Genomic DNA, 113841 nt, shown 5'->3' on the forward strand with positions numbered 1-113841 from the left:
CCGGCGGCCGGACCGGCAGCCGGGACGTGCCGGCGGTTCACGCTCCTACGGGCGCAGCACCCGCTCCTGCTCGACCGGCCGGTCCAGCTCGGCGTCGCGCTTCGTCAGCCGCTTCGGCTCGGCACCCTCCGCCGGTTCCACGCCTGCCCACTTCAGCAGGGCACTCGTGGCGGCGGCACGGTCGTCCTCGTTCAGCTTGGCGATGTTCGCGCCGTGGTTGGCTCCGGGGGCCACGTACACGTGGGAGTCCTCGGTGCCCTTGCCGACGGTGAACGGCTCCGCGCTCCAGGGGTCGTTCTGACCGTTGACGAAGAGCATCCGGGAGGCGTTGGAGCGCACCCACCTGTCGATGTCCTTCATCGCCCTGCGGTCGAACTTCATGGGGATGTCGCGGGGCACGTACGTGCGCGGCGTGTTGAGGCCCGGGTACTTGCGCACGTCGTCCAGGAGGGGCGACTCGTAGTCGGGCGAACCCATCTGGGTGCCCGCCTGGTAGTAGTACGGCGTGTAGTACTCGATGCCCTGGTCGGTGCCCGCGCTCCAGCCGCCGACCTCGTCGGCCCAGGTCCACAGCTCCTCGGTCCCGGCGTCCTCGGAGGGCACGTCCGCGCACTCCTCCTCTTCGAGGTGGTACTGCCAGAAGCCCCACACCAGGTCCTGCGCGACGAGTTCGAACGCCTTGTCCGCGCTGCCGGCCAGCTTGAAGGTGTAACCCTCCTCCTTGGCCCACTTCTTCAGCCGCGGCACCATCTCGTCGCGGCGCTCGAAGATCTCGTGCTGCGTGGAGTTCAGACGGTCACGGCACTTCTTGGAGCCGACCTCCTCGAAGAAACGGTAGTAGGCCGAATCCTCCTTGTTGTTCACGTCGTTGGGCGCGACGTAGGCGACCGTGCCGTCCATGTCCCGGGGGTGGAAGCGGCGGTAGTACGTCGCCGTCATGCCGCCCTTGCTGCCGCCGGTCGAGATCCAGCGCTCACCGTAGATCTTGTTCAGCGCCTTGAAGATGCGGTGCTGGTCGTCGGCGGCCTGCTTGATGTCCAGCTTCGACCAGTCGGCCGGGTCCGGCCGGGACGGGGTGAAGTAGCGGTACTCCATCGACACCTGGTTGCCGTCCACCATCTGCGTCGGCTCGCTGCGCGAAGGGTTCTCGCTCAGCCCGTACCCGGAGGTGAAGAAGATCGTGGGGCGGTCCTCGCCCTTGTGCAGCAGCGAGATCCGCTGCTTGAAAGTGCCCTTCGAGGGCTTGCGGTGGTCCACCGGCTGTTCGTAGTCGAGGAGGAAGAAGCGGTAACCGTCGACCGGCTTCTCCTCGATGAGGCTCATCCCCTTGACCGCGAGTATGCGGTCCTTGATGTCGGTCTCCGCCGCTGTGGCGGCGTTCACCGACCCTCCGCCGACGCCGACGGTGCCTATCAGCACCGTGAGCGACAGCAGCCATCTGAGGGTTCTTCGCATGCGCTCTCCCCTGGATACGGCAAAGGTCGTGGCGAACCTACCGGCGCGGATGCCCCACCGCCAGACCTGATCGCCCGTACGTGAGACGCGGCATAGAGTGCTGCGCATGACGGACTCCGGGAACACACCCCTCGTCACCGGGCCCCGCGGGATGGCGCTGCTCTCCTTCCACGACGCCCGCCAACTCCCGGAGGACGCACGGTTCGAGGACGCCCCCACGCGATACGTGCTGGTCGTGCTCCGGCACGGGGGACGTGTGCTGATGGTCTGGGAGCGGGCCCGGGAGTGCTGGGAGCTGCCCGGGGGCGGCATCGAGCCCGGTGAGTCGCCGCGTGCGGCTGCCGTACGGGAGTTGCGGGAGGAGACCGGTCAGCGGGTCGCGCCGGAGGACCTGCGCTTCGCCGGGCACACCCGTACCGCCCTCGGAGCCGCCGGACGGGTGCTCTACGGCGCGGTGTTCACGGCCGAGGCGACCGATCCGTGCGAGTTCACCGCCAACGACGAGGTCTCGGCGGTGCACTGGCGGGCCGGCACGGAACCGCTGCCGGGCGGCGGCACGGTGCAGACCGTCGACGAGTACATCGTGGAGCTGTGCCGCACGGCGGCCCCCTGACGCGCGGGGCCGCCGTCGGTCCGCCCGTCAGACTTCCGACCCCTGGGTCTGCGCCGGGACCTTGCGGAGTGAGGCCGGGCCTCCCTCTCCGGCGAAGGTGCGCCACAGCCGCGCGTAGTGCCCGTCCTGCCGCAGCAGTTCGGCGTGTGTGCCGTCCTCGACGACCCGTCCGTGGTCGAGGACGACGATCCGGTCGGCCCGTGCCGCCGTCGTGAGCCGGTGCGCGACGACGAGAGTGGTGCGCGTGCCCGCCAGCCGGTCGGTCGCCCGGTTGACCATCGCCTCGGTGGCCAGGTCGAGCGCCGCTGTCGCCTCGTCCAGCAACAGGACGTCCGGGTCGACCAGTTCGGCGCGCGCCAGCGCGATCAGCTGCCGCTGGCCGGCCGAGAGGTTGCGCCCCCTCTCGGCGACGGTGTGCAGATAGCCGCCGCTGAGCGTGGCGATCATCTCGTGGGCGCCCACCGCCCGTGCCGCCGCCTCCACTTGGGCGTCCGTGGCGTCCGCACGGCCGTAGGCGATGGCGTCGCGCACCGTGCCAGGGAAGAGGTAGGGCTCCTGCGGCACGACACCGAGCCGGTGCCGGTAGGCCGGCAGGTCCAGCGTGCGCAGGTCCGCGCCGTCGGCCAGCACGGCGCCCGAGGTGGGGTCGTAGAACCGGGCGACCAGCTTGACCAGGGTCGACTTGCCCGCGCCGGTCTCACCGACGAAGGCGACGGTCTGGCCGGCCGGAACGGACAGGTCGATGCCGGTCAGCGCCTCCTCCTCATGGGTGCCCCCGTCCGCCGTGGCGTAGCGGAAGTGCACGTTCTCGAAGGTGATCTCGCCGCGCAGCGGGCCGGGATCGCGGGGGTTCCCGGGTTCCGGCGTGGTGGTCTCCTCCCTCAGGAGCTGCTGGATGCGGCCCAGCGACACGGACGCCTGCTGGTAGCCGTCGAAGACCTGGGAGAGCTGCTGCACGGGCGAGAAGAACAGCTCGATGTAGAGGAGGTAGGCGACCAGTCCGCCCGCCGTGAGGGTTCCCGCGTCGATCCTGCCCGAACCGACGACGAGCACCGCCGCGGTGGCCAGCGAGGCGAGGAGCTGGACGAACGGGAAGTACACGGAGATCAGCCACTGACCGCGCACCCGCGCCTGCCGGTAGCCGTCACTGCGCCGGGTGAACCTGTCGGTGCCCCGCTCCTCGCGACGGAACGCCTGCAGCATGCGCAGCCCGGCCACCGACTCCTGAAGGTCGGCGTTGACCACGCTGACCCGCTCCCGCGCGAGCTCGTACGCCTTCACGCTGTGCCGCCGGAAGTAGACCGTGCCGACGATCAGCACCGGCAGCGTCGCGAAGACGACCAGGGCGAGCTGGAGGTCGAGCACGAGCAGCGCGACGAGGATGCCGAGGAAGGTGAAGACGGAGACGACCGCCGTGACGAGCCCGGTCTGCAGGAACGTGGAGAGGGCGTCCACGTCGGTGGTCATCCGGGTCATGACGGCGCCGCCCAGGTGGCGCTCGTAGTAGTCCAGTCCGAGTCGCTGGAGCTGCGCGAAGATCTTCACGCGCAGCGCGTACAGGACACGTTCTCCGGTGCGGCCCGTCAGCCGCATGGCGACGTACTGCGCCGTCCACTGGCCGAGCACCATGACCAGCGCCACCGCGGACGCCGTCCACACCGCGCCGAGGGCTGACTTCTGGACGCCGTCGTCGATGCCGTTGCGGATCAGTACGGGCAGCGCCAGCCCGAACGCCGCGTCGAGCGCGGCGAAGAGCAGCGCGAAGGTGAGGGCGGCGCCGAAGCCGTGCAGCAGGCGGCGCAGACCGTAGGACCTCTCCGCCTGCTCCGCGCGTTCCTCGTCCACTTCGGGGACGTCGTCGGCGGGTGGCAGCGCGGCCACCCGCTCGAGGAGTTCGGGACTCCCGGGCATCGCGGCCAGTTCGGCGGCGAAACCTCCGGGACGTCCGGACTGGGCGGCGCCGAGGTCGGGACGTCCGGACGGTCCGTCGGCACTGCCGCCCTCGTCCTCCCCGCGCACCCACAGCTCTGGGGTGACACCGCGGTCCGCGGCGTCGCCCTCCCCGGGGGAGGCGGCTGCGGCGGAAGCGGGCGCGACGGGAGCGGCTGCGGCGGAAGCGGACGCGACGGGGGCGGCCGGGCCGGAGGCGGCGAGGCCCGCCGGGTCCCGCTGGACCTCGCCCAGTTCGTCGGGGTCGGTCAGCAGCCGGCGGTAGAGGGCACAGCGCGCGTCGAGTTCCTCGTGGGTCCCCACGTCGGCGAGCCGTCCGCCGTCCAGTACCGCGATCCGGTCGGCGAGAGCGAGCGTGGACTGCCGGTGCGCGATCAGCAGGGTGGTCCGTCCCGCCATCACGCTGCGCAGCGCCTCGTGGATCTCGTGCTCCACATGGGCGTCGACGGCAGAGGTCGCGTCGTCGAGGAGGAGCAGCCGCGGATCGGTCAGGACGGCGCGGGCGAGCGCGATGCGCTGGCGCTGGCCGCCGGAGAGGGTGAGTCCCTGCTCGCCGACCGTGGTCCCGTAGCCCTCGGGCAGCTCCGCGATGAAACCGTCCGCCTGTGCGACGCGTGCGGCGGCCTCGATCTGCTCGCCGGTCGCGTCGGGGGCGCCGTAGGCGATGTTGTCGCGGATCGTCTCGGAGAAGAGAAAGCTGTTCTCGGGTACGAGCCCGATGGCGGAGCGCAGCGAGCCCAGGCTCAGATCGCGTACGTCGTGCCCTCCGACCCGGACGGCGCCGCCCGTCACGTCGTAGTAGCGGGGCAGCAGCAGCGAGAGGGTGGACTTCCCGCTGCCGCTGGAGCCGACGACGGCGACCGTCTCGCCGGGCTCGACACGCAGCCGGAAACCGTCCAGGACGCGTCCGGCGGTCTCGTGCTGCTCGTAACCGAAGGTGACGTCGTCGAACTCCACGGACGCCTCCGCCCCGGCGGGCAGTTCGTACGCGTCGGGGCGCTCGCTGATCTGCGGCTCGGTGTCGATCAGATCGTAGACGCGCTCGACGCCCGCGCGTGCCTGCTGCCCGACGGTCAGCATCATGGCGAGCATCCGTACGGGCCCGACGAGCTGTGCGAGGTAGGTGGAGAAGGCGACGAACGTACCGAGTGTGATCTCGCCCCGCGTCGCCATCCAGCCGCCCAGCGCCAGCATGCCGACCTGACCGAGGGAGGGCACGGACTGCAGGGCCGGGGTGTAGCGGGCGTTGAGGCGCACGGTGCGCAGCCGGGCGGCGAACAGCTCGCGGCTGATGTCGCGCAGCTTGCGCTTCTCCTGCCGCTCCTGTCCGAACCCCTTCACCACCCGCACGCCGGTGACCGCCCCGTCGACGACGGAGGCGACGGCGCCGGCCTGCTGCTGGGCGTACCAGGTCGCCGGGAAGAGGCGTTTGCGGCTGCGGTCGGCGATCAGCCACAGGGACGGGAAGACGGCCAGCGAGACGAGGGTCAGCAGCGGCGACAGCGCGATCATCACCACGAGGGCGACGGCGAACAGCAGCACGTTGCCGATCATCATCGGCAGCATGAACAGCAGGCTCTGCACGAGCTGCAGATCGCTCGTTCCCCGTCCGACGACCTGTCCCGTCGACAGCTCGTCCTGGCTGCGCCCGTCGAGCCGGACGATGGCGCGGTACATCTCGGTGCGCAGGTCGTGCTGCACGTCCAGGGCGAGCCTGCCGCCGTAGTAGCGGCGGGCCCAGGTGAGTACGTAGACGACGAGTGCGGCGGCGATCAGCAGGCCGATCCACAGCACCATCCGGGAGTCACCGCCCACCACGACCTCGTCGATGATGAACTTGGTGAGCAGCGGCACGAGCGCCATGACGCCCATGCCTGCGAGCGAGGCGCCGACCGCGAGCACGACGGCGCGCTTGTAGCGCCAGCAGTATCCCGCCAACCGCCGCGCCCACCTCTGCTGTCCGGCCGCCGCTTCCGTCCCCGTCACCCTGTCTCCCTCGCTCTCCGGCCGCACACGCTGCCGCCGAAGGCTCAACGTCCCGGCGAGAGGAATTCATCCCGCCGGGCGCGACGCGCGGCGAAGACCCGACCTGAGACCTAAGTCCTGTCCGGCACGAGGGCGGCGTCCGCCGCGAGCGGAGCGGGATCTGCACGCGGCGGGGCCCGGAGGGTTACCGGCAGTCCCGTGACGCTGCGGATAACGGTTCTTGTTGAGTTGGCACGAAGCTTCGACGAGATCCTCACACACCCGTTAACGTCCCAGGCACCTTGAACATGTGTGCGGAGAGGGGGGCGGATGCAGTCCGCCATCACGTCGGGGCGGACGATCGGCACAACGCTGGTCGTTCTAGCGGTCGTAGCCACGCTTTCTGCTCTGCTGCTGCCCATTCATTTCTTCGACGGGAACCGGACCATCGCGATCGCGCGGTCGGGCTGGGAGGACGACGGCAAGGGAACCTGGAAGACCGAGTACGGGCCGCTCACCGCACTCGACCGCGACTTCGTGCAGAAAGTGCGGACCTCGGCGATGTGGGAGGTGCCCGCCGGCCGTTCCGCCAAGGAACGCGGAACGCGCAAGTCGGTGAAGGCTGTGGGCGACGAGCTCGTCGAGGACTACACGGACCTGGACAAGCGCGCCATCGACGTGGGCCGCACACTGGGTGTCTCACTGCCCGCGAAGCCCGCCGGCCCTCAGCAGGAGAACCTGGACGCCCTGCGCCAGGCCCGGGGCGAGAAGTTCGACGAGGTCTTCGTCAACCAGGTGCGCAAGCAGGCCGGCCAGGATCTCTCCCTCATCGCCCTCGTACGTGACCAGACCCGCAACTCCCTGATGCGGACGCTGGCGACCCGGGCCAACGCCGCCGTCCTCAGTCACCTCACGTCCGTGGAGGAGACGGGGCTGGTCGACTTCGAATCCCTGCCGCAGGTCGAGTAGCGCCCCACCGGGGGCACCGTGACCCCGCCGCGCGGCCTGCCGCGGCTGAGCCGCGCCTCCGGCACCGGTCCGGGTACGGGTGCCCGGTGCGTACAACCGGGACGGTCCTGGGAGCGCGGAGGCTCTCCCGGACCGTCCCGGCGGGAACGTCCATGGAATCGCTGACAGGTTGGCACCCCCCACAGGGCCGGCCCTGTCGCCGTCATGTGACGTTCCCATCCCGCGGGACCGCACTGCGGAGTCTGTCGGGATATCCCGCTCGATGCACGGCCGACCGACCAGAATCAGTAACGTTTCGTGTTAAACCAGACTCATACAGTTACCGCTTACTGTGTGTGGCCGCCGTCACACGCACCGCTCCCACCAGCCACGTTCCACGGACCGAACGCCGCACTGATCGGCACTTTGTGCAAGCAAGCGCATACACTCCGTTCCGAATACGGCTGGAAACAACCCCGTGTCCGCTGCTCGAACCGCTTCTCGAAGCTCTCCGGGAGGAGCCGGAGGCACCTCTACCCGCCGGTTCCCGACTCCCCGCCGGCCCGCTGCCCGGCGATCTGCCGAGCCATGACCGTCGTCAGCTCGTAGGCGGTGTGCGAGGCGGCGACCGAAGTGATCTCCGCGTGGTCGTAGGCGGGGGCGACCTCCACCAGGTCGGCGGAGACGAGCCGGCAGGCGGCGAGCCCGCGGATGATCTCCAGCAGTTCACGGGAGGTGATGCCGCCCGCCTCCGGCGTGCCGGTTCCGGGCGCGTGGGCGGGGTCCAGGACGTCGATGTCCACCGAGATGTAGAGGGGCCGCTCGCCGATGCGCTCGCGCAGCTGCTGGGTGACCTCGTCCACACCGCGGCGCATCACGTCGGCCGAGGTGACGATCCCGAAGCCCATCTTCGCGTCGTCGTCCAGGTCCTTCCTGCCGTACAGCGGCCCGCGCGTACCGACGTGCGAGACGGCGGAGGTGTCCAGCAGGCCCTCCTCGAAGGCCCGCCGGAAGGGCGTCCCGTGCGTGTACGCGGCCCCGAAGTAGGTGTCCCAGGTGTCCAGATGGGCGTCGAAGTGCAGCAGGGCCACCGGCCCGTGCTTCCTGGCGACCGAGCGCAGCAGCGGCAGGGCGATCGTGTGGTCGCCGCCGAGCGTCATCATCCGGGCGCCGCTGTCGAGGATTCCGTCCGCGGCCTCCTGCACGGTCTCGACGGCCTCGTCGATGTCGAAGGGGTTCGCGGCGATGTCCCCCGCGTCCGCGACCTGGGCCAGCGCGAAGGGCGAGGCGTCCTGCGCGGGGTTGTAGGGGCGCAGCAGGCGGGACGCCTCACGGATCGCGTTGCCGCCGAACCGTGCGCCGGGACGGTAGGAGACCCCCGTGTCGAAGGGGACGCCGACGACGGCGACGTCCGTGCTGCCGCCCACCTCGTCGAGGCGCGGGAGCCGCGCGAACGTCGCGGGACCCGCGTAGCGCGGAACCCGTGAGGAGTCCACGGGTCCGGCCGGTTCGCTCAGGGGGCCTCGGGCGGGCTGCTGGGACTGTTCGGGCTGCTCCGCAGTGTTCATGAGGGCGAGCGTAGGCGGCCTGTTCGCCACTCTCGTTGGACGTATCTGAGGACGCCGGGCCGGCTTTTGTCCGTCACGTACACAACGTGCGCCGGGTGGCGAAGGCAGGACCGGCGGCCGGCCGCGCCGGCCAAGGGTGACAATGGCGTCATGCCCATATTCGCCGCCGCCGCACCCGCCAGATCCGAACTGATCGACCACCTGGTCCGCACCCGCATCGCGGGCGACGTGGCCACCCCCCGGGAGAACAACCTGTCCCACTACCGCAAGCTCGCCAACGGCGACCGGCACTACTGGCTCGGCCTGGAACTCGGCGACCGCTGGGGTGACGAGCAGGACGTCCTGGCCGTGATGGCCGAGCGCTGCGGCGTCGTCGACGATCCGGACCACCGCCGGGGCCAGGACACCATCGACCCCGAACTGACCGTCGGCGCGCTGGACCGGGCGGCCGCGGAACTGCGCAAGGCGGCGGAGGGACAGCGGCGCGTGCTGTTCGCGACCGGCCACCCCGGCGCGCTGCTCGACATGCACGGCGCGCTCGCCCGCGCGCTGCACGACGCCGGGTGCGAGATCGTGCGCGTACCCGTGGGCACGTACGCGGACGAGGGCGTGGTGGTGCAGTTCGGCGGGGTGTCCGTGTGGGAGCGGGGCGCGTCCCTGTGGCACACCCACTCGCCGGAACCCATGGCCCAGGTGCTGGCCGGGCTGCGGCGGGCGGGCGAGCCCGTGCCGGACCTGGTGGTGGCGGACCACGGCTGGGCGGGCCGCGCGGCGCAGGAGGGCATCGAGGCGGTGGGCTTCGCCGACTGCAACGACCCGGCGCTCTTCCTCGGCGAGGCCGAGGACACGCTCGCGGTGGCGGTACCGCTGGACGACCACGTCCCCGACCCCCGCTTCTACGAGCCGATGACGGCGTACATGCTCGCCGCGGCACAGCTCGACGGGGCCTGAAAGCACCTCACCCGCCCCACGGCTCCCACCCCGCAGCTCCCGCCCCGCGGCACCGACTCCACGGCACCACTCCGCAGCCCCCTCCGGGGACTTCCGCCCCGGGTGTCACCCCTGCGGAAAAACGGTTTGCCGCACCACGCCCAGCGGCATAGCGTCACGGCCATGTCCGCAGCCTTCCAGGCGATCATCAACGGTGTGCACGCCGCCGCGCGGTGCACCGGCTGGGGCTTCCCCCAGCGCGAACTCCGCCCGCGCGACCGGCGCCAGGCCCTGGCCGTCCGCCAGGACGCCTGAAGCGTCCCGGTCCCCGCGCTGCCGCATCGCGCCCCGCGAGCGAATCCGCGCACTCCGTCCGGCCTGACGGCTTCCCCTCCGATCACCCCCTGATCCGAGACGCGTCCCGCGCACGTGCACAGGGCCTCCGGTGTCCCTTTCAACCGGACAGGCCCGGCCACGCCATGCCCGCCGGCGGCCACCCGGCCGTGCGGCACACGCCCCTGCCCCGGGTGCGCCCGGCGCCGCGCCGCCCCGCCTGTCCTTCACCAGAGGACTTCGCCGTGGCACACCGCCGCAAGACGCTCTCCCAGAACTTCCTCCACGACCCCGCCGTCGTACGCCGCATCATCCGCTGCTCCGCGCTTCCCCCCTCCGCCCTGGTGGTCGAACCCGGCGCCGGCCAGGGGATGCTGACCCGCGTCCTCGCCGACGGACGGCGCCGGGTCATCGCCTACGAACTGGACGCACGGCTGGCCCGCCGGCTCTCGGGCCGGCTCGGCGGCCTGCCGGAGCTGCGCCTCGTCCACGGGGACTTCCTGCGCGCACCCGCGCCGCGCGAACCCTTCTGCGTGGTCGGCAACATCCCCTACTCCCGCACGACCGGCATCGTCCGCTGGTGCCTGGCCTCTCCGTGCATGACGTCCGCGACGCTGCTGACCCAGTTCGAGTACGCCCGCAAGCACACCGGCGGATACGGACGCTGGCCGCTGCTGACCGTACGCACCTGGCCGGAGCACGAATGGCGGCAGCTCGGGAGGGTGAGCCGCAGCGCGTTCACCCCGGTTCCGCGAACCGACTCGGCGGTGCTGCGCATCGAACGGCGGCCCCGGCCACTGGTGCCCTCCAAGCTGCTGCCCGCCTACCGCGACTTCGTCGAGTGGGGCTTCACCGGCGTGGGCGGTTCGCTCGCGGCGACGCTCTCCCGCCGGTACCGCACGGCGCGGGTGGCTGCGGCGCTGCGGCGGCAGGGTCTGGAGGTGTCCGTGCCGGTGGGGCTGGTGAGCCCGCGCCGGTGGCTGGGGCTGTTCGAGGAGCTGGAAGGCTCCTGAGCCGGTCGGCCGTTCGTACGGGCGGCGCGCGAGCCGCCCGTACGGGGCCGGGCGGGGGCACCGCCCGTACGAGCGGCCGCGCGTCAGCGGGCCGGCGCGTCAGCGGGCCGGCGGGTCAGCGCGGAACCCTCAGCACACCCTCCTGGATGACGGAGACCGCCAGCCGGCCGTCACGGGTGAAGATCTGGCCCCGGCCCAGGCCCCGCCCGTTCTGCGAGGTGGGGCTGGTCTGGTCGTAGAGGAGCCATTCGTCCGCGCGGAAGGGACGGTGGAACCACATCGCGTGGTCCAGGCTCGCCCCGACCACGTCGCCCACGGCCCATCCGCCCCTGCCGTGCGCCAGCAGCACGGAGTCCAGCAGCGTCATGTCCGAGACGTAGGTGGCCAGGCAGATGTGCAGCATCGGGTCGTCGTGCGGTCCGTCGAGCTTGCCGTTGGTGCGGAACCACACCTGGGAGCGCGGTTCGCGCGGCTCTCCCCTGCTGGCGAACGGGGGCTCACGCACGTACCGCAGATCGACGGCCGCGCGTGCCTTCATCAGCCGCTGCGGCACGTCCGAGCCCCGGAAGAGCTCCTCGTACCGCGGCAGCATCTCCTCGGGTGTGGCGAGCGTCTCCGGATCGGGCGCCGCAGGCATCGGTTCCTGGTGATCCAGCCCGTCCTCGTGGCACTGGAAGGAACTCGAGAGGTGGAAGATCGGCTGGCCGTGCTGGACGGCGACGACCCTGCGGGTGGTGAAGGAACGTCCGTCCCGGATGCGGTCGACCGTGTAGACGATGGGGGCGCCCGGGTCGCCGGGGCGCAGGAAGTAAGCGTGCAGGGAGTGCGGAAGGCGCCCTTCGGGCACCGTCCGGCAGGCGGCGACCAGTGCCTGCGCGGCGACCTGCCCGCCGAACACGCGCGGTACGACCGCTTCCCTGCTGTCGCCCCGGTAGATGTCCTGCTCGACCCGCTCCAGATCGAGCAGGCCGAGCAGGGAGGTCAGTTCATTGCTCATGCGGGCGATTGTGCACGTCGAGGGCTACCGGCGGTTACGGCACAGATCACAGTCCGGGCCGAAGCAGCGTGCCTCACAGCGGGCGCGTTGGACACCGGGGTCACAGGCCCATGGACTTGGCCACGATGGAGCGCATGACCTCGCTGGTGCCGCCGTAGATGCGGGAGACCCTGGTGTCCGCGTACAGGCTTGCGATGGGGTATTCCAGCATGTAGCCGTACCCGCCGTGCAGCTGCAGGCACCTGTCGATGACCTTGGCGGCCAGCTCGGTGGTGAACAGCTTCGCCGAGGCGGCGTCCGCCGGCGTCAGCTCGTCCGCGTCCAGCGCGTCCAGGGCCCGGTCGCACACGGCCTGCATGGCGTCCACGTCCGCCTTGCAGTCGGCCAGCACGAACTTGGTGTTCTGGAAGGAGGCGACCTCCCGGCCGAAGACCGTGCGCTCCTTGACGTACTCGTGCGCGAACCGCACGGCCGCCGCCGACATGGCGTACGCGCCGACGGCGATGCCCAGCCGCTCCTGCGGCAGGTTGTGCGTGAGGTACGAGAACGCCTTGCCCTCCTCGCCGAGCAGGTCGCCGACGGGGACCTTGACGTCGGTGAAGGAGAGTTCGGCGGTGTCCGAGGAGCGCAGACCGAGCTTGTCGAGCTTCCTGCCCACCGCGTAGCCCTCGCTCGTGGCGTCCACGACCAGGATCGAGATGCCGCCGCGGCGGTCCTCGGGGTCGGGGGGCGAGGTGCGGCAGCACACCAACACGCGGTCCGCCTGCACACCGCCGGTGATGAACGTCTTCGCACCGTTGAGCACGTAGTGGGTGCCGTCCTCGGAGAGCCTGGCGGTGGTCTTCATGCCCGCCAGGTCGGAGCCGGTGCCGGGCTCCGTCATGGCGATGGCGGTCATCATGTCGCCGGAGACGAAGGAGGGCAGCCACCGCTGCTTCTGCTCGTGCGAGCCGTACTTGAGGATGTAGGGGAGGCACAGCGCCGTGTGCACGCTGGAGCCGCCGAAGCTGACGCCCGCCCGCGCGCACTCCTCGGTGATCACGGCGTTGAACTTGAAGCTCTCCTCCCCCGCGCCGCCGTACTCCTCGGGGACCTCGATGCCGAAGACACCCAGCTCGCCGAGCTTCTTGTAGAAGTCCCGCGGCACGTGGCCCTGTTCGGCCCACTCCTGGTAATGGGGAACGACCTCGGCCTGGATGAACTCCCGGATCGTCCGACGGAACGCCTCGTGGTCCTCGTTGAACACCGTGCGACGCACTGGCACGCCTCCTCATGTCCGGCTGTCGTGCGCCAGCCGCCCCGGTCGCCGGCTCCCCGGCCGGCGCCGCCTATGGCTAAGCGCTTGCTCAGCTTTCAAGCTACCCACGAGTCACCTCACCTGTCCAGTGGTGACGGCCGCACCCGCACGCCCGGACGGCGCCGGCGGCGCGGACGGCTGGACGGCCTGCCCGGCGGCCCGCACGGGGGCCTGCCCGGCGGGCGGGGACGCCGCAGGCGCTGCGGCCAGGGCCCCGCGGGCGAGCCTGTGCAGCAGGGCGGCCGTCGTCGCACGGTCGGGCAGCGCGGAGGGACCGCTCAGGTGGGGCGTGGAGTTGAGCAGCCCGAAGACCGTGTGCACGGCGACGCGGGCCTCCAGCTCCGTCAGCTGCGGATACACGGCCTGCACAGCGGCGACCCACAGCTCCACGTACTGCCGCTGGAGCTTGCGCACCTGCTTGCGGTCGCTGTCGCGCAGCCGGTCCAGCTCACGGTCGTGCAGCGTGATCAGCGACCGGTCGTCCAGCGCGAAGTCGATATGGCCCGCGATCAGGGCGTCGAGGGCGGCCTCCGGTGCGAGGCCGGCGGTCGCCGACTCCTCCACGCGCGTGCGTCCGCCCTCGTGCAGCCGCTCGCTGATGCCCACCAGGAGCTCGGCGAGCATCGCGTCCTTGCCCGCGAAGTGGCGGTAGAGACCGGGGCCGCTGATACCCACGGCGGCCCCTATCTCGTCGACTCCGACACCGTGGAAGCCGCGCTCGGCGAAGAGGCGGGCGGCTTCCCGCAGGATCTGCTCACGGCGGGTCGGGGCGGACCCCTTCTGGGTGCTCATGGCCTCCATTCTAGACAGGCGGGTTAGCGAGCGTTAACCTGAAGAGGCCGGTTAATAACCGTTAACCGTTTCCGTGATCGGGGCGTCCTGGCGGGCGCGGGTCCAGGAGCAGAGGGGCGAGGGGGCGCGGCGTGAGGAACGAGCAGTCGCAGTCGGCACAGGCACCGACCCCGGCGGAGCTGTCCGCGGAGGTACCGGCAGAGGTGGCCGCTGCGATGTCGGCGGAGGCCCCGGCGCTGAGCAGCGGGATCGATCCCGCTTCGGAAGCCTGCCGGACCAATGAGGCCGCCCACCGGGAACTGGCCTCCCGGCTGCGCGAGACGCTGGCCACGGCCCGGCTCGGCGGCGGTGAGCGCGCCCGCGCCCGGCACACGGCCCGGGGCAAGCTCCTCCCGCGCGACCGGGTGGACGCGCTGCTCGATCCGGGCTCGCCGTTCCTGGAGCTGGCTCCGCTCGCCGCGGAGGGAATGTACGGCGGCGCTGCACCGGCGGCGGGCGTGATCGCAGGCATCGGGCGGGTGGCCGGCCGCGAGGTGGTCGTGGTCGCCAACGACGCCACCGTCAAGGGCGGTACGTACTACCCGATGACGGTGAAGAAGCATCTGCGCGCCCAGGAGGTCGCGCTGGAGAACCGGCTGCCGTGCGTCTATCTGGTCGACTCCGGCGGCGCCTTCCTTCCCATGCAGGACGACGTCTTCCCCGACCGGGAGCACTTCGGCCGCATCTTCTACAACCAGGCGCGGATGTCGGGCGCGGGCATCCCGCAGATCGCGGCGGTGCTGGGTTCGTGCACGGCGGGCGGCGCGTATGTGCCCGCGATGAGCGACGAGGCGGTGATCGTGCGCGAACAGGGCACGATCTTCCTGGGCGGCCCTCCGCTGGTGAAGGCCGCGACGGGCGAGGTCGTCACCGCCGAGGAGCTGGGCGGCGGCGAGGTGCACAGCAGGGTCTCCGGCGTGACGGACCATCTCGCCGAGGACGACGCCCACGCCCTGCGCATCGTCCGCCACATCGCGAGCACCCTGCCCGAACGGGGGCCGCTGCCCTGGTCGGTTCGGCCCCCGCAGCCGCCGGCCGTCGATCCCTCGGGGCTCTACGGCGCGGTCCCGGTCGACTCGCGGACGCCCTACGACGTGCGGGAGGTCATCGCGCGCGTGGTGGACGGCTCCCGCTTCCAGGAGTTCAAGTCCGAGTTCGGCACGACACTGGTGACCGGCTTCGCCCGCGTCCACGGCCACCCCGTCGGCATCGTCGCCAACAACGGCATCCTCTTCTCCGAATCGGCCCAGAAGGGCGCCCACTTCATCGAACTGTGCGACCAGCGAGGCATCCCCCTGCTCTTCCTGCAGAACATCTCCGGCTTCATGGTCGGCCGGGACTACGAGGCGGGAGGCATCGCCAAGCACGGCGCCAAGATGGTCACGGCCGTGGCCTGTACGAGGGTCCCGAAGCTGACCGTCGTCATCGGCGGCTCGTACGGCGCGGGCAACTATTCGATGTGCGGCCGCGCCTACAGTCCGCGCTTCCTGTGGATGTGGCCGAACGCGAAGATCTCGGTGATGGGCGGCGAGCAGGCCGCCGCCGTCCTGGCGACCGTCAAGCGCGACCAGATGGAGAGCCGCGGCGAGGAGTGGAGCGCCGAGGAGGAGGCGGACTTCCGCGCCCCGGTCCGCGCGCAGTACGAGGAGCAGGGCAACGCCTACTACGCGACGGCCCGCCTGTGGGACGACGGCGTGATCGACCCGCTCGAGACCCGGACGGTCCTGGGCCTGGCGCTCACGGCCTGCGCCAACGCACCACTGCCACGCAAGGACCCGGCGGATCCCGCCTTCGGCGTCTTCCGGATGTGAGGGGACTGGACTGTGACCATGTTCGACACCGTGCTGGTGGCCAACCGCGGCGAGATCGCCGTACGGGTGATCCGCTCCCTGCGAAAGCTGGGCATCACCTCCGTCGCCGTCCACAGTGACGCGGACGCCGACGCACGGCACGTGCGGGAGGCGGACACGGCCGTGCGCATCGGGCCGGCGGCAGCCTCCGCGAGCTATCTCTCGGCGGAGCGGCTCCTGGAGGCCGCGGCTCGCAGCGGCGCACAGGCGGTGCATCCGGGATACGGCTTCCTCGCGGAGAACGCGGCCTTCGCGCAGGCCGTCACCGAGGCGGGGCTGGTCTTCGTCGGCCCGACGTCCGCGGCCATCGAGCTGATGGGCGACAAGATCCGCGCCAAGGAGACGGTACGGGCAGCGGGCGTGCCGGTCGTGCCGGGCTCGTCCGGCGGCGGGCTGAGCGACGGCGAACTGGCCGGTGCGGCACGGGAGATCGGCATGCCGGTGCTGCTCAAGCCCTCCGCGGGCGGCGGCGGCAAGGGCATGCGGCTCGTGCGCGACGAGGCGGCGCTGCAGGAGGAGATCGCCGCCGCGCGGCGCGAGGCCCTGGGTTCGTTCGGGGACGACACCCTCCTCGTGGAGCGCTGGATCGACAGCCCGCGCCACATCGAGATCCAGGTCCTCGCGGACGGGCACGGCAACGTCGTGCACCTGGGCGAACGCGAGTGCTCCCTGCAGCGCCGCCACCAGAAGATCGTGGAGGAGGCGCCGAGTCCTCTGCTGGACGAGGCGACCCGCGCGTCGATGGGCGAGGCGGCCGTGGAGGCTGCCCGTTCCTGCGGCTACCGCGGCGCGGGCACCGTCGAGTTCATCGTCCCGGGCGGCGAGGCGGCCGCTCCCCGCGAGGGCGGCGCCCGTCCGTACTACTTCATGGAGATGAACACCCGTCTCCAGGTCGAGCATCCGGTCACCGAGCTGATCACGGGCGTGGATCTGGTCGAGTGGCAGCTGCGGGTGGCCGCCGGCGAGACGCTCCCCTTCGACCAGTCCGGCATCACCCTCTCCGGACACGCGGTGGAGGCGCGGATCTGCGCGGAGACCGCTCTCCTGCGCCCGGCCCCGCGCGCGGGGAGCGGCCCCGGCGCCGAGAGCGACCGCGTGGACTTCCTTCCCTCCGCGGGCAGGGTCCTGCTGCTGCGGGAGCCGGGCGGCGCGGACAGCGCTCAGGTGCGCACCGACTCCGGGCTCCTGCCCGGCACCGAGGTCGGCACGACGTACGACCCCATGCTGGCCAAGGTCATCGCGTACGGTCCGGACCGTCCCACCGCGCTGCGCCGGCTGCGCTCCGCACTCGCGGAGACGACGGTGCTCGGTGTGGAGACCAACACCGGCTTTCTGCGGCGGCTGCTGGCGCACCCCGACGTGGTCGCGGGCGCCCTCGACACCGGGCTGGTCGACCGTGCGGCGGCGTCACTGGTGCCGCGTGAGGTGCCGGACGAGGTGTACGCGGCGGCCGCGTTGCTGCGCCAGGCGGCGCTGGAGCCAGACGGTCCCGCGACCGGCTGGCAGGACCCCTTCTCCGTACCGTCGGGCTGGCGTCTGGGCGGCGAACCGGCGTGGACGCCGCACCACTTGCGCGTACCGGGACACGACCCGGTCACCGTCCGCGTGCGGGGGCGCCTCCACGACGCGCAGGTCCGCGTCGGCGACGGCGATCCGCGTACGGCCCGGATCGGCGAAAGCCCCCAGGACCGGATGCGGCTGGAATGGGACGGGGTCACGTTCACCTTCACCCACGCCGCCGAGGGCGCGGGCCACTGGCTCGGCCGCGACGGCGACAACTGGCACATACAGGACCACGACCCCGTGGCGGCGGCACTGCGCGGAAGCGCGGGCGCCCACGGTGCCGATGCGCTGACGGCGCCCATGCCGGGCACCGTCACCGTGGTGAAGGCCACCACCGGGGAGAAGGTCACCGCGGGTCAGAGCCTGCTCGTCGTGGAGGCGATGAAGATGGAGCACGTCATCACAGCCCCGTACGACGGGACCGTCACGGAGCTGGACGTCAGCACGGGCAGCACCGTCGCCATGGACCAGGTGCTCGCCGTCGTGGAGCCGCACGCCGCTGTTCCGGAGCCCGGCACCGGGAAGGAGGAGCAGGCATGACCGAGGGGCTGCCCATGTCCTTCCCGGCGTCCGGGCTGCCGTCCCGGGTGCGCATCCACGAGGTCGGCCCCCGGGACGGCCTGCAGAACGAAAAGGCGACCGTGCCGGTCGAGGTGAAGGCCGAGTTCATCCACAGGCTGCACGGGGCCGGGCTGACCACCGTCGAGGCCACCAGCTTCGTGCGCCCCGAGTGGGTGCCCCAACTGGCCGATGCCGAGGCGCTGATGCCGCTCATCGGTGATCTCCCGCCCGAGGTGCGCCTGCCCGTCCTGGTGCCCAACGCACGAGGGCTGGAGCGGGCCGTGGCCCACGGCTGCCGCGACATCGCCGTGTTCGCCAGCGCCACCGAGTCCTTCGCCAAGGCGAACCTCAACCGCACGCTGGAGGAGTCCCTGGCGATGTTCGAGCCGGTGGTCGCCCGTGCCGTGAAAGAGGGACAGCGGGTACGCGGCTATGTCTCGATGTGCTTCGGCGATCCCTGGGAGGGCCCCGTACCGCCCGCCCAGGTCGTACGGGTCTGCCGCGCGCTGCTCGACATGGGCTGTGCCGAGCTCAGCCTGGGCGACACGATCGGCACCGGCACGCCCGGACACGTCTCCGCGCTGCTGTCCGCGCTGGACGGGGCGGACGTGCCCGTCGAGCGCATCGCCGTGCACTTCCACGACACCTACGGCCAGGCACTCTCCAACACGCTCACCGCGCTCCAGCACGGCGTCACCACGGTCGACGCCTCCGCGGGCGGCCTCGGCGGCTGCCCGTACGCGAAGAGCGCCACCGGAAACCTCGCCACCGAGGACCTCGTCTGGATGCTGCAGGGTCTGGGCATCGCCAACGGGGTCGATCTCGACCGCCTGACGGCCACAAGCGGCTGGATGGCGGACCGGCTGGGCCGACCCAGCCCCTCCCGCACCGTGCGCGCGCTCACCGGCGCGGACGCCGGTCAGGGCTCCCGCCAGCACTCCCACAAGGAGCAGTGACCATCATGTCCCTCGACCACCGACTCTCCTCCGAGCACGAGGAACTCCGCCGCACCGTGGAGGAGTTCGCGCAGAAGGTCGTCGCGCCGAAGATCGGCGAGTTCTACGAGCGGCACGAGTTCCCCTACGAGATCGTCCGCCAGATGGGCGAGATGGGCCTGTTCGGACTGCCCTTCCCCGAGGAGTACGGCGGCATGGGCGGCGACTACCTCGCCCTGTGCCTGGCCCTGGAGGAGCTGGCCCGCGTCGACTCCTCGGTGGCCATCACCCTGGAGGCCGGGGTCTCCCTCGGCGCCATGCCCGTCTTCCGCTTCGGCAGCGAGGAGCAGAAGCGGGAGTGGCTGCCCCGGCTGTGCTCCGGCGAGATGCTGGGGGCCTTCGGCCTGACCGAGCCCGACTGCGGCTCGGACGCCGGCGGCACCCGTACGACCGCCGTGCGGGACGAGAAGACCGGGGAGTGGGTGATCAACGGCACCAAGTGCTTCATCACCAACTCCGGTACGGACATCACGGGCCTGGTCACCGTCACCGCCGTCACCGGGCGCAAGGACGACGGCTCGCCCCTGATCTCGACCATCATCGTGCCGTCCGGCACTCCCGGCTTCACTGTCGCCGCGCCCTACTCGAAGGTCGGCTGGAACGCCTCCGACACCCGGGAGCTGTCCTTCGCCGACGTGCGCGTCCCGGAGTCCAACCTGCTCGGCGAGGAAGGCCGCGGCTACGCGCAGTTCCTGCGCATCCTCGACGAGGGCCGTATCGCGATCTCGGCACTCGGCACAGGTCTCGCCCAGGGCTGTGTCGACGAGTCCGTCGCCTACGCGAACACCCGCCACGCGTTCGGCAGGCCGATCGGCTCCAACCAGGCCCTGCAGTTCAAGCTGGCCGACATGGAGATGCGGGCGCACACCGCCCGGGTCGCCTGGCGCGACGCGGCCTCCCGGCTGCTGCTGGGCGAACCATTCAAGAAGCAGGCGGCGCTGGCGAAGCTGTACTCCTCGGAGATCGCGGTCACCAACGCCCGCGAGGCCACCCAGATCCACGGCGGCTACGGCTTCATGAACGAGTACCCGGTCGCCCGGATGTGGCGGGACTCCAAGATCCTGGAGATCGGCGAGGGGACGAGCGAGGTCCAGCGGATGCTGGTCGCCCGGGAGCTGGGCGTCGGATAATCGCCGCATGGCGGAAATCATCCAGCACACGGGTACCTGGACCTTCGACGGCGAGAAGCTGCGCATCGTGCCCGCCTCCGGGAAGCACATGCATCCGCTGCGCAAGGCCCTGGGAGAAGTGGCCGTGCCGCTCACCGCCCTCGCCTCCGTCGCCCACGAACCGGGCAAGAAGGGCGGCCGGCTGCGGCTGCGTCTGCGGGAAGGAGCCGATCCGCTCGCCCAAGTGGCGGGCGGGCGGCTGCCGGACGCCTCCGACCCGTACCAACTGGCGGTGGAGCGGGACCGTATGGGCGTCGCCGAGTACTTCGTCGACGAGGTCCGTCACGCCCTGCTGCTGGACGAGGTCCCCGACACGCCCTGCGACCGCTATCTGCTCCCCGGCCCCGCCGTCCCGCTGACCGCCAACGGCAGCGACGGCACGGCCTCCTTCGACGGCGAGCGTGTCCAGCTGGAGTGGAACTGGCTGGCCGAGGACAGCAAGTCGCACGGCGGCCCGGGCGTCCTGACGCTGGAGGAGCTGGCCGGGGTGGAGTGGACGCCCGCGATCGGCTGGGAGAACGGCAGCCTCCGTTTCCTTCCGAAGGGCAGGTACCCCGTCCTCAAGCCGCAGCACGACCCCCACTGCCTGACGCTCTGGGGCGTCAGGCAGGCGCGGGAGACGGGCGGCGCGGTGCTGCTGGCCGCCGCCGTCGTCGCGCGCCTCCCGCACCCGCTGGCTCCGCCCGGCTCCCCCCGTACGGACGCTGCCGCCGCGCGGCAGGGCGCGCTCAGGAAGAGCCCGGGCGGCGAGCCCCCGCAGGAGACGGGCCCGGAGGACCGTGCCGATTCCGGCCATGACGTACTGCTGCGGCGCCTGCGCGAGCTCGGCGAGCTGCACGGGGCGGGCGTCCTGACCGACGAGGAGTTCACGGCCGCGAAGAAGGCCGTCCTGGCCCAGTTCTGACGTGCCGTCCCGGCCCGCCCCCCTGCCGTCCTGCCGCCCTGCCGCCCTGCCCCGGCTCACTCCTCCCAGGGCACCTGCGGCGACCGCCAGTAGTCCATGCCCAACTGCTCCCAGCGCGGCCCCTGCTGGGCCAGCCGCACCCGGTACGTCTCCCAGTCCAGGCTCGCCTCCTGCGACCAGCCCAGCTCCGCGATGCCCGGCAGCCGCGGGAAGGCCATGAACTCGATGTGCCGGCTGTTCTCCAGGGTCTCCGACCACAGTGGCGCCTCGACCCCGAGCACGGCCTCGGACGGCGCACCCTTGATGTAGCTGCCCGGGTCCCACTCGTAGGACTGCTGCGCCTCCACATAGCCCGCCCAGTGCAGCCCGAGCGGGGTGTCCTCGTTGTACTGCATGTCGAGGTAGGCGCGGTCGGCCGGGGAGAGGATCAGCCTGGTGCCCTTCTTCGCGGCCTCGACGACCTCGCTCTCCTCCCCCGTCGTGCCCCAGTACTGCGCGACGGCGCCCTTCGCGGGCGTCGCACCGGTGAGCTGGTGCCAGCCGATGACGGTCTTGCCGTACTTGGCGACGGTCCTCTGCGCCCGGTCCATGAAGGTGACGTAGTCCTCGTGGCTGGTCTCGTGGGCCTCGTCGCCGCCGATGTGCAGATAGGGGCCGGGGGTCATGGCGGCCAGCTCACGCACCACGTCGTCGACGAAGTCGTAGGTCCGCTCCAGCGGTACGCACAGCGAGCTGAAGCCGACCTCGATGCCCGTGTATCGGGGCGGTGCGACGCCGTCGCAGTTCAGCTCGGCGTAGGAGGCGAGGGCGGCGTTGGTGTGGCCCGGCATGTCGATCTCCGGTACGACGGTCAGCTTCCGCTCGCCCGCGTAGCGCACGATCTCCCGGTAGTCGGCCTTGGTGTAGTAGCCGCCCGGCCCGCCGCCGACCTCGGTGCCGCCGCCGTACGTGGCCAGTTTCGGCCAGGAGTCGATGGCGATCCGCCAGCCCTGGTCGTCGGAGAGGTGCAGATGCAGCTTGTTGACCTTGTAGAGGGAGAGCTGGTCGATGTAGCGCTTGACCTCCTCGACGCTGAAGAAGTGCCGGGAGACGTCGAGCATCGCGCCGCGGTAGGCGTAGCGCGGCCTGTCGGTGATGGTGCCGCCCGCGACGCGCCACGGTCCGGGCTGTTCGGTGCGCGACTCGACCTGCGCGGGCAGGAGCTGACGGAGGGTCTGGGTGCCGTGGAAGAGTCCCGTGCCGGTGGGGGCGCTGATGACGGCAGCCCGCTCGGAGACCTTCAGCCGGTAACCCTCGGCGCCGAGGCGGCTCTTGGCCTCGCTTCCGCGCTCCAGCCGCAGTTGGATGCCGTCCCTGCCGGGCTCGGTGGTCACGGGGAGCCGGTAGCCGGTGGAGGGGCGCAACAGCGCCGCGAGCTGGCCGGCGACGTGCCGGGCCTCGCCGGAGGAGCCGGTCACGCGGATCACGGTCCGCTCGCCGATGGTGAAGGGCCGGCCTCCCGGCTGTACGGACTCGGGTGCCGGAATCACCTGTTCGAGGGGCCTGGTCCCGCGTTCCCCCGCGCCGGACGCGGCCCCGGAGGGCACCGGCTGCGCGGCAGCGGCGGCTGCGGAGCCGGGCAGGGTGGTGGCGAGGAGGGCGGCGCAGAGCAGCAGCGGCCGGATTCGTCTCACGAGCGATCCCTTCGATGGGCTTCGTCCATGGGGGCGCGCGCAGGGGCGGCTGCGTGCGCCGTGGCATGTGCGTGGTGCGACCGAACGGTCACACTCGTATCGCGCCCCCCGGGAGCGGTCAAGGTGTAGACCATTTCTCCCGGGGCGCTCGGCCGCGGAGCAGGAGGCCGCATCCGGAACCGGGCCGGGTCAGGGCCGGTCCGTCCGACGCTCCGGAGCTGCCCCCGTGCGGCCACCCTGGGCGACCATTCGATGACTCTCCGCAATACACCGACACGCTTGCCCGAAACCGGGCAGATTTGTTGCGTTCCCTCGACCGACCCTCCAATATCAGGGGTGTGCTCGAAGTCCGTACGCCGGTCCACGACGACCTCGTCGATCACCTGATCCGCACGACGCCGCTGCAGCGCGGCGAGGCGGTCCGGATCGTCCAGGACGTTCTGGCGTATTTCGACGAGTCGACCGAGGATTACGTACGCCGCCGCCACCGCGAGCTGCAGTCCAGGGGGCTGACCAACCCGGAGATCTTCAGCCGGATCTCGTCCGAGCTGCCGCGCCGCGCGGTGGCACCCCCTGATCTCTCACTGCGGCAGCTCCGCCGCATCGTCTACGGATGACGCCCCTGACGGGGCACGGCGCCGACTGCGGGCGACGACAGGCGAACCGGCCGCCGGGCCGGAGCGCGGCGGCTTCGGGCACACGACAGCACGACGACCACCAGCGAGTGGACACGGACGAGGAGAGGCGACAGCCAGTATGTGCGGAATCGTGGGATACATCGGCCAGCGTGACGTTGCCCCGCTCCTGCTCGAGGGCCTGCAGCGGCTGGAGTACCGGGGGTACGACTCCGCGGGCATCGCCATCCACAGCAGCGGCACGGGCAGGAACGCGGGACTGAAGACCGCCAAGACCAAGGGCCGCGTCCGCGACCTGGAGGAGCGCGTCCCCGCACGGTTCGCCGGCACCACCGGCATCGCGCACACCCGCTGGGCCACCCACGGCGCCCCCAACGACGTCAACGCCCACCCGCACGTCGACCCCGACGAGAAGGTCGCTGTCGTCCACAACGGCATCATCGACAACGCCTCCGAGCTGCGTGCCAAACTCACCGCCGACGGCGTCACCTTCACCTCCGAGACCGACACCGAGGTCCTCACGCACCTGATCGCCCGCGCGCAGGCCGAGCGACTGGAGACCAAGGTCCAGGAGGCACTGCGGCTGGTCGAGGGCACATACGGGATCGCCGTGCTGCACGCCGACTTCCCCGACCGCATCGTCGTGGCCCGCAACGGCTCGCCGGTCGTGCTCGGCATCGGCGAGCACGAGATGTTCGTCGCCTCCGACGTCGCCGCGCTCGTCTCCCACACACGCCAGGTCGTCACCCTGGACGACGGCGAGATGGCCACGATCAAGGCCGACGACTACCGCACGTACACCACGGAGGGCTCGCGCACCTCGACCTCGCCCGAGACCGTGGAGTGGGCCGCCGAGTCCTACGACATGGGCGGTCACGACACCTACATGCACAAGGAGATCGCCGAGCAGGGCGACGCGGTCGACCGGGTGCTGCGCGGCCGTATCGACGAGCGCTTCGCGACCGTCCACCTGGGCGGGCTCAACCTCGACGCCCGCGAGGCACGCAGCATGCGCCGGGTGAAGATCCTCGGCTGCGGCTCGGCGTACCACGCGGGCATGATCGGCGCGCAGATGATCGAGGAGCTGGCGCGCGTCCCCGCGGACGCGGAGCCGGCCAGCGAGTTCCGCTACCGCAACGCGGTCGTCGACCCCGACACCCTCTACATCGCGGTCAGTCAGTCCGGCGAGACCTACGACACCCTCGCCGCGGTGCAGGAGCTCAAGCGCAAGGGCGCGCGTGTGCTGGGCGTGGTGAACGTCGTCGGTTCCGCCATCGCGCGTGAGACGGACGGCGGCGTGTACGTGCACGCGGGGCCGGAGGTGTGCGTCGTGTCCACCAAGTGCTTCACCAACACGGCGGTTGCCTTCGCCCTGCTCGCCCTGCACCTCGGCCGCATCCGCGATCTGTCCGTCGCCGACGGCAAACGGATCATCCAGGGCCTGCGGCGGCTGCCCGCGCAGATCGAGGAGATCATGGGCGCCGAGGACGAGATCAAGAAGCTCGCGGCGGACTACGCGGAGGCGAAGAGCATGATGTTCGTCGGCCGGGTCCGGGGCTACCCCGTGGCACGTGAAGCCTCGCTCAAGCTCAAGGAGGTCTCCTACATCCACGCCGAGGCCTATCCCGCCTCCGAGCTCAAGCACGGCCCCCTCGCGCTGATCGAGCCCGCCGTGCCGACGGTCGCGATCCTCCCCGACGACGAACTCCTGGACAAGAACAGGGCGACGCTGGAGGAGATCAAGGCCCGCAGCGGCAAGATCCTCGCCGTCGCCCACCAGGAGCAGGAGAAGGCCGACCACACGATCGTGGTACCGCGCAACGAGGTCGAACTCGACCCGGTGCTGATGGGCATTCCGCTGCAACTGCTGGCGTACCACACGGCTTTGGCTCTGGGCCGTGACATCGACAAGCCGCGGAACCTGGCGAAGTCCGTCACGGTCGAGTGAGCCCGCTCCGTCCGTGAGGCCACGGGCCTCCCCACCGGCCTCCGGATCTCCGCCCGTTGGCGGATGTCCGCCCGTTGGCGGATGTCCGTCCGTTGGGCGCCCGGCCTCCTGAGCCGGTGAGCGGAATCCCGCGCGGGCCACCAACCACGCGGGATTCCGCCTCCCCTGTACCGGCGTCGCCCATAACGCCGGCAGGGTGCCGTCCCACGGGACCGTCACCTCCCGCGCGGCGGCACGCCGTCCAGTCCGGACGTCCCGTGCCACCTATATGCCCCTCACAAGCGCACAATCCACCTGTCGGAGTGCGAAGATTTAGCGTTGGACAACTGCGAACTCGCGGCTCACAAAGGGCATTTGGGGCCGGAGAAAGCGTCGCGGCGTCACGGGATCACCACGACGGGACGCTCGGCCCGCCGCGCGAGACGGCCCGCCACCGAGCCGAAGATCCGCCCCGCCAGCCCGTGCGTCGAGCCGACGACGATGGCGTCCGCCTCGTACTCGTGCCCGACCTCTTCCAGTTCGTGGCAGATGTCGCCACCGCGCTCGACGAGTATCCAGGGCACTTCGGCGAGGTGTTCCGCACAGGCGAGTTCGAGGCCCAGCACCTCGGTGCGGTGGTCGGGCACGTCCACGAAGACCGGCGGCTCGCACCCCGCCCACACCGTCGTCGGCAGCCGGTTCGCCACATGGACGATGATCAGGCCCGAGCCCGAGCGGTAGGCCATGCCGATCGCGTACGCGAGGGCGCGCTCACTCGACATGGAGCCGTCGAAGCCCACCACGACGCCGTGCCTGAACGCGGGGTCGCACGAGTGGCGCGCTTCTTCCGCCGCCTCAGAAGTCGCACTCGGGTCTGCGACCTGCTTGCGGTCCGCGGGTTCGGGGATCTCGTGTCCGGCCATCGGTGTCTCGGCGAAGGGAGTCCTCTGTGCGGAGGGAGCGGCGGTTGATGGTGGGCTTCCGTACGGACTGGGAAGAGCTGAAGGGTCCGCGCCCGGGAGCCGGCGGCCCACAAGGGACCTGCCGGGGCCTCTGGCGCCTCTTCTACCCGCAAGGGTACGACCAGACACCCCCCTTGCCCAGGCCACCGGGAGGCGCCCGGGCCCTCGCGGGCTGACCCCGGAGCATGCCTGAGCGAGAGACATCACGCAACGTCGCGCCACGCCCCTTACCGCGCCTCACCGCATCTCCTGCCACCGCGGCCCGCGACATCCACCCAACGTGCCCGTGCGGACACTTCGGGTGACCACCGGTCGCGGGCGGCGTTAGCAGAGCGTGTCCACACTCACCCATGGAACGGGCGGAGGCCGCCGGCGTCCGCCCGGCACCCCACTTCTCCTCGACAGCCGTATGGATCCGGCCACCGGCGCCGACCCGGACGACGAAGCGGAACCCGGCGCCGACGCCGCCGCGCGCGCCTCCGCGGCAGGGGCCGAGATCGTCCGTTGGGGCGCATTCAGCTGTGTACTGGCCCCCTTGACCCTTTTGACCTGCGGGTCCCCTCCAGGAGGCGTGCTCGTCACGGCAGTTGGGCTCGCCGCGGTCACCGCCGCGTGCCGTACTCTGTTGCGCCGGTCGGAGCGCGCCTGTCTCCAGCAGGCCTACGCGCGGATCGCCTCCGAACGGCCCGGGCCGCACCGCGGCCGGCACAGCCGCACGGGCAGTGGCCTGCACCGCGGCGGCCGCCACACCGGTCACCCCGGGCAGTCGTAGCGGCCGGGGTCACACCGGCGCACGGCAGGTGACAGGGGCGCATGGTCGAGGGGTGTCCGAATCCCATGTGCGACCCCCGCGTTTTTCAGCCAACTTTGCCACCCCTCTTGGCTGTTGACGCCGCAACTTCACCACCCCTCTCCACCTGCACGGAAAGGACCGACGGGCACGTGTGGGTCATACGGCGGCGGGGCAGAGACGGCATGCGCACTACCCAGTGGCATCACCGAATGGAACGCTTAGTGATCGATTGCTTCACGCCAAGTTGCCTTGTCGACATAGCGCCGGGTGCTGAACTTGTCCCGGCGACCTCGTCCGACACAGTAGATTCGATCTTGGCTATCGCCGCGGGGGAAAAGTGCAGGACCGAGAGGACGCGACGATTGAGGGGGGCTGACTTCCGGTGAGCGTTCCAAAGAGCCATCAGGACTCGACGAACGGCCCGGCGACCCGCAAGCTGGCCGCACGGCGGCGCCGCGAGATCGTGGCGGTACTGCTCTTCAGCGGCGGACCCATCTTCGAGAGCTCCATACCGCTCTCCGTGTTCGGCATCGACCGCCAGGACGCCGGGGTCCCCCGCTACCGGCTGCTGGTGTGCGCCGGAGAGGACGGGCCGCTGCGCACCACCGGCGGCCTGCAACTGAGCGCCCCCTACGGGCTCGACGCGCTCTCCCGTGCCGGCACCGTCGTCGTCCCGGCCTGGCGCTCCATCACCCAGCCGCCGCCCGCCGCCGCCCTGGAGGGCCTGCGCCGCGCGCACGAGGAAGGGGCACGCCTCGTCGGGCTGTGCACCGGAGCGTTCGTACTGGCCGCCGCCGGACTGCTGGACGGACGCCCCGCGACGACCCACTGGATGTACGCGCCCACGCTCGCCAAACGCTACCCGTCCGTCCACGTCGACCCGCGTGAACTCTTCGTCGACGACGGCGACATCCTCACCTCCGCAGGCACCGCCGCGGGCATCGACCTCTGCCTGCACGTCGTGCGCAACGACCACGGCGCGGAGGCGGCAGGCGCCCTCGCCCGCCGCCTCGTCGTACCGCCGCGCCGCGGCAGCAACGCGGAGACCGGGGGGCACCCACGACACCTGGACCGCTCCTTACCCGAGGAGATCGGTGCGGACCCGCTCGCCGAGGTCGTGGCGTGGGCCCTGGAGCACCTGCACGAACAGTTCGACGTGGAGACCCTGGCCGCACGTGCGTACATGTCACGCCGGACCTTCGACCGGCGGTTCCGCTCCCTGACGGGCAGCGCCCCCCTGCAGTGGCTGATCACCCAGCGGGTGCTGCAGGCACAGCGGCTGCTGGAGACCTCCGACTACTCGGTCGACGAGGTCGCCGGACGCTGCGGCTTCCGCTCGCCGGTCGCGCTGCGCGGTCACTTCAGGCGCCAACTCGGCGCCTCTCCGGCGGCCTACCGGGCCGCCTACCGGATCCGCCGCCCGGACAGCGCGGAAGGAGCCGGGCACGCACACGGACACGGGAACGGGCACGGGAACGGGCACGGCCACGAGGCGCGCCCGGAAGACCCGGGAGCCGGCGGCGCGGGACCGGTCGGCGGCACCGTCACGGGCGGCACGGGTATCGCCGGACCGGCGGCGGGCGGCACCGACCACGGCATCGTGCCCGCACCGGGCCCGTACCCTCCGCGCGAGATCAGGGACGGCGCCCGCGCACACCGTGACCACCGCCCGGAGACGGCGGAGCAGGGAAAGCCGGAATCGGACGCCTGGACGGCCAGGGTTCCCGGGCAGCGAGGCCGCGGCTGAGAGTGTCGACGTAGGGTGAAGCGCATGAATGACCGCATGGTGTGGATCGACTGCGAGATGACCGGCCTCTCGCTGTCCGACGACGCGCTCGTCGAAGTGGCCGCCCTGGTCACCGACTCTGAGCTGAACGTACTCGGCGAAGGCGTGGATGTCGTGATCCGCCCTCCGGCAGCGTCCCTGACGTCCATGCCGGAGGTGGTGCGGGAGATGCACACCGCTTCGGGCCTGCTGGACGAACTCGACGACGGCACGACGCTGGCCGACGCCGAGCAGCAGGTCCTGGACTACGTGCGGAAGTACGCGCCGGAGGCGGGCCGTGCCCCGCTCTGCGGCAACTCGGTCAGCACCGACCGGGGCTTCCTCGCCCGGGACATGGCGGACCTGGAGGCATACCTGCACTACCGCATCGTGGACGTCTCCTCGATCAAGGAGCTCGCCCGCCGCTGGTATCCGCGCGCCTACTTCAACAGCCCGCCGAAGAACGGCAACCACCGCGCCCTGGCGGACATCCGCGAGTCCATCGCGGAACTGCGCTACTACCGCGAGGCGGTCCTGGTCCCCGCGCCCGGCCCCGACTCCGAGACGGCGAAGAAGATCGCGGCCAAGCACGTGGTCCCGCCCTCGCCCTGACGGCGCCGGGCGGCCCCGTCCCCGGAGAACAGGTGAGCAAGCACCCCGGCCGAGGCTGTACACTCTTTCTCGGCCGCTCGGAAGAGCGCGCCCGTCGTGGTGGATGTAGCTCAGGCGGTAGAGCACCTGGTTGTGGTCCAGGATGTCGCGGGTTCAAGTCCCGTCATTCACCCTTGAAGGCCGAGGCCCTCACCCGATGGACCGGGTGGGGGCCTCGCCGCGTGCTGCACCCGGCCCGGAGCCTGACGGCAGGTCGTCGTGTGCCGCGATCTCTTCGGCTCGTCGTGGGCCTCTTGCGGTGTCAGCTGAAGGTACGGCGGTAGGTGTGGGGGCTGACGCCGGTGGTCCTCTTGAAGCGGTCGCGGAAGGCGGTGGGTGAGCCGAAGCCGACCCGGGCGCCGATGCGTTCGACGGAGAGGTGTGTGGTCTCCAGGAGGTGCTGGGCCTGGCGGATGCGGGCGCGGTGGAGCCACTGGAGCGGGGTGGTTCCGGTCTGTTCGCGGAAGCGGCGTATCAGGGTCCGGGTGCTGGTTCCGGCGTGGGCGGCGATGTCGGCGAGGGTGAGGCCGGAGCCCAGGTTGTCCTGCAGCCAGGCGAGCAGGGGTTCGAGGGCGGAGCCCTGCGGAGTGGGCGCGTGGTCGTGGACGATGAACTGCGCTTGTCCGCCCTCGCGTTCCAGGGGCATGACGGACAGCCGGGCGGCGTCGGCGGCGACGGCCGAGCCGTAGTCGCGGCGGATCATGTGCAGGCAGAGGTCGAGACCGGCTGCCGCGCCGGCGGAGGTGAGCAACTGGCCGTTGTCGACGTACAGAACGTCCGGGTCGACCTCGATGTCCGGGTGGGCGGCGGCAAGGAGATCGGCCGCGATCCAGTGGGTGGTGGCACGCAGGCCGTCGAGCAGCCCGGTGGCGGCCAGGGGGAAGGTGCCCGAGCAGATGGAGGCGATGCGCGTGCCGTCCGCGGCGGCCGCTCGCAGCGCGTCACGGACGGCGGGGGCGAGCGGCGCCGTGGGAGCGGTCGTACCGGGAACGATGATCGTGTCCGCTCCCCTGAGCCCGTCCGGCCCCCAGGGTGCGCGCAGGGTGAAGGCACCCGCGTCGACTTCCGGGGTCTCCCCGCACACGCGGATCCGGTAGCCGGGGCGGCCGTCCGGGAGACGGGCGCGGGTGAAGACCTCGATCGGGGTGGACAGATCGAACGGGACCACCCGGTCCAGGGCGAGGACGGCGACGGTGTGCATGGCTGGAAGATACCCCTTCACCGGGGGTCCGACATGGTCTCGGCACCGTGTGATCCCTGCTTCGACCAGTTCAGAGCTTTGCCACGGGCTGTGGCGGTATTCCGTTGAAAGGTGTCACTACTGCCACTGGGACGGGGGCCGGCAGCCGGTTAGCGTCGGAGCGACCCGGCACGGACCGGACCTGCCGACCCCGGAGGAACCCCCATGCACGCCCAGATCATCCTGTTCGACGGCTTCGATCCGCTCGATGTCATCGCGCCCTACGAGGTGCTGTACGCCGGCGGCACGGCCTCCGGCGGCACGGTGAGCGTGGAACTGGTCTCCGCAGAGGGGCCGCGCGAGGTGGTCAGCGGCACCGGGGGTCTGGTGCTGCGTGCCACCGGCACCTTCGACCCGGGCCGTGCGGGCCTTGCTCTGGTTCCCGGCGCCTCGGGCCGCGTCGGGGAGCCCGGCGAGGTCCCCGAGCATGACGCGGGGGCGGGACCGTGGCAGCAGGACGAATTCATCCCCGTGGTGCTGGGCCGCACCCTGACCACCGAACTGCCCGCGCTGCTGAAGGCGGCGATGGACAACCCGGAGGTGACGGTCAGCGCGGTGTGCGGCGGCTCACTCGTCCTGGCCATGGCCGGCCTGCTGGAAGGCCGGCACGCCACCAGCCACCACCTGGGTCTGGACATGCTCGATGCCACCGGAGTCCACGCGGTGAACGCCCGGATCGTCGACGACGGCGGTCTCGTCACCGGCGCCGGCGTCACCTCCGGACTCGACCTGGGCCTGTACCTGCTGGAGCGCGAGGTGGGCCCCCGGATCGCTCACGCCGTCGAAGAACTGTTCGCCCACGAACGGCGCGGCACCGTCTGGCGCAATCAGGGCCCCGCGCCCGCCGGCCTCTGACCGCACACCCCTCGCCCCGTACCTCTGACTCATTACCTCTGTCCCGCACGCACGTCAGGAAGAACAGCGCATGTCCGTGGAAGGCACCTGGGACCTGTCCGTCTCCACCCCCATCGGCAGGATCAAAGCCGTGGTCGAACTCCGGCGGGAGGCCGGCGTCCTGACCGGGACCGCCCACGGGGCGGGGGAGGAAGTCCCGCTCAGCGACGTCGCCCTCGACGGCGACCGGCTCACCTGGAACCAGGCCGTCACCGAGCCCATGCGCCTGCACCTGGCCTTTTCCGTGACCGTCGACGGGGACGCCCTGAGCGGCACGTCCAAGGCCGGACGCCTCCCGGCCTCGAAGGTCACCGGCCGGCGCCGGGTCGTCCGGGCGGCCGCGGAAGACCGACTGTGACGGCGGTGGCCCCACGCCGCCCGCGCTGAGGATGCGGCCCGGGTGACGTGCCCCGAGCCTGGGGGGAGGTTGGCTCCGGTCCGCGGGCCGGGGCAGGCCGGGCAGGTCCGCCGGCCGGTCAGGCTGAGGGAGAGGACTCGACATGGCAGGTCCACGCGATCCGTACGGCCCGCGCGACCCGCACGACGCGGGGGACCCGCGCGGCGGGGGCGGCCCGCGGGGCGGGCGCGGCCCCCACGGCACCGGTGACCCCTACGGTCCCCATGACGCCTCCGGCGGGGACGGGCCCTTCGAACCCTTCGAGCCGGTGACCGGCTACGGCCCCTCGAAGCAGTACCCGTACTCCGACCCGTACGGCGACCCGTACTCCGATCCGTACGGCGGCCCGGAGGCGCGGGCGCAGGAGCCGCACGCCAACGGCTTCGACCACGAGCGCCCGCCCGGACGCATCCGCCGATTCAGTGCCGTGCGGCTGTGGGCGGGCGGCGTGGCCGTGGCGCTGGTGGCCGCGCTCGCCGCCGCCGTGGCCATGCTGCTGGTGCGCGGCGTGCTGGAGATTGCCGTCTTCGCGCCGGAACGCCAGGGCACGATGGCGCTCGCCTCCACGGGGCAGCTCGCGCTGGGAGCCGCCCTGGCCGCCCTGCTGACGACGGCGGTCGTGCAGCTGTTGCTGCTGGCGACGCCGCAGCCGGGCCGCTTCCTGGCGTGGATCATCGCGCTGGGAACGGCGGCGATGATGCTGGTGCCCTTCACCTACGAGGCGAGCTGGGAGGCGAAGGCCGGGACGGCGGGCGTCTACCTCGTGATCGGAGTGGTCATCGGCACTCTGATGCCGACGGTGGCGCGCAGCGCCTCCCGCGGCTGACGCCTCCGCCGCGCGGCCCATGGCAAGGCCCCCGCCGGGACGCCTCTCCGGTGGGGGCCTACTGGCTCGCGGGGTGCCTAGGCGATGCGGACACCGTGCCGAGCCAGGTACGTGACGGGGTCGACCTCCGTGCCGTAACCCCGCTCGGCGCGTACCTCGAAGTGCAGATGCGGACCTGTCGACCGCCCGCTGTTCCCGGACTCCCCCAGCACGGTGTTCGCGCGTACGGCTCGCCCCACCCGCACCGTGATCTTCGACAGGTGTGCGAAGAGGACGTGTGTGCCGTCCCTCATATGGACGATGACGGCCTTTCCGTACGAGCCCGCCTCACCGGCGAGCTCCACCGTGCCGGTGCCCACGGACCGTACGGTCGTGCCCGTGGGGGCCGCGAAGTCCACGCCTGTGTGGTGGCCCGCCGCCCAGCCGCCGGGGATGCCCCATCGCGCGGAGACGCGGGCGGCTTCGGAGATGGGCCGCGCGTAGCCGGCCGCCTCGGGGGTGCTCTGCGGGTGGAGGTTCTTGCGGGAGCCGCCGATGTTGTCGGCCACCGGCTCCATGTGGCCGGGCTCCGTGCCGGGTCCGGTCCCGGTGCCGGCTCCGGTTCCTGCCGTCGGGGCCGATCCGGCGAAGCCGCATATGGACAGGGCGGCCGCGACCGCGCCGGTCACTATCCGCCGGGCGATGCCGGCCTCACGCCACGTGTCAGGTGTCATACCTGGCAGCAAAGGGCAGCCGGTGTGCCTCCGCACTCCGGAGTTGTCCGGAGGGGTGACCATCTCACCTTCCGTCAATCTCTGGGGTTCGGTGCGGGTGTTGCTGCGCGGCGCCCGCCGGGCGGGCTGCGAACCGGCGCCCGCGGCACTCCTCTTGCCCGCGGCCGCGGGGTATGCCGGAGCTCAGGAGGAGCCGCGCCGGATCAGCTCCGTGGGCAGCACCAACCGGGACGGTTCCTGTGCCGCGCCCGTGGAGCCGCCGCCCGCGCGGCCTCCGCCGACGGCACCGGACGCCGACTCCCGCTCGCGGGCCATCAGTTCCAGCAGGGTCCGGGCCATCGCGCGTCCCATCTCCTCGATGGGCTGCCGGACGGTGGTGAGCGGAGGGTCCATGTGCCGCGCCACGGCCGAGTCGTCGAACCCGACGAGCGCCACGTCGTCCGGCACCGTTCTGCCCGCCTCGCGAAGCGCCAGCCTCGCGCCGGACGCCATCACGTCCGACGCGCAGAAGACGGCGTCCACCTGCGGGGCCCGGCGCAGCAGCTCGCGCATCGCACGGCGGCCGCCGTCCTCGGTGAAGTCGCCGTGCACCACCAGGCGTTCGTCCTCGTCCCGGCCGGCGTCGCGCAGCGCCTGGCGGTGGCCCTCCAGCCGGCACTGCGCGACGTACATGTCGAGCGGACCGGTGATGGTGGCGACAGCGCGGCATCCCCGTCCGATCAGGTGCTCGACGGCGAGCTGGGCGCCGCCGACGTTGTCGGAGTCGACGTAGGGGACGGTCTCCGCGCCGCTGCGCCGCCCGTTGAGCACCGTCGGCATGCCGACTTCCCGGACGAGGTCGGGCAGCGGGTCGTCCGCGTGCACGGAGACCAGCAGCACGCCGTCGACGCGGCGGGCCGCGGCGTACTGCACGAAGCGGTCCCGCTCGTGCTGGTCGCGGATGAGCGTCAGGAGCAGCTGCATCTCGCTGTCGGCGAATTCGGCGCTGACGCCGCGCAGGATGCCGGAGAAGTAGGGCTCCGCGAACAGCCGGTTCTCGGTCTCGGGGACGACGAGCGCGACGGCGTCCGCGCTGCCGGCGGCGAGCGCACGCGCGGCGCCGTTGGGCACGTAGCCCAGTTCGGCGACGGCGGCCTCGACCGCGGCGCGCGTACGGTCACTGACCCGCGGTGAGCCGTTGATGACCCGGGAGACGGTGCCTCTGCCGACGCCCGCACGGGCGGCGACCTGCTCCAGAGTGGGCCTGGGTTTGCCCGCGTGCCCCGTGCAGCCGGCGTCGGAGCGCCCGCGTTCGCGGCGGACTGCTGTCATGGATGCCTCCCCTCCCCTGCCGGCCCGGACGGGCCACCACCGGCGTCCCGGCCGGTTCACGCCCCGCCGGGATCATTCAACTACACGTCAAGCGGGAGACGTTCACGCCGGATGCCTTGACACCCCGCTGGGTCTCGTGGACTCTTCAACTCATCAAGTATGGGAGCGCTCCCATGGTACCCGCTCCATACACAACCCGTAAGTTCGGGAGGGGATGGCAAAGCCATGCACTTCAGCAGGAACACTTCCCCGCTTCACCACCCGCAGCACCTCCGGCGCCACCGCCCCGGACGCCACCGCCTCGTCGCCTCCGGCCTCACGGCCGTACTCGCGGCGGGCCTGCTGGCAGGCTGCGCGGAGGACAGCGGGGGCACAGCGTCCGGAAGCAGTGAGGACGGGAAGACCACCGTCTCGGTCGGTGTCTTCGGCGTCTTCGGATACAAGCAGGCGGGGCTCTACGACGAGTACGAGAAGCTCCACCCGGACATCAGAATCAAGGAGAACTCCACCGAGCGGAACGAGGACTACTACCCCGCCCTGCTCAACCACCTCACCTCCAACAGCGGTCTGAGCGACATCCAGGCCGTCGAGGTAGGCAACATCAACGAGGTCGCCGGTCTGCACTCCGAGAAGTTCGTCGACATGGCCAAGACGGACGGCGTGGACAAGTCCGGCTGGCTTCCCTGGAAATGGAACCAGGCCAAGGCGAAGAACGGCAGGGTCGTCGGCCTCGGCACGGACATCGGGCCGATGGGCATCTGCTACCGCAAGGACCTCTTCGAGAAGGCCGGACTGCCCACGGAGCGCGACAAGGTCGGCGAACTGTGGGCGGGCGACTGGGGCAAGTACGTCGACGCGGGCGAGGAGTTCATGAAGTCGGCGCCGGAGGACACCACGTTCACCGACAGCGCCGCCGGCCTCTACAACGGCTCCGTCTCCAGCTACGCCGTCAAGAACTACAACAAGGACGGCGAGCTCATCTACAAGAAGAGCAAGGCCGTCAGCGAGTCCTGGGACCTGGCGATGCGTGCCGTCGAGAGCAAGATGACGGGCAAGCTCAAGCAGTTCGACAAGTCGTGGGACCAGGCGTACGCCAACGGCACCTTCGCCTCCGTCATCTGCCCGCCCTGGATGCTCGGCTACATCAAGGAGAAGTCCGGCGAGAAGGGCGCCGACGCCTGGGACGTGGCCGCCGCGCCCAAGCCGGCGAACTGGGGCGGCTCCTTCCTGACCGTCCCGGAGCACGCGAAGAACAAGGAGCAGGCGGTCGAGCTCGCCAAGTGGCTGACCGCGCCCGAACAGCAGGCCAAGCTCTTCGAGAAGCAGGCCAGCTTCCCCAGTTCGAGCAAGGCGCTGACGGCCCCGGAGGTCAAGAGCGCCGAGCACGAGTACTTCGACGACGCGCCCATCGGCAAGATCTTCGCCGATGCCGCCAAGGGCATCCCGACGGCCGTGCTCGGCCCGAAGGACCAGGCCATCCAGGAGCACATCGGCAACATCGGCATCCTCCAGGTCGAGCAGCAGGGCAAGTCGCCCGAGGAGGGCTGGAATTCCGCGGTGAAGAAGATCGATGACACTGTCGAGGACTGACCCAGGGCCCGGCCTGCGGGCAGCCGGGCGTCCCGTGAAAGGGAGCGGGGGCAGCCGCGCCGACGAGCGCCGCAGCCGCCGCTACCGCAGGGACGCCCGGTGGAGCCCGTACGCCTTCATCGCACCGTTCTTCCTCTTCTTCGCCGCCTTCGGCCTCTTCCCGCTGCTCTACACGGGCTGGGCGTCGCTGCACAACGTCTCGCTGCACGACCCGACGCACATGGAGTGGGCCGGGCTGCACAACTTCTCCCGGCTGCTGGAGGACGAGTTCTTCTGGAACGCCCTCCGCAACACCCTCACCATCGGGATCATCTCGACGGTGCCGCAGCTGGCGATGGCGCTCGGCCTGGCGCATCTGCTCAACTACAAGCTTCGCGGCTCGATGTTCTTCAGAGTCATGATGCTCACCCCGTACGCGACGTCCGTGGCAGCGGCGACGCTGGTCTTCGCGCTGCTCTTCGGGCGCGACTTCGGGATGATCAACTGGGGTCTGGGGCTGGTCGGTCTCGACGGGGTCGACTGGGAGAACGGCACGTGGACGTCGCAGATCGCGGTCTCCACGATCGTGATCTGGCGCTGGACGGGCTACAACACGCTGATCTACCTCGCCGCGATGCAGGCCGTCCCGCACGACCTGTACGAGTCGGCGGCGCTCGACGGGGCCTCCCGCTGGCAGCAGTTCGTGCACGTGACGATCCCCTCGCTGCGTCCGACGATCCTCTTCACGGTCGTGGTCTCCACGATCGGGGCGACCCAGCTCTTCGGTGAGCCACTGCTGTTCGGCGGTTCGCACACGGGCGGCAGCTCCCACCAGTACCAGACGCTCGGGCTGTACCTGTACGAGCAGGGCTGGTTCAACTTCCATCTCGGCCGGGCCTCCGCGATCGCCTGGACGATGTTCCTGATCCTGGTGGTGATCGGCCTGGTCAACTGGCTGATCGCCCGGCGGCTGCAGAAGAGCCAGAGCCGATGAGGGAGACCGGCATGCTGCAAACAGCGACAGACGACCGCCACACGCCGCCTCCCGCGGACGGGAGGGACGCCGGGCCCGGCCCCGGGAAGAAGGGCGGGCCGGGCGGAGGCCCGTCCGGCGAGGCCGGCGGGAAGAAGCGGTCCGGCGGGGCGGGCAGGCAGCTCTACGCGGGACGCCTCGCCTACACCATCCTGGCGCTCTTCACGCTCGGTTCGCTCTTCCCGCTGGTGTGGACGGCGATCGCCGCTTCCCGCAACAACCAGCGCCTGGCCGAGACCCCGCCCCCGTTCTGGTTCGGCGGGAACCTGCTGTCGAACATGGCCACCGCGTGGAACGACGCCAACATGGGCAAGGCGCTGTTCAACACGATGATCGTCGCGGGCACGGTCGCGGTCAGCACGGTCCTCTTCGCCACCCTGGCGGGCTACGCGTTCGCCAAGCTCCGCTTCCGGGCGCGGAACGCGCTGCTGCTGCTGGTGATCGGCACCATGATGGTGCCGCCCCAACTCAGCGTCGTGCCGCTCTACATGGCCGTCGCGAAGCTGGAGTGGGCCAATCAGCTCCAGGCGGTCATCCTGCCGATGATGGTCAGCGCCTTCGGCGTCTTCTTCATGCGGCAGTACCTGCTCAACGCCCTGCCGACCGAACTGATCGAGGCCGCACGGGTGGACGGGGCGCACAGCCTGCGCGTCGTGTGGCACGTCGTCTTCCCGATCGCACGGCCGGCGATGGCGGTGCTGGGAATGCTGACGTTCGTGATGGCCTGGAACGAGTTCTTCTGGCCGGTCATCGCACTGACCCAGGACAACCCGACCGTGCAGGTGGCGCTGACTGGCCTCGGCCGCGGCTACATCCCCGACGAGTCGGTGATCATGGCGGGCGCGTTCCTGGGCACGCTGCCGCTGCTGATCGCCTTCGCGCTGTTCGGCAAGCAGATCGTCGGCGGCATCATGCAGGGCGCGGTGAAGGGATGAGCGCGCCCGTGTGAACCGGCCCCGGAGTCCCGACCGTCCGCCTTCCCTGCGCACCTCGCGCGTTTCGCCACGTCTTGAATGGGAGCGCTTCCATGACCTTGTCCCCCACGTCCTCCGACACCGCGGCGCAGTCGTCACCGCAGTCCGCCGCGCCGCCCTCGCCGCACACGGAAGCCGATCCGAGCCAAGTGCGCTTCCCCGCCGGCTTCATGTGGGGCGCGTCCACCTCGGCGTACCAGATCGAGGGAGGCGCGCGGGACGGCGGACGCACCCCCTCCATCTGGGACACCTTCTCCCACACCCCGGGCAGGACCGAGCGCGGCGAGACGGGGGATGTGGCCTGCGACCACTTCCACCGCTACCGCGACGACGTCGAGCTGATGTCCGGACTCGGCCTGGACGCCTACCGGTTCTCCGTGTCCTGGTCGCGCGTCCAGCCCACCGGACGCGGCCCGGCCGTCCAGCGCGGCCTGGACTTCTACCGCGCCCTCGCCGACGAACTGCTGGAGGCGGGCATCACTCCCCTCCTCACGCTCTACCACTGGGACCTGCCCCAGGAGCTGGAGGACGCCGGCGGCTGGCCCGAACGGGAGACCGCCCACCGCTTCGCTGAGTACGCGCACATCGTGGCCGACGCCCTCGGCGACCGCGTGAAGATGTGGACCACGCTCAACGAGCCCTGGTGCAGCGCCTTCCTCGGCTACGCCTCCGGTGTGCACGCCCCGGGACGCACGGAGCCCGCCTCGTCACTGCGCGCCGCCCACCACCTCAACCTCGCCCACGGCCTCGCCTCCATCGCCCTGCGCGACGCCCTCCCCGGGGACGCCGAGATCTCCGTCAGCCTCAACCCCGCGGCTGTACGCGCCCGTTCGGACGCACCCGCCGACCAGGACGCCGCCCGCCGCATCGACGCTCTCGCCACCCGGGTCTTCACCGGCCCCATGCTGCACGGCCGCTACGACGAGGACCTGATCGCCGACACTTCGCGGATCACCGACTGGTCGTTCGTACGGGACGGCGATCTGGCGTGCGCGCACCAGCCCCTGGACGGGCTGTGCGTCAACTACTACACGCCGTCGGTGGTTTCGGCAGTCGGCGAGGCGGAGTCCGCGGAGCGCCGTGACGGCCACGGCGCCAGCGAGCACTCGCCCTGGCCCGGTGCCGACCGTGTCGCCTTCCACCAGCCTCCCGGGGAACTCACCGAGATGGGCTGGAGCATCGACCCCGGCGGCATGAGCGACCTGCTGCTCCGCTTCCACCGCGAGGCCCCCGGAGTACCGCTCTACATCACCGAGAACGGTGCCGCCTGCGCGGACGAGCCGGACGGCGAGGGCCGGGTGCACGACCCGGAACGCATCGCTTACGTGCGCGACCATCTGGCCGCCGTGCACCGGGCGATGGAGCAGGGTGCCGACGTGCGCGGCTACTTCCTGTGGTCGCTGCTGGACAACTTCGAGTGGTCCTACGGGTACAGCAAGCGATTCGGCATCGTCCACGTCGACTTCGCCACCCAGCGCCGTACGCCCAAGTCGAGTGCCCACTGGTACGCCCAGGTGGCGCGCACGGGCCGGCTGCCGGGCTCATGAGGCGCCGCGCGGACCCGTCCAGCGCCGCACGGGGCGTCCGTCCGGGTCCGCGCGGTCTCCCGTGGGGGGTCAGTGGCCGGGGGCCGGGGGGACCGGGGGAAAGAGGGGGAAGAGGGGTGGGACGCAGCGGGTGTGGGGGGAAGGCGCTGCGCCCCACCCTGTCGGGGTGCGGGCACGGGGGCGTTCAGCCGGTGAAGACTCTGGCGAACTCCCCCGTTCCCGTCCTCAGGCTCGAACACGTCGCCTGCGCCTCGCGCCGTGCGCCGTCCGGGCACGCCTTGTCCCGGGTGGCCGACCACATCGACAGCCAGGCCAGCTGCTTCTCCTCGGCGAACTTCTTCAGTTCGGCGGCGTCGCCGGGCCTGAAGACCTCCACCTCGACGTCGTTCACACCGATCATCGGCGTGACGGCCACGGTCCGCCACGCCTCGTCGTCGTCGCGGATGCCCAGTGCGGGCTTGACCTGCTTCTGGGTGGCGGTCGCGGCCTGGACGGCGTACTCGCCCATGTCGCCGTCGTAGTAGGTGCCGTAGTCCATGGCCATGATGTTCACGGCGGACACCCGCGCACCGTGCTTCTCTGCGTTCTCCAGCACCGCGACGGCGTCCCGGTTCAGCCCCGAGGGGAGCGCCGGGAGGGTGAAGGAGACGTCCAGGTCGCCGTGCTTCTGCTGGAGGCGGGCGATCGCCCGGGCGCGGAGGGTGTTGGCCTTGGTGTCCTTCAGCGCGGGCCCCTCGATGTCGAAGTCGGCCTTCGTCAGGTCGTAGGTGTCGATGACCTTTTCGTAGGCCTTCGTCAGCCTGTCCACCGAACCGCAGACGCGGGCCAGTTCGTTGCCGCTCTGGCCGCCGAAGGAGATCCGCACGTCGCCGCCCTCGGCGCGCAGTTCGTCCGCCTGCCGGGCGACCGGGTTGTCGGTCAGTTCCTGTCTGCCGCCCCACTTGGGCGTGCAGCCGCCCCCGGGGGAGACGAAGGCGAGGTTGTACTCCTTCACGCCGGTCTTCGCGGCGCTGCCTGCCAGGTCGTAGGGGGGATTGAGCATGGTGTCGACGTAGGGCGAGAAGACCGTCTCCGCCGGCGGGCCCTCGCTCTCACCACCGCCGTTCCCCTTGTCCTCGTCCTTGTCCTTCTTCTTGCCGCCGTCGCCCCGGTCGTCCTGCTGCTCACCGCCGGCCTCGGAGCCGCCCGAACCTCCCCCGAGGACCGTCTCGCCCGCGAGCGCGAACACCGTGCCCGCCACGGCGGCGACCGCCGCGACGGCACCGGCCAGCACCAGGCCGCGCCTCGGCTCGGAGGGCTTTCGCCGCGAGCCGCGTGCCGGTGAGTCGTTCGTCATCGCCTGCCTGTCCTCGTTCGGTGCCGGAGGTGAGTTCGGACGTACACCAAGCTAGCGACAACGGTCTGGGAATTCCCCCGGAAGTCAGCGGCGGCGGTGCGACTTAGGACGCACTTAAGAAGAGGGAAGGGTCCGGTTAGGGAAGGTTGCCCGGCCGTATCCCGGGGCCCGTACCGCCCGTACCACCCTTCCCTGCCGTACCGCCCGTGCCGCGGGCGCAGACCCGCGCACCGCGCGCATATGATTCATTTCACCCTGCGCCGTGGATACTTCAGCCTCCGCTGCGAGCGGCGGCGGGTTCGCCGGTGTTCGCCGCCCTCGGCGCCGTCCAGCGTGAGCCAGACCCGTATCTCGGTCCCTCCGAGCACCGAAGGGCCGACGCGCACGTCCCCGCCCGTGGACTCGGCCACTCTGCGCACGATGTCCAGGCCCAGCCCCGTGGACCCGGGCCTCCCGTCACCGTGACCACGGCGCAGGGCGGCGTCCGGGTCGGCGATGCCGGGGCCCGCGTCGGAGACGAGCACGATCACCGAGTTGCTGGCCGGGCCGCCGTGGTGGACGTCGACGGAGAAGTCGGTGCCCTGGGGGGTGTGCCGGAAGACGTTGCCGAGCATCGCGTCGAGCGCGGCTGCCAGTTCACTGCGGGCGACCGGCACCCGCACGGGATGCTCCACGCCGGCCAGCCGTGCCTCGCGGCCCTCGTCCTCGGCGAGCGCCGACCAGAAGGACATCCGGTCGCGTATCACCTCGGCCGCGTCGCAGGCCGATTCGAGCCCGCCCGCCGGATGGGCGCGCTGCTCGCGCTGTTCCCGTGCGGTGCTGATGACCTGGTCGACCTCGCTCTCCAGCTTGGCGACCGCCTCCCGGGTCTGTTCCGCGGCGTCGCCGTCCCCGAGCGAGGCGGCGTTCAGCCGCAGCACCGTCAGCGGCGTGCGCAGCCGGTGCGAGAGGTCGGCCACGAACTCCCGCTCGTTGGCGAGAAGCTGGACGACCTGATCGGCCATGGCGTTGAACGCCGCCGCGGCCGAACGCAGTTCGCTCGGCCCGTCCTCGGGCACGCGCACACCGAGTTTTCCCTCGCCCAGGGCGTGCGCGGCGGCTGCCAGCCGCCCGGCGGGGCGCACCATCAGGGTGCCGAGACGGTCGGCGACGACCACCGAGCCGAGGATCAGCGCGATGCCCACACCCGCGATGACCATCCAGGACGTGGTGACGTTGTGGGTGACGGACTCGTCGGAGATGAAGACCTCCACCACCGCGAACTCCCCGCTCGCGACTGCCGTCGGCCGCAGCAGCGTGTAGCCGCCGGGCACAGTGACGGTGGAGGCGCGGCCCATCTTCCGTGCGGTCGCCAGCTGTTCGTCGGTGGCCCGCTGCCGGCCCACCTCGACTGCGGCCTGCCGGCTCCCCCCTGCCTGCGCGGCGACTCCGGGCGTGCGCGGCGAGAACGGCACATGGACGGCCAGACGGTCGTCACCGCCCGCCTCGGTGCTGGCCACGGCCTTCTCCAGTTCCTGCCGATCCGTGGTGATCGCCAGCACCGGCCCGACCGTCGCCGCCTGCCGCTCCGCGTCGGAGAAGGCGCGGTCCCGTGCGGTCTCCTTGACGACGAGCGCGAGAGGCACGGCGAAAGCGATCACGACCATGGCGGTCACGGCGAGACACACCTTCACCAGTGCCCATCTCATGCCGTATTTCCTTTCTCAGGGCCGCGGTTGCTCCGGCGCTTCGAGCTTCACTCCCACACCGCGCAGCGTGTGCAGAAACCGGGGCCGCGCGGCCGTCTCGCCCAGTTTGCGGCGCAGCCAGGACAGATGGACGTCGATGGTCTGGTCGTCGCCGTAGGACTGCTGCCACACCTCCGCCAGCAGCTCCTTGCGTGCCACGACGACACCCGGCCGTCCGGCGAGGAAGGCCAGCAGGTCGAACTCGCGGCGGGTGAGGTCCAGCAGTCGTCCGTCCAACTCCGCCTGCCTGCGCAGCGGATCGATGGCCAGCCCGCCCACGCGCAGCACCCTGTCCGCGGACTCGCCCGCTCCGGCACCCGGCGAGGCGGACGCACCGCGCGAGCGGCGCAGCACCGCGGCCATGCGTGCCGAGAGATGTTCCACGGAGAACGGCTTGACCAGATAGTCGTCGGCGCCGTCGTTGAGAAGGCGCACGATCTCGGTCTCGTCGTCGCGGGCCGTGGCGACTATCACCGGCACGTCCGTGATGCCGCGCAGCATCTTCAGCGCCTCGCCGCCGTCCAGGTCGGGAAGGCCGAGGTCGAGGATGACGACGTCGAATCCCACCTGCGCGACCTCGCGCAGCGCCTCCAGGGCCGTGCCGACGCTGCGCACCGCGTGCGAGGCGTCGCTGAGGTGCCGGATGAGGGCGGAGCGTACGAACTGATCATCCTCGACCACGAGCACACGAGCCATGGCGCGCACGTTACGCCATACTCCGATCCGGGTGAGCGGGATGCCGCTATGGTGGCCGGGATGGGACGATCACTCGTGCACGCGGCAGCGTGGGTACTTGCCACGAGCGCGGCGGTGACTCTGTCCTGGTTCGGGGTTCACACGGTCCTGAACGGGACCGAGTACGACCCGCCTCGCACACTGCCCCTGTCCGGCGGGGCGTCGGCCTCCGAGCCCCCTCCGTCCCCGTCGAAGAAGCCCCCGGAGCCCTCCCCTTCGCGCACCTCACCCCCGCCGTCCAAGACGCAGAAGCCCAACCCCCCTGATTCCAGGCCCTCTTCGGACGAAGAACGGCCGGACCCGCCCGACGAGAGCCACCCGCCCAGCAGTCAGGCACCGGACGGCGAGGTGCGCGGGGTCAGCATCACCGGCGGCCGTGCCGTCTTCGACATGGGGCAGTCGTCGGCCACTCTGGTGTCGGCGACCCCCGAGGACGGCTGGGACACCAGGGTCTACAAGGACTCGACCTGGATCAGGGTCACCTTCTCCAACGAGGGCACCGAATCCTCGGTCTTCTGCCGCTGGGACGACGGACCGCCGCGCGTCGAGACGTACACGCGCTCGCAGTATCAGCAGTGAAGTCCCCCCGGCCGCGCGGCACTTCACCACACCCGCAGCTGACGGGTCCCGGGTTCAGCGGAAGGCGTCGCCGGGAGGCAGCGGCGAGGGACGCGCGTTCGCGTCGGTGACCGGTCGCGCGCCGCCGGCGAAGGCGGTCAGCGGTTCACCCGTCTCCATCCGCCCCGGGTGCGGGTCCGATGCCGCGCGCCGCGTCAGCTCCGCGACGGGCAACTCCCCGTCCGTGGCCAGCAGTATGGCGTTGCCGAAGCGCCGACCCCTCAGTACCGCGGGGTCGGCGACCAGCCCTGTCCGGCCGAACGCCGCCTGTGCGGTCGCGACTTGGGAACGCAGATGGTCGAGGGGCCGCCGCGGGGGCAGTCCTGGCCCGCCGGGCGGCCCGGACGCCCCCGGCCCGTCCGCGATGTTCGCCGCGTACAGCCCTCCCGGGCGCAGCACGCGCCGTATCTCGTGGAGGAATTCGACGCTGGTCAGATGCGCGGGCGTACGGGCGCCGCCGAAGACGTCGGCGATGACGAGATCGGCCCACTCCCGTTGGAGTCCGGACAGCCCCGCGCGGGCGTCCGCGCCGCGTACCCGTATCCGCCAGCCGCGCTCCAGCGGCAGGACGGCGCGCACCCATCCGGTCAACTCCGTGTCCTGCTCGATGACCTGCTGCTCCGAGCGCGGCCGGGTGGCCGCCACGTAGCGGGGCAGGGAGAGCGCGCCGCCGCCCAGGTGCAGGACCCGCAGCGGCCTGCCCGGCGGCGCGGCGACGTCGATGACATGGCCGATTCTGCGCTGGTACTCGAAGCCCAGATGAGCGGGTTCGTCGAGATCGACGTAGGACTGGGGCGCTTCGCCGATCAGCAGTGTCCAGCCCCGCGCACGGTCCGGGTCGGGCAGGAGGCTGGCCGTCCCGGCCGAGACGCCGGCGGTGAGCACTTCCCGCGCTTCCCGCTCCCGGCGGCCCCGGGCGCGGCCGCCGCGTCCCCGGCCTTCGTCCTTGCGGGAGCCCCGCTGTCTCGCCTTCGCCACACGGTCCATTGTCGCCGAGTGCCGAGCGCTCTCCGCGGCGTCCGGGGCGGCGCCCCGGACGGGAACCGTTTCCTCACAGACAGTTGTCGGCGGCCTCGATGGTTCGGGCGGCCTCTCCCAGCGCCGCCCGCAGCAGCGACGCGTCCGTGGCGACCCCGAACGCGCCCTCCGGCGGCACCAGCCAGCCGCTGCCCGGCTCGGGCAGTTCCTGCGCGACGGTGCGCGGACGCCCGGGGGTCTGGGTGCAGGCGCTGCCCGGCAGGTCCCAGCAGGCCGCGGTGCCCGGGGGTACGAGAAATCCGAGCGTGTCGCCGGCGCCGTCACACAGCAGCACCGGGCCCAGCCCGTCACGCAGCCGCAGGATGTCCACGGCCTCCAGTCCCTGACGGGCGGGAACAGTCACCAGGTCACAGGGCACACCGCCGCCGGCGGTACGCAGTCCAGGGCCGGTGTCCAGCATGGGGACCCCTCCTCCGAGCTCCTCCGCAGTGGTCATACAGGGCTCAACGGCACACGACGTCAACGGGGTACGGCACGGGGCGCCGCAAAGGATGGCACTTCATGGCAGATCGTGGGCGAGATATCCGTTTTGCAGCCGAACACTGCGTGTTGACCTTGTCACAGCCTGTACGGTCCCGGCATGGCGTCGTCACCTTCCGCGTCACGGGGCCCGCAACGCGTGCCCAACAGTGCCTTCCGGCGGCTGCGCGGCACGCAGTCGCCCGCCGAGTTCGCCGCGGCCGTACGCCGCGCCGCACGGGCGATCGGCGAACAGGTCGCGTGCGACGCGCGCTACATCGGGCGGGTCGAGGCCGGCGAGATCCGCTGTCCCAACTATGCCTATGAACGGGTATTTCTGCACATGTTCCCGGGCCACACGCTCACCGACATGGGCTTCGCCGCACGCGAGACCGTCCGCGGCCACGCGGCTCGCCTCCAACAGGCGCACGGGGGTGACAATCCGCCGCCGTACCTGACGCACCGTCAAGCGGAATCCCGTACGCTCTTCGGCCACAACAGCCCCACGGGCAACAGCAGTCACGGCAGTCCCACCCTTCCCCCGGCATTCCTCGTCTGCCCCGACTCGCCCACCTGCACGATCTGTTCAGACTGTCCCGAGATCCACGAGGAGAGCGACGTGCTACGTCGCGCGTTCATGATCAGCGGCCCGGCGGCCGTACTTGCCGCCGCACCACCGGCCGCAGGCGCACCCGCTTCCGAGAGCGGGCACATCCCGTCCGCACACGCACCACGGCGCGTCGGCGCCTCCGAGGCCGAAGCACTCGAAGAGGCGGTACGGCGCATCCGCCTGCTGGACGACCGGCACGGCGCCGACAGCCTCTACCAGCGCGCCGGCGCCTCCCTCCGCGCCGCCTACGAACTCCTTGACACAAGCACCCCGCACCGCCGGTCCGTCACCGAACGGCTGCACCACGGAGCCGGTGAACTCGCCATCTCGGTGGGCTGGCTCGCCCACGACTCCGAGCGCTTCGACGACGCCCGCTCGCACTACGCCGAAGCGCTGGCCACCGCCCGTGTCGCCGGCGACTCCGCGCTGGAGGCGCACGCCTTCTCCAACGCCTCCTTCCTCGCACGTGACGGCGGACGCCCGCGCGAAGCCGTACGGGCCGCCCAGGCCGGGCAGCAGGCGGCCGGACGCCTCGGCTCCGCACGGCTGTTGTCGCTGCTCGTCATGCGCGAGGCCGGCGGCTGGGCCGCCCTGGGAGACCGCTCCGCGTGCCGGCAGTCGCTGAGCAGGGCGCACACGCTCTTCGAGCACGGAGAGGCGGACGCCGACCCGGAGTGGATGAGCTTCTTCGGCGAGGCCGAACTCGCGGGTCTGGAGGCGCAGTGCTGGTCCGCGCTGCGGGACTGGGAGCGGGCGGCGGACCGGGCGGGCCTGGCAGTCCGGCTCCAGGACCCCCACTTCGTACGCAACAGGGCGCTGTTCACAGCCGAGTTGGCCTGTGACCTGGCCGCGCTGAAGCAACCCGGGGAGGCGGCGGAGGCGGGCAGCCGCGCGCTGGCCCTGCTGGGCCCGGTCCAGTCCTCGCGCATCCGGGCCATGCTGGAGACGACGGCGCGGCAGCTGAGCCCGTACGCCGGCGAGGAGGGTGTCGACGCCTTCCTGGCCGACCGGGGCCGCATGGTGCCCCGTCCGCGCACGGCCTGACGGCACGGGCCGCCCGGACGTCTCCCGTTGTGCGAACTGGCCCTGCAGGGCGGGGAGTCGGCAGCCCGCACGGACCGTCGCAGGCGTGTGCGGGCGAGGGGCCCACGGGCGGTCCGCCACCTGTGGGCGCACCGGGACGGCGCGCCAGGGGCGGCACACCAGGGGTGGGCGCGCGAGGCCGTCAGTCCAGATGCCCCGTGTCGTTCCAGCGTTCGATCGCGGGTTCGCCGTACGCCCAGCCCAGCACCGACAGCGACGCCGGCGAGAGGGTGAGGCAGCTCCCGAACGGCGTCCCGCGCCCGAGCCAGCGCGCCCCGAGGACGCGCAGCACGTGCCCGTGCGCGAAGACCAGCACGTCGCGGTCCGAGGAGCGCACGCGTTCCACGATCGTGTCGGCGCGTGCGGCGATGGCGCTCATGCTCTCACCGTCCACGACGCCGTCGCGCCAGATCACCCAGTCCGTCCCGGTGTCCTCCCTGATCTGCCGGGTGGTCAGGCCCTCGTACGCGCCGTAGTCCCACTCCCGCAGCTCCTCCCACTCCTGCGCCCGGTCGCCGAAGCCCGCCAGTTCGCACGTCTCACGTGCGCGGGAGAGAGGGCTGGTGCGTACACCGGCTCCCGGCAGTCCGTTCCAGGGAGCGCTGTGCAGACGCTCACCGAGACGCCTGGCGCTGCTGCGTCCTTCGTCGAGAAGCGGGATGTCGGTCCGGCCCGTGTGCGCGCCGGTCGTCGACCACTCGGTCTGCCCGTGCCGGACCAGCAGGATGCGCGCTGCCATGAGTTACCTCTTCAGCCGTCGGAGGGAGGGCGGTCGGGACGGGGACGGTGCACCGGACCGCGCCCGGGGCGCGTTCGCGGCAGCCGTGTGTCCATGTCCGCCATTTTTGCCCTGCTGCCGTCGCACACCGCGGCGGGCGCGCGGGCGCGGGGCGTCTGTGCGCGCCCGGACGCCGGGGAGGACCTCCGGGACGCGCGCGGCCGCCGGCGCCGCTCGTCCCGCTCGTCCCGCTCGGACGAACCCGCCGGACCGACTCCGGGGCAACGCCTGTCGGTCCCGGATGCCAGACTTCCGCGAGTACTGCAGTCTTTCCGCGAGGCGAACGCCGATGACCCACTCCCACGGCAGCGGCACCGCGTCCGGCTCCGGCCGTGCGGCGTCCCTGCGCCGTCGCCTGGCCGAGCTGCGCGGGGGCCCGGACGTCCAGCCGCGTCCGCTGGACGCGCGTGCCCTGGCCGCGCTGGCCGCCAACCCGGGCTGTCACCGGCGTGCGCTGCTCGACGGGGCGGGGGTCGACAAGGCCGCCCTGGCACAGGCGTTGGGCGCGCCCGCTCCCTTCGGCCAGTCGCAGTTCGCGTTCGCTCGCGGCAACTCCTTCGAGGCCAAGGTCAAGGCGGACGGCGGGGCCGAGCTGATCCGGCTGCTGTGCGAGTCCACGGGCGAGACACCGCCCGAGCCGGAGCAGGTCGCCGTCCCCGACCTGCGGGCCGACGGGCCCGAGGGCCGCACCGCGCGCACACGCCTCGCGCTGGCACCCGGCCGGGCCGGCGCGGCGGACACCGCAGCTGCGGACGCCGGGGCGGCGGGAGCCGGCGCAGAGGCAGGCGCAGAGGCGGGCGCAGGTGCCGCGGGGGTGTGGACCCTGCTGTACCACCCGATGGTCGCCCTGGACGTCGCGGGCTCGGCCGCCTATCTGGAGCCCGACGTGATCGCCCTTCACCCGGACGGCAGTTGCACGGTCGTCGAGATCAAGTCCTTCCCGATACTGGACGGTTCGGCCGACGCGGCGAAGGTGGGGGCCGCCGCCCGTCAAGCGGCCGTCTACGCACTCGCGCTGGAAGAGTCGGGCTGCGCGGGCCCCGTACGCGAACAGGCCCTGCTGGTCTGCCCGAAGGACTTCACCAACCTCCCCACGGCCCACGGTGTCGACATCCGCAAGCAGCGCGCCACCACCCGCCGCCAACTCGCCCGGCTCACACGGATCGAGGAGATCGCCGCGGCCCTCCCGGCGGAGACCGTCTTCGACCCGTCCCGCCCCGCGAGCGAACTGACCCCCGCGGTCGAGTCCGTACCGGCCGCCTACGCGCCGGAGTGCCTCTCCAGCTGTGAACTGGCCTTCCACTGCCGCGCGCGGGCACGCGAGACGGGGGCCGTGGAGTCCCTGGGCCGTTCCGTGCGCGGCGAGCTCGGCGGCTTCCGGACCATCGGGGCGGCTCTGACGGCAGCGGCGGGAGCCGGAAGCCACGACCCCGGCGAGGAACCGGCCGGCACCGAGGACCCGGCGGCGGCGGCGCTGCGGCGCGCGGCCCGGCTGCGTGCCGAAGCACTGGGCGGTTCGGCTTGCTGACCACGAAGTCCGACGGCCGGGAGGCACCGTGTCGCTGATGGCCGCCCTCGCCCGCATGGAGGCCGCCCAGAGCGGACGGGCACAGCCCAGGGCCACTGTGCGCCACCGCCGTCTGGCCGAACGTCCGCTGGTCCTCGTCCCGTTGACCACCGCCGGCGAGACCGGTGCGCCGCTCGGCGCGCTGGTGGGCAGCAGCCGCGAGACGCCCGAACTGCTCGTCGTGCCGCAGCCGCGCGACCGCGACCGGCGCTTCGCCTTCCTCGCCCGGCTCGCCGACGCGGTACTGCCGCACGTGGAGGCCGCGCAGGACGACGTCGAGTGGGAGGAGCGCAAGGAGACGGACCCGCAGACAGGGAAAAAGGTCGCCGTACAGGTCGAACTGTGCGTGGACGCGCCTCAGTTGCTCGTCCCGAACGCTCCCGGCATCGAGTTCGTGCGGCTGCTGGGCCGCTCCATGCGCTTCCGGCGCACCGCCGAGGAGGAGCCCACCGCGCCGTATCCGGCTCCGCCGCGCGTGCCGCTGCTGGGGCGCTGGCTCACGCACTACGGGGAGCGCGCCCGCGTCCCCGGCTCCGCGCTGCTGCTGTCGATGACGGACCTGCTGGCACGTCACTGGGCCACCGGCCAGAGCGCCCTGGAGGACCAGCACCTGGGCGCACTGCTCGCGTGGATCGACCCGCCCGAGGGGCTGACCGGCTCCGAGGCGGCGCTGCGCGCCGAGACGGAACGTGACGCGGCGGGCCGGCTGCTCTGCCCGCCCGCGGGCCCGGCCACCGACCCCGCCTTCGACAACAGGCTGCTGGCCCCCGCCGTCGCCCGCTTCGACGCGGACGTCCCGGGCGCCGAGGAAGAGGTGCGCGAGCTGATCGCCTCGCAGCTCCGCCCCGTGTGGGAGTCGATGTGGCACGGCGTCGACCTGCTGCGCACGCTGCCGGAGGGTGAGCACGTCGCCGAGCGCTTCAAGCGCGACCGCTGGTCCTACACCGGTCACCGCGACCGTGTGCGCACCGGCGAACCGCCGCAGCCCCGCCGCGACGACGCGGTCACGGCCGCCTCCAAACTCGCCGTGCGCGAGCAGGCGCAGGCACGCCTGGAGGCACAGGAGGCCCTGGACGATCCCCTGGTGATGGCCGAACGGCGCCTGGCGGGCGAGGCGTTCACCGGTGAGGTCGTCGAGGTGCGGATGGCCTGGTCGGACGGCAGACGGCCGATGCCGCGCCCCCTCGTCACGCTGCGCACCGGCGACCGTCCGCAGCTGGCGGAGGGAGGCCGGATGCACCGGAAGATGCCCGAAGGCTCCGCTCAGAGCGCCGAGTTCGTGGACGGCCTGGCGCCGGGGCTGGTGACCGTACGGCTCGTGAGCGGCATGGGCCGGAGCAAGGAGCCGGCGCCCGCCACCGTGCCGGAGCCGGGCGAGCCGCTGTGCTGGACGCTCTTCGAGCACGCCCCGCGAGGCGGCCCGGGTCTGCCCGACGCCGACGACACGCCCTGGACGCACGGGGGCCCGCCCGCGGAGGCCGGTGCCCCCGCCGGGAACGTCGCCGCTACCGTCGCCCCCGCCGGCAGCGGTACCTCCGCCGGGACCGGTACGTCCGCCGGGCAGGGCCTGTCCGGACTGCCGTCCCAGCGGCCCACGCAGCCCGCCGGGCAGCCGCCCGCGCCCCTCGCCGCTGAGCTTCCCGACCCCGTCACCAGTGAGGACCTGCTGTGAACGCGCCCCCTCGCCACCGCGGCTCCCACCCGTCAGGCGGGCCCCTCCCGCCCGGCGACGAGGCCGCGCCCGGGGAGGCGGCCGCGCCCGGGGAGGCGGCGGCACGGGCCACGGAGGCGATCCTCCACGACACACTGCACAGCCCGCACCGGGGCGTCGTCGTCGACTCGCCCCCCGGTGCGGGGAAGTCGACGCTCGTCGTCCGCGCCGCCCGCGAACTCGCCGCCGCCGGGCGTCCGTTGATCGTGATCGCGCAGACCAACGCACAGGTCGACGACCTCGCCGTGCGGCTCGCCACCGCAGATCCGTCCCTCCCGCTGGGTCGCCTGCACAGCAGCGAGGCCCGCCCCTACGACCCGGCGCTCGACGACCACTCCGGCATCGTCACCTCCGCCAGGATCGCGGACCTCGAAACGCTCCCGGTCGTCATCTCCACCGCCGCCAAGTGGGCATGGGTGAGTACACGGACGCCGTGGCCGCACGCGATCGTGGACGAGGCGTACCAGATGCGCTCCGACGCCCTGCTCTCCGTCGCGGGCCTCTTCGAACAGGCCCTGTTCGTGGGCGACCCGGGCCAGCTCGACCCCTTCAGCCAGGTCGGCTCCGAACAGTGGGCAGGCCTGACCCACGACCCGTCAGCGAGCGCCGTCACCACACTGCTGTCCCACAACCCCGGCCTCCCGCAGCACCGCCTCCCCGTCTCGTGGCGGCTTCCCGCCTCGGCGGCGCCGCTGGTGTCGGCGGCCTTCTATCCCTTCACCCCCTTCCGCAGCGGCACCGGGCACAGCGAACGCGGCCTGACCTTCGCGGCTCCCGCGGACGGTTCCCCGGCGGACCGCGTCATCGACGAGGCAGCGCGCTCGGGTTGGGGCCTGCTTGAGCTGCCCGAGTGGATCACCCCGCGTGCCGATCCGGAAGCCGTCGCCGCGGTCGCAGGGCTCGTTCAGCGGCTGCTCACCCGCGAGGGTTCCACGACGGACGAACGCACCTCCGCACCCGCAGCGCTCACCGCCGACCGCGTCGCCGTGGGCACCGCCCACCGGGACCAGGCGGCAGCCGTACGCTCCGCCCTGGCCGGCCTCTCCCTGCCCGCCGCCGTGGACGTCACCGACGTCACGGTCGACACGGCGAACCGCCTCCAGGGACGGGAGTTCGACGTCACGGTCGTGCTCCACCCGCTGTCCGGACGCCCGGACGCGACGGCCTTCCACCTGGAGACGGGACGGCTGTGCGTGCTGGCCTCACGCCACCGGCACGCGTGCATCGTGGTCTGCCGCGCGGGCGTCGCCGGACTGCTCGACGACCACCCCAGTACGGAGCCGGTCCAGCTCGGAGTTCCGGTGAAGTTCCCCGACGGGTGGGAGGCGAACCACGCCGTTCTCTCCCACCTCTCGGCGCACACCGTTTCCTCGCCCCCTGATTCCGCGTATCCGTGAGCCGTGAATCCGTGCGCCGAGGGCGTGCCGGGAGCCGTCCGTACGCCGTCCTGCACACAGCGCCCGTGAAGCGGGACAATGGGCGAGGCCGCTACAGATGGAGGTAGGCACATGCCCGAGCCGCATTCGGCTCCGGACCCGCGCGGAGACGCACCCCGGTTCCGCCGTCCCGCGCCCCTGCTCTTCGAGCCCTCGGAGAGCAAGGAGGACTCCGAGCAGTTCTTCGACCTGGACACCATCACCGATCCGCGTGAGCTGCTGGAGCGCTCGACCGAGCTCGCGCTGGCCTTCCGTGCCGCCGCCGACCGCGCGGTGGAGTTCCAGGCGATGGCCGCGGCTCAGCTGGCCGACCCCAAGCGCTTCGACCGGCTCTCGGACGCGGCGGTCGCGGAGCGGGGCGACTGGGCCGAGGACTATGCCCGGAAGATGATCGAGTTCGGCCGGGAGCTGCTCGCGGACCGCGGGCCGCAGTAGCGGCGGGTCGCGGAAGCGCGGACCGGGCCCGCGGGCCCGCTTCCGCAGCACGCTCGCCCCTCCTCGCACCCGCCACTGGGCGTCGTTCTGGCATATGCGCGGGGCGTAAGATACGCGAAATCACCCGCTGTTGTCCGTTTTCCCACCGAGGGCTACATTCGCGGCGCCGGTTCCGGTACATCTGTATTCATGGACAGGCAGCGGCACACCACCCCAGAGCCCACCCTTCCCGCCGGCGACCCCGGCCTTCTCGAGTTCACTCCCGTGCCCCAGCGCCTCACCCCGGCCGCCGCGGGCCCGTCATGCGTCACCGCCGACGGCGCCGCGTGGCTCGCCGGCGCCAGCGTCTTCCCCGACAGCGTGCGCGCGCTGTGGCGGCACCGGCCCGCCTCCCCCAGCGTTCTGCCGTGCGGCCGGGCGTTCGACGTGGTGAGCGCGGCGCCGCTCCCCGGACGCCGGATTCTCGACCGCTTATGGACGACGGGCCCCGGCAGCGGTCCCGTGGCCGTGCACCGGGGCCGCGTCCTGATCTTCGCCGCTCCCGGCACGGCCCGGCGGCTCTCCTCGCTGCTGCGCTGGGAGGAGTGGCGGCAGTATCGGGACGAGGACGGCGAAAGCCCGCACGGCGATCTTGCCGAAACGTTACCCCCGCTGCTCTGCCATGGCCCGGGTGACTGTGTGACCGTCCCCGCCCTCGTCCCGCCGGCCCCGGACGTCCACAGGACCGGCGAAGGGAACGCCCCCTTCACGATTCCGGGCCGCCACTCGCGCTGGCTCGTCGGCCCGGACCTCAGGGACCCGTGGCTGCCGGGCCCCGGCGCCCTGCTGCGCGCCTGCCTCCAAACGGCCCGTGACGGGCGGCGCCGAGCGTCCGTACGCGCAGGTCGCAGCTCCGGCGGTCCCGGACAATCGAATTTCGGCACAGCGGATCGTGATGCTAAGGTCTACGACGTCACCAAGCGCCGCTAGCTCAGTTGGTTAGAGCAGCTGACTCTTAATCAGCGGGTCCGGGGTTCGAGTCCCTGGCGGCGCACAGACAGCCGGAGGCCCTCTCGCCGAGCGAGGGGGCCTTCGTCGCGCCCGGCCGCCTGCGGCCGGGGCGGACGTCCGAACCCTGCCGCCTGCCGCCTGCCGCCTGCCGCCTGGAAGTTTGCCGGGCGTCACGAGCCGGTGAACCTCCCGGCACAGCGCTGCTAGACCGCCCCGTCCTTCCGGGTGACCCTCACTCGCCACCCTTCCTTCTCGCTCTTCCCGGTGACTTCCACCCGCACCCCGCCCCCGCGGTCCGTCGTATAGCTCTCGCCCACCCCCAGCGGAGCGTCCGCCAGCGAGGGGTAGACCGAACCGTTGGTGCAGGCGTGTGTGCCGGGATGACCGTCGATGACCTTGATCGGGCCGTAGGTGGAGGCACGGTCGCTGCGCACCCAGTACATGAGCACCCCCTCCGCGCACAGCCCGCGGTCGTTGCCCCTGGAGTCGCGGGCCTCTATCGCCAGCGCCTCGTGCTGTCCGGTGCGCACGACCGCCAGCCGCCGGTCGCGCGGACCGCCCAGCGGGGCCCGGGCGAGCGGGCGCAGCGCGTGCGAGGTGGCCCCGGCGTCCGACGGTACGCAGCTCACGTTGCGCCTGCCGAGCCAGCCGAGCTTCCACTTCTCCCAGGCGAAGATGTCGGGGGCGAGGCCGAACTGGCTTCCCATGAGATCCCAGTCCCCCACATGGGTGTCCCAGTCGGCCGTGCCCGAGGCAGGCCGCCGGTAGAGGTCCGGCAGGTCGAAGACGTGACCGGTCTCGTGGGCGAGGACGTGACGGTCGGGCGGGCTCTGCTCGAAGACGGTCACGAGGCGGCGCAGTTCGGTGCCGTCCACCTCGATCGGGGCGTCGAAGTTGACGACCTTGGTGGCGTCCGAGTCGACGCCGCGGGCGTCCGGATCGGCGACCAGATAGACGAGGTCGTAGCGGCCGAAGTCGAGCTCCGGGTCGGCGGCGGCGATGGCGTCCCTCAGGTACTCGGTGCGCTCGGGCGTGCTCCAGTCACGCTCTATGCCGTACGAGCGTGACCTGGAGGGCATCTCGATCCAGCGCTGCAGCGGATGGACGTGGAGCTTGAACTTCCCGTAGGAGGCGCGGGAGAAGAAGTCCGAGGTGGCCGGGAAGTGGTCGGCGGCCAGTTCGCGCGGGGTGACCTGCGGCCGGGAGTCGGGGAAGGAGAGGAAGACCATCGCGGCGTCTATGCGGTTCCGGGGCCTCGGGTAGGCGGTGTCCCAGCTGTCGACGCCGAGGGAGTGATGGGCGCCCGTACGCGGGAGGGCACAGGGAGCGGCTATGGCTGCCGCGGTGACCGGGCCCGCGAAGAGCGCCATCCCTATGAAGGCGACCAGGGCGGTGAGGACGGCTCCCGCGCGCCGCCATCCGCAGCGCACGGAGAACGCCCTCCACCCGTCGTACATCCGCGAATCCGCCACGAGTGGACCTCATTGGGCCGGGAGTAAGGACCCTTCAACCCTTGCCCGAAATGTCTGTGAAGTCCTGTTCCGTTAGACCATGCGCGTGAGCGGCAATATGACTACCGTGTGTGATGCGCAGCGGTACACGATCAGACTCGTTCCCGCACCTCTGCAGGAACGGTCACACTCGTGCGCGAGCTTTCGCCCCACGCGTACCAACGAGCCGGTGGGACGCCGTGGATGCTGGCTCCACTCACGCCTGAACCTCTATGATCGGCACATTTCCAGCGCGGATCGCCCCATATCGCCTCGGGCCGAACGGCCGGACGATTCGCACGCGACGAGCCCCCCGGCGGGAGCGACTGGTGAACGGACCCATCGAAGGACCGGGCAACGACTCCGGCTATGCCACCGGAACTCCACCGCAAAATCTCACGGAACGTAGTCGCCTACGCGGCGGCCGGACCGGCAGGGTCGAGTGGCGGGGGCGGAAGCGGGAGAACGACTTCCGGGCCGCGTTCAACGCCGCGAAGCTCGCCATGGCCATCATCGACCGCGACGGGCGGGTGGTGAGCGCGAATCAGGCACTCGGCTCACTGCTGGGCGCCGCGCCCGAATCACTCGTGTCGACCTCCGTCACGGACCTGCCCGCACTCGGCCTGGACGGCAGTACGCTGCGGAGCGGTTCCGGCCGCGTCTCCGCGCCGCACACCGGCGCGCACGCGGGCGCACTCACGTCACGGGGCGGCGCCGACGGCGGCACCGGCACCTCCGAGGCACAGCGCGTCAGCTGCACCAGGCGACTGAAGAACCCCGACGGCCACACTCTCTGGGCGGAGATCACCCTGATCCCCACCGCACACGACGGTGAGGCCCTCCTGTCGGTCGCCGACGTCAGCGAACAGCGCGACCTGCGCGAGCGGCTGCGCCATCTGCAGATGCACGACCCGGTGACCCGGCTGCCCAACCGCACCCTCTTCTTCGAGCGGCTGGCGGCGGCGCTCTCCGAGACCGCCACGGGCCGCGTCGGGCTCTGCTACCTCGACCTCGACGGCTTCAAGGCCGTCAACGACGCCCTCGGGCACCGGGTCGGCGACGAGTTGCTGGGCGCTGTGGCGCAGCGGCTCACCCACTGCGCCGAGAGCAACGGTCACCGACACCTGGCCGCCCGGCTCGGCGGCGACGAGTTCGCGCTGCTCGTGGACGGCTCGACGGGTACGGAACAGCTCACCGCTCTCGCGCAGTCGGCGCTCAGAGCGCTGGAGCAGCCCTTCGACCTCGGCGGGCAGCGGCTGACCGTCTCCGCGAGCATCGGCGTCGTGGAACGCGAGGCGGCGGGGACGGGGCCCACCGAGCTGATGCAGGCCGCCGACACCACGCTGTACTGGGCGAAGGCCGACGGAAAGGCGCGCTGGACCCTCTTCGACCCCGAGCGCAACGCCCACCGCATGACCCGTCAGGCCCTCTCCTCCGCCCTGCGCGGCGCCGTCGAACGGGGCGAGTTCGTACTGGACTACCAGCCGATCGTGGGCTTCGGCGACGACGCGCTGCGCGGCGTCGAGGCCCTGGTCCGCTGGCACCACCCGCAGCTGGGCAAGCTCGGCCCGAACCGATTCATCGGACTCGCCGAGGAGAACGGCGCCATCGTGCCGCTCGGCCGCTGGGTGCTTGAAGAATCGTGCCGTCAGGCCAGGAGCTGGATGCTGGCCCACCCCGGGCCGCCGCTCTACGTCAGCGTGAACGTCGCCGTACGGCAGGTGTGGGACTCGGATCTGGTGGCGGACGTCCGCCGCGTCCTGCAGGAGACCGGGCTGCCGTCCGGGCTGCTGCAGCTGGAGCTGACCGAGTCGGCGGTCATGGGCTCGGCCGGGCGGCCCCTCCAGGCGCTCCAGGCGCTGAGCGACATGGGAGTGCGCATCGCCATCGACGACTTCGGGACCGGCTACTCCAACCTCGCCTATCTCAGCCGTCTTCCGGTGCGTGCGCTGAAGCTGGACGGCTCATTCGTTCGGGGCTTCCGTGCGGCACAGCACCCCAATCCGGCTGACGAGACGATCGTCACCGCGCTGGTGCAGCTCGCGCACGAACTCGGTCTGACCGTCACCGCCGAGTGCGTCGAAAGCCCGTCCCAGGCGGAACGCCTCAGACGCATCGGATGCGACACCGGCCAGGGCTGGCACTACGCCAAGCCCATGCCGGCGCACTGCATCTCGGCACTGCTGCACTGAGCACGGGGCGGCAGCACGGGGAACCGTCTGGGGGCGGCGGCTCGGGGCGGCAGCTCGGGGCGGCAGGTCGGGGCGGCGGCTCAGGGCATGGCGTAGGCGTCGGCGACGAGTTCCACGGAGCGGACGCGGGCCGAGGGGGTGTGGACGTTGGCGGTGAGCATCAGCTCATCGGCGCCGGTGCGCTTGGCCAGGGCGTCGAGACCGTCCCGCACGGCGTCGGGCGTGCCGTAGGTGACGTTGCCCAGCCAGCCGTCGAGGAAGTCGCGCTCCACTGCGCTGAAGGCGTACTCCTCCGCCTCCTCGGGGGTGGGCACGAGCCCGGGCCGGCCCTTGCGCAGACGCAGCATGGCGAGGGCCCCTGTGAGCACCTGCCGATGCGCCTCCCGTTCGTCCTCCGCGGCCAGGGCGGCGGCACCGATCACGACGTAGGGCTCCTCCAGCACCGCCGAGGGGCTGAAGGTCTCCCGGTAGAGCTCCAGGGCGGGAAGGGTGTTGGCTGCCGAGAAGTGGTGCGCGAAGGCGAACGGGAGCCCCAGCCGGCCCGCGAGCTGGGCGCTGAACCCGGACGAGCCCAGCAGCCACACCGGCGGCCGGGAGACCTCCCCCTGCACCGGGCCGGGCACGGCATGGATACGGGAGTAGCGGTGCCCGTCGGGAAAGCCGTCGTCGAGGAAGCGGATCAGCTCGGCGAGCTGCTGGGGAAACTCGTCCGCCCCCTCCTGGAGCCGGTCCGTACGGCGCAGGGCCGCCGCCGTCGCGCCGTCGGTGCCCGGTGCACGCCCCAGGCCCAGGTCGACACGGCCGGGCGCGAACGCCTCCAGCGTGCCGAACTGCTCGGCGATGACCAGCGGCGCGTGGTTTGGCAGCATGACGCCGCCCGAGCCGAGCCTGATGCTCTCGGTGCGGGCGGCGAGGTGGGCGAGGATCACGGCCGGGGACGAGCTGGCGACACCGGGCATCGAGTGGTGCTCGGCGATCCAGTAGCGCGTGAAGCCCCGCCGCTCGGCGAGACGCGCGGTCTCGACGGTGGCCCGCAGAGCGTCGCCGGAGGTGTGTCCCACTCCGACGTTCGCCAGGTCCAGGACGGACAGCGGCACGGGCGCTTCGCCCTTCGCCTCGCCCCGGATGTTGTCGCTGCCGGTGCTGCCTGTGGCGCCTGCGTCCTGCACGGGTGCCGCCTCTCCGCTCGACTGCTGGTACCCCCGGCAGTCGTCAACGGAGAGCGGCGCCCTTCTCTTCCCGCGGCGGGCGGGCTCAGCTGAAGAGTTGCCCCAGTGCGGGGCAGCGCACCGTCAGCTCCAGCAGGCGCAGCCCTTCCCATGCGGTCACCTGGTTGGCGGTGAGGACGGGCTTGCCCAGCGCGTCCTCGATGTCCCCGATCCAGGCGGCGGTGTGCAGCGCCGTGTCGGGCAGCAGGACGGCCTGGGCCTCGGGGTGGTCGCCGCCCCGTGCGAGGGCCAAGACCTCCTCCTTGCCCCAGGTGCCGACCTCCGCCGCGGTGATGATGCCGCTGCCGCGCATCGAGACGACCTCGCTCCCGGCCGCCTTGAGGAAGCCGGTGAAGAGTTCGCCCACGTCCTCGGGGTAGGTCGCCGCGATGGCGACGCGCTCCGCGCCCAGCTCCCGTACGGCGTGGGCGAAGGCGAAGGACGTGCTGGAGGCGGGCAGTCCCGCGGTGGCGGAAAGCTCCCGCACCTGCTCGTGCGCACCGTCCCAGCCGAAGACGAAGCTGGCGCTGGTGCAGGCCCACACGACGGCCTGTACGCCGTACTCCTTGGCCTCCTCGACCTTGGCGGCGAGCCGCTTGGCCGAGCCCATCTCCAGCAGGGCGTCCGCCCGGTGGGCGTCCTCGCCGATGTCGGTGTGCACCAGCGGCAGCCGGACGTCGGTGCCGGCGTCGGCGAGGATGCCCTCCAGCCGCGGGTAGTCGTCCTCGGCCGAGAAGCCCGGGTAGAGGAATCCCACCGCCTGCGACTGCGCTGCCGCCTGTGCCATCTGAACGCCTCCCGGTCTTTCTGGGTGAGTGGTGGTGAATGGTGGTGAATGGTCGAGCGATGTGCGGTGTGTGCCCTTGCTGAGTGTGGCGCACCGCCGCCCGTATCTGCGGGTCGCACAGGAGGAGGCGGGAGCGTGCGGGCACGGGCGGGCGCCGGACTCTTCGTCCGGCGCCCTTGTTGTCGGCTGCTTGTCGGCTGCTTGTCGGCGGCACGGGGGTGCCGTGCGGGGTGCCGTGCCTCACACGGCGGGTCCGTCACACCGGGGGCTGACTGCCGCCCCACTCGTCGGTGTACGCGGGGCCCTGCTCGTACCCCTCCAGCGGCTCGCCGCTCTCGGCGCCCGCGCTCGCCAGCGCCGCCTCCGGCTCGACGGGCCGGGGCGCCTCGACGGGCTCGGCCACCGCGGAGGGCATCGCCGCCCAGCCGCGGCGTGCGACCGGGTCGATCAGCGCCTGGTAGGAACCGACCGCTTCCTTGCCGATCCTGCGCAGCGCGTCCCAGACGGTGACCTGGTTCGCGGAGAGGACCGGCATCCGGAACTCCGCTTCGAGCTGCGGGATGACGTCGTACGTCGGCAGGTTCGTACAGCTGATGAAGAGGGCGTCCGGCGAGTCCGCGACGGCGTCCCGCGCCATGTCGACGACGTCCCGGTAGGGGACGCGCCAGATCTCGCGGGTCAGCCCGAGGTAGCTGCGGCCGGTGACCGCGATGCCGGCCTCGCCGAGATAGTCCTCCAGCGAGTCGGTGACCGACTTCGTGTAGGGGGTGACGAGTGCCACACGGCGCGCGCCGATCTCCTGCAGCGCGGCCAGCAGGGCACCCGAGGTGGTCAGCGAGGGGATCTCGCCTGCCTGCTGCATGGCGGCGGTCATGGACCGCTCACCTGCGGTGCCTCCGACGAAGCTGCCGGACGTGCACGCGTACGCCACCACTTCGGGGGCCACGGCGCTCAGAGCTTGCACACCTTCGCGCAGCGTCTGGTGTTCGCTGACGAGGCGGGCCTGGTCGAGACTCACCTCGACGGGAACGAAGGGGGTGCGGGTCAGGTGCAGGGACACGTCGTCGGGCACCCAGCGCCACAGCTCACGGTCGAGTGCGAAGTCGAACGGGGCGACAATTCCGACACCGCGTTGCGGCTGCGGTCCGCCGAGGAAGGAGACATCCATTGCTGAGCCCCAAAGAACGGAGGGGTGGCCTGCGGCCAGATTGGAAAATGAAAGCCGGTCATTAGCCGGAACGCCGGTTCAGATGCCTTCATTGACGACGGTAGTTTGCGCTCCCTACCGTGGTCAATCCTCCCATCTGAGCGGGCATCGCGCCGATGAGCCGGGCCAACTCGACCAGCCAACCGCCCCCTCGTTTCGAAGTGGTTTCCTGCCAATGACCGAGACCTGTCTTCTTGTGCTCGACGCCGACCCCCTGCCCCGTCTCGACCGGCTCGCCGGCCGTGCGCGCGTGGTGCACGCGGACGGGAAAAACCTGGCCGAGCACCTGCCCCACGCCGATGTGCTGCTGGTGTGGGACTTCCTGTCGGATGCCGTCCGGCACGCCTGGCCGGGCGGGGGACCGCGGCCGCGCTGGGTCCACACACCGAGCGCGGGGGTCGACCGTCTGCTGCCGGAGCTGGCCGGTTCGCCGGAGACGGTCATCACCAACGCGAGGGGGGTCTTTGACCAACCCATTGCCGAATACGTGGCGGGACTCACCCTAGCCATGGCCAAGGATTTCCGGGGCAGCTGGGAATTGCAGCAACAGCGGGTCTGGCGGCACCGAGAGACAAAAAGAGTCGGAGGCACTCGTGCGGTTGTGGTCGGCTCCGGCCCAATCGGCCGGGCAATTGGCCGCACACTGATGGCACTCGGTGTCACCGTGGACCTCGTCGGGCTCACGGAGCGCGCCGGCGACCCCGATTTCGGACGGGTCCACGGCAACGACGCACTGGGCGGCCTGCTGGGCCACGCGGACTGGGTGGTGTGCGTCGCGCCGCTGACGGAGGAGTCACGCGGGCTTTTCGACGCGGCGGCCTTCGACCGTATGAGGCCCGACGCGCACTTCATCAACGTCGGACGCGGTCAGCACGTGGTCGAGGAGGACCTGGTGCGGGCACTGAGGGAACAGCGGATCGCGGGAGCGGCACTCGACGTCTTCGCCCGTGAGCCGCTGGAGGGGGACAGCGAGCTGTGGGACGTGCCGGGGCTGCTGGTCTCACCCCACATGAGCGGGGACACGATCGGCTGGCGGGACGACCTCGCCGAGCAGTTCCTGGACAACTTCGACCGCTGGGAGGCGGGGGAGCCGCTGCTCAACGTGGTCGACAAGGGACTCGGATACGTTCCCTCCGGCTGAGGCCCCTCTCACACCCCTCTCCCCTCCCCGCCCCGGAGCCCCGGCTCCGGGGCGGGGTGTGCACACGGACAGACTCCCCGGACCGACCACCGACACCGTCGGCCACAACTCGAAAGGCTCCGCCATGTCGGATCTCAGCAGCCTCACCGCAGCGCAGCTCGCCGCCGGATACGCCGCCGGGGACTTCTCCCCCGTCGAGGCCGCACGTGCGGTGACCGAACAGGCCGAGAAGGTGCAGCCGCATGTGAACGCGTTCGTACGCATCGACGGCGACGAGGCCCTCGACCAGGCCCGGGGTTCGCAGGAGCGGTGGCGGCGCGGTGAACCGCGCGGCCCGCTGGACGGGGTGCCGGTGACCGTCAAGGACATCCTTCTGCAGCGAGGAGGCCCCACCCTCCGGGGCTCGTGGGCCTCCTCCACGGAAGGCCCGTGGGAGGAGGACGCTCCTGCCGTGGCACGCCTGCGGGAGGGCGGCGCGGTCTTCCTGGGCAAGACCACGACTCCCGAGTTCGGCTGGAAGGGCGTCACGGACAGCCCCCGGCACGGGATCACCAGGAACCCCTACGACACCTCCCGTACGGCCGGCGGCTCCAGTGGCGGAGGCTCGGCCGCGGTGGCGCTCGGGGCGGGTCCGCTGACCCTGGGCACCGACGGGGGCGGCTCCGTGCGCATCCCCGGGGCCTTCTGCGGAATCTTCGCGCTCAAGCCCACCTACGGGCGGGTGCCGATCTATCCCGCCAGCGCCTTCGGCACCCTCGCGCACGTCGGACCCATGGCACGGGACGCGGCGGACGCCGCGCTGCTGATGGACGTGATCACCGGGCCCGACTCCCGGGACTGGTCCCAGCTCGCGCCTCCGACGGCCGGCTTCCGTGAGGCGTCGCTCGGCGGCGTGCGCGGACTTCGTGTGGCCTACTCGCCGGACTTCGGCGGCCGGGTGGACGTCGCCCCCGCGGTGGCCGCCGGCGTGCGCCGCGCGGTGGAGCGGCTGGAGGAGCTCGGCGCGGTCGTGGAGGAGGCCGACCCGGGATTCGAGGACCCGGTCGAGGCGTTCCACACGCTGTGGTTCGCCGGAGCCGCCCGCGTGACGCAGTACTTCACCGCCGGGCAGCGCGAGGCGATGGACCCGGGGCTGCGGGAGATCTGCGAGGACGGCGCGTCACGCAGCGCCCTGGACTACCTCGCCGCCGTCGATGTGCGCATGGCCATGGGCAAGGAGATGGGCCGCTTCCACGAGACGTACGACCTGCTGGTGACCCCGGCCACACCGGGCACCGCCTTCGGGGCCGGCCTGGAGGTGCCGGAGGGCTCGGGCCTGAAGCGCTGGACGGGCTGGACGCCCTTCAGCTACCCGTTCAACATGACGCAGCAGCCGGCGGCTTCGGTCCCCTGCGGGGTGGACGGGGACGGGCTGCCCATGGGTGTGCAGCTCGTGGCCGCGCGCCACCGGGACGACCTCGTACTGCGGGCGTCGCACGCCCTGTACGAGGCGGGGGCCGCGGCCGTTCCGGCCCCCGCGCTCACGGGCGTCAGGCCCGCCGGAAGCTGAGGGTCTCGCCGAGCGCGCCGGCGCGCCACAGGTCCTGGCACGCCTCGGCCATCCCGTCCAGGCCGTCGACGACCGCTCCCCACACGATGCCGGGGACCCACCCGGCGTCACCGTTGATGAGGAGGTTGTTGCGCTCGTAGAAGAGGGCGAGGTCGATGACGGTGGAGCGGGTGGCGTGCGCGGCCTGGGCGCCCTGCTGCTCGGCGGCGGCCTCGTACCCGTAGGACGCCGTGCCCAACTGGGTGTTGGTGAAGGTGAAATAGCACAGGTCGCCCGGAATGGGGGTGATTGTCGGATTCTCCAGGGGCGGTTCCTCGGGAGCGAAGGGCGGGATCAGCGCGTAGATCTCGTTGCGCGCGTACTTCGCGTGGTAGACGTCACCGCCCAGCGGCAGCGCGTTCCACACGGCCTCACACGTGATCGGTGCGCGGTCGTCGAGCAGCTTGGCGGTGCAGCTCACCCCCCGCTTCTCCAACGACACTTCGATGAAGCGGTCGGCCATCGTGCCTCCTTCTTGTGAACGTCAGCCCCATGGTGCCCTGAAAGATCAGCGGTACGCGGATTGCTCTCGCCCCTCGGACAGCACTCGCGTGAGGACCGCGTGAGACGCGGGGCCGCGAGGCGTGCGGCGGCGTTTGTGCGCCGGGCCGGGCGCGTACGAGCCATGCGGACGCGCAGGCACCCGCCGCCGCACGGGAGCAATTCCGCGAATCCCGTCGGCGGCACAACACCGGAACCCCGCGCTGCATTCGCGACTTCGGGCGCCGGAGGCCATTCCACGCGGCAGTGGCGGGCGCGTCGAATTCCCGTCGCAAGGGGAGGGGAAGGCTCCAGATGAAGAACCTGCGCACTCCGTGACCGGACGCGCACATGGAGCCCCGGCAGCAGTCACATCAAGGGCTGGAAACGATCGGCATACCATCTTCGAAGATGGGTAGCTGCGGGCGCATGGCTCCACCACAGGGGAACAACCACGACACAGGCAGAAAAATCCGACGTCGCTCACTACTCATGGGAGCCGCCTCCCTTGGAGCAGTGGGCGCCCTCGGTGCCGCGGGCTGCAGCCGCGCACCGGGAGAAGGCGAAGTGGAAGGCGGTGATCTGCTCAGCCGCCTGCGCGAGAGCGGAACGGCGAGGATCGGCATCGCGAGCGAGCCGCCGTTCGGCTACGTGGACAAGAACGGCGAGGCCACCGGCGAGGCCCCCGAGATCGCCAAGGTCATCTTCAAGCGCCTCGGCGTCGCCGACGTGAAGGCGATCCCGGTGGAATTCGGTGCGCTGATCCCCGGGTTGAAGGCCCAGCAGTTCGATGTGGTGTCGGCGGGGATGTACATCAATGCCGACCGCTGCGCACAGGTTCTCTTCTCGGACCCCGACTATCTCATGCTGGACTCCTTCATCGTGAAGAAGGGGAATCCGCACGGCATCAAGACCTACCAGGACATCGTCGACAAGAAACTGAAACTCGCGAGCGGCAAGGCGTACGCGGAAATCGACTACGCCAAGGACGCGGGAATCAAGGATCTGCTGATCCTCCCCGACCAGGTCGCCGGACTCGACGCGGTGGTGCAGGGCCGCGTGGACGCGTTCGCCGGAACCAACGTCACCGTCAAGACCGTGGTGCAGAACTCCCCGCGGGCCGAATCGACCGAGGCGTTCCAGCCGGAGGTGGGCGGCGAACCGGCGTACGGCGCCGGCGGATTCGCCTTCAGGCTCTCCGAGAAGAACTTCCGCGACGCCTTCAACAAGGAACTCCTCAAGCTCAAGGAGAACGACTACGAGGAGCTGCTGGAGATCGTCGAACCCTTCGGGTTCGGCAAGCGGGAGATGACCGACAAGACGGCGAAGGAGCTGTGCTGATGATGACTTCGGGCATGTTCAGCAACTGGTTCCTCCCGGGAATCTGGGTCACCATCCAGGTGACCGTCCTCAGCTCCGCGCTGATGGCGGCCGTGGCCTTCACCGTCGGCACCCTGCGCACCTCGAACATATGGGTGGTCCGCTTCCTCGCCGGGGTGTACTTCGAGGTCTTCCGCGGCACCTCCGCACTGGTGCTGATGTTCTGGATGTTCTTCGCTCTCCCCCTCTTCGGCTGGCAGCTGGTCCCCATGTGGGCCGGCGTGAGCGCCCTGGGCCTGACCTACGGCGCGTACGGGTCGGAGATCGTACGGGGCGCGCTCGCCGCGGTCCCCGTGGCGCAGCGCGAGGCCGGCGTCGCGCTCAGCTTCACCAAGATGCAGCGGCTGCGCCGCATCGAACTCCCCCAGGCATGGCCCGAGATGGTGCCGCCGTTCAACAACCTGCTGATCGAGCTCCTCAAGGGAACGGCGCTCGTCTCCGTCATCACCGTCGCCGACATGACCTTCGCCGGAAACCTGGTGCGGCTGGGTGACAACGAGAGCGCCCCGGTCTACACCCTGCTGCTGGTGCTGTACTTCGTCCTCGCCTTCATCCTCACGCGCGGCATGCGCGTTCTCGAGCGGCACGCGAAAGCCGGTATCGGACAGGAGACGCCGAAGAGCGGCTTCATCACCCGCAAACTCGGTGCCCGCGACGAGAGCGCACAAGCCGCCAACCAAGGCGCTGGAGGTATGGGATGAATTGGGACTGGACAGTCGTCGATGACTTCATGCCCCGCTTCTGGGACGGCGTCGTCGTCACGCTGCAGGCACTCGCCATCGGTTCTCTCATAGCCTTCAGCCTCGGCCTGGTGTGGGCCATCGCGCAGCGCTCGACGCTGACGTGGGTGAGATGGCCCGTGACGGCTCTTACGGAGTTCATCCGCAACACCCCGCTGCTCGTGCAGCTCTTCTTCCTCTTCTACGTGGTGCCGGAGTGGGGGCCGTCGATGTCTCCGCTCACCACCGGAATCATCGGTCTCGGTCTGCACTACTCCACCTACACGGCCGAGGTGTACCGGGCCGGGATCAACGGCGTGCCGGACGGCCAGTGGGAGGCGGCCACCGCTCTCAGCCTGCCCAAGTCCCGCACCTGGGCGGCGGTGATCCTGCCGCAGGCCATTCGCCGTGTCGTCCCCGCGCTGGGCAACTACGTGGTCGCGATGCTGAAGGACTCCCCGATGATCGCGGTCATCGGTGCGTTCGAAATGCTCGGCGAGGCCCAGGCATTCAGCAACGAAACCTTCACCACCGAGGCCCTCACGGTCGTCGGCGTGGCCTTCATCGTCATCGCCTACCCGGCTTCCCTTCTGATTCGAGCCCTGGAGCGTCGTCTTGTCAGCTGACAACAGCACTTCGAACGAGAGCCGGAACCCTGCCGTCGACGGCAGCGAGCTCATCCACTTCGACAACGTCACCAAGCGCTTCGGCAGCAACGTCGTTCTCGACAATCTCTGCTTCGACGTCGCCTCCGGCAAGCACGTCACCCTCATCGGCCCTTCGGGCTCGGGGAAGACCACGATCCTGCGTCTGCTGATGACGCTGGTGAAGCCGGAAGAGGGCACGATCAAGGTCGCCGGTGAGTACCTCACGCACGAGAAGAAGGACGGCAAGCTGGTGCCCGCCGGCGAGCGTCACACGCGTGAGGTGCGCAAGAACATCGGGATGGTCTTCCAGCAGTTCAACCTCTTCCCCAACATGAAGGTGCTGCGCAACATCACCGAGGCGCCCGTCCACGTCCTGGGCATGTCCAAGGACGAGGCGGAGCAGCGCGCACGCGAGCTGCTCGAACTGGTGGGCCTGACCGAGCACATCGACAAGTACCCGAGCCAGCTCTCCGGCGGTCAGCAGCAGCGCGTGGCCATCGCCCGCGCGCTGGCGATGCGGCCGCAGGTGCTGCTGCTGGACGAGGTCACCTCGGCGCTCGACCCGGAGCTGGTGGCCGGCGTGCTGGACGTCCTGCGGGACATCGCGCACACCACGGACATCACCATGCTGTGCGTCACCCACGAGATGAGCTTCGCCCGGGACATCTCCGACGACGTGCTGATGTTCGACGCGGGACGGGTCATCGAGTCCGGCTCGCCGGAGAAGATCTTCAGCGACCCGGAGCACGAGCGCACAAGGGAGTTCCTCAGCGCGGTGCTGTGAGAGCGGGCGGCACCTGGAGCCTGCGCGGGGCCGTGGCCGGAGATGTCCGGCCACGGCTCCGCGCGCGTGCGGCAGGCACACGCCCGCGCGAGGACGCATATGCCAAATAGGCGCAACGCCCTCCGGCGGCGGACCTGTTGAGCGCTATCGTGAGTCCTACCCGTGACCGTGACCGCACACGACGGTCGTGAGACGAGCGGTCACACCTCCGAGGAGGCCCGTCGTGGCGTTGAAGCCGGAGCAGTCGGCCCCGTTCCACTCAGTGCGGTACGCGCTGCGTGTGCTGGAGGCGATCGCCGGCCACAGCGACGGCGTCACGGAGGCGGACCTCTCCCAGGAGACGGGGCTTCCCCCGGGGCACCTGGCTCATCTGCTGGCGATGCTCTGCCGCGAGAACTACGCGGAACAGCTCCCGGACGGCACGTACACCGTCGGCGAGTCGCTGGTCCTCCTCGGCTCCGGCGGTGACCGCGAACGCGCCCTGGACGAACGCCTCCAGCGCACCCTGGCAGACCTGCGTGACACGATCGGCGCCGCCGTCTACCTCGGCCGCTACGAGAACGGCGAGCTGGAGGTCACACGCCACGCGGACGGCCCGGCGACGCCCGCGGTCAACGAATGGGTCGACTTCCGCTCGGCCCTGCACGCGACTGCGATCGGCAAGTGCCTTCTGGGGCAGCTCGATCACAACGGCCGCAAGGACCACCTCTCGCGGCACAGGACTGCCCGCCTCACCTCCCGCACGATCACGGACGAACGGCTGCTGCTGAACGCGCTGGACCGGCAGCCGCCGACCGTCCCGGTGCTGGATCTGCAGGAGTACGCGGTGGGCACGGTCTGCGCGGCCGTCCCCGTCACCGCCGGCTCGTCGGTCGGGTGCCTGGCGCTCTCGCTGCCCGTGGAGCACGCGCACCGGCTGCGCGGTGCAGCGGAGACGCTCAGCCGCCGTGCCGCTCCGGTCATGCTGTCGCTGACGATCTGATCATGGTCATGAGCACCCTCGCGCAGGAGGTAGTATTTCCCGTGCCGGTTCTCGCAGACCGGCGGGCGCCGCTAGCTCAGTTGGTTAGAGCAGCTGACTCTTAATCAGCGGGTCCGGGGTTCGAGTCCCTGGCGGCGTACTTCGAAGTGAACGGAAGGCCCTCCGCGCAAGGCGGAGGGCCTTCCGCATTTCTGCGTGCCCGCTCACGGCCCGGCGCCCCCATCGCCCCCATCGCCGCCGGCTCCGCCCCCGCGCCGGGGCGTCGAGGTCCTCTCCGGCGCACCGTCGCCCGCCGAAACCACGGCCAATTGGTCTGGACATGATCCGGTCGCGCACGCTAGATTCGCGCTTGGTCTAGACCGATGTAGCACGCGCGTACTCCGATCCCCCACGATCTGCCAGGAGCGACATGCGCAACAAGATCACAGCGGCCGTCCTCGGACTCGGACTCGCCGGCACGGTCATGTTCGTGACCGGGGGCCCCGCCCAGGGCCACGGCTTCAGCACCGACCCCGCCAGCCGCCAGGCGAACTGCGCGGACGGCACCGTCACCGGCTGCGGCTCCATCGAGCACGAACCGCAGAGCGTCGAGGGCCCCAAGGGCTTCCCCGAGGCGGGTCCCCAGGACGGCTCCATCTGCTCCGGCGGCAACGAGGGCTTCAAGGAGCTCGACGACCCACGCGGCGGCGACTGGCCCGCCACGCAGCTCGACGCCGGCCAGAACCACACGTTCAAGTGGTCGATGACGGCGATGCATTCCACGACGGACTTCAGCTTCTACGTCACCAAGGACGGCTGGGACCCGAGCGAGCCGCTCACCCGGGCCGACCTGGAGCCGGAGCCGTTCCTGACGGTCCCCATGAACAACGAGAAGCCCCCGGCGGAGTGGACCGGCGAGGGGAAGCTCCCGGAGGGCAAGTCGGGCAGGCATCTGATCCTGGGCGTGTGGACGATCGCCGACACGGCCAACGCGTTCTACGCCTGCTCCGACGTCGAGTTCTGACGCCCGGACCGCAGGACGGCACACCGTCGCCACCGCCCGGGTCACCGCCCGGAGCACCGGACCGGGTCCGGTCCGGCCGCGCCCCACAGCGGCCGGGCCGGACCTCGCTCCACCGGAACGCCCCAGCCCGGCACGTGCGGGCCGACGGGACGGGACGGCGCGGTACGGGCGGGCCGCACGGGACCGCACGGGACGGACGGGTCGCACGGGACGGGCGGGCCGCACCTGCCGTGCCGGCGTCCGTGCACATGCACACGCGTACGGCTCCGCCGCGTGGCGCCCCCGCACCCGATCGGCGAGACTCCCCCCATGCACCCCGCAACCCTCACCGACAGGGCTCTCGGCCGTGCCCTCGTCGCGCGCCAACTGCTCGCCGAGCGGACACGGATGACCGCCCTGGAGGCCGTCGAGCATCTGGTCGGCCTCCAGGCGCAGGCCCCCAGGCCGCCCTACTTCGGTCTGTGGTCCCGCCTCGACGGCTTCCGGGCCGGGGAGCTGTCGGCGCTGCTGCAGGAGCGGCAGGCTGTACGGGTCAGCGCGATGCGCGGCACCGTCCACCTCGTGAGCGCCGCCGACTGCCTGCAGCTGCGTGCGCTGACCCGGGGGCTGAACGAACGCCTGCTGCGCTCCGGTTACCGCAGCCGGCTGAGCGGTCTGGACATGTGGGAAGTGGCCGGCGCGGGGCTGGAGCTGATGCGGCAGCAGCCGCGCACCCCGGGCGAGTTGGGCGTGCTGCTCGGTGAGCGCTGGCCCGGCCACGATCCGCACGCGCTCTCGCAGGTGGCGCGCTACCTGTGCGACGTCGTCCAGATCCCGCCGCGCGGCGTGTGGGGACGCTCGGGCCGGCCGACGTACGTGACGGTCGAGTCCTGGCTCGGACGCCCGGTCTCAGCCGAGCCGTGCGTGGAGACGGTTCTGCTGCGCTATCTCGGTGCCTTCGGACCGGCGTCCGTGATGGACGCGCAGGCGTGGTCGGGTCTGACGCGTCTGGGCGAGGTGATGGAACGCCTCCGTCCGCAGCTGCGGGTCTTCCGCAGCGAGAGCGGGCGGGAGCTCTTCGACCTTCCCGAGGCCCCGCGCCCCGATCCCGGACTGCCGCTGCCCGCACGCTTCGTGGCCGAGTACGACAACCTGATCCTCTCCCACGCGGACCGTGCACGCGTGATCGGCGACGCGGCACGCAGGATCATCGCGAGCCGGAACGGCCAGGTCCCCGGCACCGTCCTGCTCGACGGAACGGTGCGCGGGACGTGGAAGGTGCAGCAGCCGCGCAGAGGTACGGCGACCCTGACCGTGACGCCCTTCGCCCGCCGGCTGAGCGGCGACGAGGAACGGGCGCTGGCGTCCGAGGGCGAGCGGCTGCTGGCGTTCGCGGTGCACGGCGGCGAGGACTCGGCCACCCGGCGGCCGGGCTCCGAGCAGTACACGGTCACCTTCGGGGAACCGGCCGGCGGCTGATCCGCCCTCCGTCCCCTGACGGGCGGGCCGCCGCCGGCCGGCGGTCACCGGCCGGACGGACCGGTCAGTCCTCCGCCGACGGGGACTTGCCGGTCGGGGTCTCGCCGGAGCCGGACTCCGGGCCGTATGCGGTCAGGAAGCGGTCGCGGAACTTGTCCATCCGCCAGACCGGGCCCTCACGGCCGGGATTGAGGCCCTCCTTCCACTCCCACTCGTCGGTCCGCTCCATGACGTCCTCGTCGCGGGAGATCACCGAGATCGGCACGTCCCGGCTGGCGTTGTTGCCGGTGATGACCGGCGGCGGCTGGTGGTCTCCGAGGACGACCATCACGGTGTCGTCGTCGCCGTACTTCTCCATGTAGGAGATGAGGCTCTTCATCGAGTACTCGATCGAGCGCCTGTACTCGTTGCGCACCGTCGCGGAGTCCTGCCACACGTCCCGCGGGCTCTTCCCCTCCTTCTTGATGGAGTGGTAGACGGAGCCGTCGCCGACCTCGTCCCAGCCGATCATCCTCGGCAGCGGCGACCAGGGGTTGTGGCTGGAGGCGAGGACGATCTCCGCCATCACAGGCTTCTTCCTCTCCTTGCCGTGCTCCAGGCGTTCGAAGGCCGCGAGGCTGTACTGGTCGGGGATCGGCGCCCAGCTGAACTTGGGGCCCTTGTAGCCCATGTCACGGGAGTCGTAGACATGGTTGAGGCCGTAGAACTTCCCCTCCGGCCAGGACTTGGTGACGCCCGGCATGATGCCGACGGTCCGCCACGCGTCCGTGCGTCCGAACGCGCCGGTGAGCGTCAGGCGGTTGCTGGAGGTGACGGTGCGGTAGCGCTGCTGGTTGGCGACCCACAGGCCCGACATGAAGGTGGCGTGCGCCATCCAGCTACCGCTGCCGGTGATGGGCGAGCGGAGGTAGCCCGTGCGGGAGGCGAAGCCGTCCTTCTCCAGCCGCTTGTTGCCGTCCTGAAGCAGTGAGCCGACCTTCGGCGCCATCGTCGGGTCCTCCAGAGCGGTACGGCCGTAGCTCTCGACGAACGCGAAGATGACGTCCTTGCCGCGCAGTCCGGTCAGCAGCTTGTCGGAGGGAGTCTTCTTGAAGGCGTCTACCGCGGCCGCCTTGGCGAACGCCTCCTCGTCCTCGATGCCGGACGTCACCTGGTGCGTGCGGTTGTGGATCAGCGTGGTGTTGCTGCTGGAGGCGACGTCGACACCGGATATCTGGAGCCCGAACGCCAGGAAGGTGATCCACACGGTACCGAGCACCAGCGTGGTGCGGACCGTGGCCGTGTGATGCCTCAGCATCAGATTGCACAGCCGCACGACCGCCAGCGTCATGGAGACCAGCAGGAGCAGTACCAGGAGCACGACCCCGACGAGCGCGGCGACCGCCCCGGCCTCACCGGCCGAGTCCTTGAGGAAGGAGTGGGCGTCGTCGAAGAGGATCCAGTCGAGCACGAGGTCGAAGGGCCGGTCGAGGAAGGAGTAGAAGCCCATGTCGAGGAACTTCAGGACGGTCAGCAGGGCGACACTCACTCCGGCGAGCACCGTGGCCACCCGCCGTGGTTTCGGCTTGAGGATGAGCAGCAGGCCGCTCACGAGTATCGCCTCGACGGGTATGCGCAGGAACGCGCCCGGCGTGAGGCGGTTGACGTGGTTGGGCAGCATGAGGGCCAGCAGCACGAGGACGGCGGCGAGGATCGTGGTGGCCCACGTCAACGTCCGTGCCACGGTGGGGTACTCGGTCCGCCAGCTCCCCCTGCCCCGCCGGCGGAACCGGGCCCATCCGAAGCCGGACTGTTCCCTCTGGTCCTGCGCCGCGGCGGTGCCGGCGCTCGCGGTGCCGGCGTGGTTCTGCGCGCCCTCCTCAGGAGTGCCGTCCCCCGGAGTTCCGTCCTCGGGAGTGCCGTCCTCGGGGGTGCCGTCCTCGGGGGTGCCGTCCTCCTCCGGCGCGCTGCCGGCCGCGCCGTCGTCCCCGGCGGTGTGCTGCCCCGTGGCGTCCCCGTCCCGTGGCGCGCCCTCCTCGGCGGACGTCCTGTCCGGTTCCGGTGACTGACGAGACCTCGTGAAGAGCGACAACTCGAGGGTCCTTCCGTGCGGTGCTCCGGCACGGCGGGCCGGGCCCGTCGGGCCGTGACCGCCGCTGTCTGTACGGTTGGCCGGCGGCGTCAGCAATCACATCGGCCGCCCGCGCGGGCAGCGTACGCCGCCGGGAGCGCCCCGGTCGGCGAGATCGCCTTTGTTGCTCAGCACTCGCCAATCACCGGCCGCACTCCACCGTGCTCACACAACTTACTCATCCCGGTGACACCTCCGTCACAAAGAACCCGGACAGCAAGCCGCAATGGGCACGAACTCCCCCTTTTTGTCCTTGCGTTCGCGACAGGAGTCCGGGAGCCTACCGACGTCTCCGAACACCCCGCAGCCCAGGCCGGGACCACGCGGACGGCGAACCACACCGCTGACCGGACCGGGCCCGGAGATCCGTCCGGACGGCGAAGAGGAGACCGACCACACGGAACCGGGCGTCGGCCGTGGGGAGTCTCAGTACGAAGCAGCCGACGCCTGCCGCGCCCGGGGCCGCGGGGAAGGACGCGGGCAGCACGACCACACGCAGCCTTCTGCGTTCAGGGGGACCGAGCATGACCTCTACCGGGGCCGGCGACCACCAGCCCGAGCCGGGGCAGGCATCCGACGACGACCCGACGCGGACGGCGCAGCTGCGCATACCCCGCCACTTCGGGCAGAAGAACCGCGGCACCCTCGGCCGCGGACTGCGCTGGACGCCCGCGGAACTCCCGCGCTACGACTACGAGCACTACAGCCGTCTCGCCGGCCCTCTGAGCCGCCCCGACCCGGACAAGCCCTACCGGGTCGCCTACCGCAGCCTCCTGTCCGACGAGCCGCACCGCTTCAGGGCCGCCGTGCTGCTGTGCATGGCGCCGCTGCTCTCCGCGGGCCTGCTGGTGTGGCTGATGCAGCCGCAGCACTGGACACAGCGCGACGAGGGCGCCGTCTCGGACCTGGTGCTGAAGCTCGACATCGTGATGCTGGTCTCCATCGGGCTGATCGAGCTCTTCCGCACCCTCAACGTCCTCTCCAACGCGCACGCCACGCTCGTGGCGAGGGATCCGGTGCCGGTGGTACCGGAGCCGGAAACCCGCGTTGCCTTCCTCACCTCCTTCGTTCCCGGCAAGGAACCGATCGAGATGGTGACGAAGACGCTGGAGGCGGCCGTGAGGATACGCCACCGCGGTCTGCTGCACATCTGGCTGCTCGACGAGGGCGACGACGCGGAGGTCAAGGAAGTCTGCCGCCGTCTGGGCGTGCACCACTTCTCCCGCAAGGGCGTCGCCCGCTGGAACAAGAAGAAGGGGCCCCACCGGGCCAAGACCAAGCACGGCAACTACAACGCGTGGCTCGCCGCCCACGGCGACCACTACGACTACTTCGCCTCGGTCGACACCGACCACGTCCCGCTGCCCAACTACCTGGAGCGGATGCTGGGTTACTTCCGTGACCCGGATGTCGGCTTCGTCATCGGCCCCCAGGTGTACGGCAACTACGACAACTTCGTCACCAAGGCCGCCGAGAGCCAGCAGTTCCTCTTCCACGCCCTCATCCAGCGTGCCGGGAACCGCTACAGCGCCCCCATGTTCGTCGGCACCAGCAACGCCGTCCGCATCAAGGCCATCAAAGGCATCGGCGGGCTCTACGACTCCATCACCGAGGACATGGCCACCGGCTTCGAGATGCACCGCGCGCGCAACCCGGAGACTGGCCGCAAGTGGCGCTCGGTCTACACCCCGGACGTTCTCGCGGTCGGCGAGGGCCCCAACGCCTGGACGGACTTCTTCACCCAGCAACTGCGCTGGTCCCGCGGCACGTACGAGACGATCCTCAAGCAGTACTGGAGGGGCCTTTTCACGCTGCCGCCAGGGAAGCTCTTCAACTACACGATGCTGATGATCTTCTACCCGATCTCGGCACTCAACTGGATTCTGGCGGCGCTGAGTTGTGCGCTGTTCCTGGGACTGGGCGCCTCCGGCGTGCAGATCGACCCGACGGTCTGGATGGCGCTGTACGGCAACGCGTCCGCCCTCCAGATCGGGCTGTACGTCTGGAACCGGCGGCACAACGTCTCCCCGCACGAACCGGAGGGCTCCGGCGGACTCGCCGGGATGCTCATGTCCGCGCTGTCCGCGCCGATCTACGCCCGCTCCCTCTTCGACACGGTGCTGCGCCGGAAGAGCAAGTTCGTGGTGACGCCGAAGGGCGACTCGGCCAGCCCGGACACGCTCTTCGGCACCTTCCGCATCCATCTCTTCTTCATCCTGGTCTTCGGCGGCTCCCTCGGCGGTTCGTTCTACCTGGGCCACGACCACCCGGCGATGATCACCTGGGCCGCCCTCGCACTGCTCATCACCGCCGCACCGGTCATCGGCTGGCGGTTCACGGTGCGCGCGGAGAAGAAGAAACGGAAGCAGCGCAAGCACCGGCACCGGCAGGGCCGTCCGCTCCCGCCGCCGGAGGCCGGCTCCGACGACCACGCGCCGGCACAGCCCGTACCGGCGCAGACCGCCCCTGGGGGACGAGAGAGATGAAGTACCGCCCGAGCCGTCGGACGCGCCGCACGGCGATAGCCACCGGTGTGGTCCTCGTGATCGCGGGGTTCAACGGCCCCGTGCTCTACGACTTTGCCTCGGAGGAATACCACCACTACAAGATCAACAAAGCGGAGTACAAGGCGGAGAACGGCCACTGGAAGACCGTCGACGTCCCCCGGAAGTACCGGATCAACACGATCCACGCCGCGCTGCTGCACACCGGCAAGGTGCTCCTCGTGGCCGGTTCGGGCAACGACGCGAAGCAGTTCGACGCCAAGACGTTCCGCTCGGTGCTGTGGGACCCGGAGAAGAACACCTTCAAGAACATCCCCACCCCCAACGACCTCTTCTGCGCCGGACACACCCAGCTCCCCGACGGCAAGCTGCTGGTGGCGGGCGGCACCCGGCGCTACGAGAAGCTCGGCGGAGACGTGAAGAAGGCCGGCGGCCTGATGATCGTCCACAACGAGAACCCCGACCGCGCCAAGACCATCAAGGCCGGCACCCGCTTCACCGGCCGTAAGAACGGCAAGACCTTCGAGGCGAAGGACAGCGTCCTGGTGCCGCGCGCGAAGAAGAAGGCCGACCCCGCCACCGGACAGGTGAAGGTCACCGCGAGCGTCGCCCGCGTGTATGTGGAGGCCGCAAAGCGGGGCAAGAAATACCAGACCGGCACCGAGGACAACTACCGCGTGCACGGGCTCCGCGGCGCCGAACGCAAGAACATCTACGGCATCGCCCAGAAGCTCTCCTTCGACAAGAAGGACTTCCAGGGCATCAAGGACACCTACGAGTTCGACCCCGTGGCCGAGCGCTACATCGAGGTCGACCCGATGCACGAGGCCCGCTGGTACCCGACGCTGACCACGCTGGAGGACGGCAAGGTCCTCTCGGTCTCCGGGCTGGACGAGATCGGCCAGGTCGTCCCCGGCAAGAACGAGATCTACGACCCGAAGACGAAGAAGTGGGAGTTCCTGCCGCGCACCCGGTTCTTCCCCACCTATCCCGCCCTGCACCTCACCGACGACAACAAGGTCTTCTACTCGGGCGCCAACGCCGGTTACGGCCCCGCCGACAAGGGCCGCACACCGGGCCTGTGGGACCTGGAGACCAACGGCTTCCGCAAGATCCCCGGCATGAGCGACCCGGACGCGCTGGAGACCGCGATGTCCGTGCCGCTGCCGCCCAGCCAGAGCCGCAAGTTCATGGTGCTCGGCGGCGGCGGCGTCGGCGAGTCGAAGAAGGCCACCGCCAAGACCCGCGTGGTGGACCTGCGGGAGGACTCCCCGCGCTTCAGGGACGGGCCCGACCTGTACGCGAAGGCCCGCTACCCCAGCAGCGTGATCCTGCCCGACGACACGGTGCTGACCACCAACGGCTCCGGCGACTACCGCGGCCGCAGCGACACCAACGTCCTCAAGGCCGAGGTCTACGACCCGCGCACCAACACCAAGAAGTCCGTCGCCGACCCCCTCGTGGGCCGCAACTACCACTCCGGCGCGCTGCTGCTGCCCGACGGCAGGGTGATGACGTTCGGCTCCGACTCGCTCTTCTCCGACAAGGCCAACACCAAACCCGGCGAGTTCCAGCAGCAGATCGACCTCTACACGCCGTCCTACCTCCACCAGAAGGGCGAGCGCCCGGAGTTGAAGGCCGCCGGGAAGGGTGAGCAGACGGTGCGCCTGGGCGGCTCCGCCTCCTTCAGGACCGGGGACGCCAAGTCCATCAGGAAGATGCGGCTGATCCGCCCGGGCTCCTTCACGCACGTCACGAACGTCGAACAGTCCTCCGTCGAGCTGGAGTTCACCAGGACGGCGGACGGGGTGCGGGCGACCCTGCCCGAGGACCCCTCGCTCGTACCGCCCGGCTGGTGGATGGTCACGGCGGTCGACAACATGGGGGTTCCCTCGAAGTCGGTCTGGGTGAAGGTCCCGCGCACGGCGTCCGCCGACGCGCCCACGACGACGCCGGTCTCACCGTAGGAGTGGGCCGGGCCCGGGGCCCGGGCGGTGCCGCCGGACGCGTCCGGGTGCCGTCAGGTCCGGCCGGGTGCCGCCGGACCCGGCCCGTTCCGGGCCCCGACTCCCCCGCCGTCAGCTCTTGTTGCGCGCCAGCCCCAGCGCGTACCGGGGCCACCACTGCCCGGCCTTCGGCCCGCCCTTGCACTCGCCGTCCGACTCACCCGGGCGCTTGATCCACAGATAGCCGTCGATCAGCTCGTCACCGGTCTTCACGGTCGGTGACTCACCCAGGGCGCGGCCGGGCGGGTTACACCAGGCCTCCTCGTCGCCGCCCCCGCCCTCGACCGGGCCGTTCCCGTTCCGGCTGGTGTCGATGACGAAGTGCTTGTTGCCGACCATCGGCGAGAACTTCTTGCCGTAGGCCGCGTTCGACGCCGTGGTCTGGTAGTTGGAGACGTTCAGCGAGAAGCCGTCGGCCTTGTCGATGCCGGCGCGCTTCATCGGCTCCACCAGCGCACCCGGGTCCCGCACCCAGTCGGGGTTGCCCGCGTCCAGATAGACCTTGGTGCGGGGCAGCTTCTTGAGCTTGGTGACCGCCTCGTTGAGGAGCTGGAAGCGCTCCGGCCGGTACTGGGCCGGCGTGCAGCCCTCCATCAGGACGTGCGGGATGGCGTCCGGCTCCACGATCACCGTCGCGGCGCGGCTGCCGATGCCCTTGATCACCTGATTCAGCCACTTGCGGTACGTACCGGCGTCGGCGGCGCCGCCCTTGGAGTACTGGCCGCAGTCGCGGTGCGGCACGTTGTAGAGCACCAGCAGCGCCTCACGGTCCGCCTTCGTCGCCGCCGTGGTGACTTTGCGCGTCTGGCCCCGCGGATCGTCCGTACCGATCCACTCGGCGACCGGCTGGTCGGCGATCTTCCGCATCAGCGAGGCCTGTTCACTCTTCCCGCTCTCCCGGTAGGCCTCCGCCTCCCGTGCGGCGTTGCCGCGCGGGTCGACCCAGTACGGCGTGGTCGACTTCGGCCGCTGCCCGCCACCGCTCCCGGCCTCGCCGCCGCCCTTGTCGCCGGATTCGGAACCGGAGTCGGCGGAACACCCGGCCAGCAGCAGTCCCGCCGCCAGCACGCAGGCACCGCCCACGGCGGACCGGGGCCGGGAGGCGGTGCGCCGCCCGCCGTCACGGCGCTCGCGGGCACCCCCCTGGAGACCGTCGCTGTCGTTGCCGAACATCCACTCCCCCTTGTGGGCCTGCTCCGGCGGGTACGGACCGGATCGCCCATCGTGTCACAGCGCCCCCACGCCCGCCGGGCCACTCGGAACGCCGTTACGCGCCCGTTCCACTGCGTCGGGGCACACGGCCTTCCGCCCGCCGCCGGGCTGTACGGGCGCCGGCGCACGCGGGCCAACCACGCGGCGCACAGCAGGCGTCGGCCCCGCGCCCCTTCAGACTCGGTCGACCAGATCCGCGATGGAGTTGACGACCTTCGACGCCCGGTAGGGGAAGCGGTCGACCTCGTCGGGACGGGTCAGACCGGTCAGCACCAGGAACGTCTCCAGCCCCGCCTCCATCCCGGCCCGCACGTCGGTGTCCATCCGGTCGCCGATCATCGCGGACGTCTCGGAGTGCGCCCCGATCGCGTTCAGCCCCGCCCGCATCATCAGCGGATTGGGCTTGCCCACGAAGTAGGGCTGCCGTCCGGTGGCCTTGGTGATGAGCGCGGCGACCGATCCCGTCGCGGGCAGCGCGCCCTCCGCGGACGGGCCGGTCTCGTCCGGGTTGGTCGCGATGAACCTGGCGCCGTCGTTGATCAGCCGGATGGCCTTCGTCAGCGACTCGAAGCTGTAGGTGCGGGTCTCGCCCAGCACCACATAGTCCGGCTCGGCGTCGGAGAGCACGTATCCGATGTCGTGCAGCGCCGTCGTCAGTCCGGCCTCGCCGATGGCGTAGGCGGTACCGCCGGGCCGCTGGTCGTCGAGGAACTGGGCGGTGGCCAGCGCCGAGGTCCAGATGTTCTCCGTGGGCACGTCGAGACCTATGCGGCCCAGACGGGCGTGCAGATCCCGGGGCGTGTAGATCGAGTTGTTCGTGAGTACGAGGAAGGGGCGGCCGGACTCCTTCAGCCGCCTGATGAACGCGTCCGCCCCGGGCACCGGGACGCCCTCGTGCATGAGCACACCGTCCATGTCGGTGAGCCAGGACTCGATCGGCTTGCGCTCTGCCACGTGACGGCTCCTGCCAGGGTCGGTTCGGCTGCACAGAGTTGGCGTACGGTCTGACCAGCTGCCGCTTTCACCCTAACCGGCAGCCGGTGGAGCACCGTGGGCGCGGCCGAAGAGGGGCGCCAGGACGAGCTGCGCCGCGCCGTCCGCCACCGTCCGCGTACCCTCCGGCGCGATCTCGACGCGCACACCGCCACCACCGCTCGCGCCCGCGCCCCTGCCCGCTGCGCCGCGTTCGTCCACGCCCGGCGGCGTCCCGCGGATCTGCTCCGCGACGCCGTCGGCGAAGGTGTCCGGGTCGGCCAGCACCGTGCGCCCGCCCAGCAGCACCCGGTCGATGTCGAGCAGGCTCACGAGGTTGGCGGCGCCGACGCCGAGCACGCGGGCGGCCTCGCGGGTGTCGCCGCGCCGTACGGCCTCCAGGCACAGGGCCTCGACGCAGCCGTGCTTCCCGCACCGGCACAGCGGGCCGTCCAGCTCCAGCACCTGGTGACCGAACTCGCCCGCACCGTTCCGCTTGCCCCGGTGAAGGCGCCCCTCCAGCACGAGGCCCGCGCCCAGTCCCGTACCGAGGTGGAGGTAGGCGAGGGTTTCCGGACCCCTCAGCGCGAGGCCGAGGGCGGCGGCGTTGGTGTCCTTGTCCAGGGCGACGGGCATGCCCAGCCGCCGTGCCAGGGCGTCGCGAAGCGGATACCCGGCCCAGCGCGGATGCCCGGTCACGCGGTGCAGCACGCCGCGTGCGTGGTCCAGCGGACCGGGTGCGGCCACACCCACGCCGAGGACGCTTCCCCAGCGTCCGCCCAGGCCGGCCGGCTCGTCCGCCTCGGGCTCGCCGGCGTCCTCGGCCTCCCCGGCGTTCATGTCGCCGCCGTAGGCGTCTCCGGCCCAGGCTCCGGTGTCCGGTCCGGCTCCCGCCCGGGGCGCACCCGCGGACTCCGCTTCCTGCCTGCTGGCGTTGTCGGTGCCGGTGCCGCTGTCGCGGTCGGCGTCACGGCCAGTGTCCCGGTCGGTGTCACGGTCGGTGCCCGCCCACAGCTCGCCCTCCTCCGCCACGGCCTGACGCACGTCGCGCTCCGTCTCCGTGTCCTCCACCGGCTCCCGCCCGCCGCCCGCCGTATACGTTCCGCTCCACAGCTCCCCCTCTGCCGCCCCCTGCCACAGCTCCCCGCCCGTGGCCCCCTCGGTCCCGGTACTGCCCGAGGCGGCGGCCAGGGCCGGAAGTCCGGCGGCGATCAGGCCGTGCACCGCCGATTCGACGGCTGTCAGCAGCGCTTCCTCGTCCGAAGCCAGATCGAGCGGTGCGGTACGGCCGGCGACGACGCTGCCGGAGAGGTCGACGAGCACGGCCGTCAACTGGTCCCGGTCGAGCTGTACGCCCACCGCGTGACGCGCGCCGGGCGCCAGCCGGAGCACCGTGCTCGGCTTGCCGCCCGTCGAGGCACGGCGGCCGGCCTCCGCGACCAGCCCGTGCGAGCGCAGCCGTGCCGTGATCTTGCTGACGGCCTGCGGTGTCAGCCCGGTGCGGACGGCCAGCTCGCTGCGGCTCGTGCCCTCCTGCCCCGCACGGCGCAGCAGACCGAGGACACGTGCGGCGTTCGTCCCGTACGGCACGACGCGTTCGCTGCCGCCCGGCCTGGCGGCTTCACTGGTCATGTGTCCCATTGTCAGCACGGCTTGCAGTTACGCAACCGCGTTGCGAAAGTGGTGTCATGGACCGTACGGAAGCACCTTCCCCACCACCCCTCCGCGTCGGCCTCATCGGCTACGGCCTGGCCGGTTCCGTCTTCCACGCGCCCCTCATCTCCACCACCGAGGGCCTCACGCTCGACACCGTCGTCACAACGCACCCCGAGCGGCGCGCCCAGGTGCACGCGGAGCACGGCGCCGACATGCGCACCCTTGCCACCACCGACGAACTCTTCGCCCGCGCCGGCGAACTCGACCTCGTGGTCATCGCCTCCCCCAACCGCACCCACGTCCCGCTCGCCCGCCGCGCCCTGGAGAGTGGACTCCCCGTCGTCGTCGACAAGCCGCTGGCGCGAACCGCCTCCGACGCCCGGGAACTGGCCTCCCTCGCCGCCGAGCGCGGGCTCATGCTCTCCACCTTCCACAACCGCCGCTGGGACAACGACTTCCTGACCGTCCGCGCGCTGCTCGCCGACGGCGCGCTCGGCAGCCGGGTCCACCGCTTCGAATCGCGCTACGAACGCTGGCGGCCCGACCTCAAGGGCGGCTGGCGCGAGTCGGGCGACCCCGCCGAAGTCGGCGGCCTCCTCTACGACCTGGGCAGCCACCTCGTCGACCAGGCGCTGGCTCTCTTCGGGCCCGTCACGTCCGTCTACGCGGAATCCGACGTGCGGCGCGCGGGAGCCGAAGCCGACGACGACTCCTTCATCGCCCTCACACACGCCAACGGCGTCCGCTCCCACCTGTGGATGAACGCGGTCTCGGCCCAACTCGGGCCCCGCTTCCGGGTGCTGGGCAGCGAAGCGGCGTACGTCAAGGACGGGCTCGACCCGCAGGAGAGCGCACTGCGCGAAGGCGCACGTCCCACTCCGGGCCAGCGCTGGGGCGTGGAACCGGAGTCCGCGTGGGGCACGCTCGGAGACCTCGACGCACGACGTCCCGTACCGACGCTGGACGGCGACTACCCCGCGTACTACGCGGGCATCGTCACCGCGCTGCGGGAGGGGACCGCCCCGCCCGTCACGGCACACGACGCCGTCACGACGATCGGCGTGCTGGAGGCCGCGCGCACCTCCGCGCTCGAATCACGCGTCATGACGACGAACCTGCCCTGAACGCCCGGGCTCGCGGACGCCCGGCTTCGCGGACGCGCGGGCTCACCGACGCGCGGTGCCGGGGTGCCCCGGGGCACCCCGGCACCGCGCGTATTCGTGCGTCGCTGTGCCCGGAGGCCCAAACGCCCGGACGCCCGTGCGCGCACGCGTACATCCGCACGCGTACGGCATCCCGCCGCCGGGGCGCCTCAGGCGTCCCGCAACTCCTGGCGCTGCCTGCCCAGTCCGTCGATCTCCAGCTCCACCACATCACCCGCACGCAGATACGGCTTGGGCTCCGCCGCCCCCATGGCAACACCCGCGGGAGTACCCGTATTGATGACGTCGCCCGGGTAGAGCGTCATGAACTGGCTGAGATACCGCACCACTTCGGCCACGGGGAAGATCTGTTCCGCCGTGGTTCCGTCCTGCTTCAGCTCGCCGTTTACCCACAGCCGCAGACCGAGGGCCTGCGGGTCGCCGGCCTCGTCCGCCGTCACCAGCCACGGCCCCAGCGGATTGAACGTCTCGCAGTTCTTGCCCTTGTCCCACTGCCCGCCACGCTCCAGCTGGAAGGCACGCTCGGAGACGTCGTTGGAGACCGCGTAACCGGCCACCGCCGCGCGAGCCTCCTCGTCCGAGGCCAGATAGCGCGCCGTCCGGCCGATCACGACCGCCAGCTCCACCTCCCAGTCGGTCTTCTCGCTGCCCCGCGGCACCAGCACCTCGTCGTGCGGGCCGACGACCGTGTCGGGGGCCTTCATGAAGAGGATCGGCTCCTGCGGAACCGGCGCGCCCGTCTCCCGTGCGTGATCGTGGTAGCTGAGCCCGATGCACACGACCTTGCCGATACGGGCGACGGGCGGCCCGGCACGCAGACCCTCCGGCGCCCGCTCGGGGAGCCGGCCGGGCGAAGCGGCCGCTTCACGTACACGATCGAGGGCCGCCTCGTCCGCGAGCAGCGCTCCGTCGATGTCGGCAACGACATCCGACAGGTCACGCAGGACCCCGGAACCGTCCAGCAGTGCCGGGCGCTCCGCGCCCACCGGTCCGACGCGCAGCAGCTTCACGATTCAACTCCCGAGGTCGTGGGCCCGCGGAGAAACAGCCGGCCAGGTGTCCTGAACAGGACGGCTGATCCTCCAAGAGGGCGTTCAGATCCACAACCCCGTGTTCATGTAGTGGACCGCGTGGCCGGTGCCGGGCGCCCCGCACCGAGCGCCGCACGCTCCACCGCCGTCCACGTCGTACTGGTGACCACGTACAACGCGGCAGCGAGCGGCACGACCGCCACCGTGATCAAGGTCGCGAACGACAGCAGCGGCATCAGCCGCGCCACCGCCGCGGAGCCCCCGGCACCGGCAGGGCCGGCCGGAGCAGCGGACCTGGACGCCCCGGCTGCCCCGCCCCCCGAACCACCAGCCCGGCGCGGCCCGCCCGAACGCCCCGGCCGGGCGGCGCCGGCCGCGTCCGCAGCCTCCGCCGCCAGTCGGCGCGTACGCACGTACGTCCAGGTCGCCACAGCCCCGACCAGCACGAACAGCCCCGCATAGACCAGACCCGGGGCACCGAAGAGACCACCGGATGCCCACACGTCCCACCAGCGCCCGCCCAGAGGCGCACCGGCCAGCGTGTGCCCGAGCAGCTCGTCGTCCGAGGTGAAGAGGTGGTACATCGCGAAGAAGACCGGAAGCTGCAGCACCATCGGCAGACACCCCGCCAACGGAGAAGCCCCCTCCCGCGCCTGCAACTCACCCATCGCGCGCCGCAACCGCTCCGGGTCTCCGCCGTGCCTGCGCTGCAACTCCGCCATGTGAGGCGCCAGCCGGGCCCGTACACGCTCACCCTTCACCGCCGCACGCGCCAGCGGATGCAGTACGAGCCGCACCAGAAGCGTGCACAGCACGATCGCGGCAGCCGTGGCGGAGGCTCCGAGGAGCGGATCGAGAACACCGGACAGAAAGGTGAGAAATGAACTGAAAACAGACATGGATGGAGCCCTCCACGGGTCTCGCTCGTCGTGCCGGGTCGTCAGGTCGTCAGGTCGTCGTCGCCGGTCGCACAGGAGGTGACCGGCGGAAGGGATCGGCATGACGGACCGCGCGCAGGCTCGAGCGGGATCATGCGCCACAGACACAGAAGGCGCAGAAAGCCCAGGAGGCGCAGAGGGCGCAGCAGACTGGGGAATTCACCCGCCGCCAACCGCAAGGAAGCAGAAGGAACGGGCAGAAGGAGCCGAGCGCTACGCGGCCGTCACCGGACGCCGGCCCGGCGCCCTGGGACGCGGACGGCCCGCGGCATCCGGATCACGCTGCGGCAGGAAGGCCGTACGCAGTTCACGGTCCCGGATCGCCGTACGCACCCGGCCCGGCGGCACCGCCGGAGCAGCGAGAGCCAGAGCACCGACGACGGAGCGGCACACCAGCAGTACGGCCGCCGACGTCGCGGCAGCGGTCAGCGCCGTACTCAGCCCCGCCTCGGCGAGGAGGAAACCGACGAAGCAGAACAGCACGGAAGAGAGCGACATGCGCCAAGCGCTGACCGTACGGTGCACCACGCCCGGCCTCCTCTCCGCACACGCCCCCGGCCGAGTCTGCCCACCGGCTGCGTACCGGCCGGCCCGGACCGGGGCGAACTCCGCCCGTCCGTAAGAGAATAACGCGCCGCCACCGCCACCGCCCCCGCTCCCGTCCCCGGCGCCGTGCACCACCCGGACCCGCCCGCGAACCCCGCCCCCACCACAACCGGGCACGCGCGATAATCGGCGCATGAGCAGCAACTCCCCCGCACACCCCGGCCGACTGATCCTCGCCACCCGCAACGCGCACAAGGTCACCGAACTCCAGGCCATCCTCTCCGACGCCGGCATCGGCCTGGAACTGCTCGGCGCGGACGCCTTCCCCGACATCCCCGACGTCAAGGAGACCGGCACCACCTTCGCCGAGAACGCCCTCCTCAAGGCCCGCACACTCGCCCACGCCACCGGCACCCCCGCCATCGCCGACGACTCCGGACTCTGCGTCGACATCCTCGGCGGCGCCCCCGGCATCTTCTCCGCCCGCTGGGCCGGCCGGCACGGCGACGACAAGGCCAACCTGGACCTGCTGCTCGCCCAGCTCGCCGACATCGAGTCCGGGCACCGCGGGGCCCACTTCATGTGCGCGGCGGCCCTCGCCCTCCCGGACGGCACGGAACGCGTCGCGGAAGGCCGCCTGCACGGCACCCTGCGGCACTCCCCCTCGGGCACGGGCGGCTTCGGCTACGACCCGGTCCTCCAGCCGGACGGGGAGTCCCGTACGTGCGCGGAGCTGTCGCCCGGGGAGAAGAACGCCGTCAGCCACCGCGGTCGCGCCTTCCGCGCCCTGGCACCGGCGGTACGCGAGCTGCTGGCCTGAACGGGACGGGGATGATCCCCGCCCCCGGATGGCCGGAGCGGGGATCGCTGGTGCGCGAGGAGGGACTCGAACCCTCACGCCTCGAAGGCACCGGGACCTAAACCCGGCCTGTCTCACCAATTCCAGCACTCGCGCGTCGCCCGGACATCCTACTGCCGCGTCCGGTCCACTGGCCGCGAGCCTCGTCGCCTGTTGCGCCCGCACCACGTGTCGGTGGTCGCATGGCAGTTGGGGCAGAGATAGCGCAGGTTCTCCCTGCGGTTGTCGCGCCAGTCACCGTTGATGTGATCGATCTGCAGAGTGAGCGGCCTGCCGTTCCAGACACCGGGATTGCCGCAGCGCACACATATGTACGCCACACCGATCTCATCGAGTGCCCTGCGCAGGCGGTCGTGATTGACGCGGGGCGAACCCTCGGGGCGCGGCCGGAGCACCTCGGCGGCAGTCCGCCGCTGCGGAGACCGGTGCGCCCTCCGATGACTCCTCCTGGTGAAGTGGCTTGTGTCCAGGCCGAGTTGTTCGGCACGACGCTGCACCTTCCGACGGTTCGAGTCGTCCACCGGCATCCCCAGCGCACGCAGAACCCCGGCGTAGTGGGAACTGCGGCCGACGGCTCGGCGCAAGCTCTCCTCCGGCACCGCGACCCGGGCATGGGCGAAGTGCGTGACGTCGACCCCGGCGCCGTGCAGCATCCGCCGCAGCGCCGCACGGGAGCGGCCGTCGTCCGGCACCTCCAGGGCCCGGGCCAGAGCGCGGAGCGAGCGCGCCGAGGCGGCGGCCTCTCTCAGCTCTTCCACGGTGACCGGCAGTTCACATTCCGGCCTGTTCAGTGCGGGAAAGTGACCGACGTCCAGCCCCGCCTCGGCGATCCGGCGCCGGATGTGGGAGAGCGTGCCGGTCGAGGGCTCAGCACCGAGTTTGCCGACCACTTCCCTGAGGACGGTGGACGACGCCACGGCCTCGGCGATGGCCTCGTCCGTGTACTTGCGCCACGGACTGCGTCTGATGAAGTGGTCCGTGGCGATGCCGTACCGCGTCGTGGCCTTCTGCACTGCGCGCCGCTGTCCTCCGCTGATCCGCAGGCCCAGCGTGCGCATCACATCCGCCCAGGTCGACGCCCCCGCCACCGCCTCCTCCAGCCGCTCCCTCGTGTACCGGCTGCTCATCGAACCGCCGCGCCCCCTTCCCGCATCCCGCGCCCCCGCACACGGCCGGTTCGGACATCCGTCGCGGCCTCGTACACATCAACGAGGGGGAAGGGCCGGCGGTTACGCCTTCCCTTCCCCCTCCGTCGGCGGACGCCGCTCAGACGCCGAGGTCCTTGATGAGCTTGGCGACGTGCCCCGTCGCCTTCACGTTGTAGAACGCCTGCTCCACCGTGCCGTCCCCGCCGACGACGACGGTGGAGCGGATGACGCCGGTCACCGTCTTCCCGTAGAGCTTCTTCTCGCCGAAGGCGCCGTACGCCTCCATCGTCTCCTTCGACGGGTCGCCCACGAGCGTGACCTTGAGGTTCTCCTTGTCGCGGAACCTGGCCAGCTTCTCCGGCTTGTCCGGTGAGACACCGACGACGTCGTAGCCGGCTCCCGCCAGCAGGTCGAGGTTGTCGGTGAAGTCGCACGCCTGCTTGGTGCAGCCGGGGGTCATGGCTGCGGGGTAGAAGTAGACGATGACCTTGCGGCCTCCGCGGTCCGCGAGCGAGACCTGATTGCCGTCCGCGTCCGGAAGTGAGAAGTCGGGTGCGGTGTCGCCGGGCTGCAGTCGCTCACTCATCTGTGCTCCTCGGGGTGTCTGTCGTACGCCCTGAGCGTAGCCGGGGCCCTGCGCGCCGGGGGTGCCGCGGGGCACGGGGGCGGGCAAGCTGACAGACTGTCCGCCAGGCCCTGCCCGTTCGGCCTGCCCGGTCCGTCTCCGCCCGCGCGGCTCCGCCCGTTCGGAACGGCCCGATCGGGGAACGCGGAACGGTGCGTGTGTCCCGCGCGGCCCCGGTGGCCGACTGACGCGGGCCCGGCCGCTGTTGGCCGGAGTAGTGACGGAATGAGCGACGGATGAGCGACGGAGGCAGCGCGGTGTCGGAAGCCAGGACTCCCGCGGACATCGAGGCGGGCATTGCCAGAAGGCGGCGCGAACTCGCCGAGACGCTGGACGAGATCGCCGTACGCGTGCACCCGAGGACGATCGCGGGGGACGCCAGGGCGAAGGCCGCCGACGCGGTGGACAGGACGGCGGGCCGGGCGTATGTGGCCGCCAACCGGGCGGTCGCGGACGTACGGGCGCAGCTGGTGGACGAGAAGGGCGCCCCGCGCCTTGAGCGGGTGATCCCGGTGGCGGTTGTCGCCGTGGCGCTCGTGGGCGGGCTGTTCGCACTCTCGGCGCGGCGTCGGCGCGGCTGAGGCGCTGATATACGGTCTAGCCGTGAGTTCCAAGACGCCTACCGGCCATGCCGCCCCTGGTGCGAACACCAGCGCGGGCGCGGGCACGCCGGAACACGACAAGCTGCCGATCCGCATGCTGCACGACCGTGTGCTGGTACGTACGGACATCGAGGAGGGTGAGCGGCGTTCCTCCGGCGGGATCGTGATTCCCGCGACGGCGGCGGTGGGACGGCGGCTGGCGTGGGCGGAGGTCGTGGCCGTCGGGCAGAACGTCCGTACGGTGGAGCCGGGTGACCGGGTCCTCTTCGATCCGGAGGACCGGGCGGAGGTCGAGGTCCGGGGCGTGGCCTATGTGCTGATGCGGGAGCGCGATCTGCACGCGGTGGCGGCGGAGCGGCTGCAGGGCTCCGAGGACTCGACGGGACTGTACCTGTAGACGCCGCCGGTGGACCCGCGTCCGTACAGGGCGTCCACACGGCGTCCGTGCACGGCGTCCGCGGGCGGCTGGGGCAGCGGGCCCGCGGCCCCGTTCCCCTTCGTCAGTGCCGGGTGAGCGCGTTGGCCGGCGCCGAGCGAGCGCAGACCGGCCCCTTCCGCCGCTCTTCCGGCCGTGAACTCCCCCAGGCCGTTCTGCTCCGGCTCCGCCTTGGCTCAGCTCCGGCCCGTACTGACGTGTTCTCCCCGGCCCCTCAGGGGAATTGAGGGGCCAGGAGAGGACTGTGGGGGCTCAGTGAGGGGTCATTCCCACTGCGGTTCCTCTTCCGTACGGGCGGCCGCGGGCCCGGCGGCCGTGTTGCCGCCCTGCCAGCCCGCGTCACCGCCGGGGCCGGTCGTGGTGTCGCCTCCGTCGGTGCCGCCCTGGTTCCCTTCCGTGTTTCCGCCTTCCTGGCCGCCGGTGGGCGGGGTGCCCGGCCCTGTGGGGGGTTCGGAGGGCGGTGTGCTGGGGGTTCCGGGGTCGGTGGGCGGTGTCGTCGGACCGGATGTCGGGGGCTCGGACGTACTGGGGTCGGCCGGCGGCTCGGAGGTGCTGGGGCCGGCGGACGGGGAACTGGGGATGTCGTCGCCGCCGTCGGTCTTGAGGTCGAAGTCGCTGACGGGCCGGCCTTCGAGGGCGGCCTTGGTGTAGTCGCCCCAGATCTCGGCGGGGAAGCCGCCGCCGTTGATGCGTGGAAGTCCCGCGGCTCCGTACAGGGGCTGCTGCACGCCGGTCTCTGAGTTCTGGCCCATCACACTGATGACGGTGGCCAGTTCGGGCGTGTAGCCCGCGAACCAGGCGGCCTTGTCCTCCTCCGCGGTGCCGGTCTTGCCCGCCGCGGGGCGTCCGGCGCTCTGCGCGGCGGTGCCCGTGCCGCCCTGAATGACCTTGCGCAGTACGGCAGTCGTGGAGTCGGCGGCGTCGCGCGGCACCGCCTGTTCGACCTCCCGCTCGGGCAGTTCGACGGCTTCGCCGCCGTGGGTGGCCTTCTCCACGAGGCGGTAGTGGCCGTGCTTTCCGTGGTTGGCGAGGGTCGCGTACGCCTCCGCCATGTCGGTGGTGGAGGCGGTGGCGACGCCGAGGGAGATGGAGCCGTCCTCGGGCATGTTGGGGGTCTCCTCGGGCAGGCCGAGGTCGATGGCTGTCTGCTTGACCTTCTTGGGCCCGACGTCGACGCCCATCTGCGCGAAGACGGAGTTGACGGACTTGTTCATGGCCTCGGAGACGGGGATCTGCCCGTAGGACTTCTGGTCCTCGTTCTCCGGGGCGTAGTCGGTGCCGTTGCCGTCGCTGACGACCTCGCGCTTGTTGGTGCCGTCGTAGACGGTGCCGGCGGTGATGCGGCGGCCGTCCTGCGTACGGGAGTCGTTCTTCAGGGCGGAGGTGAAGATGAACGGCTTGAAGGTGGAGCCGACCTGGTAGTCGCGGCGGGTGGCGTTGTTGACGTACTGCTCGGTGTAGTCGATGCCGCCGTACATGGCGACGATCTTCCCGGTCTTCGGATCGACCGAAGTGCCGCCCGCGCGCACGTACTTGTCGACCTTGCGGTCCTTGTCCAGCTTGGACATCAGCCGCTCGTCCACCGCTTCGCGCATGGCCTTCTGCCGCTTGGGGTCGAGGGTGGTGGTGATGCGGAAGCCGCCTGCGGCGAGGGTCCGTTCCTCGATGATGTCGTTGCCGATGAGGTAGTTCTTGACCGCTTCGACGAGGTAGCCGCGCTGGCCGGACATGCCGGTGGAGGGCTTGGCGGGACCGGGCTCGGGGAACTGCATGCGCTCAGCGGCGGCCTCGCTGAGCCACCCCTTCTCGATCATGCCGTCGAGGACGTAGTGCCAGCGGGAGACGGCCCGTTGGCGGTTCTCGGGGTGGGCCCGGGTGTCGTAGGCGTTGGGCGAGTTGACCAGCGCCGCGAGGTAGGCGCCCTCCGCGGTGGTGACCTCGGAGATGTCCTTGCCGTAGTAGGCCTGGGCGGCTGCCTGGATGCCGTAGGCGTTGCGGCCGAAGTAGCTGGTGTTGAGGTAGCCCTCGAGTATGTCGTTCTTGCTGACCTCGTTGTCCAGCTTGAGGGCGATGAAGAACTCCTTGCCCTTGCGGGTGAGGGTCTGGTCCTGGCTGAGGTAGTAGTTCTTCACGTACTGCTGGGTGATGGTGGAGCCGGACTGCTTGCCGCCTCCGGTGAGCATGTTCCAGCCGGCGCGGATCATGGCCTTCGGGTCGACGGCCGACTCCTGGTAGAACTCGCGGTCCTCGGCTGCCAGGACGGCTTCCTGGGTGCGCTTGGGGATCTGCGCGAGGTCGACGTTCTCCCTGTTGATCTCGCCGTCGCGGGCGATCTGGCTGCCGTCGGAGTAGAGGTAGACGTTCGTCTGTGCGGCGGCGGCCTTGTTCGGCGTGGGAATGCTGACGAGCAGGTAGCCCGCGATGAGCGCGCCGCAGACGAGTACGAGTCCGAGCACGGTCACGCCCAGCAGGAAGCGCCAGGTGGGAACAAGCCGTCGCAGTCCGGTCCTGGACTTCGGGGGCCGTGACGCGCCCTTCGACGCCGCGGAATCGGAAGCTGAGGCGGCGGCCGCGGCGGGCTCGGGAGCGGGATCGGGATCGGGGTGGGGCTCCGCACCGGAGGCAGACTCGGGACCGGATGCAACAGCGGGCTCAGGCGCGGACTCGGGCTCGGGCTCGGGTACGGACTGGGGCAGAGCCCGGGTCGCGGGTTCCGGAGCAGGTTCGGTTCCGGGTTCGGGCCGGGGTACGGCTTCGGTGCCCGCCTCGGGCTCGGCCTCGGCGACGGGCTGCGCAGCGGACTCGGTCTCCGCCGCCGGCTCGTCCACGGGCGCCGGTCCTGGAACGCTCCCGGCCTCGGGACGGGAAAGGCCCTCGGCCTCCGGCTCGGGCGGCTCAGAAGAAGCACGCTCAGCTTCTTCGGACTCGGACTCGGACTCGGACTCCGCCGCGGACCGGGGCGGAGTCACCGGCTCCTCCCCCGAAGCCGCCTCGGGCACGGGCGCGGCCTCCGGCATGGGCTGGGCCTCGGTGTCCGCCCCGGGCTCGGTCTCCGTCACGGACTCGCGCTCTGCCCCTGCGTCGGCAGCACCCTCCGCCGCCGGCCCGGTCTCGGCCGCCGGCCCGGTCTCCGCCGGCCCGGCCTCGGACCCCGATTCAGGACGGGGAGCGCTCTCGGCCTCGTGCTGCGCGGCATTCCCGTGCTCAGCTGCATTCTCGTGCTTGGAAACGGGCTCGGACTCGGCCGCGGGAACGGGGTCGGACTCGGTGCCCTCGCCCGTGTTTTTCGGCTCGTCGCTCATCTCTTCCGGAACCCCTCGTCCAAATCCGGGCGAATAACCTCGTGCGCCCCATAAGACACCGTTGCCTCGATCGTGCTGCTCACCGGGGTCGGCCTTACGCGAGGAGCGGCCCCGTCACTGTACGTGCCGCCGTCGGCGGCCGTGCACGCGAATAACCCTTGGCTGCCCGCTCCGCCGGTGAGCTAGGCTCCCTCGTTTCGCAATCGTGAGGAAGCACTACAGGGGAAGACGGAGAAAGGCTTCAAAAGGATGCGCCTTCGCGGCGTCTATTTCACTGTGGCGACCAGCGGTTTCCGCCGATATGCCACGTACCGGATCGCGACCGTCGCCGGCGTCTTCACCAACACCGTCTTCGGCTTCATCCTCGCCTACACCTTCGGGGCACTGTGGAGTGAGCGGCCTCACCTCGGCGGGTACGACCAGGCGCAGGCGCTGACCTTCGTCTGGATCGGCCAGGCGATGCTCGCGGCGGCGGCGCTGATCGGCGGCGGCTTCCAGGAGGAGCTGCAGGAGCGCATCCGTACGGGCGATGTGGTCGTGGATCTCTACCGTCCCGTCGATCTCCAGCTGTGGTGGCTGGCGGCCGATCTCGGCCGGGCGGCCTTCCACCTCCTGGGGCGGGGCATCGCACCGGTGGCCGTCGGTGCGATCTTCTTCGAACTGGCCCTGCCCACCTCGCCGTTGGCATGGACCGCTTTCCTGGCGTCGGTGACTCTGGGCGTCGTCACCGGCTTCGGGCTGCGCTATCTCTTCGCGCTCAGCGCCTTCTGGCTGCTCGACGGGGCGGGGCTGAACATGCTGAGCACCCTGCTGAGCATGTTCTTCTCCGGGATGCTGCTGCCGCTCACCGTCTTCCCCGGCGTCTTCGGGGAGGTGGTGCGCCTGCTGCCGTGGGCGGCGACGCTCCAGGTTCCGGCGGACGTGCTGCTGGGCGAGTACGAGGGGGCGGGTCTGCTGAGCGCTTTCGGTTTCCAGGCGGTGTGGGCGGTGGTGCTGCTGGCGGCGGGCAGGGTGCTGCAGTCGCTGGCCACCCGGAAGGTCGTGGTCCAGGGTGGCTGAGACGCGGTTGCCGGGCGGATCGCCGTGGCGGGGGCAGGAGCACGGCTCGCGGGCTTCGCCGCGGAGGCGGACGGACGTCGGCGCGGAGGCCGTCCCCGGGTCGGAGGCCGTCGCCCGGTCGGAGGCCCTCCCCGCGGAGGGCCCGTTCGCACGGGTGTGGTGGGGCGTGCGCGCGTACGGCTTCATCGCGGCGATGTGGGTGCGCTCGACGATGGCCTACCGGGCGTCGTTCGTGATGATGCTGGTGGGCAGCTTCGCGATGACGGCGCTCGACTTCGTCGCCATCATGATCATGTTCTCGCACGTGGACACCCTCGGGGGCTTCTCCCTGCACGAGGTGGCCTTGCTCTACGGCACCTCCTCCGCCTCGCTGGCCCTGGCGGATCTGGTGCTGGGCTCCTTCGACCGGGTGGGCGTGCGAGTGCGGGACGGCACGATGGACACCATGCTGGTGCGTCCGGTGCCCGCTCTGGCGCAGGTCGCGGCCGACCGGTTCGCGTTGCGGCGGCTGGGGCGGGTCGCCCAGAGCTTCCTGGTGCTGGGATGGGCGCTGAGCGGCGTGGATCTGGACCGGTCGCCGTGGACGCCGCTGCTGCTGGCGGCGACGCTGCTGAGCGGCGCCGCGATATTCGGGGCGGTCTTCGTGCTGGGCGGCGCGTTCCAGTTCTGGGCGCAGGACGCCGCCGAGGTGCAGAACTCCTTCACCTACGGCGGCGCGACCCTGCTGGAGTACCCGCCGACGATCTTCGCCAGGGACCTGGTGCGCGGGGTGACGTTCGTGGTTCCGCTCGCCTTCGTCAACTGGCTGCCGGTCCTGCGGCTGTTGGGCCGGGACGATCCTCTGGGGCTGCCGGGCTGGGTGGACTTCGCCGGTCCCCTGGTGGCGGCGGTCTGCTGTGCGACGGCGGGCCTGGCGTGGCGGGCGGGGCTGCGCGCGTACCGGAGTACGGGCAGCTGAGCGGCCGGTGCGGCGGGAGGCGCGACCAGTGGGACCGGTGGGACCGGTGGGACCGGTGGGACCGGTGGGACCAGTAGGAGGGGAAGTGGGGAGATGAGCGAGGGCGAGGGCTTCATCGTGCTGGAGGACCTGCGGAAGGTCTTCCAAGTGCGGCGCCGCCGGCGTGGGCTGCGCCGGACGCGGCAGGAGGTGCGTGCCGTGGACGGGATCTCCTTCACCGTCCGGCGCGGCGAGATGGTCGGGTACATCGGGCCCAACGGCGCGGGCAAGTCGACGACCGTCAAGATGCTCACCGGCATCCTCACCCCCAGCGGGGGGCGGCTGCGGGTTGCGGGGATCGATCCGTCCCGTGAACGCACCAGGCTGGCCCGCCGCATCGGGGTGGTCTTCGGGCAGCGCACCACGCTGTGGTGGGACCTGCCGCTGCGTGACTCCTACGGTCTGGTGCGCCGTATGTACCGCATCCCGGAGGGCCGTTACCGGGCGAACCTGGAGCGCTGCGTCGAACTGCTGGAGCTTGAGGCGCTGTTGGACGTGCCGGTTCGGCAGCTTTCGCTGGGGCAGCGGATGCGCGGCGACATCGCGGCGGCGCTGCTGCACGACCCCGACGTGCTCTACCTGGACGAGCCCACGATCGGGCTGGATGTCGTCAGCAAGGCGACGGTGCGCCGTTTCCTGCGCGACCTGAACGCGGAGGAGGGCACGACCGTGCTGCTGACGACGCACGACCTCACCGACATCGAGCAGCTGTGCGAGCGCGTGATGGTCATCGACCACGGCCGGCTGATGTACGACGGGGCTCAGGCCGGGCTGCACGAGGTGGGCGAGAGCGAGCGGACCCTGGTGGTGGATCTGGAGCGGGAGCTGCCGCCGATCGAGGGGATCGCGGGTGCGCGGACCGTACGGACGCAGGGCCCGCGCCAGTGGCTCGCCTTCCCGGCCTCGGCGAGCGCCGCGCCGATCGTCGCCCAGGTCGCGGACGGTTATCCGCTGGTGGACCTGTCGGTGCGGGAGCCGGACATCGAGGACGTCATCGCGCGAATGTACTCGGGCCGTTGAGCGCGGCCCGCGTGCCCGCTCAGGTCTTGGCCGGTGAGGAGCCCTTGAGGAGTCGCAGGTCCAGGGCCTCGGCCATGGCGCGGTAGCCGTTGTCGCTGGGGTGCAGGTGGTCGCCGGAGTCGTAGGCGGGGCGCAGCCTGCTGGGGTCGGCCGGGTCGCGGAGGGCGGCGTCGAAGTCGACGACGGCGTCGAAGACCTTGCCGGAGCGGATCTGCTCGTTGACCTGCTCGCGGGTGGCGTCCAGCTGCTGCCGGTAGCCGCGGTGGCCGCCGAAGGGTGTGAGTGTGCCGCCGACGACGCGCAGGCCGCGGGCGTGCGCGTCCCGTACCAGCTGACGCAGCCCGGCGACGATCTTGTCCGCGTCGCGCTGCCGCGGCGGCTTGATGATGTCGTTGAGGCCCATCTCGATGACGACGGCCTTCACCCCGGCGCGGGAGAGGATGTCGCGCTCCAGGCGGGACAGGCCGCTGGGGCCGTTGTTGGGTGAGTAGCGGCTGCCGTCGACGAGGACGCGGTTTCCGCTGATGCCGCCGTTGAGGACGCTGTAGCGGGGTGCGTCGCGTTCGGTGCGCAGCCGTTCGGCGAGGAAGTCGGTCCAGCGGCGGTTGGCTCCGGGGCTGGAGGTGATGCCGTCGGTGATGGAGTCGCCGAGCACGGCGACGGCGCCGCGGGTCTCGTTGCTCCACACGTCGACGGAGGTGAGGTAGCGCCAGTAGGGGCTCTGCTCGGTGAAGCCGGTTCCTGAGGTCTCGCTGGCCTTGTCTCCCTGGGCGACGTAGCTGGTCTGCCGGGCGTAGGGGTGGTAGGTCACCGGCCCGGACGGTGTCGGGGAGTAGGTGGTCACGAGGAGGTCGGCGGCGTGCGGGACGTTGAGCCGTACGGCGTCGCTGGTGGCGGCGCGGCCCGGGGGGATGGTCACGGTGTGGGAGTTGCCGAAGGTCAGCCGTTGCATGGTGCCGGTGGCGGCGGTGGGGTTGCTGGGTGCGGCGGCGAGGGCGACGGTCGCGTGGGTGACGGTCAGCGGCTTGGTGCCGTAGAGGTTGGAGAGGGTGATACGGGCGCCTGTGCCACCGACGGAGGTGTGCACGACGTTCCGTATCGACATCTTGGCGAAGCCGTCCTTCGTGTTGGGCTCGGCCGCGACGGCGGGGGCCGACCATGTGCCCACCCAGTTGCCGGAGGAGGCGGGCGCCGCGGAGTCACGGCTGCTCTGCGAGGTGCCGTCGAGGCTGCCGTCGTCGCTCCCCACGCCGATGAAGACAGCGGTGGATACGAGGACGACGATGGCCGCCAGTCCGGCCAGCAACGCATAACCCATGTTTCTGGTCACGCTCGGTGTAACTCCTCGGGCAGGCGGAGCCCGGGGCTCCGAGTGGTCGCGGTGGCATGATCCCACGATCGCGGCGCGGGTCTCCCGCAGGGGCCCGGCCGCAGGGGACATCGTCGTCACCCGCTCGGACAGACGCCGAATTGCCGGGCTCCGTTCCACCTGCCGGGCACATTGGGACACTGTAGAGGGGGCCGGCCGAACGGTGGAGTGGATGGATCGGGCAAAAGCAGGCGAGGTCACCGCCGGAGACAACGGCGGAGTGAGGTCAGTCACAAGCGGGACCGCTCAGCGGTCCGGTCACGCCAACGGGCGTACTCCGGGAGGCACTTCGGGCAAGGACGGCGAGCCCTCGGGGCCTCCGCGGCGGCCCGGGGGCAGCGGTGCGCGGCTCGGCGGACCTGGCGGCATGGGCACCTTCACCGCCGCGGACGAGGAGAAGCGCCGGGGCGTACGCCGGATGAAGACCATCGCCACCGGCGCGCTGGTACTCATGGCGACGGTCTTCGTGCTGGCCAAGTGGGCGCAGCACGAGGGTGCGGGCGGTTGGACCGGTTTCGTGGCCGCCGCCGCGGAGGCCGGGATGGTGGGCGCCCTGGCGGACTGGTTCGCAGTGACGGCGCTCTTCCGCCGGCCGCTCGGTCTGCCCATCCCGCACACCGCGATCATCCCCACCAAGAAGGACCAACTCGGTCAGAGCCTGGGCGACTTCGTCGGTGAGAACTTCCTCTCCGCCGACGTCGTCCGTACGCGGCTGCGCAGCGTGGGCATCGGCAGCCGGCTGGGAGCCTGGCTCGCCGAGCCGGAGCACGCGGACCGGGTCACGGCCGAACTGGCCACCGCCCTGCGCGGCGCGCTGGCGGTGCTGCGGGACTCGGACGTGCAGGCGGTGGTGGGCGAAGCCATCACGCGGCGGGCCGACGCCCAGGAGATCGCACCCGGCCTCGGCTCGATGCTGGAGCGGGTCGTCGTGGACGGCGGCCACAGGCGGCTGGTGGATCTGGTGTGCGCGCGGGCCGCCGACTGGCTGGAGGCGCACAGCGACTCCGTGATGGACGCCGTCACCGGCGGCGCGCCGGGCTGGACGCCGCGCTTCGTGGACCGGCGGGTCGGCGACCGCGTCTACCGCGAACTGCTGCGGTTCGTCACGGAGATGCGGGACATGCCCGAGCACCCGGCCCGCGGCGCCGTCGACCGCTTCCTCACCGACTTCGCCTCGGACCTGCAGTCGGACGCGGAGACACGTGCGCGGGTCGAACGCCTCAAGAGCGAGGTCCTCGGCCGTACGGAGGTGCAGGATCTGATCGCCTCCGCCTGGAACGCGGTGCGCACGATGGTCGTCGCGGCGGCCGAGGACGAGGGCAGTGAACTGCGCGTGCGGGCGCGGGCGTCGCTGCTCTCGCTGGGGATGCGGATGGCGGGCGACGACCGTCTGCAGGGCAAGGTCGACGGCTGGATCGAGGACGCGGCGGTGTACGTGGTGACGACCTACCGGGACGAGATCACCTCGCTGATCACCGAAACGATCGCGAGCTGGGACGCGGAGCACACGTCGAAGAAGATCGAGGCGCACATCGGCCGCGATCTGCAGTTCATCCGGCTGAACGGCACCGTGGTGGGCGCCCTGGCCGGACTGGCGATCTACACCGCGGTGACGCTGATCTCCGGCTGAGGAGCCGGGCGGGGGAAGCCGCCCGGCAGGCGGGTGCCCCGCCGCGGGTGCGCCGGCGCCGCGGGCGGCCCCGGCCTCCGAACCTGCGGCGGCGCGGCGGGGGTTCGGCGGCAGGGTGCGTCAGTTCTGCGTGCAGACCTTGGACAGCTCGTCCGCGGCCCGGCCCACGGGACGTATGTCCGGGTCACGCCCCTCGTCGAGTGCCTTGGCGGCGTCCCCGACGGCGGCGTCCATCTCGTCGACGGCCTTGCCGACGTCGGCGTCACCCGTGCTCTCGTCTATCTTCCCCAGGTTCTTCTCGATGCGGTCCAGCGACTCCTGGGCCTGCTGAGGGTCCTCCGAGGCACCGGCCAGCGCCTGTTCGAGGTCTTCGGCCGACTCGGCGACGGTGACCGCGGTGTTGGCACAGCTGACGGCCTTGTCCACCGCACTGCATCCGGTCAGGGCCAGGGCCGCGAGGGCGGTGGTGCCGAGCGTGGCGAGCACGGGGGAACGTCGCACTGGGGGCCTCTCTCCTTGTCAGTGGACGGGCCGCGCGATATGACTCGCGCGGCCCGTACTGACTATGACGCGTAAAGCACGCGCAAAGTTTCCCGTTCCGGCGGGAATTCTCACCGCCTCTGCGCACCGGGTGCGGCGGCGGTCCCCAACCGCCGCCCGGACGGGGCCGGTTGCACCTGTCCGGCCGAAAAGACGCCTCAGCTGCCGATCGCCTGCCGCTGCGTGCCGTCCAGCTGGGCACAGCCCTTGACCGCGAGATCGAGCAGCCCGTCGAGTTCGGAACGGGCGAACGGCTCGCCCTCCGCGGTGCCCTGGACCTCGACGAAGCGCCCGTCGCCGGTGCAGACCACGTTCATGTCCGTCTCGGCCCGCACGTCCTCCTCGTAGCAAAGGTCCAGCAGCGGCACGCCGTCGACGATGCCGACGCTGACGGCGGCGACCGTTCCGGTCAGCGGCTGCGCCTTGCTCTTGATCAGCTTGTTCCGCTGCGCCCAGCCGACGGCGTCGGCCAGCGCCACGTAGGCGCCGGTGATGGCGGCGGTACGGGTGCCGCCGTCGGCCTGGAGGACGTCGCAGTCGAGGACGACGGTGTTCTCACCGAGCGCCTTGGCGTCCACGACGGCGCGCAGGGAGCGGCCGATCAGGCGGGAGATCTCGTGCGTACGTCCGCCGATCTTGCCCCGCACGGACTCGCGGTCGCCGCGGGTGTTGGTGGAGCGGGGAAGCATCGCGTACTCGGAGGTGACCCATCCTTCGCCGCTGCCTTTCCGCCAGCGGGGGACGCCTTCGGTGACGCTGGCGGTGCACAGGACCCGGGTGTCGCCGAAAGCGATCAGCACCGATCCCTCGGCGTGCTTGCTCCAGCCGCGATCGATGGTGACGGGACGCAACTGGTCGGCCGTTCGGCCGTCGATACGAGTCATGGTGCGAGCCTAGTCCGTACGGCGCATTGCCCCGGTCAGCCGGGGTGAACTGCCGCGGCACAAGGGTCACATCATGTCTTCGATCTCTCCCGCGAGAGGGTCGGCGTCGGTGCCGATGACGACCTGTATGGCCGATCCCATCCTTACGACTCCGTGCGCGCCGGCGGCCCGGAGGGCGGCGTCGTCCACGAGCGAGGGGTCGGCGACCTCGGTGCGCAGGCGTGTGATGCAGCCCTCGATCTCGGAGATGTTGTCGAGACCGCCGAGCCCGGCGACGATCTTTTCAGCCTTGGTGCTCATGTCGCTCTCCTGATCTCCCGCGCTCCGGCCCACGCCCCCGGTGGAGGTCTACACCAGTATGGGGGAATTGTCCCGAGCCGCCTCCCGGGCCACGGGTGCCGTGAGGCTCCCCCTCGACAGGGGTACACATGCGGGCCCGGCAGGCGGAACGGCCTCCGGTTTCCGCCCCGTCCCAGCCGTGCTACAAGAGGTCTAAACCATTAGGGGTCAGCTCCGCACGTCCGACCTCCCGCAGACCACTGGAGGAAGCTGATGACCACGGCAAGCGAAGCCCGGAACAAGGGCCGTGGCTCTGGCGCGATGGCCGTCGCCCAGCGCATCGGCCGCAGCCTCATGCTGCCGATCGCCACCCTGCCCGCCGCCGCGCTGATGGTCCGGCTGGGCCAGCCGGACATGCTCGGCCGCCCCGACTTCCCGGCCTCCGTCAAGCGCGTCGCGGAGTTCCTCGCCGCAGGCGGCGGAGCTTTGATCGACAACATGCCGCTGCTGTTCGCCGTCGGCATCGCCGTGGGCTTCGCCCGCAAGTCGGACGGGTCGACCGCTCTCGCGGCCGTCGTCGGCTACCTCGTCTTCAAGAACGTGCTGGAGACCTTCACCGACGGGAACCTCCCCAAGGTCGAGGAGGTCGTGGACGGCGAGGTGGGCACGGCCGCCCCACCCGTGGACGCCGGAGTCCTGGGCGGCGTGGTGATGGGGCTCGTGGTCGCCCTCCTCTACCAGCGGTACTACCGCAAGAAGCTGCCGGACTGGCTCGGCTTCTTCGGCGGGCGACGGCTGGTGCCGATCCTCTCGGCCTTCGCCGGCCTGTTCATCGGCGTGATCTTCGGCTACATCTGGCCCGTACTGGGCACGGGCCTGCACGGGTTCGGCACGTGGCTGGTGGGCTCGGGCGCGGCGGGTGCCGGTGTCTACGGCGTCGCCAACAGGGCGCTGATCCCCATCGGCATGCACCACCTGCTCAACTCCTTCCCGTGGTTCCAGGCCGGCTCCTACAAGGGCCAGCACGGCGACATCGCGCGCTTCCTGGCCGGTGACCCCAGCGCGGGCCAGTTCATGACCGGCTTCTTCCCGATCATGATGTTCGCGCTGCCCGCCGCCTGTCTCGCGATGTACCACTGCGCCCGCCCGGAGCGGCGCAAGCTCGTCGGCGGGCTGATGATCTCCCTCGCGCTCACCGCCTTCATCACCGGAGTGACCGAGCCGATCGAGTTCAGCTTCATGTTCATCGCGCCGGTGCTCTACGCGATCCACGCGGTGCTGACCGGCATCTCCATGGCGCTGGTCTGGGCGCTGGGCATGAAGGGCGGCTTCGGCTTCTCCGCCGGCGCCATCGACTTCCTGCTGAACCTCGGAATCGCCACGAACCCGTGGGGGCTGGTCGTGGTGGGCCTGATCTTCGCCGTTGTCTACTACGTGGTCTTCCGCTTCGCGATCATCAAGTTCGACCTGCCCACACCGGGCCGCGAGGCACCGGACCCGGAGGGTGAGGAGCGAACGGCCGGCAGGGACTCCCTGGCAGACACGGTCAAGGTCACCACCGCCACCGAGACGGTCGCCGACAAGACCATGGACAAGGAGGAGCACCGGGCCGCCGGCGAAGCAGGAGAGTCCGGCGGCGGAGCCTCCGGGGACCGCGGCAGGCGGAAGTACGGGGACCGGGGTGACGGCCGGGACGGCGGGGACGGCGGGGACGAGGACGGCGGCAAGGAGGAGACCCCGGCGAGGATCTGAGCAGGAGACGCCCACCCAGGCCGGCAGAACACCGCTCGCGCCCGCCGCACGCACCTCCGCGGCGGGCGCGGCACACGCGTCCCGCGTGCGGCCCGCGTGCGTCTACAGCTCGTACACGGCTCCCGGCCTGGCCAGCTCCACGGGGCCCTCGAAGGCGTCCTTCGCGTCCCGCAGGTTGACCTTGGCGTCCGTCCAGGGCGGTACGTGCGTGAGGACGAGCTGTCCCACTCCCGCCTCCTGTGCGCACTCCCCCGCCTCACGTCCGGTCAGATGCAGGTCGGGGATGGCTTCCTTGCCGTGCGTGAACGAGGCCTCGCACAGGAAGAGGTCCGCGTGCCGGGAGAGGGCGGCCAGCTCGGGACACGGCCCGGTGTCACCCGAGTAGACGAGCGTGTGGCCGGTGACTTTGTGCACGACGCGGAAGGCGTAGGCCTCCACCGGATGGGCCACCGCCGCCGTGCGGATCTCGAACGGGCCCAGTTCGAAGGAGGTGTCCCCCACGAGGGTGTGGAAGTCGAAGACCTCGCTCATCGCGGAGTCGGAGGGCGTGTCACCGTAGGCGAGGTCGAGCCTCCGCTCGGTGCCCTGCGGCCCGAACACGGGGATGGGTTCGCAACGTCCCCCCTCGTGGCGGTAGTAGCGCGCCACGAAGTAGCCGCACATGTCGATGCAGTGGTCGGCATGCAGATGGCTGAGTACGACGGCGTCGAGGTCGTAGAGCCCGATGTGCCGCTGCAGTTCGCCGAGCGCGCCGTTGCCCATGTCGAGGAGCAGCCGGTATCCGTCGGCCTCCACCAGATAGCTCGAACAGGCGGACTCCGCGGAGGGGAAGGACCCGGAGCAGCCGACGACGGTGAGCTTCATGAAGCGGAGACCTCCGTGGGCGGCTGTGGGGTTTTCCGAGCGTAAGCCGCCCGGTGCCGCGCCGGGCCTCAGGAGCGTGCTGGTGTGGGCGGAATCACCAGCGCGGGGTACGGTCGTCAATCTGTGCGGTGTGGGCGGCCGAGGTCCGGGAGGCGAAGCTGACGTGGACACCGGTTGGTGGCTCGCTCTGGGAGCCGTCGTCGCTCTGGCACTGGTGACCGCCCTGGTCGACGGCGGTGCGCGGCTCGGGCGGCGCCGGCGTCGCGGCGGCGTGCCGCTGCCCCACCGCGGGCCGCGTCCGGGCGAGATCTGGTGGACGAGGACGCCGCTGCTGGTGCTCGTGCTGGCGGTGCGGCTGGAGGACGCCCGTGTGGCGCGGGTCGGCGCCGTACGCCCCGGCGACCCCGGCCTGCAGGGGGCCACCGCGAAACTCCCGCTGCCGCCTGGCACCGTCGCGGACGCGCCGGGCCGGGTGAGCACTCTGCTCACGGACTCGGTCACCCGGGTGCCGCTGGCGCAGTTCGAGCACCGCGCCGGCGAACTCGACCCGGACACCTGGGAACGGGTGCGTCACCTGTGCGGGGACGGCGGGCAGGAGTGAACCGGGCGGCTCAGGCGGCTCAGGCCCAGAGCTGCCCCTGCAGGGCCTCGACCGCGGCGTCCGTGGAGGCGGCCGTGTAGATCCCCGTGGAGAGGTACTTCCACCCGGCGTCGGCGACGACGAAGACGATGTCGGCGCTCTCGCCCGCCCGTTGGGCCCTGCGTCCGACGCCGAGTGCCGCGTGCAGTGCCGCGCCGGAGGAGACGCCGGCGAAGATGCCTTCCTCGGCGAGGAGTTCACGCGTACGGGTCACCGCGTCCTCGGAGCCGACGGAGAAGCGGCCGGTGAGCACCGACTCGTCGTAGAGCTCGGGCACGAAGCCCTCGTCGAGGTTGCGCAGGCCGTAGACGAGGTCGTCGTAGCGCGGTTCGGCGGCGACGATCTGTACGTCCGGGCGCTGTTCGCGAAGGTAGCGGCCCGCGCCCATGAGGGTGCCGGTGGTGCCCAGGCCCGCCACGAAGTGGGTGACGGAGGGCAGGTCGGCGAGGATCTCCGGGCCGGTGGTGGAGTAATGGGCGGCGGCGTTGCCGGGGTTGCCGTACTGGTAGAGCATCACCCACTCCGGGTTCTGCTCGGCGGTCTCCTTCGCCACGCGTACGGCCGTGTTCGAACCGCCCGCCGCCGGCGAGGAGATGATCTCCGCTCCCCACATGGCCAGCAGCTGGCGCCGCTCCTCGCTGGTGTTCTCCGGCATCACGCACACCATGCGGTAGCCCTTGAGCTTGGCCGCCATGGCGAGCGAGATGCCGGTGTTGCCGGAGGTGGGCTCCAGGATGGTGCAGCCGGGCGTCAACCGGCCTTCCTTCTCCGCCTGTTCGATCATGTGCAGGGCGGGACGGTCCTTGATGGAGCCGGTCGGGTTCCGGTCCTCCAGCTTGGCCCAGACGCGCACCTCGTCCGAGGGCGACAGGCGCGGAAGCCGCACCAGGGGGGTGTCGCCGACGGCGGCCAGCGGGGAGTCGTAGCGCATCAGCGCGTTCCCGCCCGGCGGCCGGCCGGCGCTCCGCCCGCGACCGCGGGAAGGATGGTCACGCTGTCGCCGTCGCTCACCTTGGTGGTGATGCCGTCGAGGAAGCGGATGTCCTCGTCGTTGAGGTAGACGTTCACGAAGCGGCGCAGTTCTCCGCCGTCGACCAGACGGTCCTGGATGCCCGCGTGGCGGCTCTCCAGGTTGTCGAAGAGCTCCTTGATGTCGCCGCCTTCGCCCTGGACGGACTTCTCACCGTCGGTGTAGGTGCGGAGGATGGTCGGGATGCGGACCTCGATGGCCATGGATGCGCTCCTGTGGATGCGGGGCGGGCAGGACTGTGCGGTGTGCGGGGTGCGTCTGTGAGCGCTTGCGCGCGGGCGCGGGCCTCACCCTGCGGGGGCCGGGAACGGCCGGGTCAGACGGAGGTCGCGTGCGCGCGGCGCCGCGTCCGCCGCCCCAGTGCGCTGGCGAGGCGGCACAGATCGACGTGCAGGCGCCCGACGAGCATCGTGCCCGGGGTCTTCGAAGATGCGCTCACGTCGTGGACAACCATGGGCTCATCGTAACGATTCCCGGCCCCGGAACCCGATGCGGGTTTCATGATGTGGACACATCCGTCTCAAATAGCAAGTTGCCCTGCTCTGTCCTGCGGTTTCCGCCTTCTCAGTCCTCCGCCACGACCCGGACCTCCTCCTCGGTGACTTCGCCGTCCACGATGCGGAACGACCGGAAGGAGAACGGGCCTTCGTCGTTGCCGCACTCGGCGGTCGAGACCAGGACATAGTGGGCGCCCGGCTCGTTCGCGTAGCTGATGTCGGTGCGCGACGGGTATGCCTCGGTGGCGGTGTGCGAGTGGTAGATGACCACCGGCTCCTCGTCCCGGTCGTCCATCTCGCGGTAGAGGCGCAGCAGATCGGCCGAGTCGAACTCGTAGAAGGTGGGCGAGCGCGCCGCGTTCAGCATGGGGATGAAACGCTCGGGGCGCCCTCCCCCCGCCGGCCCCGCGACGACGCCGCACGCCTCGTCCGGGTGGTCCTTGCGGGCATGGGCGACGATCTTGTCGTGCAGCTCCTGGGTGATGGTCAGCATGTCCGGAAGGATATGCAACGGCACGGGCCGCCCGCCGGGGGTGGGACCGCGGAGGGGCGGCCGCAGCGCGGGCACCCGCGTGGACGGGCGATGCCGGACGGTCTCCGGGTGGTCCGTCGGGCCCGCCCCGCCGGCCCCTCACCGGCCGTCTCAGGGGAGCAGCGTCTCGACCAGCGTCTCCTGCAGCCCGCCGAGCCAGAGGTAGGCCATCACCATCGGCTTGCGCGGGTCCTCGTCGGGCAGTGAGTACAGCTCGCTGCCGTCCTCGTCGGTCACCTCGAGGCGGGTGCCGATCACCAGGCGCAGATCGTTCAGCGCGCCGAGCCACTGCCGTGACTCCTCGGGCTTGAGCGTGAGCACCGCACCACCGGCGCTGCCGCCGCGCGGGCCGGGCGGATCGGGGGTGAGGGAGTCCAGAGTCCGCACGACCGCGAGTCCGTCCTCGCGCTTGCGTGTCCGCAGGTCGTTCTCGGTGAAGCGCCGGAACTCGGCCGAGGCACGGTGCTCCTCGGACCCTTCCTCCTCCGGCGCCCTGTCCGGGCCGCTGCCGTAGGCGTCCGGGAAGAGCCTGGCCAGCGCGGGGTCGGAGGGCGGTTCGCTCGGGCCGTCTGTGAGGAGGGCGTCCAGCGGATCGGCTCCTCCGGCGGGTTCCTCCCCGGGCCCGACGAGTTCCAGGAGCTGGACGGTGAGGCTGCGCAGGATCGAGATCTCGACCTCGTCCAGCGCGATGGCGGCGCCGCCGTCACCGGTCGCCTCGAAGTGGCCGGCCATCAGCGGTCCTGCTGGAGTGTGGCCCACAGTCCGTATCCGTGCATCGCCTGCACGTCACGCTCCATCTCTTCGCGGCTGCCGGTGGAGACGACCGCCCGGCCCTTGTGGTGGACGTCCATCATCAGCTTCTTCGCCTTCTCCTTGGGATAGCCGAAGTAGCTCCGGAAGACGTAGGTCACATAGCTCATGAGGTTGACCGGGTCGTTGTGCACGATCGTCGCCCAGGGAAGGTCCGGCTCGGGCACCTCGACGGGTTCCTCGGCCGACTCGGGGAGTTCGATCTCTGCGGGGGCGACACTCACGGGTCCCATGCTGCCACCCTCAGGTGCCGGGAGGCCAAACGGCCGCGACCCGATATCGTCACACTGACGAGATGTGCGGTACGCTCGGCGTTGTCCCGCCCCGCCACGGGGCCAGCCCAAGCGAGGAGTTCAAGTGACCATGGCCGACAGGGGACTGCCGGTGGCCGTGCCGTCGACGGCTCTCTTCACCGACCAGTACGAACTCACCATGCTCCAGGCCGCACTTCGCGGCGGGACCTCCCGACGGCGCTGCGTCTTCGAGGTGTTCGCCCGCCGGCTCCCCGAAGGCCGCCGCTACGGGGTCGTCGCCGGCACCGGCCGCGTACTGGACGCCGTGGAGAACTTCCGCTTCGACGAGCAGGTCCTCGCCTTCCTGCGGGAGCGCGGCATCGTCGACGAGGCGACCCTGGAGTGGCTCTCCGGCTACCGCTTCGGCGGTGACATCCACGGCTACCCCGAGGGCGAGGTCTACTTCCCCGGCTCCCCCGTGATGCGGGTGGAGGGCAGCTTCGCCGAGTGCGTGCTGCTGGAGACGGTGATCCTCTCGATCCTCAACCACGACTCCGCCGTCGCCGCCGCCGCCTCCCGGATGGCGGTCGCCGCGGGCGGCCGTCCCCTGGTGGAGATGGGGGCGCGGCGTACGCACGAACTGTCGGCCGTGGCGGCCTCCCGCGCCGCCTATCTCGGCGGTTTCTCCTCCACCTCCGACCTCGCCGCCGGCTTCCGCTACGACATCCCCACCGTCGGAACCAGCGCCCACTCCTTCACCCTGCTGCACGACAGCGAGCGCGACGCCTTCACCGCACAGGTCGACTCACTCGGCAGCGACACGACCCTGCTGGTGGACACCTACGACGTCACCGAGGCCGTACGCACCGCCGTCGAGATCGCCGGCCCGGACCTGGACGCCGTGCGCATCGACTCCGGCGACCTGCTGCTGCTCGCCCACCGCGTCCGCCAGCAGCTCGACGAACTCGGCGCCAGGCAGACGAAGATCGTGGTCACCAGCGACCTGGACGAGTACGCCATCGCCTCGCTGGCGGCGGCACCGGTCGACGCCTACGGCGTCGGCACCCAGCTGGTCACCGGCAGCGGCCACCCCACCTGCGCGATGGTCTACAAGCTCGTCGCCCGCGCCGACTCCGACGCACCCGGCGCACCACTGCGTCCCGTGGCGAAGAAGTCGATGGGCGGCAAGAGTTCGCCCGGCGGGGCGAAGTGGGCCGCGCGGCAGCTGGACAAGGACGGCATCGCGGCCACCGAGGTGGTCGGCACCGGGCCGGTGCCGCCCGAACTGGCGGACACCCGGCTCCAGACCGAGCTCGTACGCGGCGGCGAGGTCGTCGCACGCGAAGGGCTGGAGACCGTCCGCGCCCGGCACATCGAGGCACTGGCCGGACTGCCGATGTCGGCCATGCAGCTCTCCCGCGGAGAACCGGTGCTGCCGACCGAGTACAGATGACAGCTCAGTACGCGTGACAGGTGTGCGTGGGACCTCCCGCGGAGGCGGCCGAATCCCTAGGGTCGTGGCGACCGCCGCGCACACCGCGGCCGGCACGACCTCCGTACACACCGCCCTGACCCCCCGAAAGGCGCACCCATGCAGCGGGCACTGATCGTCGTAGACGTGCAGAACGATTTCTGTGAGGGCGGAAGCCTCGGGGTCAGGGGCGGTGCGGACGTGGCAGCCGCCATCACCGACCTGATCGGCGACGCCTCCACCGGCTACGACCACGTCGTGGCGACCCGCGACCACCACATCGAGCCGGGCGGGCACTTCTCCGACAACCCCGACTTCGAGCACTCCTGGCCGCCGCACTGCGTCGCCGGCACCGAGGGCATCGGGTTCCATCCGAACTTCGCCCCGGCCGTCGCCGCGGGCTCGGTCGATGCCGTCTTCAGCAAGGGCGCCTACACCGCGGCCTACAGCGGCTTCGAGGGCGCGGACGAGAACGGCACCCCGCTGGCGGACTGGCTGCGCGAGCGCGGCGTGGAGGAGGTCGACGTGGTCGGGGTGGCCACCGACCACTGCGTACGGGCGACCGCGCTCGACGCCTCCGCGGAGGGCTTCCGCACCCAGGTCCTGCTGAGTCTCACCGCGGGCGTCGCCCCGGGCACCACGCAGCACGCGCTGGAAGCGCTCCGCGACGCCGGCGTGACGCTCTCGGGCACGCCGGTGCTCCGGGACTGAGCTGAGCGGGCGGGCGGCCTTCAGCCGCCCGCCGTCAGCCGGTGCGCACCCGGCCCGAGGGGTGCAGCAGGGACTCGATCGGGTGCCAGGACTCGCGGTCGTCGCCGGGGGACGTGCGCCAGACCAGGCCGTCGGGGTGGTGCAGCACCGCGGTGATCTCGTCCGCTGTGGGCGGTTCCGCGTTGCCGCGCAGGTAGACGGCCCGCATGCCCAGGTTCCGCAGCCGGGTCAGGGCGCGGGCCCGGTTGAGCGAGTGCACCAGGACGCGGACGCGTGGTTCGTCGCCGTACCTGCGCGGCGTGCCGTGACGCACCGTGTGCGCCTCGTCCGCGTGTGCCGACCAGCGCGGCCGCGGCGGCAGCAGGCCGTCGTACGGGCCGCCCCTGCGGCCCTGTCGCACCGGGTCCGGCGCCGGGGCACGGCCGCCCGTGGCCGCGTCCTGCGGGCCGGTGCCCGTGGTCTCCCCCGTCTCCGGCCCGGCGTGCCTGTGCATGCGCCGGGCCGGCGCCGGCAAGGTCAGCGCGACGATCACGCTTCCGTCCGGCAGCTGGACGAATCCGCCTCCAGCCATGATCAACAACACCCCCGCGAGACTGTTCCGGTGGGCCTCCGTGAAGGCCCGTCACATGCATCTAAACGCGATCGGCCGCTGCCCGCCAGGGGGGCAGCGGCCGATCATGTTTTGACCTGCAACGATGCAAATTAATTTGTGGAAGGTCTCACCTGGAGGGTGATCACCTTACCCGAGAAGGGCTGCCTGAGGATCTTGATCGAGGTGTTGGTGTCGGGCACCTTGACCCCCGCGGTGGGGTTCGACTCGTACCAGTACGTCCCCTTGCGGTCGTCGAAGACGCTTACGCCCCGCTTCGCCTTGATCTTCGCCGCTTCGCCGTCGTTGTGGAGCTTCATTCCCTTTGCGGGGTAACGGCTGAAGGTCGAGTCGTAGGCCTGGATGCGGTTGCGCATCGGCTCGCCGTCGGACCACTTCTCCGGCCGGGCATGCGCGTCGACCGGCAGGATGAGGCCCTCACCCGGGTGCGCCGAGACGTTGTTGTCCAGCTGAGAGGTGTCCCAGAGCCACAGCAGAAGGCCCTTCTGGTACGCGTAGCGCTCGACCCAGTCGGGCTTCGTGGAGGCCCAACCGAAGTTGTACGGACCGTACTTCAGCGACTTGTCGTAGGACGCGTGGTTGCGGTTCTCGGCGATGTAGAACTGCGGATAGGCCTTGGTGAAGGACTCCCCGATGCGTGAGAACCCCTTCGTGGCCCAGCCGTTGTCGTCCTCGCCCTCGGCGTCGTCCTCGAAGATCTTCTCGCCGTCCGCCGTGATGCTCAACGCGTCCGCGGCGAAGCCCTTCTGGGCCACCCCACCGTCCGTCAGATAGCGGAAGCGAACATCGATCTGCTTCCCCGCGAACTCGTCGAGGGAGTAGGAGAGATCGCGGTAGTTCTCCGAGACGCCGTGCAGTGCCGGCTGGTCGCTGCCGTCCCTCGGGATGGGCTCACCGTCGGCCGTTCCGTCGATCGGCGTCCAGTTCTCGCCGCCGTCCTCGGAGACCTCGGTGTAGAGGTAGTCGTAGTTCTCCTCGATGTCCCACCAGCCCTGAAGGTCCAGCGATGCCTCGGACCTGCCCGTCAGGTCGACGCTGCGGCCGAGGGTGTTGCGCAGGTCGTCGCCGCTGCCGCTCCACCACTGCTTCTCGCCCTGGGCGGGCTTGGTGATCGTGGTGGTGACGTCCTTCTCCGGCAGCTCGACGAGGACGGCCTGCTTGTGCTTCGTCTGGTACGAGTGCGTGCCGAGCTTGTGCTTCGACTTCGTCGCGGCCTTCGCCTTGTCGTAGTCGAGCCAGCCGAGTTGGAGCTTGTCCCAGGCGTTCATGTCGCCGGCGGAGTCGCCGATGGCGTTCTTGCCCTTGTTGAGCCAGGACCCCACGGACATGATCGACCAGAACCCGACCGAGTTCTCGCCGCCGCCGCTGGTGTCGTAGTGGTCGGGCAGGCCCAGGTCGTGGCCGTACTCGTGGACGAAGACGCCCAGTCCGCCGTTCTCCGGCTGCGCCGTGTAGTCGCCGACCCACATGCCGGTGTCACCGATCTCGGTGCCGCCCGCCTTGTTCTCCTCGGGACCGGTCCGCCCCGCGTCGCTGCCGTACGCGTACCAGCGGTGCGCCCAGATGGCGTCCTCACCCTGATCGCCGCCGCCCGCCGACTCGTCCTCGCCCGCGTGCACGAACTGGAAGTGGTCGATGTAGCCGTCCGGCTCGTCGAAGTTGCCGTCCTCGTCGTGGTCGTAGCGGTCCCACTTGTCGTAGTCCTCGAGCTGGCCGGCGATCTCCTCGTCGGTCTTGCCCGCCGCCTTCTGGTCCTCGACCCACTGGTTGACGCCGTCGCGCACCGCGTCCCACACCGTGGGGCAGTTGCTGGAGCCGCAGTAGTTGGAGCCGTAACGGGCCTCGTTGTAGTCGACCTTGACCCAGTCGGAGACCGTGCCCTCGACCGAGTAGCGGCCCGAGGACTGCTTCTCGTAGTAGCTCTTGACCGAGTCCTCGGTCTCGTCGGAGAAGTACAGGTCCTGGAAGTGCTCCCGGTCGAAGTCCTTCTTCCAGTACGTGGAGTTGTCGTCCTTGCGCTTCGGCGCGGGGATCTTGTTGTGCAGGGGGCCGGGGTCGCCGCCGTACTCCTCGTCGACCTCGTCACCGAACTCGATGAGGATGGTGAAGATCTTGTCGGTCTTCTCCCGCTCCAGCTCGACGTACTTGCCGCTGTCGAGCTTGACCACCTTGGAGCCGCCTCGCTCGACCAACGTGGCGTCGCCCTGGGCCACTTGCTCCAGGGCCGCCTGCCGCTGCTCGTCCCGCTCCTTGTCGAAGGGGCCTTCGAGGTTGTCCTCGCTGTGTCCGCCGTGGCGCTGTCCCGGGGTGCCGGGCTCCGCCTGCCCGGACTGCACCGCCGGATACGCCGACTTGTCCGGGCCGGAGGCCTGTTGGGCCTGCGCGGCACTCGCGGGTATCAGTGCCGCGGCGCCGATCGCCGCGACTGCCGTCGCCAGCGCGACCGCTCTCGATCTCGTGGATCTGTGTCTGCCGTTCACCTCTGAGGTGCCCTCCCCTTAGTGGAAAGTGTCGTGACGAGAGGTATTCGACAGGAGCACAGGGAGAAAAGACAGACCCTGGGGCAGAGATTCGAACAGATCCGGGAAGTCGCTTTCGGTGTCCGCCAGTTGGGACACCGATGTCGGTGTGCGACAGTGCGCCCCCCGTGCAACGGCACCGTGGGTCAGCTCACGCTTACCGTGGTGTCGGCCCGGGCATCCCGGATCGTAGAGTCATTTCAAAGAGCACTTCTGTGCCGGTCCACGTGCCGGTCCCACACCCCCCGACATGTCTCCCGAGGACGGATCACGCCATGCCGCGTCCGACCCCCGCACAGTTCGCTTACGGTTCGGTCACCGTCATCTGCTCGACACTCGCGATGCTCTTCCTCTCCAAGGCGCCGTCGGGCCCCGGTGTGGCGGTGATCGCAGTGGTCGCACTCGTGCTCGGCGTGCTCGTGGCCCTCAGCGTCCCCGATGCCTCCGCCCGCCGCACGGGCACCCGCCGGAGCGCCGGGACGGCCCCCGGGCGCGCCCCGGCGGCCCCCGCCGCCTCCCGGGTCCACCTCCACAGCGGCGCAACACCTTCCCCGCACTCCGCGGCGGGACGGCCCGCACCGTCCGCCCGGCGCGTGGCGGAGCCCTCGCTGCGTTCCTGAGGGGCCGCGCCGCGCCCGCGCGCCCTGTCCTTCCAACGGCCGCACCTCACGCCTCCCGTCAGTCGGCCGCGACGACCACGGTCTTCGCCGACTTGTCGTGCAGGCACTGCTGGAACGGTTTGTCCCACGTGCAGAACAGCACGTTCAACAGCCAGAAGAGGAAGCCCACGCACGGCACCAGCGGCGGCAGATGGTAGACGAGCGTGCGGATCCAGCCCGGCATCCCCCGGGGCACCGCACCGTCCGACAGCACGGCGACACGGATCTTCATCAGCCTCTTGCCGACCGTCTGGCCCGAACTGGTCAGCATGAAGCCCTCGTAGAGCAGGTAGGCGAGCGTGTAGACGCCCTGCCCCGCATAGGTCGCGTCGTTGTCGCCCGCGTCCCAGCCGCCCTGCGCCAGCGCGACGACGATGCCGACGGGAATGCCGATGATCAGCGCGTCGATGATCCGCGCGAGCAGCCGCTTGCCCCGGGAGGCCAGCGGCGGCATCCCCGCGAGCGGATCGCCCGCGCCGGCCCGGTCCCCGTACGGGTTGCCGGCGTACGGGCCGCTCGCGTACGGGTCCTGCGTGCCGCTGCCGTAGGGATCCCCGCCCGGGCCGCCGGGAGGGGACGGGCTGCCGTAGGGGCCGCCGCCGTAGGAGGGCGGAGGGCGGCTGCCGTAGGGGTCGCCGGAGCCGCCCGGCCGACCCGGCTCGTCCTGCCCGCCCGGTCGGTCGTCCGGCTGCTCCCGCTTGCGGAAAGGGTCGTGGTCCGGCTCGTCCGTGCTCATGCGCCGAGTGGAACGCGGGGCGGGCGGCCTCGCATCCGGCGTGCGTCATCAGGGTGACGCACGCCGGGCGGGTACGGGGCCGCGCCCGCCGGGTTCCGGTGCCCCTCCGGGCGCCGGATCCCGGAGTCAGAGACGGATCTCGCCCGAGTCCCCGGAGACGAAGGTCCCCGCGAGCTTGTCGTGCCAGCACTGGCGCCAGGGCCGGTCGAAGACGCACCACAGGACGTTCACGACGCCGATCAGCAGCACGGACAGAGCGCCGTGGATCAGCCAGCGCAGGAAGGCGCTGCCGAAGCCCGGCCTCTCCTGCTGGTCCATGGTCAGCACCTTGAGCCCGAACAGCTTCTTGCCCAGGGTGCGGCCCCAGTGGCGGGTGGGAAGCACTTCGTAGAGCACGCCGAAGAGGATCAGGGCGCCCAGGACGAGGGCCAGATAGCCGCCCGTCGTG

General features: G+C 71.1%; 99 protein-coding genes, 4 tRNA genes and 1 pseudogene (1 of these 104 only partly in view). 56 read left to right on the forward strand and 48 right to left on the reverse strand.

Annotation, left to right across the window (positions count from 1 at the left end):
* Window positions 1-45: 45 nt before the first annotated feature.
* A complete protein-coding gene (locus tag H343_RS0115660) occupies window positions 46-1455 on the reverse strand; it encodes a S28 family serine protease (protein ID WP_028431928.1) in 1410 nt (469 codons plus the stop codon).
* A 106-nt stretch (window positions 1456-1561) separates the two neighbouring features.
* Between H343_RS0115660 and H343_RS0115665 the strand changes: the two genes are divergently transcribed.
* The gene (locus H343_RS0115665) at window positions 1562-2068 is read left to right on the forward strand and encodes an NUDIX domain-containing protein (protein WP_028431929.1); all 507 of its coding nucleotides are present in this window, start codon (window positions 1562-1564) and stop codon (window positions 2066-2068) included.
* Window positions 2069-2095: 27 nt separating this feature from the next.
* On the opposite strand, the gene H343_RS0115670 is transcribed toward H343_RS0115665, so the two are convergent.
* Entirely contained in the window at window positions 2096-6004 is a 3909-nt protein-coding gene (locus H343_RS0115670) for an ABC transporter ATP-binding protein (RefSeq protein WP_028431930.1), read from the reverse strand.
* 309 nt (window positions 6005-6313) lie between these two features.
* On the opposite strand from H343_RS0115670, the gene H343_RS0115675 reads away from it, so the two are divergent.
* A complete protein-coding gene (locus tag H343_RS0115675) occupies window positions 6314-6952 on the forward strand; it encodes a DUF4142 domain-containing protein (protein ID WP_037903868.1) in 639 nt (212 codons plus the stop codon).
* A 512-nt stretch (window positions 6953-7464) separates the two neighbouring features.
* Here the strand turns inward: H343_RS0115675 and speB are convergent.
* On the reverse strand, window positions 7465-8499 hold the full coding sequence (gene speB / locus H343_RS0115680) for an agmatinase (protein ID WP_051265312.1): 1035 nt from the start codon (window positions 8497-8499) through the stop codon (window positions 7465-7467).
* 150 nt (window positions 8500-8649) lie between these two features.
* Between speB and H343_RS0115685 the strand changes: the two genes are divergently transcribed.
* The 3 genes from H343_RS0115685 to erm all read left to right on the forward strand — a co-directional run bounded on the left by H343_RS0115685 (window position 8650) and on the right by erm (window position 10775).
* The gene (locus H343_RS0115685; protein WP_028431933.1) at window positions 8650-9450 is read left to right on the forward strand and encodes a phosphatase; all 801 of its coding nucleotides are present in this window, start codon (window positions 8650-8652) and stop codon (window positions 9448-9450) included.
* A 162-nt stretch (window positions 9451-9612) separates the two neighbouring features.
* Complete coding sequence (locus H343_RS35940) at window positions 9613-9744, forward strand: hypothetical protein (protein WP_486586914.1); 132 nt, start codon at window positions 9613-9615, stop codon at window positions 9742-9744.
* A 263-nt stretch (window positions 9745-10007) separates the two neighbouring features.
* Window positions 10008-10775: an ErmE/ErmH/ErmO/ErmR family 23S rRNA (adenine(2058)-N(6))-methyltransferase gene (erm, locus tag H343_RS0115695; RefSeq protein ID WP_028431934.1), complete on the forward strand. Its 768-nt coding sequence runs from the start codon at window positions 10008-10010 to the stop codon at window positions 10773-10775.
* A gap of 115 nt (window positions 10776-10890) precedes the next feature.
* Here the strand turns inward: erm and tesB are convergent, their stop codons facing one another.
* The 3 genes from tesB to H343_RS30870 all read right to left on the reverse strand — a co-directional run bounded on the left by tesB (window position 10891) and on the right by H343_RS30870 (window position 13870).
* A complete protein-coding gene (gene tesB, locus H343_RS0115700) occupies window positions 10891-11772 on the reverse strand; it encodes an acyl-CoA thioesterase II (protein WP_028431935.1) in 882 nt (293 codons plus the stop codon).
* A 100-nt stretch (window positions 11773-11872) separates the two neighbouring features.
* Window positions 11873-13030: an acyl-CoA dehydrogenase family protein gene (locus tag H343_RS0115705; protein WP_028431936.1), complete on the reverse strand. Its 1158-nt coding sequence runs from the start codon at window positions 13028-13030 to the stop codon at window positions 11873-11875.
* Between the two features lie 111 nt (window positions 13031-13141).
* Window positions 13142-13870 (reverse strand): SACE_7040 family transcriptional regulator, encoded by a 729-nt coding sequence (locus tag H343_RS30870; RefSeq protein ID WP_051265314.1) that lies wholly within the window; start codon window positions 13868-13870, stop codon window positions 13142-13144.
* Window positions 13871-14076: 206 nt separating this feature from the next.
* Here H343_RS30870 and H343_RS0115715 point away from each other — a divergent pair, with 206 nt between their 5' ends.
* Genes H343_RS0115715 through H343_RS0115735 form a run of 5 tightly spaced genes read left to right on the forward strand, consistent with a single transcriptional unit; the run spans window position 14077 to window position 20942 of the window.
* Window positions 14077-15711, forward strand: coding sequence for a carboxyl transferase domain-containing protein (locus tag H343_RS0115715; RefSeq protein ID WP_028431937.1), 1635 nt, complete (start codon window positions 14077-14079; stop codon window positions 15709-15711).
* A gap of 18 nt (window positions 15712-15729) precedes the next feature.
* The gene (locus H343_RS30875; RefSeq protein ID WP_037903870.1) at window positions 15730-17853 is read left to right on the forward strand and encodes an ATP-binding protein; all 2124 of its coding nucleotides are present in this window, start codon (window positions 15730-15732) and stop codon (window positions 17851-17853) included.
* Window positions 17850-18830: a hydroxymethylglutaryl-CoA lyase gene (locus H343_RS30880; protein ID WP_037903872.1), complete on the forward strand. Its 981-nt coding sequence runs from the start codon at window positions 17850-17852 to the stop codon at window positions 18828-18830. Before H343_RS30875 ends, H343_RS30880 begins: the two co-directional genes overlap by 4 nt.
* Window positions 18831-18835: 5 nt before the next feature.
* Window positions 18836-19999: an acyl-CoA dehydrogenase family protein gene (locus tag H343_RS0115730; RefSeq protein ID WP_028431938.1), complete on the forward strand. Its 1164-nt coding sequence runs from the start codon at window positions 18836-18838 to the stop codon at window positions 19997-19999.
* Between the two features lie 7 nt (window positions 20000-20006).
* Complete coding sequence (locus H343_RS0115735) at window positions 20007-20942, forward strand: DUF4429 domain-containing protein (RefSeq protein ID WP_028431939.1); 936 nt, start codon at window positions 20007-20009, stop codon at window positions 20940-20942.
* A gap of 56 nt (window positions 20943-20998) precedes the next feature.
* Here H343_RS0115735 and H343_RS0115740 read toward each other — a convergent pair whose 3' ends face one another.
* On the reverse strand, window positions 20999-22615 hold the full coding sequence (locus H343_RS0115740; protein ID WP_028431940.1) for a beta-N-acetylhexosaminidase: 1617 nt from the start codon (window positions 22613-22615) through the stop codon (window positions 20999-21001).
* A gap of 338 nt (window positions 22616-22953) precedes the next feature.
* Between H343_RS0115740 and H343_RS0115745 the strand changes: the two genes are divergently transcribed.
* Both H343_RS0115745 and glmS read left to right on the forward strand, forming a co-directional pair.
* The gene (locus H343_RS0115745; RefSeq protein WP_028431941.1) at window positions 22954-23232 is read left to right on the forward strand and encodes a hypothetical protein; all 279 of its coding nucleotides are present in this window, start codon (window positions 22954-22956) and stop codon (window positions 23230-23232) included.
* Between the two features lie 139 nt (window positions 23233-23371).
* Window positions 23372-25198 (forward strand): glutamine--fructose-6-phosphate transaminase (isomerizing), encoded by a 1827-nt coding sequence (gene glmS, locus H343_RS0115750; protein ID WP_028431942.1) that lies wholly within the window; start codon window positions 23372-23374, stop codon window positions 25196-25198.
* 380 nt (window positions 25199-25578) lie between these two features.
* Here the strand turns inward: glmS and H343_RS0115755 are convergent, their stop codons facing one another.
* The gene (locus H343_RS0115755; protein WP_028431943.1) at window positions 25579-26100 is read right to left on the reverse strand and encodes a universal stress protein; all 522 of its coding nucleotides are present in this window, start codon (window positions 26098-26100) and stop codon (window positions 25579-25581) included.
* 1214 nt (window positions 26101-27314) lie between these two features.
* Here H343_RS0115755 and H343_RS0115765 point away from each other — a divergent pair.
* The 3 genes from H343_RS0115765 (at window position 27315) to H343_RS0115775 (ending at window position 29481) form a co-directional block, all read left to right on the forward strand.
* Complete coding sequence (locus H343_RS0115765; RefSeq protein WP_028431944.1) at window positions 27315-28679, forward strand: helix-turn-helix domain-containing protein; 1365 nt, start codon at window positions 27315-27317, stop codon at window positions 28677-28679.
* A 24-nt stretch (window positions 28680-28703) separates the two neighbouring features.
* On the forward strand, window positions 28704-29309 hold the full coding sequence (orn, locus tag H343_RS0115770) for an oligoribonuclease (RefSeq protein ID WP_028431945.1): 606 nt from the start codon (window positions 28704-28706) through the stop codon (window positions 29307-29309).
* Between the two features lie 99 nt (window positions 29310-29408).
* Window positions 29409-29481, forward strand: a tRNA-His gene (locus H343_RS0115775).
* Window positions 29482-29610: 129 nt separating this feature from the next.
* Here the strand turns inward: H343_RS0115775 and H343_RS0115785 are convergent.
* Window positions 29611-30549, reverse strand: a complete 939-nt coding sequence (locus H343_RS0115785) for a helix-turn-helix domain-containing protein (protein ID WP_028431946.1) — start codon at window positions 30547-30549, stop codon at window positions 29611-29613.
* A 204-nt stretch (window positions 30550-30753) separates the two neighbouring features.
* On the opposite strand from H343_RS0115785, the gene H343_RS0115790 reads away from it, so the two are divergent.
* The 3 genes from H343_RS0115790 (at window position 30754) to H343_RS34260 (ending at window position 32705) form a co-directional block, all read left to right on the forward strand.
* Window positions 30754-31443: a DJ-1/PfpI family protein gene (locus tag H343_RS0115790; RefSeq protein ID WP_028431947.1), complete on the forward strand. Its 690-nt coding sequence runs from the start codon at window positions 30754-30756 to the stop codon at window positions 31441-31443.
* Window positions 31444-31513: 70 nt separating this feature from the next.
* Entirely contained in the window at window positions 31514-31840 is a 327-nt protein-coding gene (locus H343_RS0115795; protein ID WP_028431948.1) for a hypothetical protein, read from the forward strand.
* 142 nt (window positions 31841-31982) lie between these two features.
* Window positions 31983-32705 (forward strand): DUF6069 family protein, encoded by a 723-nt coding sequence (locus H343_RS34260; protein ID WP_078505691.1) that lies wholly within the window; start codon window positions 31983-31985, stop codon window positions 32703-32705.
* A 77-nt stretch (window positions 32706-32782) separates the two neighbouring features.
* Here H343_RS34260 and H343_RS30895 read toward each other — a convergent pair whose 3' ends face one another.
* A complete protein-coding gene (locus H343_RS30895) occupies window positions 32783-33418 on the reverse strand; it encodes a M23 family metallopeptidase (RefSeq protein WP_051265316.1) in 636 nt (211 codons plus the stop codon).
* A gap of 183 nt (window positions 33419-33601) precedes the next feature.
* Complete coding sequence (locus H343_RS0115810) at window positions 33602-34729, reverse strand: LacI family DNA-binding transcriptional regulator (protein WP_028431949.1); 1128 nt, start codon at window positions 34727-34729, stop codon at window positions 33602-33604.
* Between the two features lie 225 nt (window positions 34730-34954).
* Between H343_RS0115810 and H343_RS0115815 the strand changes: the two genes are divergently transcribed.
* The 4 genes from H343_RS0115815 to H343_RS0115830 all read left to right on the forward strand — a co-directional run bounded on the left by H343_RS0115815 (window position 34955) and on the right by H343_RS0115830 (window position 39852).
* Window positions 34955-36319, forward strand: coding sequence for an ABC transporter substrate-binding protein (locus tag H343_RS0115815; protein ID WP_078505692.1), 1365 nt, complete (start codon window positions 34955-34957; stop codon window positions 36317-36319).
* Window positions 36300-37292, forward strand: a complete 993-nt coding sequence (locus H343_RS0115820) for a carbohydrate ABC transporter permease (RefSeq protein WP_028431951.1) — start codon at window positions 36300-36302, stop codon at window positions 37290-37292. Before H343_RS0115815 ends, H343_RS0115820 begins: the two co-directional genes overlap by 20 nt.
* Window positions 37293-37303: 11 nt before the next feature.
* The gene (locus H343_RS30900) at window positions 37304-38266 is read left to right on the forward strand and encodes a carbohydrate ABC transporter permease (protein ID WP_078505740.1); all 963 of its coding nucleotides are present in this window, start codon (window positions 37304-37306) and stop codon (window positions 38264-38266) included.
* 92 nt (window positions 38267-38358) lie between these two features.
* Window positions 38359-39852 (forward strand): GH1 family beta-glucosidase, encoded by a 1494-nt coding sequence (locus H343_RS0115830; protein WP_078505694.1) that lies wholly within the window; start codon window positions 38359-38361, stop codon window positions 39850-39852.
* A gap of 184 nt (window positions 39853-40036) precedes the next feature.
* Here H343_RS0115830 and H343_RS30905 read toward each other — a convergent pair whose 3' ends face one another.
* From H343_RS30905 to H343_RS0115845, 3 genes are all read right to left on the reverse strand, one after another.
* Entirely contained in the window at window positions 40037-41188 is a 1152-nt protein-coding gene (locus H343_RS30905) for a chitinase (RefSeq protein ID WP_037903874.1), read from the reverse strand.
* A gap of 245 nt (window positions 41189-41433) precedes the next feature.
* On the reverse strand, window positions 41434-42876 hold the full coding sequence (locus H343_RS30910) for a sensor histidine kinase (RefSeq protein ID WP_037903876.1): 1443 nt from the start codon (window positions 42874-42876) through the stop codon (window positions 41434-41436).
* Window positions 42877-42891: 15 nt separating this feature from the next.
* Complete coding sequence (locus H343_RS0115845; RefSeq protein ID WP_028431953.1) at window positions 42892-43611, reverse strand: response regulator transcription factor; 720 nt, start codon at window positions 43609-43611, stop codon at window positions 42892-42894.
* 60 nt (window positions 43612-43671) lie between these two features.
* Between H343_RS0115845 and H343_RS0115850 the strand changes: the two genes are divergently transcribed.
* Window positions 43672-44229: a hypothetical protein gene (locus H343_RS0115850; protein ID WP_028431954.1), complete on the forward strand. Its 558-nt coding sequence runs from the start codon at window positions 43672-43674 to the stop codon at window positions 44227-44229.
* A 54-nt stretch (window positions 44230-44283) separates the two neighbouring features.
* On the opposite strand, the gene H343_RS30915 is transcribed toward H343_RS0115850, so the two are convergent.
* Together H343_RS30915 and H343_RS0115860 are read right to left on the reverse strand one after the other, a co-directional pair.
* Window positions 44284-45255 carry a fused MFS/spermidine synthase gene (locus H343_RS30915; protein WP_037903878.1) on the reverse strand — a complete coding sequence of 324 codons (972 nt, stop codon included), beginning with the start codon at window positions 45253-45255 and terminating at the stop codon, window positions 44284-44286.
* A 64-nt stretch (window positions 45256-45319) separates the two neighbouring features.
* Entirely contained in the window at window positions 45320-45706 is a 387-nt protein-coding gene (locus H343_RS0115860; protein ID WP_078505696.1) for a hypothetical protein, read from the reverse strand.
* Between the two features lie 180 nt (window positions 45707-45886).
* On the opposite strand from H343_RS0115860, the gene H343_RS0115865 reads away from it, so the two are divergent.
* The gene (locus H343_RS0115865) at window positions 45887-47419 is read left to right on the forward strand and encodes an NsdA family TPR-like regulatory protein (RefSeq protein WP_028431956.1); all 1533 of its coding nucleotides are present in this window, start codon (window positions 45887-45889) and stop codon (window positions 47417-47419) included.
* 181 nt (window positions 47420-47600) lie between these two features.
* Here the strand turns inward: H343_RS0115865 and H343_RS0115870 are convergent, their stop codons facing one another.
* Window positions 47601-48197, reverse strand: a complete 597-nt coding sequence (locus H343_RS0115870; RefSeq protein ID WP_028431957.1) for a histidine phosphatase family protein — start codon at window positions 48195-48197, stop codon at window positions 47601-47603.
* Window positions 48198-48525: 328 nt separating this feature from the next.
* On the opposite strand from H343_RS0115870, the gene H343_RS0115875 reads away from it, so the two are divergent.
* From H343_RS0115875 to H343_RS0115900, 6 genes are all read left to right on the forward strand, one after another.
* Window positions 48526-49764, forward strand: coding sequence for a hypothetical protein (locus H343_RS0115875; RefSeq protein WP_051265320.1), 1239 nt, complete (start codon window positions 48526-48528; stop codon window positions 49762-49764).
* Between the two features lie 28 nt (window positions 49765-49792).
* Entirely contained in the window at window positions 49793-51475 is a 1683-nt protein-coding gene (locus tag H343_RS30920; protein ID WP_486586915.1) for a hypothetical protein, read from the forward strand.
* Between the two features lie 119 nt (window positions 51476-51594).
* Entirely contained in the window at window positions 51595-52911 is a 1317-nt protein-coding gene (locus H343_RS0115885) for an AAA family ATPase (protein ID WP_051265369.1), read from the forward strand.
* Window positions 52912-53022: 111 nt separating this feature from the next.
* Complete coding sequence (locus H343_RS0115890; protein WP_028431960.1) at window positions 53023-53385, forward strand: hypothetical protein; 363 nt, start codon at window positions 53023-53025, stop codon at window positions 53383-53385.
* 189 nt (window positions 53386-53574) lie between these two features.
* Entirely contained in the window at window positions 53575-54354 is a 780-nt protein-coding gene (locus tag H343_RS34265; RefSeq protein WP_486586916.1) for a hypothetical protein, read from the forward strand.
* Window positions 54345-54418, forward strand: a tRNA-Lys gene (locus tag H343_RS0115900). The genes H343_RS34265 and H343_RS0115900 overlap by 10 nt, the downstream gene beginning before the upstream one ends.
* A 160-nt stretch (window positions 54419-54578) precedes the next feature.
* Here the strand turns inward: H343_RS0115900 and H343_RS0115905 are convergent.
* The gene (locus H343_RS0115905; RefSeq protein ID WP_051265322.1) at window positions 54579-55832 is read right to left on the reverse strand and encodes a M6 family metalloprotease domain-containing protein; all 1254 of its coding nucleotides are present in this window, start codon (window positions 55830-55832) and stop codon (window positions 54579-54581) included.
* A 362-nt stretch (window positions 55833-56194) separates the two neighbouring features.
* On the opposite strand from H343_RS0115905, the gene H343_RS0115910 reads away from it, so the two are divergent.
* On the forward strand, window positions 56195-58057 hold the full coding sequence (locus H343_RS0115910) for an EAL domain-containing protein (protein WP_037903881.1): 1863 nt from the start codon (window positions 56195-56197) through the stop codon (window positions 58055-58057).
* An 80-nt stretch (window positions 58058-58137) separates the two neighbouring features.
* Here H343_RS0115910 and H343_RS0115915 read toward each other — a convergent pair whose 3' ends face one another.
* The 3 genes from H343_RS0115915 to H343_RS0115925 all read right to left on the reverse strand — a co-directional run bounded on the left by H343_RS0115915 (window position 58138) and on the right by H343_RS0115925 (window position 61220).
* Window positions 58138-59226 carry an LLM class flavin-dependent oxidoreductase gene (locus tag H343_RS0115915; protein ID WP_028431964.1) on the reverse strand — a complete coding sequence of 363 codons (1089 nt, stop codon included), beginning with the start codon at window positions 59224-59226 and terminating at the stop codon, window positions 58138-58140.
* Window positions 59227-59311: 85 nt separating this feature from the next.
* Window positions 59312-60052 (reverse strand): aspartate racemase/maleate isomerase family protein, encoded by a 741-nt coding sequence (locus tag H343_RS0115920; RefSeq protein WP_028431965.1) that lies wholly within the window; start codon window positions 60050-60052, stop codon window positions 59312-59314.
* Between the two features lie 256 nt (window positions 60053-60308).
* On the reverse strand, window positions 60309-61220 hold the full coding sequence (locus H343_RS0115925) for an aspartate racemase/maleate isomerase family protein (RefSeq protein WP_028431966.1): 912 nt from the start codon (window positions 61218-61220) through the stop codon (window positions 60309-60311).
* Between the two features lie 214 nt (window positions 61221-61434).
* Between H343_RS0115925 and H343_RS0115930 the strand changes: the two genes are divergently transcribed.
* Window positions 61435-62400 (forward strand): D-2-hydroxyacid dehydrogenase, encoded by a 966-nt coding sequence (locus H343_RS0115930; RefSeq protein WP_028431967.1) that lies wholly within the window; start codon window positions 61435-61437, stop codon window positions 62398-62400.
* 124 nt (window positions 62401-62524) lie between these two features.
* Window positions 62525-63949, forward strand: a complete 1425-nt coding sequence (locus H343_RS0115935; protein WP_028431968.1) for an amidase — start codon at window positions 62525-62527, stop codon at window positions 63947-63949.
* Here the strand turns inward: H343_RS0115935 and H343_RS0115940 are convergent.
* Window positions 63930-64451 carry a DUF3830 family protein gene (locus H343_RS0115940; protein ID WP_028431969.1) on the reverse strand — a complete coding sequence of 174 codons (522 nt, stop codon included), beginning with the start codon at window positions 64449-64451 and terminating at the stop codon, window positions 63930-63932. The genes H343_RS0115935 and H343_RS0115940 overlap by 20 nt on opposite strands.
* A 446-nt stretch (window positions 64452-64897) precedes the next feature.
* Here H343_RS0115940 and ehuB point away from each other — a divergent pair, with 446 nt between their 5' ends.
* The 8 genes from ehuB (at window position 64898) to H343_RS30925 (ending at window position 71441) form a co-directional block, all read left to right on the forward strand.
* Window positions 64898-65809 (forward strand): ectoine/hydroxyectoine ABC transporter substrate-binding protein EhuB, encoded by a 912-nt coding sequence (gene ehuB / locus H343_RS0115945; RefSeq protein ID WP_028431970.1) that lies wholly within the window; start codon window positions 64898-64900, stop codon window positions 65807-65809.
* Complete coding sequence (ehuC, locus tag H343_RS0115950) at window positions 65809-66549, forward strand: ectoine/hydroxyectoine ABC transporter permease subunit EhuC (protein WP_028431971.1); 741 nt, start codon at window positions 65809-65811, stop codon at window positions 66547-66549. Before ehuB ends, ehuC begins: the two co-directional genes overlap by 1 nt.
* Window positions 66546-67193, forward strand: a complete 648-nt coding sequence (gene ehuD / locus H343_RS0115955) for an ectoine/hydroxyectoine ABC transporter permease subunit EhuD (RefSeq protein ID WP_028431972.1) — start codon at window positions 66546-66548, stop codon at window positions 67191-67193. The genes ehuC and ehuD overlap by 4 nt, the downstream gene beginning before the upstream one ends.
* The gene (ehuA, locus tag H343_RS0115960) at window positions 67183-67998 is read left to right on the forward strand and encodes an ectoine/hydroxyectoine ABC transporter ATP-binding protein EhuA (RefSeq protein ID WP_028431973.1); all 816 of its coding nucleotides are present in this window, start codon (window positions 67183-67185) and stop codon (window positions 67996-67998) included. Before ehuD ends, ehuA begins: the two co-directional genes overlap by 11 nt.
* A gap of 223 nt (window positions 67999-68221) precedes the next feature.
* Window positions 68222-68980 carry an IclR family transcriptional regulator domain-containing protein gene (locus H343_RS0115965; RefSeq protein ID WP_028431974.1) on the forward strand — a complete coding sequence of 253 codons (759 nt, stop codon included), beginning with the start codon at window positions 68222-68224 and terminating at the stop codon, window positions 68978-68980.
* 65 nt (window positions 68981-69045) lie between these two features.
* Window positions 69046-69119 (forward strand) — tRNA-Lys (locus H343_RS0115970).
* A gap of 270 nt (window positions 69120-69389) precedes the next feature.
* Entirely contained in the window at window positions 69390-69983 is a 594-nt protein-coding gene (locus H343_RS0115975) for a lytic polysaccharide monooxygenase (protein WP_028431975.1), read from the forward strand.
* A 309-nt stretch (window positions 69984-70292) separates the two neighbouring features.
* Window positions 70293-71441, forward strand: a complete 1149-nt coding sequence (locus tag H343_RS30925; RefSeq protein WP_037903886.1) for a winged helix DNA-binding domain-containing protein — start codon at window positions 70293-70295, stop codon at window positions 71439-71441.
* A gap of 64 nt (window positions 71442-71505) precedes the next feature.
* On the opposite strand, the gene H343_RS30930 is transcribed toward H343_RS30925, so the two are convergent.
* Entirely contained in the window at window positions 71506-73512 is a 2007-nt protein-coding gene (locus tag H343_RS30930) for a sulfatase (protein ID WP_078505700.1), read from the reverse strand.
* Window positions 73513-74075: 563 nt separating this feature from the next.
* Here H343_RS30930 and H343_RS0115990 point away from each other — a divergent pair.
* A complete protein-coding gene (locus H343_RS0115990; protein ID WP_028431976.1) occupies window positions 74076-76037 on the forward strand; it encodes a glycosyltransferase family 2 protein in 1962 nt (653 codons plus the stop codon).
* Complete coding sequence (gene glxA, locus H343_RS0115995; RefSeq protein ID WP_028431977.1) at window positions 76034-78022, forward strand: radical copper oxidase GlxA; 1989 nt, start codon at window positions 76034-76036, stop codon at window positions 78020-78022. Before H343_RS0115990 ends, glxA begins: the two co-directional genes overlap by 4 nt.
* A 111-nt stretch (window positions 78023-78133) precedes the next feature.
* On the opposite strand, the gene H343_RS0116000 is transcribed toward glxA, so the two are convergent.
* The 3 genes from H343_RS0116000 to H343_RS30935 all read right to left on the reverse strand — a co-directional run bounded on the left by H343_RS0116000 (window position 78134) and on the right by H343_RS30935 (window position 81877).
* On the reverse strand, window positions 78134-79234 hold the full coding sequence (locus tag H343_RS0116000) for a glycoside hydrolase family 6 protein (protein WP_028431978.1): 1101 nt from the start codon (window positions 79232-79234) through the stop codon (window positions 78134-78136).
* A 213-nt stretch (window positions 79235-79447) separates the two neighbouring features.
* Window positions 79448-80227 (reverse strand): HAD-IIA family hydrolase, encoded by a 780-nt coding sequence (locus H343_RS0116005; protein WP_028431979.1) that lies wholly within the window; start codon window positions 80225-80227, stop codon window positions 79448-79450.
* A 72-nt stretch (window positions 80228-80299) separates the two neighbouring features.
* Window positions 80300-81877, reverse strand: a complete 1578-nt coding sequence (locus tag H343_RS30935; protein ID WP_051265324.1) for an ROK family transcriptional regulator — start codon at window positions 81875-81877, stop codon at window positions 80300-80302.
* Between the two features lie 56 nt (window positions 81878-81933).
* Here H343_RS30935 and H343_RS0116015 point away from each other — a divergent pair, with 56 nt between their 5' ends.
* Window positions 81934-83025, forward strand: a complete 1092-nt coding sequence (locus tag H343_RS0116015; RefSeq protein WP_028431980.1) for a Gfo/Idh/MocA family protein — start codon at window positions 81934-81936, stop codon at window positions 83023-83025.
* A 188-nt stretch (window positions 83026-83213) separates the two neighbouring features.
* Here the strand turns inward: H343_RS0116015 and H343_RS0116020 are convergent, their stop codons facing one another.
* The 3 genes from H343_RS0116020 to H343_RS0116030 form a co-directional block, all read right to left on the reverse strand.
* The gene (locus H343_RS0116020) at window positions 83214-84074 is read right to left on the reverse strand and encodes a fumarylacetoacetate hydrolase family protein (RefSeq protein WP_028431981.1); all 861 of its coding nucleotides are present in this window, start codon (window positions 84072-84074) and stop codon (window positions 83214-83216) included.
* Between the two features lie 104 nt (window positions 84075-84178).
* A complete protein-coding gene (locus H343_RS30940; RefSeq protein WP_051265326.1) occupies window positions 84179-84994 on the reverse strand; it encodes a membrane protein insertase YidC in 816 nt (271 codons plus the stop codon).
* Between the two features lie 252 nt (window positions 84995-85246).
* Window positions 85247-85531 carry a DUF6412 domain-containing protein gene (locus H343_RS0116030; protein ID WP_486586917.1) on the reverse strand — a complete coding sequence of 95 codons (285 nt, stop codon included), beginning with the start codon at window positions 85529-85531 and terminating at the stop codon, window positions 85247-85249.
* A gap of 241 nt (window positions 85532-85772) precedes the next feature.
* Between H343_RS0116030 and rdgB the strand changes: the two genes are divergently transcribed.
* A complete protein-coding gene (gene rdgB, locus H343_RS0116035) occupies window positions 85773-86399 on the forward strand; it encodes an RdgB/HAM1 family non-canonical purine NTP pyrophosphatase (RefSeq protein ID WP_028431983.1) in 627 nt (208 codons plus the stop codon).
* A gap of 48 nt (window positions 86400-86447) precedes the next feature.
* Here the strand turns inward: rdgB and H343_RS0116040 are convergent.
* The 3 genes from H343_RS0116040 to bcp all read right to left on the reverse strand — a co-directional run bounded on the left by H343_RS0116040 (window position 86448) and on the right by bcp (window position 88172).
* Window positions 86448-86534: transfer RNA gene (locus tag H343_RS0116040), tRNA-Leu, on the reverse strand.
* A 14-nt stretch (window positions 86535-86548) separates the two neighbouring features.
* A complete protein-coding gene (locus H343_RS0116045) occupies window positions 86549-87565 on the reverse strand; it encodes an HNH endonuclease signature motif containing protein (RefSeq protein WP_028431984.1) in 1017 nt (338 codons plus the stop codon).
* A 139-nt stretch (window positions 87566-87704) separates the two neighbouring features.
* Entirely contained in the window at window positions 87705-88172 is a 468-nt protein-coding gene (gene bcp / locus H343_RS0116050) for a thioredoxin-dependent thiol peroxidase (protein ID WP_028431985.1), read from the reverse strand.
* Window positions 88173-88468: 296 nt separating this feature from the next.
* Between bcp and H343_RS0116055 the strand changes: the two genes are divergently transcribed.
* Window positions 88469-88792: a DUF3618 domain-containing protein gene (locus H343_RS0116055; protein WP_028431986.1), complete on the forward strand. Its 324-nt coding sequence runs from the start codon at window positions 88469-88471 to the stop codon at window positions 88790-88792.
* 115 nt (window positions 88793-88907) lie between these two features.
* Window positions 88908-89210, forward strand: a complete 303-nt coding sequence (locus H343_RS0116060) for a GroES family chaperonin (RefSeq protein WP_051265370.1) — start codon at window positions 88908-88910, stop codon at window positions 89208-89210.
* A 302-nt stretch (window positions 89211-89512) separates the two neighbouring features.
* On the opposite strand, the gene H343_RS30945 is transcribed toward H343_RS0116060, so the two are convergent.
* Entirely contained in the window at window positions 89513-92551 is a 3039-nt protein-coding gene (locus tag H343_RS30945) for a transglycosylase domain-containing protein (protein ID WP_078505704.1), read from the reverse strand.
* A gap of 249 nt (window positions 92552-92800) precedes the next feature.
* Between H343_RS30945 and H343_RS0116070 the strand changes: the two genes are divergently transcribed.
* The 3 genes from H343_RS0116070 to H343_RS0116080 all read left to right on the forward strand — a co-directional run bounded on the left by H343_RS0116070 (window position 92801) and on the right by H343_RS0116080 (window position 95627).
* Window positions 92801-93610, forward strand: a complete 810-nt coding sequence (locus H343_RS0116070) for an ABC-2 family transporter protein (protein ID WP_028431988.1) — start codon at window positions 92801-92803, stop codon at window positions 93608-93610.
* A gap of 193 nt (window positions 93611-93803) precedes the next feature.
* Complete coding sequence (locus H343_RS0116075; RefSeq protein WP_078505744.1) at window positions 93804-94568, forward strand: ABC transporter permease; 765 nt, start codon at window positions 93804-93806, stop codon at window positions 94566-94568.
* Between the two features lie 93 nt (window positions 94569-94661).
* Window positions 94662-95627 (forward strand): ATP-binding cassette domain-containing protein, encoded by a 966-nt coding sequence (locus tag H343_RS0116080; RefSeq protein WP_028431990.1) that lies wholly within the window; start codon window positions 94662-94664, stop codon window positions 95625-95627.
* A gap of 19 nt (window positions 95628-95646) precedes the next feature.
* On the opposite strand, the gene H343_RS0116085 is transcribed toward H343_RS0116080, so the two are convergent.
* Entirely contained in the window at window positions 95647-96945 is a 1299-nt protein-coding gene (locus H343_RS0116085; RefSeq protein WP_028431991.1) for an SGNH/GDSL hydrolase family protein, read from the reverse strand.
* 223 nt (window positions 96946-97168) lie between these two features.
* On the opposite strand from H343_RS0116085, the gene H343_RS0116090 reads away from it, so the two are divergent.
* Window positions 97169-98626 (forward strand): DUF445 domain-containing protein, encoded by a 1458-nt coding sequence (locus H343_RS0116090; protein ID WP_051265328.1) that lies wholly within the window; start codon window positions 97169-97171, stop codon window positions 98624-98626.
* Window positions 98627-98746: 120 nt separating this feature from the next.
* Here the strand turns inward: H343_RS0116090 and H343_RS0116095 are convergent, their stop codons facing one another.
* The 3 genes from H343_RS0116095 to H343_RS0116105 all read right to left on the reverse strand — a co-directional run bounded on the left by H343_RS0116095 (window position 98747) and on the right by H343_RS0116105 (window position 100350).
* Entirely contained in the window at window positions 98747-99127 is a 381-nt protein-coding gene (locus H343_RS0116095) for a hypothetical protein (RefSeq protein WP_037903889.1), read from the reverse strand.
* 197 nt (window positions 99128-99324) lie between these two features.
* A complete protein-coding gene (gene rph / locus H343_RS0116100) occupies window positions 99325-100050 on the reverse strand; it encodes a ribonuclease PH (RefSeq protein WP_028431994.1) in 726 nt (241 codons plus the stop codon).
* A 66-nt stretch (window positions 100051-100116) separates the two neighbouring features.
* A complete protein-coding gene (locus tag H343_RS0116105) occupies window positions 100117-100350 on the reverse strand; it encodes a PTS glucose/sucrose transporter subunit IIB (protein WP_028431995.1) in 234 nt (77 codons plus the stop codon).
* Between the two features lie 252 nt (window positions 100351-100602).
* Between H343_RS0116105 and H343_RS30950 the strand changes: the two are divergent.
* A pseudogene (locus H343_RS30950) lies at window positions 100603-101850 on the forward strand (PTS transporter subunit EIIC); the annotation flags it as partial.
* Between the two features lie 333 nt (window positions 101851-102183).
* On the opposite strand, the gene H343_RS0116115 reads toward H343_RS30950, so the two are convergent.
* Window positions 102184-102945 (reverse strand): MBL fold metallo-hydrolase, encoded by a 762-nt coding sequence (locus H343_RS0116115; RefSeq protein WP_028431996.1) that lies wholly within the window; start codon window positions 102943-102945, stop codon window positions 102184-102186.
* Window positions 102946-103108: 163 nt separating this feature from the next.
* Between H343_RS0116115 and H343_RS0116120 the strand changes: the two genes are divergently transcribed.
* Window positions 103109-103546 (forward strand): hypothetical protein, encoded by a 438-nt coding sequence (locus H343_RS0116120; protein ID WP_028431997.1) that lies wholly within the window; start codon window positions 103109-103111, stop codon window positions 103544-103546.
* Window positions 103547-103565: 19 nt separating this feature from the next.
* Here the strand turns inward: H343_RS0116120 and H343_RS0116125 are convergent, their stop codons facing one another.
* The 6 genes from H343_RS0116125 to clpS all read right to left on the reverse strand — a co-directional run bounded on the left by H343_RS0116125 (window position 103566) and on the right by clpS (window position 106687).
* Window positions 103566-104516, reverse strand: a complete 951-nt coding sequence (locus H343_RS0116125) for a cysteine synthase (protein ID WP_028431998.1) — start codon at window positions 104514-104516, stop codon at window positions 103566-103568.
* Window positions 104516-104818: a MoaD/ThiS family protein gene (locus H343_RS0116130; protein ID WP_028431999.1), complete on the reverse strand. Its 303-nt coding sequence runs from the start codon at window positions 104816-104818 to the stop codon at window positions 104516-104518. The genes H343_RS0116125 and H343_RS0116130 overlap by 1 nt, the downstream gene beginning before the upstream one ends.
* Window positions 104819-104931: 113 nt before the next feature.
* Window positions 104932-105069 (reverse strand): putative leader peptide, encoded by a 138-nt coding sequence (locus H343_RS34270; protein ID WP_486586918.1) that lies wholly within the window; start codon window positions 105067-105069, stop codon window positions 104932-104934.
* A 110-nt stretch (window positions 105070-105179) separates the two neighbouring features.
* Window positions 105180-105605 carry a M67 family metallopeptidase gene (locus H343_RS0116140; protein ID WP_028432000.1) on the reverse strand — a complete coding sequence of 142 codons (426 nt, stop codon included), beginning with the start codon at window positions 105603-105605 and terminating at the stop codon, window positions 105180-105182.
* Between the two features lie 150 nt (window positions 105606-105755).
* Window positions 105756-106376 carry a DUF2017 domain-containing protein gene (locus tag H343_RS0116145; protein WP_028432001.1) on the reverse strand — a complete coding sequence of 207 codons (621 nt, stop codon included), beginning with the start codon at window positions 106374-106376 and terminating at the stop codon, window positions 105756-105758.
* Entirely contained in the window at window positions 106376-106687 is a 312-nt protein-coding gene (clpS, locus tag H343_RS0116150; protein WP_028432002.1) for an ATP-dependent Clp protease adapter ClpS, read from the reverse strand. The genes H343_RS0116145 and clpS overlap by 1 nt, the downstream gene beginning before the upstream one ends.
* Window positions 106688-106811: 124 nt before the next feature.
* Here clpS and H343_RS0116155 point away from each other — a divergent pair, with 124 nt between their 5' ends.
* Window positions 106812-108140, forward strand: coding sequence for a nicotinate phosphoribosyltransferase (locus H343_RS0116155; protein WP_028432003.1), 1329 nt, complete (start codon window positions 106812-106814; stop codon window positions 108138-108140).
* 138 nt (window positions 108141-108278) lie between these two features.
* The gene (locus tag H343_RS0116160; RefSeq protein WP_028432004.1) at window positions 108279-108869 is read left to right on the forward strand and encodes an isochorismatase family protein; all 591 of its coding nucleotides are present in this window, start codon (window positions 108279-108281) and stop codon (window positions 108867-108869) included.
* Between the two features lie 34 nt (window positions 108870-108903).
* Here the strand turns inward: H343_RS0116160 and H343_RS35945 are convergent, their stop codons facing one another.
* Window positions 108904-109182 carry a hypothetical protein gene (locus H343_RS35945; protein ID WP_051265372.1) on the reverse strand — a complete coding sequence of 93 codons (279 nt, stop codon included), beginning with the start codon at window positions 109180-109182 and terminating at the stop codon, window positions 108904-108906.
* A 389-nt stretch (window positions 109183-109571) separates the two neighbouring features.
* Complete coding sequence (locus tag H343_RS0116170) at window positions 109572-111959, reverse strand: immune inhibitor A domain-containing protein (RefSeq protein WP_028432005.1); 2388 nt, start codon at window positions 111957-111959, stop codon at window positions 109572-109574.
* A gap of 314 nt (window positions 111960-112273) precedes the next feature.
* Between H343_RS0116170 and H343_RS30960 the strand changes: the two genes are divergently transcribed.
* A complete protein-coding gene (locus H343_RS30960) occupies window positions 112274-112618 on the forward strand; it encodes a hypothetical protein (RefSeq protein WP_037903895.1) in 345 nt (114 codons plus the stop codon).
* Between the two features lie 58 nt (window positions 112619-112676).
* Here H343_RS30960 and H343_RS0116180 read toward each other — a convergent pair whose 3' ends face one another.
* Together H343_RS0116180 and H343_RS0116185 are read right to left on the reverse strand one after the other, a co-directional pair.
* Complete coding sequence (locus H343_RS0116180; RefSeq protein WP_028432006.1) at window positions 112677-113393, reverse strand: RDD family protein; 717 nt, start codon at window positions 113391-113393, stop codon at window positions 112677-112679.
* 126 nt (window positions 113394-113519) lie between these two features.
* A protein-coding gene (locus H343_RS0116185) for an RDD family protein (protein ID WP_486586919.1) crosses the window boundary here: on the reverse strand, window positions 113520-113841 show its final stretch. Its footprint extends 1484 nt past the window's final position; the window shows 322 of its 1806 coding nt (coding positions 1485-1806); the start codon falls outside the window, past its right edge; its stop codon occupies window positions 113520-113522.

The organism is Streptomyces sp. TAA204, assembly GCF_000424965.1.

Coding starts and splice junctions, on each gene's coding strand:
- H343_RS0115850 (WP_028431954.1), top strand. CDS start 43,672: ATGGGACGATCACTCGTGCACGCGGCAGCGTGGGTACTTGCCACGAGC.
- H343_RS0116085 (WP_028431991.1), bottom strand. CDS start 96,945: ATGGGTTATGCGTTGCTGGCCGGACTGGCGGCCATCGTCGTCCTCGTA.
- H343_RS0115905 (WP_051265322.1), bottom strand. CDS start 55,832: ATGTACGACGGGTGGAGGGCGTTCTCCGTGCGCTGCGGATGGCGGCGC.
- H343_RS0116030 (WP_486586917.1), bottom strand. CDS start 85,531: ATGTCGCTCTCTTCCGTGCTGTTCTGCTTCGTCGGTTTCCTCCTCGCC.
- H343_RS0115785 (WP_028431946.1), bottom strand. CDS start 30,549: ATGCACACCGTCGCCGTCCTCGCCCTGGACCGGGTGGTCCCGTTCGAT.
- H343_RS0115660 (WP_028431928.1), bottom strand. CDS start 1,455: ATGCGAAGAACCCTCAGATGGCTGCTGTCGCTCACGGTGCTGATAGGC.
- H343_RS30925 (WP_037903886.1), top strand. CDS start 70,293: ATGCACCCCGCAACCCTCACCGACAGGGCTCTCGGCCGTGCCCTCGTC.
- H343_RS30960 (WP_037903895.1), top strand. CDS start 112,274: ATGCCGCGTCCGACCCCCGCACAGTTCGCTTACGGTTCGGTCACCGTC.
- H343_RS0115920 (WP_028431965.1), bottom strand. CDS start 60,052: ATGGCACAGGCGGCAGCGCAGTCGCAGGCGGTGGGATTCCTCTACCCG.
- H343_RS30905 (WP_037903874.1), bottom strand. CDS start 41,188: ATGACGAACGACTCACCGGCACGCGGCTCGCGGCGAAAGCCCTCCGAG.
- H343_RS0115810 (WP_028431949.1), bottom strand. CDS start 34,729: ATGACAGCAGTCCGCCGCGAACGCGGGCGCTCCGACGCCGGCTGCACG.
- H343_RS30935 (WP_051265324.1), bottom strand. CDS start 81,877: ATGACCAGTGAAGCCGCCAGGCCGGGCGGCAGCGAACGCGTCGTGCCG.
- H343_RS0115975 (WP_028431975.1), top strand. CDS start 69,390: ATGCGCAACAAGATCACAGCGGCCGTCCTCGGACTCGGACTCGCCGGC.
- H343_RS30870 (WP_051265314.1), bottom strand. CDS start 13,870: ATGGAGGCCATGAGCACCCAGAAGGGGTCCGCCCCGACCCGCCGTGAG.
- H343_RS0116140 (WP_028432000.1), bottom strand. CDS start 105,605: ATGCTGACCATCACCCAGGAGCTGCACGACAAGATCGTCGCCCATGCC.
- H343_RS0116160 (WP_028432004.1), top strand. CDS start 108,279: ATGCAGCGGGCACTGATCGTCGTAGACGTGCAGAACGATTTCTGTGAG.
- H343_RS0115715 (WP_028431937.1), top strand. CDS start 14,077: ATGTCGGCGGAGGCCCCGGCGCTGAGCAGCGGGATCGATCCCGCTTCG.
- H343_RS0116080 (WP_028431990.1), top strand. CDS start 94,662: ATGAGCGAGGGCGAGGGCTTCATCGTGCTGGAGGACCTGCGGAAGGTC.
- H343_RS0115870 (WP_028431957.1), bottom strand. CDS start 48,197: ATGGCAGCGCGCATCCTGCTGGTCCGGCACGGGCAGACCGAGTGGTCG.
- H343_RS0115865 (WP_028431956.1), top strand. CDS start 45,887: ATGGCGTCGTCACCTTCCGCGTCACGGGGCCCGCAACGCGTGCCCAAC.
- H343_RS30880 (WP_037903872.1), top strand. CDS start 17,850: ATGACCGAGGGGCTGCCCATGTCCTTCCCGGCGTCCGGGCTGCCGTCC.
- H343_RS0116045 (WP_028431984.1), bottom strand. CDS start 87,565: ATGAGCAGCCGGTACACGAGGGAGCGGCTGGAGGAGGCGGTGGCGGGG.
- H343_RS0115755 (WP_028431943.1), bottom strand. CDS start 26,100: ATGGCCGGACACGAGATCCCCGAACCCGCGGACCGCAAGCAGGTCGCA.
- H343_RS30875 (WP_037903870.1), top strand. CDS start 15,730: ATGTTCGACACCGTGCTGGTGGCCAACCGCGGCGAGATCGCCGTACGG.
- H343_RS0115875 (WP_051265320.1), top strand. CDS start 48,526: ATGACCCACTCCCACGGCAGCGGCACCGCGTCCGGCTCCGGCCGTGCG.
- H343_RS0115860 (WP_078505696.1), bottom strand. CDS start 45,706: ATGCTGGACACCGGCCCTGGACTGCGTACCGCCGGCGGCGGTGTGCCC.
- H343_RS0115845 (WP_028431953.1), bottom strand. CDS start 43,611: ATGGCTCGTGTGCTCGTGGTCGAGGATGATCAGTTCGTACGCTCCGCC.
- H343_RS0115685 (WP_028431933.1), top strand. CDS start 8,650: ATGCCCATATTCGCCGCCGCCGCACCCGCCAGATCCGAACTGATCGAC.
- rph (WP_028431994.1), bottom strand. CDS start 100,050: ATGACTCGTATCGACGGCCGAACGGCCGACCAGTTGCGTCCCGTCACC.
- H343_RS0115935 (WP_028431968.1), top strand. CDS start 62,525: ATGTCGGATCTCAGCAGCCTCACCGCAGCGCAGCTCGCCGCCGGATAC.
- H343_RS0116015 (WP_028431980.1), top strand. CDS start 81,934: ATGGACCGTACGGAAGCACCTTCCCCACCACCCCTCCGCGTCGGCCTC.
- H343_RS30940 (WP_051265326.1), bottom strand. CDS start 84,994: ATGTCTGTTTTCAGTTCATTTCTCACCTTTCTGTCCGGTGTTCTCGAT.
- H343_RS0115795 (WP_028431948.1), top strand. CDS start 31,514: ATGTCCGTGGAAGGCACCTGGGACCTGTCCGTCTCCACCCCCATCGGC.
- glxA (WP_028431977.1), top strand. CDS start 76,034: ATGAAGTACCGCCCGAGCCGTCGGACGCGCCGCACGGCGATAGCCACC.
- H343_RS0116060 (WP_051265370.1), top strand. CDS start 88,908: ATGCTGCACGACCGTGTGCTGGTACGTACGGACATCGAGGAGGGTGAG.
- H343_RS30945 (WP_078505704.1), bottom strand. CDS start 92,551: ATGAGCGACGAGCCGAAAAACACGGGCGAGGGCACCGAGTCCGACCCC.
- H343_RS0115675 (WP_037903868.1), top strand. CDS start 6,314: ATGCAGTCCGCCATCACGTCGGGGCGGACGATCGGCACAACGCTGGTC.
- glmS (WP_028431942.1), top strand. CDS start 23,372: ATGTGCGGAATCGTGGGATACATCGGCCAGCGTGACGTTGCCCCGCTC.
- H343_RS0115930 (WP_028431967.1), top strand. CDS start 61,435: ATGACCGAGACCTGTCTTCTTGTGCTCGACGCCGACCCCCTGCCCCGT.
- H343_RS0116075 (WP_078505744.1), top strand. CDS start 93,804: ATGTGGGTGCGCTCGACGATGGCCTACCGGGCGTCGTTCGTGATGATG.
- bcp (WP_028431985.1), bottom strand. CDS start 88,172: ATGAGTGAGCGACTGCAGCCCGGCGACACCGCACCCGACTTCTCACTT.
- speB (WP_051265312.1), bottom strand. CDS start 8,499: ATGAACACTGCGGAGCAGCCCGAACAGTCCCAGCAGCCCGCCCGAGGC.
- H343_RS0116070 (WP_028431988.1), top strand. CDS start 92,801: ATGCGCCTTCGCGGCGTCTATTTCACTGTGGCGACCAGCGGTTTCCGC.
- H343_RS0116105 (WP_028431995.1), bottom strand. CDS start 100,350: ATGAGCACCAAGGCTGAAAAGATCGTCGCCGGGCTCGGCGGTCTCGAC.
- H343_RS0115940 (WP_028431969.1), bottom strand. CDS start 64,451: ATGGCCGACCGCTTCATCGAAGTGTCGTTGGAGAAGCGGGGGGTGAGC.
- H343_RS0115830 (WP_078505694.1), top strand. CDS start 38,359: ATGACCTTGTCCCCCACGTCCTCCGACACCGCGGCGCAGTCGTCACCG.
- rdgB (WP_028431983.1), top strand. CDS start 85,773: ATGAGCAGCAACTCCCCCGCACACCCCGGCCGACTGATCCTCGCCACC.
- orn (WP_028431945.1), top strand. CDS start 28,704: ATGAATGACCGCATGGTGTGGATCGACTGCGAGATGACCGGCCTCTCG.
- ehuD (WP_028431972.1), top strand. CDS start 66,546: ATGAATTGGGACTGGACAGTCGTCGATGACTTCATGCCCCGCTTCTGG.
- H343_RS0116115 (WP_028431996.1), bottom strand. CDS start 102,945: ATGAAGCTCACCGTCGTCGGCTGCTCCGGGTCCTTCCCCTCCGCGGAG.
- ehuB (WP_028431970.1), top strand. CDS start 64,898: ATGGCTCCACCACAGGGGAACAACCACGACACAGGCAGAAAAATCCGA.
- H343_RS0116130 (WP_028431999.1), bottom strand. CDS start 104,818: ATGGCCATCGAGGTCCGCATCCCGACCATCCTCCGCACCTACACCGAC.
- H343_RS0115820 (WP_028431951.1), top strand. CDS start 36,300: ATGACACTGTCGAGGACTGACCCAGGGCCCGGCCTGCGGGCAGCCGGG.
- H343_RS35940 (WP_486586914.1), top strand. CDS start 9,613: ATGTCCGCAGCCTTCCAGGCGATCATCAACGGTGTGCACGCCGCCGCG.
- H343_RS0115665 (WP_028431929.1), top strand. CDS start 1,562: ATGACGGACTCCGGGAACACACCCCTCGTCACCGGGCCCCGCGGGATG.
- H343_RS0116145 (WP_028432001.1), bottom strand. CDS start 106,376: ATGGCCGGCCACTTCGAGGCGACCGGTGACGGCGGCGCCGCCATCGCG.
- H343_RS30915 (WP_037903878.1), bottom strand. CDS start 45,255: ATGGACCGTGTGGCGAAGGCGAGACAGCGGGGCTCCCGCAAGGACGAA.
- H343_RS0116090 (WP_051265328.1), top strand. CDS start 97,169: ATGGATCGGGCAAAAGCAGGCGAGGTCACCGCCGGAGACAACGGCGGA.
- H343_RS30900 (WP_078505740.1), top strand. CDS start 37,304: ATGCTGCAAACAGCGACAGACGACCGCCACACGCCGCCTCCCGCGGAC.
- H343_RS34265 (WP_486586916.1), top strand. CDS start 53,575: ATGGACAGGCAGCGGCACACCACCCCAGAGCCCACCCTTCCCGCCGGC.
- H343_RS0115790 (WP_028431947.1), top strand. CDS start 30,754: ATGCACGCCCAGATCATCCTGTTCGACGGCTTCGATCCGCTCGATGTC.
- H343_RS0116125 (WP_028431998.1), bottom strand. CDS start 104,516: ATGCGCTACGACTCCCCGCTGGCCGCCGTCGGCGACACCCCCCTGGTG.
- H343_RS0116180 (WP_028432006.1), bottom strand. CDS start 113,393: ATGAGCACGGACGAGCCGGACCACGACCCTTTCCGCAAGCGGGAGCAG.
- H343_RS34260 (WP_078505691.1), top strand. CDS start 31,983: ATGGCAGGTCCACGCGATCCGTACGGCCCGCGCGACCCGCACGACGCG.
- H343_RS34270 (WP_486586918.1), bottom strand. CDS start 105,069: ATGGTTGTCCACGACGTGAGCGCATCTTCGAAGACCCCGGGCACGATG.
- H343_RS0115890 (WP_028431960.1), top strand. CDS start 53,023: ATGCCCGAGCCGCATTCGGCTCCGGACCCGCGCGGAGACGCACCCCGG.
- H343_RS0115925 (WP_028431966.1), bottom strand. CDS start 61,220: ATGGATGTCTCCTTCCTCGGCGGACCGCAGCCGCAACGCGGTGTCGGA.
- H343_RS0116000 (WP_028431978.1), bottom strand. CDS start 79,234: ATGTTCGGCAACGACAGCGACGGTCTCCAGGGGGGTGCCCGCGAGCGC.
- H343_RS0115735 (WP_028431939.1), top strand. CDS start 20,007: ATGGCGGAAATCATCCAGCACACGGGTACCTGGACCTTCGACGGCGAG.
- H343_RS30910 (WP_037903876.1), bottom strand. CDS start 42,876: ATGAGATGGGCACTGGTGAAGGTGTGTCTCGCCGTGACCGCCATGGTC.
- H343_RS30895 (WP_051265316.1), bottom strand. CDS start 33,418: ATGACACCTGACACGTGGCGTGAGGCCGGCATCGCCCGGCGGATAGTG.
- clpS (WP_028432002.1), bottom strand. CDS start 106,687: ATGGGACCCGTGAGTGTCGCCCCCGCAGAGATCGAACTCCCCGAGTCG.
- ehuC (WP_028431971.1), top strand. CDS start 65,809: ATGATGACTTCGGGCATGTTCAGCAACTGGTTCCTCCCGGGAATCTGG.
- H343_RS0115990 (WP_028431976.1), top strand. CDS start 74,076: ATGACCTCTACCGGGGCCGGCGACCACCAGCCCGAGCCGGGGCAGGCA.
- tesB (WP_028431935.1), bottom strand. CDS start 11,772: ATGAGCAATGAACTGACCTCCCTGCTCGGCCTGCTCGATCTGGAGCGG.
- H343_RS0115815 (WP_078505692.1), top strand. CDS start 34,955: ATGCACTTCAGCAGGAACACTTCCCCGCTTCACCACCCGCAGCACCTC.
- H343_RS0115730 (WP_028431938.1), top strand. CDS start 18,836: ATGTCCCTCGACCACCGACTCTCCTCCGAGCACGAGGAACTCCGCCGC.